Annotated in this window: 94 protein-coding genes, 2 pseudogenes and 1 riboswitch (1 of these 97 only partly in view); of the genes and pseudogenes, 68 read left to right on the top strand and 28 right to left on the bottom strand. The window is 72.1% G+C overall.

The features are described from left to right. Window positions 1–72: 72 nt before the first annotated feature. Both SNA_RS30565 and SNA_RS30560 read right to left on the bottom strand, forming a co-directional pair. Window positions 73–981, bottom strand: coding sequence for a glutamate ABC transporter substrate-binding protein (locus SNA_RS30565; RefSeq protein ID WP_044367789.1), 909 nt, complete (start codon window positions 979–981; stop codon window positions 73–75). 56 nt (window positions 982–1037) lie between these two features. After that, entirely contained in the window at window positions 1038–1823 is a 786-nt protein-coding gene (locus SNA_RS30560) for an amino acid ABC transporter ATP-binding protein (RefSeq protein WP_030070750.1), read from the bottom strand. 273 nt (window positions 1824–2096) lie between these two features. Between SNA_RS30560 and SNA_RS30555 the strand changes: the two genes are divergently transcribed. The 4 genes from SNA_RS30555 (at window position 2097) to SNA_RS30540 (ending at window position 6164) form a co-directional block, all read left to right on the top strand. Continuing rightward, window positions 2097–2795 carry a response regulator transcription factor gene (locus tag SNA_RS30555; RefSeq protein ID WP_030070752.1) on the top strand — a complete coding sequence of 233 codons (699 nt, stop codon included), beginning with the start codon at window positions 2097–2099 and terminating at the stop codon, window positions 2793–2795. 16 nt (window positions 2796–2811) lie between these two features. After that, on the top strand, window positions 2812–4227 hold the full coding sequence (locus tag SNA_RS30550) for a sensor histidine kinase (protein WP_030070754.1): 1416 nt from the start codon (window positions 2812–2814) through the stop codon (window positions 4225–4227). Window positions 4228–4478: 251 nt separating this feature from the next. After that, window positions 4479–4682 carry a cold-shock protein gene (locus SNA_RS30545; RefSeq protein ID WP_030070756.1) on the top strand — a complete coding sequence of 68 codons (204 nt, stop codon included), beginning with the start codon at window positions 4479–4481 and terminating at the stop codon, window positions 4680–4682. Window positions 4683–4685: 3 nt separating this feature from the next. Further along, on the top strand, window positions 4686–6164 hold the full coding sequence (locus SNA_RS30540; protein ID WP_420823527.1) for a DEAD/DEAH box helicase: 1479 nt from the start codon (window positions 4686–4688) through the stop codon (window positions 6162–6164). A gap of 29 nt (window positions 6165–6193) precedes the next feature. On the opposite strand, the gene SNA_RS30535 is transcribed toward SNA_RS30540, so the two are convergent. Then, on the bottom strand, window positions 6194–7192 hold the full coding sequence (locus tag SNA_RS30535; protein WP_030070760.1) for a TAXI family TRAP transporter solute-binding subunit: 999 nt from the start codon (window positions 7190–7192) through the stop codon (window positions 6194–6196). A 55-nt stretch (window positions 7193–7247) separates the two neighbouring features. After that, window positions 7248–8150: a LysR family transcriptional regulator gene (locus tag SNA_RS30530; protein ID WP_044367788.1), complete on the bottom strand. Its 903-nt coding sequence runs from the start codon at window positions 8148–8150 to the stop codon at window positions 7248–7250. 137 nt (window positions 8151–8287) lie between these two features. Here SNA_RS30530 and SNA_RS30525 point away from each other — a divergent pair, with 137 nt between their 5' ends. After that, a complete protein-coding gene (locus SNA_RS30525; RefSeq protein ID WP_044367786.1) occupies window positions 8288–8944 on the top strand; it encodes a maleylpyruvate isomerase family mycothiol-dependent enzyme in 657 nt (218 codons plus the stop codon). Window positions 8945–9069: 125 nt separating this feature from the next. Continuing rightward, a complete protein-coding gene (locus SNA_RS30520) occupies window positions 9070–10341 on the top strand; it encodes an FAD-dependent oxidoreductase (RefSeq protein ID WP_044367785.1) in 1272 nt (423 codons plus the stop codon). Between the two features lie 14 nt (window positions 10342–10355). Here SNA_RS30520 and SNA_RS30515 read toward each other — a convergent pair whose 3' ends face one another. Then, window positions 10356–11084, bottom strand: a complete 729-nt coding sequence (locus tag SNA_RS30515) for a TetR/AcrR family transcriptional regulator C-terminal domain-containing protein (protein WP_030070768.1) — start codon at window positions 11082–11084, stop codon at window positions 10356–10358. A gap of 173 nt (window positions 11085–11257) precedes the next feature. On the opposite strand from SNA_RS30515, the gene SNA_RS30510 reads away from it, so the two are divergent. Further along, entirely contained in the window at window positions 11258–12958 is a 1701-nt protein-coding gene (locus SNA_RS30510) for an FAD-dependent monooxygenase (RefSeq protein WP_044367783.1), read from the top strand. Here the strand turns inward: SNA_RS30510 and SNA_RS30505 are convergent. Then, window positions 12939–13835, bottom strand: a complete 897-nt coding sequence (locus SNA_RS30505; protein WP_044367781.1) for a 4Fe-4S domain-containing protein — start codon at window positions 13833–13835, stop codon at window positions 12939–12941. The two genes, SNA_RS30510 and SNA_RS30505, sit on opposite strands and share 20 nt — an antisense overlap. Before the next feature lie 249 nt (window positions 13836–14084). On the opposite strand from SNA_RS30505, the gene miaB reads away from it, so the two are divergent. Together miaB and SNA_RS30495 are read left to right on the top strand one after the other, a co-directional pair. Next, window positions 14085–15602 carry a tRNA (N6-isopentenyl adenosine(37)-C2)-methylthiotransferase MiaB gene (gene miaB, locus SNA_RS30500; protein ID WP_044367779.1) on the top strand — a complete coding sequence of 506 codons (1518 nt, stop codon included), beginning with the start codon at window positions 14085–14087 and terminating at the stop codon, window positions 15600–15602. Between the two features lie 124 nt (window positions 15603–15726). Continuing rightward, complete coding sequence (locus SNA_RS30495; RefSeq protein WP_044367778.1) at window positions 15727–16440, top strand: class III extradiol dioxygenase subunit B-like domain-containing protein; 714 nt, start codon at window positions 15727–15729, stop codon at window positions 16438–16440. Here the strand turns inward: SNA_RS30495 and SNA_RS42895 are convergent. After that, on the bottom strand, window positions 16437–16787 hold the full coding sequence (locus SNA_RS42895; RefSeq protein WP_044367776.1) for a hypothetical protein: 351 nt from the start codon (window positions 16785–16787) through the stop codon (window positions 16437–16439). The two genes, SNA_RS30495 and SNA_RS42895, sit on opposite strands and share 4 nt — an antisense overlap. A gap of 189 nt (window positions 16788–16976) precedes the next feature. Here SNA_RS42895 and miaA point away from each other — a divergent pair, with 189 nt between their 5' ends. The 6 genes from miaA (at window position 16977) to hflX (ending at window position 25441) form a co-directional block, all read left to right on the top strand. Further along, window positions 16977–17915: a tRNA (adenosine(37)-N6)-dimethylallyltransferase MiaA gene (gene miaA, locus SNA_RS30485; RefSeq protein WP_030070777.1), complete on the top strand. Its 939-nt coding sequence runs from the start codon at window positions 16977–16979 to the stop codon at window positions 17913–17915. Between the two features lie 108 nt (window positions 17916–18023). Further along, entirely contained in the window at window positions 18024–18698 is a 675-nt protein-coding gene (locus SNA_RS41735; RefSeq protein WP_030070779.1) for a hypothetical protein, read from the top strand. Between the two features lie 55 nt (window positions 18699–18753). Beyond that, window positions 18754–19626 (top strand): diaminopimelate epimerase, encoded by an 873-nt coding sequence (gene dapF / locus SNA_RS30475; protein ID WP_030070780.1) that lies wholly within the window; start codon window positions 18754–18756, stop codon window positions 19624–19626. Between the two features lie 171 nt (window positions 19627–19797). After that, window positions 19798–21969, top strand: a complete 2172-nt coding sequence (locus SNA_RS30470; protein ID WP_044367775.1) for a RelA/SpoT family protein — start codon at window positions 19798–19800, stop codon at window positions 21967–21969. Between the two features lie 181 nt (window positions 21970–22150). Beyond that, complete coding sequence (locus SNA_RS30465) at window positions 22151–23758, top strand: M1 family metallopeptidase (RefSeq protein ID WP_044367773.1); 1608 nt, start codon at window positions 22151–22153, stop codon at window positions 23756–23758. Window positions 23759–23953: 195 nt separating this feature from the next. Next, entirely contained in the window at window positions 23954–25441 is a 1488-nt protein-coding gene (hflX, locus tag SNA_RS30460) for a GTPase HflX (RefSeq protein ID WP_030068855.1), read from the top strand. Window positions 25442–25521: 80 nt separating this feature from the next. Here hflX and SNA_RS30455 read toward each other — a convergent pair whose 3' ends face one another. After that, entirely contained in the window at window positions 25522–26727 is a 1206-nt protein-coding gene (locus tag SNA_RS30455) for a trypsin-like serine peptidase (protein ID WP_030068857.1), read from the bottom strand. A 285-nt stretch (window positions 26728–27012) separates the two neighbouring features. On the opposite strand from SNA_RS30455, the gene SNA_RS30450 reads away from it, so the two are divergent. From SNA_RS30450 to SNA_RS30430, 5 genes are all read left to right on the top strand, one after another. Further along, window positions 27013–28407, top strand: coding sequence for a diaminobutyrate--2-oxoglutarate transaminase family protein (locus SNA_RS30450; protein WP_044367772.1), 1395 nt, complete (start codon window positions 27013–27015; stop codon window positions 28405–28407). Further along, on the top strand, window positions 28404–30398 hold the full coding sequence (locus SNA_RS30445) for an IucA/IucC family protein (protein WP_044367771.1): 1995 nt from the start codon (window positions 28404–28406) through the stop codon (window positions 30396–30398). The genes SNA_RS30450 and SNA_RS30445 overlap by 4 nt, the downstream gene beginning before the upstream one ends. Window positions 30399–30485: 87 nt before the next feature. After that, a complete protein-coding gene (locus SNA_RS30440; protein ID WP_044367770.1) occupies window positions 30486–31115 on the top strand; it encodes a GNAT family N-acetyltransferase in 630 nt (209 codons plus the stop codon). A 75-nt stretch (window positions 31116–31190) separates the two neighbouring features. Then, window positions 31191–32972: an IucA/IucC family protein gene (locus SNA_RS30435; RefSeq protein ID WP_030068869.1), complete on the top strand. Its 1782-nt coding sequence runs from the start codon at window positions 31191–31193 to the stop codon at window positions 32970–32972. A gap of 60 nt (window positions 32973–33032) precedes the next feature. Continuing rightward, window positions 33033–35003 (top strand): ATP-dependent DNA helicase, encoded by a 1971-nt coding sequence (locus tag SNA_RS30430; protein WP_044367768.1) that lies wholly within the window; start codon window positions 33033–33035, stop codon window positions 35001–35003. Between the two features lie 157 nt (window positions 35004–35160). Here the strand turns inward: SNA_RS30430 and lexA are convergent, their stop codons facing one another. Continuing rightward, a complete protein-coding gene (gene lexA, locus SNA_RS30425) occupies window positions 35161–35961 on the bottom strand; it encodes a transcriptional repressor LexA (protein ID WP_044367767.1) in 801 nt (266 codons plus the stop codon). Between the two features lie 504 nt (window positions 35962–36465). On the opposite strand from lexA, the gene nrdR reads away from it, so the two are divergent. Further along, window positions 36466–36990 (top strand): transcriptional regulator NrdR, encoded by a 525-nt coding sequence (nrdR, locus tag SNA_RS30420; RefSeq protein WP_044367765.1) that lies wholly within the window; start codon window positions 36466–36468, stop codon window positions 36988–36990. Between the two features lie 124 nt (window positions 36991–37114). Beyond that, window positions 37115–39994: a vitamin B12-dependent ribonucleotide reductase gene (locus SNA_RS30415; protein ID WP_044367764.1), complete on the top strand. Its 2880-nt coding sequence runs from the start codon at window positions 37115–37117 to the stop codon at window positions 39992–39994. A gap of 109 nt (window positions 39995–40103) precedes the next feature. Here SNA_RS30415 and SNA_RS30410 read toward each other — a convergent pair whose 3' ends face one another. Beyond that, on the bottom strand, window positions 40104–40628 hold the full coding sequence (locus tag SNA_RS30410) for a TerD family protein (RefSeq protein WP_030068878.1): 525 nt from the start codon (window positions 40626–40628) through the stop codon (window positions 40104–40106). Window positions 40629–40930: 302 nt separating this feature from the next. On the opposite strand from SNA_RS30410, the gene SNA_RS30405 reads away from it, so the two are divergent. Beyond that, window positions 40931–41536, top strand: coding sequence for a YdbC family protein (locus tag SNA_RS30405; protein ID WP_030068880.1), 606 nt, complete (start codon window positions 40931–40933; stop codon window positions 41534–41536). 6 nt (window positions 41537–41542) lie between these two features. Here the strand turns inward: SNA_RS30405 and SNA_RS30400 are convergent, their stop codons facing one another. Beyond that, the gene (locus SNA_RS30400) at window positions 41543–42355 is read right to left on the bottom strand and encodes a TetR/AcrR family transcriptional regulator (protein ID WP_078970310.1); all 813 of its coding nucleotides are present in this window, start codon (window positions 42353–42355) and stop codon (window positions 41543–41545) included. 228 nt (window positions 42356–42583) lie between these two features. Here SNA_RS30400 and SNA_RS30395 point away from each other — a divergent pair, with 228 nt between their 5' ends. The 4 genes from SNA_RS30395 to SNA_RS30380 all read left to right on the top strand — a co-directional run bounded on the left by SNA_RS30395 (window position 42584) and on the right by SNA_RS30380 (window position 45789). Further along, complete coding sequence (locus SNA_RS30395; RefSeq protein WP_030068883.1) at window positions 42584–43243, top strand: histidine phosphatase family protein; 660 nt, start codon at window positions 42584–42586, stop codon at window positions 43241–43243. Window positions 43244–43254: 11 nt separating this feature from the next. Next, the gene (locus SNA_RS30390; RefSeq protein ID WP_030068885.1) at window positions 43255–44163 is read left to right on the top strand and encodes an ADP-ribosylglycohydrolase family protein; all 909 of its coding nucleotides are present in this window, start codon (window positions 43255–43257) and stop codon (window positions 44161–44163) included. A gap of 199 nt (window positions 44164–44362) precedes the next feature. Then, the gene (locus SNA_RS30385) at window positions 44363–45064 is read left to right on the top strand and encodes a ribonuclease HII (protein WP_044367762.1); all 702 of its coding nucleotides are present in this window, start codon (window positions 44363–44365) and stop codon (window positions 45062–45064) included. Window positions 45065–45141: 77 nt separating this feature from the next. After that, a complete protein-coding gene (locus SNA_RS30380; protein ID WP_030068891.1) occupies window positions 45142–45789 on the top strand; it encodes a hypothetical protein in 648 nt (215 codons plus the stop codon). 380 nt (window positions 45790–46169) lie between these two features. On the opposite strand, the pseudogene SNA_RS30375 reads toward SNA_RS30380, so the two are convergent. Together SNA_RS30375 and SNA_RS30370 are read right to left on the bottom strand one after the other, a co-directional pair. Continuing rightward, window positions 46170–46689, bottom strand: a pseudogene (locus SNA_RS30375) (hypothetical protein); the annotation flags it as partial. 372 nt (window positions 46690–47061) lie between these two features. Continuing rightward, a complete protein-coding gene (locus SNA_RS30370; RefSeq protein ID WP_044367760.1) occupies window positions 47062–49227 on the bottom strand; it encodes a RecQ family ATP-dependent DNA helicase in 2166 nt (721 codons plus the stop codon). 132 nt (window positions 49228–49359) lie between these two features. Between SNA_RS30370 and SNA_RS30360 the strand changes: the two genes are divergently transcribed. The 7 genes from SNA_RS30360 to SNA_RS30330 all read left to right on the top strand — a co-directional run bounded on the left by SNA_RS30360 (window position 49360) and on the right by SNA_RS30330 (window position 60115). Next, complete coding sequence (locus SNA_RS30360) at window positions 49360–51003, top strand: DUF4192 domain-containing protein (RefSeq protein WP_078970309.1); 1644 nt, start codon at window positions 49360–49362, stop codon at window positions 51001–51003. 215 nt (window positions 51004–51218) lie between these two features. Next, entirely contained in the window at window positions 51219–53225 is a 2007-nt protein-coding gene (locus SNA_RS30355; protein ID WP_078970316.1) for a glycogen debranching N-terminal domain-containing protein, read from the top strand. Between the two features lie 49 nt (window positions 53226–53274). Then, window positions 53275–54039, top strand: coding sequence for an NUDIX hydrolase (locus SNA_RS30350; protein ID WP_030068905.1), 765 nt, complete (start codon window positions 53275–53277; stop codon window positions 54037–54039). Between the two features lie 139 nt (window positions 54040–54178). Continuing rightward, a complete protein-coding gene (locus SNA_RS30345; RefSeq protein ID WP_044367758.1) occupies window positions 54179–56113 on the top strand; it encodes an ABC transporter ATP-binding protein in 1935 nt (644 codons plus the stop codon). A 120-nt stretch (window positions 56114–56233) separates the two neighbouring features. Continuing rightward, window positions 56234–57226 carry a FadR/GntR family transcriptional regulator gene (locus tag SNA_RS30340; protein ID WP_078970308.1) on the top strand — a complete coding sequence of 331 codons (993 nt, stop codon included), beginning with the start codon at window positions 56234–56236 and terminating at the stop codon, window positions 57224–57226. Between the two features lie 403 nt (window positions 57227–57629). Then, entirely contained in the window at window positions 57630–59171 is a 1542-nt protein-coding gene (locus SNA_RS30335; protein ID WP_275042038.1) for an RNA polymerase sigma factor, read from the top strand. 137 nt (window positions 59172–59308) lie between these two features. Next, window positions 59309–60115, top strand: a complete 807-nt coding sequence (locus tag SNA_RS30330) for a S1 family peptidase (protein WP_030068917.1) — start codon at window positions 59309–59311, stop codon at window positions 60113–60115. Window positions 60116–60265: 150 nt separating this feature from the next. On the opposite strand, the gene SNA_RS30325 is transcribed toward SNA_RS30330, so the two are convergent. Next, window positions 60266–60496 (bottom strand): DUF7455 domain-containing protein, encoded by a 231-nt coding sequence (locus SNA_RS30325; protein WP_030068919.1) that lies wholly within the window; start codon window positions 60494–60496, stop codon window positions 60266–60268. Between the two features lie 443 nt (window positions 60497–60939). Here SNA_RS30325 and SNA_RS30320 point away from each other — a divergent pair, with 443 nt between their 5' ends. The 6 genes from SNA_RS30320 (at window position 60940) to SNA_RS30295 (ending at window position 67794) form a co-directional block, all read left to right on the top strand. Then, window positions 60940–63060, top strand: coding sequence for a DNA gyrase/topoisomerase IV subunit B (locus tag SNA_RS30320; RefSeq protein WP_030068920.1), 2121 nt, complete (start codon window positions 60940–60942; stop codon window positions 63058–63060). A gap of 156 nt (window positions 63061–63216) precedes the next feature. After that, window positions 63217–63708, top strand: a complete 492-nt coding sequence (locus SNA_RS30315) for a hypothetical protein (RefSeq protein ID WP_030068922.1) — start codon at window positions 63217–63219, stop codon at window positions 63706–63708. A 118-nt stretch (window positions 63709–63826) separates the two neighbouring features. Further along, window positions 63827–64993 carry a sensor histidine kinase gene (locus SNA_RS30310; RefSeq protein WP_030068923.1) on the top strand — a complete coding sequence of 389 codons (1167 nt, stop codon included), beginning with the start codon at window positions 63827–63829 and terminating at the stop codon, window positions 64991–64993. Beyond that, window positions 64990–65664 carry a response regulator transcription factor gene (locus SNA_RS30305; protein WP_030068925.1) on the top strand — a complete coding sequence of 225 codons (675 nt, stop codon included), beginning with the start codon at window positions 64990–64992 and terminating at the stop codon, window positions 65662–65664. Before SNA_RS30310 ends, SNA_RS30305 begins: the two co-directional genes overlap by 4 nt. Before the next feature lie 175 nt (window positions 65665–65839). Beyond that, window positions 65840–66193 carry a DUF485 domain-containing protein gene (locus SNA_RS30300; protein WP_420823526.1) on the top strand — a complete coding sequence of 118 codons (354 nt, stop codon included), beginning with the start codon at window positions 65840–65842 and terminating at the stop codon, window positions 66191–66193. Next, a complete protein-coding gene (locus tag SNA_RS30295) occupies window positions 66190–67794 on the top strand; it encodes a solute symporter family protein (RefSeq protein WP_030068929.1) in 1605 nt (534 codons plus the stop codon). The genes SNA_RS30300 and SNA_RS30295 overlap by 4 nt, the downstream gene beginning before the upstream one ends. 22 nt (window positions 67795–67816) lie before the next feature. Here the strand turns inward: SNA_RS30295 and SNA_RS30290 are convergent, their stop codons facing one another. Next, entirely contained in the window at window positions 67817–68824 is a 1008-nt protein-coding gene (locus SNA_RS30290) for a sucrase ferredoxin (protein WP_044367754.1), read from the bottom strand. A 59-nt stretch (window positions 68825–68883) separates the two neighbouring features. Continuing rightward, the gene (locus tag SNA_RS30285) at window positions 68884–70137 is read right to left on the bottom strand and encodes a citrate/2-methylcitrate synthase (RefSeq protein ID WP_044367753.1); all 1254 of its coding nucleotides are present in this window, start codon (window positions 70135–70137) and stop codon (window positions 68884–68886) included. A 121-nt stretch (window positions 70138–70258) separates the two neighbouring features. Between SNA_RS30285 and SNA_RS30280 the strand changes: the two genes are divergently transcribed. Beyond that, on the top strand, window positions 70259–71425 hold the full coding sequence (locus SNA_RS30280; RefSeq protein WP_030068941.1) for a citrate synthase/methylcitrate synthase: 1167 nt from the start codon (window positions 70259–70261) through the stop codon (window positions 71423–71425). A gap of 119 nt (window positions 71426–71544) precedes the next feature. Then, window positions 71545–72651 carry a CobW family GTP-binding protein gene (locus SNA_RS30275; protein WP_030068943.1) on the top strand — a complete coding sequence of 369 codons (1107 nt, stop codon included), beginning with the start codon at window positions 71545–71547 and terminating at the stop codon, window positions 72649–72651. Between the two features lie 112 nt (window positions 72652–72763). Here the strand turns inward: SNA_RS30275 and SNA_RS30270 are convergent, their stop codons facing one another. Further along, window positions 72764–75211 carry a DNA gyrase/topoisomerase IV subunit A gene (locus tag SNA_RS30270; protein WP_044367752.1) on the bottom strand — a complete coding sequence of 816 codons (2448 nt, stop codon included), beginning with the start codon at window positions 75209–75211 and terminating at the stop codon, window positions 72764–72766. A gap of 290 nt (window positions 75212–75501) precedes the next feature. Here SNA_RS30270 and SNA_RS30265 point away from each other — a divergent pair, with 290 nt between their 5' ends. The 4 genes from SNA_RS30265 to SNA_RS30250 all read left to right on the top strand — a co-directional run bounded on the left by SNA_RS30265 (window position 75502) and on the right by SNA_RS30250 (window position 80457). Next, window positions 75502–76854: a M16 family metallopeptidase gene (locus SNA_RS30265; RefSeq protein WP_030068949.1), complete on the top strand. Its 1353-nt coding sequence runs from the start codon at window positions 75502–75504 to the stop codon at window positions 76852–76854. A 29-nt stretch (window positions 76855–76883) separates the two neighbouring features. Further along, complete coding sequence (locus SNA_RS30260; RefSeq protein ID WP_030068952.1) at window positions 76884–78260, top strand: M16 family metallopeptidase; 1377 nt, start codon at window positions 76884–76886, stop codon at window positions 78258–78260. Between the two features lie 290 nt (window positions 78261–78550). Beyond that, a riboswitch (cyclic di-AMP (ydaO/yuaA leader) is annotated at window positions 78551–78706 on the top strand. Between the two features lie 13 nt (window positions 78707–78719). Continuing rightward, a complete protein-coding gene (locus SNA_RS30255) occupies window positions 78720–79520 on the top strand; it encodes a M23 family metallopeptidase (RefSeq protein ID WP_044367751.1) in 801 nt (266 codons plus the stop codon). A gap of 247 nt (window positions 79521–79767) precedes the next feature. Next, on the top strand, window positions 79768–80457 hold the full coding sequence (locus SNA_RS30250) for a GntR family transcriptional regulator (protein ID WP_030068957.1): 690 nt from the start codon (window positions 79768–79770) through the stop codon (window positions 80455–80457). Between the two features lie 410 nt (window positions 80458–80867). On the opposite strand, the gene SNA_RS30245 is transcribed toward SNA_RS30250, so the two are convergent. Next, complete coding sequence (locus tag SNA_RS30245; RefSeq protein WP_030068958.1) at window positions 80868–81149, bottom strand: HPr family phosphocarrier protein; 282 nt, start codon at window positions 81147–81149, stop codon at window positions 80868–80870. Between the two features lie 137 nt (window positions 81150–81286). Here SNA_RS30245 and SNA_RS30240 point away from each other — a divergent pair, with 137 nt between their 5' ends. Genes SNA_RS30240 through SNA_RS30225 form a run of 4 tightly spaced genes read left to right on the top strand, consistent with a single transcriptional unit; the run spans window position 81287 to window position 86833 of the window. After that, window positions 81287–84304, top strand: coding sequence for a bifunctional acetate--CoA ligase family protein/GNAT family N-acetyltransferase (locus SNA_RS30240; RefSeq protein ID WP_044367811.1), 3018 nt, complete (start codon window positions 81287–81289; stop codon window positions 84302–84304). 38 nt (window positions 84305–84342) lie between these two features. After that, complete coding sequence (locus SNA_RS30235; RefSeq protein ID WP_030062996.1) at window positions 84343–84936, top strand: DUF5998 family protein; 594 nt, start codon at window positions 84343–84345, stop codon at window positions 84934–84936. Continuing rightward, complete coding sequence (locus SNA_RS30230; protein ID WP_044367750.1) at window positions 84936–86126, top strand: alkaline phosphatase family protein; 1191 nt, start codon at window positions 84936–84938, stop codon at window positions 86124–86126. Before SNA_RS30235 ends, SNA_RS30230 begins: the two co-directional genes overlap by 1 nt. Window positions 86127–86182: 56 nt before the next feature. Further along, complete coding sequence (locus SNA_RS30225; RefSeq protein ID WP_030062993.1) at window positions 86183–86833, top strand: thymidine kinase; 651 nt, start codon at window positions 86183–86185, stop codon at window positions 86831–86833. Window positions 86834–87153: 320 nt separating this feature from the next. Here SNA_RS30225 and SNA_RS30220 read toward each other — a convergent pair whose 3' ends face one another. After that, complete coding sequence (locus SNA_RS30220) at window positions 87154–87759, bottom strand: BBE domain-containing protein (protein WP_030062992.1); 606 nt, start codon at window positions 87757–87759, stop codon at window positions 87154–87156. A 245-nt stretch (window positions 87760–88004) separates the two neighbouring features. Between SNA_RS30220 and SNA_RS42890 the strand changes: the two genes are divergently transcribed. Further along, the gene (locus SNA_RS42890; protein ID WP_157880150.1) at window positions 88005–88196 is read left to right on the top strand and encodes a hypothetical protein; all 192 of its coding nucleotides are present in this window, start codon (window positions 88005–88007) and stop codon (window positions 88194–88196) included. A 257-nt stretch (window positions 88197–88453) separates the two neighbouring features. Here SNA_RS42890 and SNA_RS30215 read toward each other — a convergent pair whose 3' ends face one another. Both SNA_RS30215 and SNA_RS43475 read right to left on the bottom strand, forming a co-directional pair. After that, window positions 88454–90553 (bottom strand): bifunctional polysaccharide deacetylase/glycosyltransferase family 2 protein, encoded by a 2100-nt coding sequence (locus SNA_RS30215; protein ID WP_044367748.1) that lies wholly within the window; start codon window positions 90551–90553, stop codon window positions 88454–88456. Beyond that, complete coding sequence (locus SNA_RS43475; protein ID WP_037788379.1) at window positions 90550–90768, bottom strand: hypothetical protein; 219 nt, start codon at window positions 90766–90768, stop codon at window positions 90550–90552. Before SNA_RS43475 ends, SNA_RS30215 begins: the two co-directional genes overlap by 4 nt. 377 nt (window positions 90769–91145) lie before the next feature. On the opposite strand from SNA_RS43475, the gene SNA_RS30205 reads away from it, so the two are divergent. From SNA_RS30205 to SNA_RS30190, 4 genes are all read left to right on the top strand, one after another. Further along, a complete protein-coding gene (locus SNA_RS30205) occupies window positions 91146–91865 on the top strand; it encodes a hypothetical protein (RefSeq protein ID WP_030062990.1) in 720 nt (239 codons plus the stop codon). Between the two features lie 53 nt (window positions 91866–91918). Continuing rightward, the gene (locus tag SNA_RS30200) at window positions 91919–93460 is read left to right on the top strand and encodes an acyltransferase family protein (RefSeq protein ID WP_157880149.1); all 1542 of its coding nucleotides are present in this window, start codon (window positions 91919–91921) and stop codon (window positions 93458–93460) included. Between the two features lie 531 nt (window positions 93461–93991). Further along, window positions 93992–95668 (top strand): SWIM zinc finger family protein, encoded by a 1677-nt coding sequence (locus SNA_RS30195; protein ID WP_030062988.1) that lies wholly within the window; start codon window positions 93992–93994, stop codon window positions 95666–95668. Window positions 95669–96028: 360 nt separating this feature from the next. Next, a complete protein-coding gene (locus SNA_RS30190) occupies window positions 96029–96967 on the top strand; it encodes a MerR family transcriptional regulator (RefSeq protein WP_030062987.1) in 939 nt (312 codons plus the stop codon). An 81-nt stretch (window positions 96968–97048) separates the two neighbouring features. Here SNA_RS30190 and SNA_RS40700 read toward each other — a convergent pair. Together SNA_RS40700 and SNA_RS30180 are read right to left on the bottom strand one after the other, a co-directional pair. Then, window positions 97049–97450 (bottom strand): annotated as a pseudogene (locus SNA_RS40700) (class I SAM-dependent methyltransferase); the annotation flags it as partial. 279 nt (window positions 97451–97729) lie between these two features. Next, entirely contained in the window at window positions 97730–98503 is a 774-nt protein-coding gene (locus SNA_RS30180) for a VOC family protein (protein ID WP_030062985.1), read from the bottom strand. Between the two features lie 250 nt (window positions 98504–98753). Here SNA_RS30180 and SNA_RS30175 point away from each other — a divergent pair, with 250 nt between their 5' ends. Next, window positions 98754–99593, top strand: coding sequence for a sulfurtransferase (locus SNA_RS30175; RefSeq protein ID WP_030062984.1), 840 nt, complete (start codon window positions 98754–98756; stop codon window positions 99591–99593). A gap of 86 nt (window positions 99594–99679) precedes the next feature. Here the strand turns inward: SNA_RS30175 and sepH are convergent, their stop codons facing one another. Further along, window positions 99680–100750 (bottom strand): septation protein SepH, encoded by a 1071-nt coding sequence (gene sepH / locus SNA_RS30170; RefSeq protein WP_044367747.1) that lies wholly within the window; start codon window positions 100748–100750, stop codon window positions 99680–99682. Between the two features lie 520 nt (window positions 100751–101270). On the opposite strand from sepH, the gene SNA_RS30165 reads away from it, so the two are divergent. Next, window positions 101271–102422: a hypothetical protein gene (locus tag SNA_RS30165; RefSeq protein ID WP_030062982.1), complete on the top strand. Its 1152-nt coding sequence runs from the start codon at window positions 101271–101273 to the stop codon at window positions 102420–102422. A 72-nt stretch (window positions 102423–102494) separates the two neighbouring features. On the opposite strand, the gene SNA_RS30160 is transcribed toward SNA_RS30165, so the two are convergent. Then, window positions 102495–103835 (bottom strand): D-arabinono-1,4-lactone oxidase, encoded by a 1341-nt coding sequence (locus SNA_RS30160; RefSeq protein WP_044367746.1) that lies wholly within the window; start codon window positions 103833–103835, stop codon window positions 102495–102497. Between the two features lie 227 nt (window positions 103836–104062). Then, window positions 104063–105337: an MFS transporter gene (locus SNA_RS30155; RefSeq protein WP_044367745.1), complete on the bottom strand. Its 1275-nt coding sequence runs from the start codon at window positions 105335–105337 to the stop codon at window positions 104063–104065. Between the two features lie 225 nt (window positions 105338–105562). Between SNA_RS30155 and SNA_RS30150 the strand changes: the two genes are divergently transcribed. Together SNA_RS30150 and SNA_RS30145 are read left to right on the top strand one after the other, a co-directional pair. Continuing rightward, the gene (locus SNA_RS30150; RefSeq protein WP_044367744.1) at window positions 105563–106717 is read left to right on the top strand and encodes a ferrochelatase; all 1155 of its coding nucleotides are present in this window, start codon (window positions 105563–105565) and stop codon (window positions 106715–106717) included. A gap of 53 nt (window positions 106718–106770) precedes the next feature. Continuing rightward, the gene (locus tag SNA_RS30145; RefSeq protein ID WP_044367743.1) at window positions 106771–107619 is read left to right on the top strand and encodes an inositol monophosphatase family protein; all 849 of its coding nucleotides are present in this window, start codon (window positions 106771–106773) and stop codon (window positions 107617–107619) included. A gap of 117 nt (window positions 107620–107736) precedes the next feature. Here SNA_RS30145 and SNA_RS43470 read toward each other — a convergent pair whose 3' ends face one another. After that, on the bottom strand, window positions 107737–107907 hold the full coding sequence (locus SNA_RS43470) for a hypothetical protein (RefSeq protein ID WP_198535162.1): 171 nt from the start codon (window positions 107905–107907) through the stop codon (window positions 107737–107739). A gap of 370 nt (window positions 107908–108277) precedes the next feature. Between SNA_RS43470 and SNA_RS30140 the strand changes: the two genes are divergently transcribed. The 4 genes from SNA_RS30140 (at window position 108278) to SNA_RS30125 (ending at window position 111942) form a co-directional block, all read left to right on the top strand. Further along, window positions 108278–108931, top strand: coding sequence for a response regulator transcription factor (locus tag SNA_RS30140; protein ID WP_030062975.1), 654 nt, complete (start codon window positions 108278–108280; stop codon window positions 108929–108931). A gap of 6 nt (window positions 108932–108937) precedes the next feature. Then, window positions 108938–110212: a sensor histidine kinase gene (locus tag SNA_RS30135; protein ID WP_030062974.1), complete on the top strand. Its 1275-nt coding sequence runs from the start codon at window positions 108938–108940 to the stop codon at window positions 110210–110212. A gap of 585 nt (window positions 110213–110797) precedes the next feature. Then, window positions 110798–111100, top strand: coding sequence for a DUF4193 domain-containing protein (locus tag SNA_RS30130; protein ID WP_016575747.1), 303 nt, complete (start codon window positions 110798–110800; stop codon window positions 111098–111100). A gap of 14 nt (window positions 111101–111114) precedes the next feature. Beyond that, window positions 111115–111942, top strand: a complete 828-nt coding sequence (locus tag SNA_RS30125) for a hypothetical protein (protein ID WP_420823524.1) — start codon at window positions 111115–111117, stop codon at window positions 111940–111942. A gap of 22 nt (window positions 111943–111964) precedes the next feature. On the opposite strand, the gene SNA_RS30120 is transcribed toward SNA_RS30125, so the two are convergent. After that, the gene (locus SNA_RS30120; RefSeq protein ID WP_030062972.1) at window positions 111965–112408 is read right to left on the bottom strand and encodes a DUF3093 domain-containing protein; all 444 of its coding nucleotides are present in this window, start codon (window positions 112406–112408) and stop codon (window positions 111965–111967) included. Window positions 112409–112466: 58 nt separating this feature from the next. On the opposite strand from SNA_RS30120, the gene SNA_RS30115 reads away from it, so the two are divergent. The 5 genes from SNA_RS30115 to kdpA form a co-directional block, all read left to right on the top strand. After that, window positions 112467–113060, top strand: a complete 594-nt coding sequence (locus SNA_RS30115) for a PaaI family thioesterase (RefSeq protein WP_030062971.1) — start codon at window positions 112467–112469, stop codon at window positions 113058–113060. After that, window positions 113057–113578 carry a dUTP diphosphatase gene (dut, locus tag SNA_RS30110; protein WP_037788377.1) on the top strand — a complete coding sequence of 174 codons (522 nt, stop codon included), beginning with the start codon at window positions 113057–113059 and terminating at the stop codon, window positions 113576–113578. The genes SNA_RS30115 and dut overlap by 4 nt, the downstream gene beginning before the upstream one ends. A gap of 1 nt (window position 113579) precedes the next feature. Next, complete coding sequence (locus SNA_RS30105) at window positions 113580–114359, top strand: DUF3710 domain-containing protein (RefSeq protein WP_030062969.1); 780 nt, start codon at window positions 113580–113582, stop codon at window positions 114357–114359. 323 nt (window positions 114360–114682) lie between these two features. Further along, entirely contained in the window at window positions 114683–114772 is a 90-nt protein-coding gene (gene kdpF / locus SNA_RS38935) for a K(+)-transporting ATPase subunit F (RefSeq protein WP_016575741.1), read from the top strand. A gap of 8 nt (window positions 114773–114780) precedes the next feature. Beyond that, window positions 114781–115343: the 5' end (the start) of a potassium-transporting ATPase subunit KdpA gene (gene kdpA, locus SNA_RS30095; RefSeq protein ID WP_030062968.1), read on the top strand. 1114 nt of this gene lie beyond the right edge of the window; the window shows 563 of its 1677 coding nt (coding positions 1–563); the start codon lies at window positions 114781–114783; the stop codon falls past the right edge of the window.

Genomic DNA, 115343 nt, shown 5'->3' with positions numbered 1-115343 from the left:
GAAGACGGCACGCCCCGCACACCCGCCGCGGCGGGCGTACGGGGCGCACCGTCAGCGGAGCGCGCGAGCGCCTCAGTACCGCGGCAGCGGCGTCTGCGGGGCGACGTACTTCGAGCCCGACTTGCCGAGCGTGTTGGTGTACGCGGTCTTGTAGTCGTTGTTCTCGATGTGGTGCTCCAGCGCCTTGGTGATCGCGTCACGCAGCGCCTTGTCGTTCTTGTCCATGCCGACGCCGTAGGGCTCCTTGGTGAACGGCTTGTCCACCACGCGCAGCTTGTCGGGACGCTGGGCGGCGTAGCCCTTGAGGATCGCGTCGTCGGTGGTCAGGGCGTCGGCCTGGCCGTCGAGCACCTTCTGGACGCAGTCGGAGTACTTGTCGGACTCCTGGGTGTGGGCGCCGTACTGCGGCTTCTTGATCTCCTGGAGCGGAGTCGAGCCGGTGATCGAGCAGACGTTCTTGCCCCGGAGCGAGTTCGGCCCCGTGATGCTCTTGTCGTCCTTGCGCACCAGGAGGTCCGCACCCGCGGTGTAGTACGGGCCCGCGAAGCCGACCTGCTTCTTGCGCTCGTTGTTGATCGTGTAGGTGCCGACGTAGTAGTCGACCGCGTGGCGGGAGATCGTGGTCTCACGAACGTTGGAGTTGATCGTGTGGAACTCGATCTGGTTCGTGGAGAAGCCCAGGTCCGCCGCGACCATCTTGGCGATCTCGATGTCGAAGCCGGAGTACTTCTTCGTCGAGGGGTCCTGGTAGCCCAGGAAGGGCTGGTCGGCCTTGACACCGATAATGAGCTTGCCGCGCTTCTGCGCCCGCTTGAGCGTCGCGGAATCGATCTTCACATTCTTGGCGGCCGTGTAGTCGTGGCTGTAACCGCCGCCGGCCGGCTTGTCGCCCGCCGAGCCCGACTCGCCGCCGCACGCCGTCGCCGTGAGCCCCAGCGCGAGCACCACCGCACCGGCCGCAGCCGTTCTACGCATCTTCATCGTCAACATCCTTCGGTTCTGCATGTGTTGGCAATCATGGTGGCTCACCTACGGCCTCAGTGATGGAGGATCTTCGACAGGAAGTCCTTCGCCCGGTCACTGCGCGGGTTGGTGAAGAACTGGTTCGGCTCGGCCTCTTCGACGATGCGGCCGTCCGCCATGAAGACCACACGGTTCGCCGCGGAGCGGGCGAAGCCCATCTCGTGGGTGACGACGACCATCGTCATACCGTCCCGGGCGAGCTGCTGCATGACGTCCAGCACCTCGTTGATCATCTCCGGGTCCAGCGCGGAGGTCGGCTCGTCGAACAGCATCACCTTCGGGTCCATCGCCAGCGCCCGGGCGATCGCCACCCGCTGCTGCTGGCCGCCGGACAGCTGCGCGGGGTATTTGTCCGCCTGGGTGCCGACGCCGACCCGGTCGAGCAGCTCGCGGGCCCTCTTCGCGGCGCTCGCCCGGTCCTTCCTGCGGACCTTGAGCTGACCGAGCATCACGTTCTCGAGGACCGTCTTGTGCGCGAAGAGGTTGAACGACTGGAAGACCATGCCCACGTCGGCGCGCAGCCGGGCCAGCTCCCGTCCCTCCTGCGGCAACGGCTTGCCGTCGATGGTGATGCCGCCGCTGTCGACCGTCTCCAGCCGGTTGATGGTGCGGCACAGCGTCGATTTGCCGGATCCGGACGGCCCGATCACCACGACGACCTCGCCGCGGTGAATGGTCAGGTCGATGTCCTGGAGCACGTGCAGCGCGCCGAAGTGCTTGTTGACGTTGTCCAGTACGACCAGCGGGTCACCCGTCGGCGCGGGCCCCTCGTCGTTCTTGGTCACCGATACTTCGCTCATCGGCGTACAGCTCCGTCCTCCTCGGTTGGGAGGACAGTAATGAGACCCCGTGAACAGCGTCATTACATCTGAGGGAGAATTGAGCATAACGATCCGGCCGCATCCGGACACTGCGTGTGAAGGGGGGCGGGCGGAGGACGGGCCTCCGGTCGTACCGGGTGGGTAACGGATGACGGACTCGGGGCGGCCGCCTCTTGACGGGCACGCCTCCCATCCCCGTAGATGCCCTGTGGCCTGTCCGAATCCGCCCGTACGCACCGAAGGAGGAGGCCGATGAAACTGCTGCTCGTCGAGGACGACGACCATGTCGCCGCGGCCCTGTCCGCGGTGCTGGCCAAGCACGGCCTGACGGTACGGCACGCCCGCAGCGGCGAGGAGGCGCTCCAGGCCCTGCTGCCCGACCCCGGTGAGGACGGTTTCGCCGTGGTACTCCTCGACCTCGGCCTGCCCGACCAGGACGGTTTCGAGGTCTGCGGCCGCATACGGAAGGTCAGCACCACCCCGGTGATCATGGTCACGGCCCGCTCCGACATCCGCTCGCGCATCCACGGCCTCAACCTCGGCGCCGACGACTACGTCGTCAAGCCCTACGACACCGGCGAACTGCTCGCCCGTATCCACGCCGTCAGCCGGCGCCGGACCGGCGCCGAGCAGCCGGCCGCCGAGGGCTCCCTGCGCCTGGGCGCCGTCATCCTCGAACTCCCCACCCGCCAGGTGTCGGTGGACGGTACCGCCGTGCCGCTCACCCGCAAGGAGTTCGATCTGCTGGCGCTGCTCGCCCAGCGCCCCGGGGTGGTCTTCCGCCGGGAGCAGATCATCAGCGAGGTGTGGCGCACCAGCTGGGAGGGCACCGGCCGCACCCTGGAGGTGCACATCGCCTCGCTGCGCGCCAAACTGCGGATGCCCGCACTGATCGAGACCGTACGGGGCGTGGGCTACCGCCTCGTCGTCCCCGCCTCCCCGGCTTCCTGAAAGCCGCCCCGACCCCGTGCGTACCCGACTCCTCCCGCTGCTCATCGCCCTGATGACCGCGGTTCTGCTTGCGCTCGGCTTCCCGCTCGCCATGATCACCGCGGGGGTGGAGCAGCAGAAGGTGGTCGTCGACCGGATCGACGACGCCGCGCGGTTCGCCGCCCTCGCCCAGTTCGTCACCGCCCGCCCCGACGCGGGCAACGCCACCAAGAGTTCCGACGAGGGGGAACGGCGGGCCACCCTCGGCGCCGAACTCGCCCGCTACTACGACCTCTACGGCATCCGCGCCGGCGTCTTCTACCGCGACCGCAAGCCGATGTGCGCGGCCCCCCGCGACCTGACCGTCGCCCGCGACGGCGAGGCGGCCCAGGCGTTCAGCGAGGCCCTCGCCGGACGCCGCAGCCACGACCCGCGCCAGATCTGGCCCTGGGACGACCATGGCCGGATCACGGTCGCCTCGCCCGTCATCCGCGACGGTGACGTGGTCGCGGTGGTCGTCACCGACTCGCCCACCGACCAGCTGCGCTCGCGCATCCTGCGCGGCTGGCTGGTGACCGCGGCCGGGGAGTGCGTGGCCATGCTCATCGCCCTCGCCGCGGCCTTCCGGCTGACCGGCTGGGTGCTGCGGCCCGTACGGGTGCTGGACGCCGCCAGCCACGACATCGCCACCGGCCGGATGAAGGCCCGTGTCGCCGCCACCGCCGGACCGCCCGAACTGCGGCGGCTGGCCCGCTCGTTCAACGAGATGGCCGACCACGTCGAGGACGTCCTCGAGCAGCAGCGCGCCTTTGTCGCCGACGCCTCCCACCAGCTGCGCAACCCCCTGTCCGCCCTGCTGCTGCGCATCGAGCTGTTGGCCCTCGAACTCCCCGACGGCAACGAGGAGATCGCCTCGGTCCGCACCGAGGGCAAACGCCTCGCCCGGGTCCTGGACGACCTCCTGGGCCTGGCCCTGGCCGAACACACCGCCGCCGACCTCCAGCTCACCGACATCGGCGCGCTCGCCGCCGAACGCGTCGACTCCTGGCGTCCGCTCGCCGACGACAAGGGCGTACGGCTGACGTACGAGGGCCACAGCGCGGTCACCGGCTGGGCCGACCCCGTGGCGCTCTCCAGCGCCCTGGACGCCGTCGTCGACAACGCCCTGAAGTTCACCCCGCCCACCGAGCCGGTCACGGTCGCCGTCGCACCCGACGGCGAGCGGGTCACCATCACCGTCACCGACCGCGGGCCGGGCCTGACCGACGACGAACTCGCCCGGATCGGCGACCGGTTCTGGCGCAGCAGCCGCCACCAGAACGTCTCCGGCTCGGGCCTGGGCCTGTCGATCACCCGCGCCCTGCTCGCCGCGGGCGGCGCCGACATCGGCTACGCCCCGCATCCGCCGCACGGCCTGAAGGTCACCGTCACGGTGCCGCGCACCGGCCCGTGATCCATGCCGTGATCCGGCCCTTGATCCAGTCCTTGATCCAGCCCGTGACCTGCGGCGGGGCGGCTGTGCTAGTGTGAACTGCGTTGCAGTTGTGGTACCCATGAACGTTGTGCGCGCCCGGTGGCTGGAAGCCCCGGGCGTTCCTTGTTTCCCGGACATGTTCCGGTGTGGGGCGATCATCTCGGAACGAATCTCGACCAACACGGGAGCCGCACGGTGCGGCTCCTGGTTGCCCCATGAAGGAGAAACACATGGCTACCGGCACCGTGAAGTGGTTCAACTCGGAAAAGGGCTTCGGCTTCATCGAGCAGGACGGCGGCGGCCCCGACGTCTTCGCCCACTACTCGAACATCCAGTCCCAGGGCTTCCGTGAGCTCCTCGAGGGCCAGAAGGTCAGCTTCGACGTGACCCAGGGCCCGAAGGGCCCGCAGGCGGAGAACATCATCCCCGCCTGACGCCTGCGCGTCTCGTGGACGGGGCCCGCACCGGACACCCCGGTGCGGGCCCCGTCCCGTCTCCGTACGGGAACCACCCCTCCCCCTACGCGCACCCCCAACCGCTCCCCTGAAGGGCTTTTCGTGACCCGAGCGACCGCACCGCGACCGAGCGCCGCCCCGAAGACGTCCACCCCGGCGCCTTCCGACCCGCCCGCCTGCTCTTTCGACGAGCTGCCGCTGGCACCGGCCCTCCTGACCGCGCTGCGGGCCCAGGGCCTGAGCACGCCGTTCCCCATCCAGGCCGCCACCCTGCCCGCGACCCTCGCCGGCCGTGACGTCCTCGGCCGCGGCCGCACCGGCTCGGGCAAGACCCTCGCCTTCGGGCTCGCGCTGCTCAGCCGTACCGCGGGCCGGCGCGCACAGAGCAAGCGGCCCCTCGCCCTGGTCCTCGTCCCCACCCGTGAACTCGCCGGGCAGGTCACCGACGCGCTCGCGCCGTACGCCACGGCGCTGGGACTGCGCACCGCCACCGTCGTCGGCGGCACCTCGCTCAACCGCCAGGCCGACACGCTGCGCCGCGGCGCGGAGGTCCTGGTCGCCACGCCCGGGCGGCTCGCCGATCTGCTGGACCGGGGGGCCTGCGCGCTCGACGACGTGGCGATCACCGTCCTCGACGAGGCCGACCAGATGACCGACATGGGCTTTCTGCCGCAGGTCACCCGGCTGATGCAGAAGGTCGCCCCGAACGGCCAGCGGATGCTGTTCTCCGCCACCCTCGACCGCAATGTCGACAAACTCGTTCGCCGCTTCCTGACCGACCCGGTCACCCACTCCGTGGACCCCTCGGCCGCGACCGTCACGACCATGGAGCACCACGTCCTGTACGTGGACGACGACGTCAAGCGCGCCACCGCCGCCGAGATCGCCGCCCGCGACGGCCGGGTGATCATGTTCGTGGACACCAAGCGCGGCGCCGACCGCCTCACCAAGCATCTGCTCGCCCAGGGCGTACGGGCCGCGGCGCTGCACGGCGGCAAGTCCCAGCCGCAGCGCACCCGCACCCTGGAGCAGTTCCGCACCGGCGTGGCCTCCGTGCTGATCGCCACCAACGTCGCCGCCCGCGGGATCCACATCGACGGCCTCGACCTCGTCGTCAATGTCGATCCGCCCACGGAGGCCAAGGACTATCTGCACCGCGGCGGCCGCACCGCCCGGGCCGGCGAGTCCGGCACCGTGGTCACCCTGGTCACCCCGGCCCAGCGGCGCGATATGACCCGTCTGATGCGCCAGGCGAAGATCACCCCGTCCACCGCCACGGTCCGCCCCGGCCACGCCGACCTGATACGGATCACCGGCGCCCGCACCCCTGACGGCACCCCCGTCCAGCTCACCCCGCCGGCCCCGGCCCCGTCGCCGGCCGCCCCCGGCGCCGCCCGGCGCCGCCGCCCCCGCCGCGGCCGCCCGTCCCGACGGCCCGCCCAGAGCTCCAAGGGGGCGTAGGGGCCGGGGGAGCGCCCTTCCCGGGCGCCCTACGGCTTGACCGACACGTAGTACCGCCGGGCCCCCCGGTGCAGCGGCAGCGGATCGGTGAACACCGCCGTGCGCAGGTCCACATGCTGTGCGGCATGCACCTGGCGGCCGATCCAGTCGCGGCTGTCGATGACGGTGCGGGTCATGCCGAAGGTCAGCGCGGCGTCCTCCCGGTCCGTCGTCACCAGCAGGTTCGCCACCGCGATGGTCTTCACCGCCTGCCCGTTCTGCACCTTCGGATAGGCATCGGCCGGCATCGCCGCCGCCCGGTAGTAGCGCGTGGGCTCGCCCTGCGCATGCAGGGCCGTGCTCAGATCGCCGAGCTGGACCAGCCGGACGGGGTACTGCTGCGCAAGGCGCTGGACCGCGGTGGTCGGCAGACCGCCCGACCAGAAGAACGCGTCCAGCTTGCCCTGCCGGAGCAGGGTGGGCATGCGGTCGATGCCGACCCGTACCGGCTCGATGTCCTTGTCGAAGTCCAGCCCCGCCGCCTTCAGCAGCCGCCGGGTGATCAGCTGGACGCCGGAGCCGTCCGAGCCGACCCCCACCCGCAGCCGCCGCAGCTGCTTCGCCGAGTGGACCGCCGAGCCCTTCGGCACCACCAGCTGCATGTAGTCGTCGTACAGCCGCGCACAGGCCCGCAGCCGGTCCGCGCCCGGCTCGTGCCGGGCCCGGTAGGTGGAGACCGCGTCCGCCGTCGCGATGGTGAACTCCGCGTGCCCGCTGACCAGTTGGCGCAGATTGTCGATCGAGCCCTCGCTGCGCGTCAGCCGCAGATCCACATCCGGCATATCGCGCGCCAGCTCCTGCTTCAGCAGCTCCCCGTAGCGCGCGTACACCCCCGTCGGCACCCCGGTCGCCAGCGTCACCCGCCCGCCCGGTGCGCGCTCGCCGCCCATCGAGAGCAGCCACCACGCCACCAGGGCGAGCGCGACCAGTGCCGCGCACGCCACCTGGAGCGTCCGGCGGCCGGATATTCGGGGCAATGCGGAGACCATGGGCGGGATCCTGCCATTACCCGGCCGCCAGGGGGAGGGCAGATGCCCAACCGTGCTACCGGAGGGCCGCCCGCAGCAGTTCCAGGAAGGCCCTGGCAGCGGGCCCGGACGGCCCGTCCGACCGCCAGACCAGCGCGATCCGGCCACGTGGCCGCGGCTCTCCGGCGAGCGGCAGGGTACGCAGCCCGTACGCCCGCGCCGCATCGGCCGGCAGGGCCGGTACGACGGCCACCCCCAGCCCCCGCGCGGCGAGCTGCGCCAGCAGATGCGGCGAGCCCGCCTCGAAGGCGATATGGGGCCGGAATCCCGCCGCCGCACAGAGCCGTTCGAGCACCGCGCGCAGCCCCGTACCGGGCGGCAGGCTGATCAGCGGGCGGCCGCGGAGCGCGGTGGGCGGCAGCTCCGTACGGCCCGGGGGCGCCACCAGCGGATCGTCCGGCGCGACCGCGGCGACCAGCGGCACATCCAGCACCAGCTGGGCCGAGATGCCCGGTGGCGGCTCGTCCGCCAGCCCGATCACCGCGATATCCAGCTCGCCGCCGCGCAGCGCCGCCAGCATCCGCTCGGAGGTGTCCTCGGTGAGGGCCATCTCGACCGTGGGATGGGCGTCATGGAAATCCGCCAGCAAGGACGCCACATCGAAGCGGTCGGCGGTGGCCCCGGAGACCATCCCGAGGGCGACCCGCCCCCGCAGCAGCCCGGTGAACTCCGCCACCGTCTCGCGCACCCCCTCGACCGCCGCGAGCGCCGCCCGCGCATACGGCAGGACGGCCTCGCCCACCGCCGTCGGCGTCACCCGCCCGCCGGACCGGTCCAGCAGCGGCTCCCCCAGCTCCCGCTCCAGCTGCCGGATCTGCGCGCTCACCCCGGGCTGCGCCAGATGCAGCCGGGCCGCGGCGCGGGTGAAGTTCGCCTCCTCCACCACGGCGACGAAGTACGCCAGCTGCCGAAGTTCCACGAGCGCTCCCTAGCCATAACTATTGCTTCTGACCGCAAGAAGATCAGTCTCTTGGACTTATACCGTCCGGGCCGACAGGCTGAAGGGGCGGCCCCGACCTACGTGCCTGGTCAACGGCCAGGGGGAGGAGACCATCCATGGACAGCGGCAGAGAAACCACCACCGCCGATGCGACCGCGGCCGTCAAGGCCGCCATCGCCGCCGAACGCCGGGACCTCGCGGACCTGCTGGACGCCCTGCCGCCCGCGGCCTGGGACGCGCCGAGCCTGTGCGCGGGATGGCGGGTGCGGGAGGTCGCCGCCCATATGTCGATGGGGTTCCGGTACCCCTTCGGCCGGCAGGCGCGCGCACTCCTCAAGGCCCGCGGCAACCTCCACCGCATGACCGACCGCCTCGCCCGCCACGACGCGGCCACCGCCTCGCCCCGGGAACTGGCCGCCTTCCTCCGGGACAACGCGGACCACCCCTGGAAGCCGCCGTTCGGCACCCCCGCCCTGGCCCTGGGGCACGACGTCGTCCACGGCCTGGACATCGCGCTCCCCCTGGACCTTCGCCGCCGCGTCCCCGAGGACCGGCTGCGTATCGTCCTGGACACGGTCAGCCCGCGCTCCGCGAAGTTCTTCGGCGCCGCGCTCTCGGGCGTCGCCCTGCATGCCGACGACCTCGACTGGTCCTTCGGCAGCGGTACGCCCCTGTTCGGCGCCGCGCAGGACCTGCTGCTCGTCGCCTTCGGGCGCGCGCTGCCGCCGGGCCGCCTCCGGGGCGAGGCGAGCGGACGGTTCACCGCCGCCTGACGGCTACGGCGCCCGGGCGGCGCCGCGCCGCGCGCCGTTTCTTCCGCCCGTCCGCGCGGAACGTCTCCCCCGCGGGGCGCCTCCCACCGCCGGGAGCCTCCGCCGCCGTGAAGGGAGTGGTGGCGATGGAGCGGACCACCTGCTGTGTGGTCGGCGGCGGGCCCGCCGGCATGGTCCTCGGCCTGCTGCTGGCCCGTGCCGGTGTGGACGTCACCGTCCTGGAGAAGCACGGGGACTTCCTCCGCGACTTCCGCGGCGACACCGTGCACCCCTCCACCCTGGCGCTGCTGGACGAGCTGGGACTGGGGCAGCGGTTCGCCCGGCTGCCGCAGCGCCGGGTGACGACCGTGCAGCTGCCGCTCGGCAGCGACGGCACCCTCGTCACCGTCGGGGACATCGCCGCGCTGCGCGGCAGGTTCAACTACATCGCGATGGTGCCGCAGTGGGATCTGCTCGACCTCCTGGCGGACGAGGCCCGGCGGGAGCCGACCTTCTCCGTCCGGATGAACACGGAGGCGACCGGCTTCCTGAGAGAGGGCATGGGGGTCCCCCCTGGTCGAGCGAAGCCGAGAGCTCGGGGGAGAGTGACCGGCGTGCGCTACCGCACCGCGGACGGCCGCACCGGGGAACTGCGGGCCACGCTGACCGTTGCCTGCGACGGCCGCGGATCGCTCGCCCGGTCGCTTCCCGAACTCGCCCTGCGCAGCTTCGCCTGCCCGATGGACGCGTGGTGGTTCCGGCTGCCGCGGCGCGACGGCGATCCGCGCGGGCTCGTGGGCGGCGTCGGCGAACGGCTGCTCGCCGCCATGATCGACCGCGGCGACTACTGGCAGTGCGCCGCGCTGATCCCCAAGGGAAGCGACGCCGAGCGCCGCGCCGCCGGTCTCGAACCGTTCATGCGCAGCTATGCGGCCGCCGCTCCCTGGCTCGCGGACCGGGTGCGGGCGCTGCGCTCCTGGGACGAGGTCAAGCTGCTCGACGTAAGGCTCGACCGGCTGCGGCGCTGGCACCGCCCCGGGCTGCTCTGCCTGGGCGATGCCGCACATGCCATGTCCCCGGTCTTCGGCATCGGCATCAATCTCGCCGTCGAGGATGCGGTGGCCGCCGCCCGGTATCTCGTCGGGCCGCTGCGCACGGGCACCGTCGGCCTGCGGGACGTCCGCGCCGTCCAGCGCCGCCGCTGGCCGACCGCGGCCCTGACCCAGGCGCTGCAACGCTTCGCCCATGCGCGGGTCATCGCGCCCGTACTGGCGGGTCAGGCGCCCTTCGGCAATCCCCGTCGGGCACGGCGGATCGCCGAACGGCTGACCACCTCGCGCCGGCTGAACCGGCTCCCGGCGTACTTCCTCGCCTATGGCGCCGTACGGGAGCGCCCGCCGGCGGCGTCGGTGCGCTGAGCGGCCGGCGCCCGCTACCCGACGGAGGCGCCGCGCACCCGGGCCGCGACCCCGTCGAGCACACAGGCCAGACCGAACTCGAACTGCTCCTGCGGAGCGCGGTCCTCGGCCTCGACCACCCGGCGGGCGAACTGCGGATAGGCGCCGCTCTCGACGACCTCGCGTATGTACGGCCCGACGCTCGCCCGCCACTGCTCCTCGGTCAGCCCGGACCGCCGCTGCGCCTGGAGCTCGGCCAGCTCCTGGGTGACCGCGCCGAAGACGTACGCCATGACCGTGTCGACGACGCCGGTGGCGAGGGTGATGTCCGGGGTGAGGGCGGCGGCAGCGGTGAGCGCGAGGTCGTGCCGGCGCAGGGAGTTGGCGCCGAGCGCCGGACGGCCGGTGAGCTCGGAGCCGAGCCAGGGATGACGCAGCAGGGTGGCGCGGAGGTCCCGGGCGATGCCGGTGAGGTCGGCCCGCCAGTCCCCGGTCAGCGGGGGCGGCCCCTCCTCGCCGTGGACGTCGTTGATCATCAGGTCCAGCAGCTCGTCCCGGCCGTCCACATAGCGGTAGAGCGAGGCGGTGCCGGAGTCGAGGTCGGCGGCCACCCGTCGCATCGACAGGGCGTTCACCCCTTCGGCGTCGGCGATCACGATGGCCGCCTGCACGATCCGCTCCACGCTGGGGGCCTGACGGCGCGGCGTGCGCCGGGCCTTCTGCCACACCAGGGCCGCCTCGGGCCCGTCCGTCGCCTCGGCCATCGCTTCTCCCCGTCCCGGTCGCCGTATGTCTCTGGGCGTCTACCTCTGGGCGTCTCTCGAAATCTCTTGCGAACAGCGTACCGCAATGGCTACGCTGTTTCCATAACGCGAACACCGTATCCATAACGGCGCCGCGGGCTCGGCTCGGCGGCGTCATCGCGGGGGGAGAAGTCATGCAGGAGATCCGAGTTCCCGTCCTGATCGCCGGCGGCGGCACGGTCGGTCTGTCGGCCGCGCTGTTCCTGGCGCACCACGGCATCGCGTCCCTGGTCGTGGAGAGCCAGGCCGGGCCGTCCCGCCATCCCCGGGCCACCGGACTCGGCCCGCGGACCGTGGAATTCCTGCGCGAGACCGGCGTCGAGGAGACGGTCGGCGCCGTCGCCGTCGATATGTCGACCGGCGGCCTCGGCAAGATTTCCGCCCGCACGCTGGCCGAGGCCGATCTGTCCGCCGCGGCGGCCGAGCAGACACCGGTGCTGCGGCACAGCTCCCCGGCGGGCGCGGAGGTGAGCCCGGCGGCGCTGCGCGGCACCTGCCCGCAGAACCGTCTCGACTCCGTCCTGCTGCCGGCCGCCTGCGAGCGCGGCGCGCAGGTCCTGCACGGGGCCCGTCTGGTCTCGTTCGCGCAGGACGGCGACGGCGTCACCGCGCTGCTCGACGTCCAGGAGGGCCCCGGCGGCTCCGACGGGAACACCGTCCGCCAGGCCGTCCGGGCGGACTATCTGGTGGCCGCGGACGGCGCGCGCAGCGGCGTGCGCGGCGCGCTCGGCATCGGCACCTCGGGCCCGGGCCCGCTCGGCGGTCACAACATCAGCATCCTCTTCCGCGCCGACCTCGGCCCGTACACCCAGGGGCGGTCGTTCGTCGCCTGCAACATCACCGCCCCCGAGGCGCCCGGCATGCTGGTGACCGTCGACGGCGAGAAGGAGTGGATCTTCCACACGCCGTACGACCCGGACGCCGGCCAGACGCCCGAGGACTTCACGCCCGACCGGTGCCGGGCGCTGATCCGCGCCGCGACCGGCGCCCCCGGCCTCGACGCGGACGTGCTCAGCACCCTGCCCTGGCGCCCGCGCGGCCTCCTCGCCGACCGCTTCCACGACGGGCGGGTCTTCCTGGTCGGCGACGCGGCGCACACCATTCCGCCCGTGGGCGCGTTCGGTCTGAACACGGGGATCGCCGACGCCCACAACCTGGCCTGGAAACTGGCCGCCGTCCTGCGCGGCCAGTCCGGCCCCGCCCTGCTCGACAGCTACGAGGCCGAACGCCACCCCGTAGGAGCGCTCGTCCTGGAACAGGCCCTGCTGCGGCTCGCCGACCCCCGGCTGCACTGGGACCAGGGCCCCCAGGCCCCGGCGGCCCGCGCCGCGGCCGGAGCGCTCAACGCACCGGTGGTCCACCTGGGATACCGCTACGCCTCCGGCGCGGTGATCGATCCGCAGCCGGACCTGCCCTCCCCCGAGGACGTCGCGCACAACCTCGACGGGACCCCCGGCTCCCGCCTCCCGCACCTGTGGCTCGAGCAGAACGGCCCGGAAGCTCCCGGCGGCAGCCCGGGGAGGATCTCCACGCTCGACCTGGTCCGCTCCCGATTCACCCTGCTCACCGGCTCCGGCGGCGCCCCGTGGATCCCGGCGGCACGGGAGGCGGCGGAGCGGCTCGGGGTTGATCTGCACGCGTACCGGATAGCCCCCGGGGCCGCGGTGACCGACCCGGAAGGCCGCTGGCCGGGCATCGCCGGTATCGCCGAGGACGGCGCGCTCCTGGTGCGCCCCGATCAGTTCGTCGCCTGGCGCACCGCCACCCTGCCCAGCCACCCGGCCGAGGAGCTGATATGCACCCTCGGGCGGCTGCTCACCAGCGCACCGCGGTGAAGTCCACCGGCCGCGGCTGCAACTCCCGCACGCGTGCGGTCAGTTGCCGCATCCGCTGTGCCATCTGCGGGGCGGGCAGTCGCTTGCGGTCACCGTGTCCGGCCAGTAGCCATTCGAAGCGCAGCCGCCCGGCCGTGCGGGCCAACGACGCGGCCAGCTCCGTGATCGAGTACCACGTGACGCTGTCGGCCACCTCGATGTCGTCCGTCGTGCGCGACCAGTAGAAGCTGTCCCCGCTGAAGCAGTACCGCTCATCCGCCACATAGACCACGCTTCCCCGAGTGTGGCCCGGCAGCGGATGGGCGTGTACGCCCTCGGCGATCTCCACGGTCTCCGTCCCCCGCAGCACCCGGTCCGCATCGGGAGCCGCATCCAGATCGCCCTCGTGGATCCACAGCCGGGCCCGGAACCGGTCGGCATACCGGCGGCCGTGCGCCGCATGGTCGCGGTGGGTGAGCAGCACATCGGTGATCGGCCCGAGCCGCTCGTACCGCGCGGCCAGCGCTTCGCTCCAGCGCGGCGTGTCGATCATCATCCGGGCCCCCGAGGGCCGCCGCAGCAGAAAGGAGTTGGCCCCGGCGGTGTGCGGGGAGTTGTGCCCGCACAGGTGGACGGCGTCGTCGCCCGCGTCGAGCGGCAGCGGATACGGGTCCTGTGCGGCCTCCAGCCGCCGGGACGGGTGCCGGACCGACCGCGAGGGGCAGGCGAACGCGGCCGCATACACCAGCCGCTCCTCCGCCTCCCCGCGCGGCTGCCGCACCACCACGGACCGTCCCCCGGCCTCCTCGATCAGCCCCGGTGCCAGCTGCCGCGCGACATCGCAGTTGGTGCAGCGGTCGTCGACGTACCAGCCGCCCGCGTTCCCGTCTTCTTTCATGGTCGTCTCGCTCCTTGTGGGGCGCGGACCGGTTTCGGGTCCGCGTGTCACGACCTTCCCTGGTGGCGGCCGGAAACGGGAAGGGGGGCAAGGTCTTGTGAGTTCGGGCCGGGGGGTTTCTGGCGGCGAGGCGGAATGAGTCATGATCATGTCAAAATCGGCGACGAGGCGGGCCGGTGTGCCGCGTCGCTCGGCCCGGAGCCCGGCCGCCGTGGAGGAGTGCGGCCGGCGCCCCCTTAACCTTGAAGAATGACCAGCAGCAGCGACCGGAGCCATGACGTGCGTTCTCCCAAGACCTATGCGATCCGCACCTACGGGTGCCAGATGAACGTTCATGACTCCGAGCGGTTGTCGGGTCTCCTGGAGGACGCCGGATACGTCCGGGCACCCAAGGAAGCCGACGGGGCGGACGTGGTGGTCTTCAACACCTGCGCGGTGCGGGAGAACGCCGACAACCGGCTCTACGGGAACCTGGGGCAGCTCGCGCCCAAGAAGGCCGAGCGCCCCGGTATGCAGATCGCCGTGGGCGGCTGCCTGGCGCAGAAGGACCGCGACACCATCGTCAAGAAGGCCCCGTGGGTGGATGTGGTCTTCGGTACGCACAACATCGGTCAGCTGCCCGTCCTCCTGGAGCGCGCCCGTATCCAGGAGGAGGCGCAGGTCGAGATCGTCGAGTCGCTGGAGGCGTTCCCCTCGACGCTGCCCACCCGGCGCGAGAGCGCCTACGCGGCCTGGGTGTCGATCTCGGTCGGCTGTAACAACACCTGCACCTTCTGTATCGTCCCGGCGCTGCGCGGCAAGGAGAAGGACCGCCGGCCCGGCGACATCCTCGCCGAGGTCGAGGCGCTGGTCGCCGAGGGCGTCAGCGAGATCACCCTGCTCGGCCAGAATGTCAACGCCTACGGCTCCGACATCGGCGACCGCGAGGCGTTCTCGAAGCTGCTGCGCGCCTGCGGAAAGATCGAGGGCCTGGAGCGGGTCCGCTTCACCTCCCCGCACCCGCGCGACTTCACCGACGACGTCATCGCCGCCATGGCCGAGACGCCCAACGTCATGCCGCAGCTGCACATGCCGTTGCAGTCCGGCTCCGACAGCGTCCTGAAGGCGATGCGCCGCTCGTACCGCCAGGAGCGCTTCCTCGGCATCATCGAGAAGGTGCGCGCCGCCATGCCGGACGCCGCCATCTCGACGGACATCATCGTCGGCTTCCCGGGCGAGACCGAGGAGGACTTCGAGCAGACCCTGCACACCGTCCGCGAGTCCCGCTTCGCGCAGGCCTTCACCTTCCAGTACTCCAAGCGCCCCGGGACCCCCGCCGCCGACATGGAGGGCCAGATCCCCAAGGCCGTCGTCCAGGAGCGCTACGAGCGGCTGGTCGCCCTCCAGGAGGAGATCTCCTGGGAGGAGAACAAGAAGCAGGTCGGCCGCACCCTGGAGGTCATGGTCGCCGAGGGCGAGGGCCGTAAGGACGGCGCCACGCACCGGCTGTCCGGCCGCGCGCCCGACAACCGCCTGGTGCACTTCACCCGCCCCGACGAACCGGTCCGGCCCGGCGACATGGTGACCGTCGACGTCACCTACGCCGCCCCGCACCACCTCCTGGCCGAGGGCCCGGTCCGGTCCGTACGCCGCACCCGCGCCGGCGACGCCTGGGAGAAGCGCAACGCCGCGCCGGCCGAGAAGCCCCAGGGCGTCATGCTGGGCCTGCCGACCATCGGCGCACCCGCACCGAGCCCGGCACCCACGGCGGGCTGCGGCTGCGACTGACCGCCGCCGCGCCCTGACCGCCGTCATGCTCTGACCGCCGCCGCGCCCTGACCGGGGGCGATCCGTGCCGACCCGGTGTTCCTGTGCCGAGCCGGTGTTCCTGACGCCTTGTTAGGGTGCGGCCATGCTCGTAGCCGCCGCCATCTGCCCCTGTCCGCCGCTGCTCGTCCCGGAGGTCGCCGCCGGGGCCGCACCCGAGCTGGACGGGCTGCGGGCCGCCTGTCTCGACGCGGTCGGGGTGCTGGCCGCCGCCCGGCCCGACCGGCTGATCGTCCTCGGCCCGGCCGAACAGGCGGGGCGCGGCCCGCATCCGCAGGGCGCCCTCGGCTCGTTCCGCGGCTTCGGGGTGGACCTTGAGGTGTCGCTGGGCGCCGCGGACGACGAGGCACCCGAGCGCGAACTCCCGCCCTCGCTGGCCGTCGGCGCCTGGCTGCTGACCCGCGCGGACTGGGACGACGCGCCCGTGGAAGGGCTGGGCGTGGGCGAACCGCTGACCCGCGACCGCTGCCTCCCGGTGGGCCGTGAGCTAGCCGCCTCCGCGCCCCGTATCGCCCTCCTGGTGATGGGCGACGGCAGCGCCCGGCGCTCCGTGAAGGCGCCGGGGTACTTCGACGAACGGGCCGAGGGGTTCGACGCGGCGGCGGCCCGCGCCCTGGGCTCCGCCGACACCGCCGCGCTCACCGCCCTCGACGAGGAACTCGCCGCCGACCTCCAGGCCTCCGGCCGCGCCTGCTGGCAGGTCCTGGCGGGCGCGGCCCAGGGCGCGGACCTCCGCGGCGAACTCCTCCACGAGGAGGCGCCGTACGGGGTCGGCTACTTCGTGGCGGCCTGGTCCTAGGCCCGGTCGTCGGCTTCACTGTCGGCCGCCGCCGCGGCGGACTGCTGCCGCGGGATCCCCGGGCTTCCGGCGGCGGACGCCGTTCCGTCGTGCTCGGTGGCTCTCCCGGAAGCGGAGGTCTCCGCGGCAGGCGCACCGGCCTCCTCACCGTCGCCCGGCAGGGCCTTCCCCGACTCCGGGTCGTCCCCGGACTCCGTGGCGTCCCCCGACGACTCCCCGGCCTCCGCCCGATCCACCGACTCCGACTCCGAGTCCGTCGCAGCCACCGCCGACTCCCCGGCCTCGTCCGACGGCATCCCGCTCCCGCCCGACTCCTTGCGCCACCGCAACCGCGAAAACAACCCCATAACCGCTCCTAAGCACCTATGTGCGACTCATACGGGTGAAATCCACCACATCCCGGAGCGTCCCATTGCGCCGCCCGCGGGCGCCGGTTGTGCACCGGCTCTCGGGACCTCGAACAGGCAACGAGGCCATACGTGGCCCGTCACGTCGCTCGTTCGGGACGTGGGCGTGATGTTTGCGAGACTGGCGGGGTGAACACCGCCGTCCCCGCTCCGCGGGTCATTGCCGTCGTCGGCCCCACCGCGGCCGGAAAGTCCGATCTGGGCGTCGCACTCGCCCGCCACCTGGGCGGCGAGGTCATCAACGCCGATTCCATGCAGCTCTACCGCGGCATGGACATCGGCACCGCCAAACTCACCCCCGAGGAGCAGCAGGGCATCCCGCACCGCCTCCTGGACATCTGGGACGTGACGGAGGCGGCCAGCGTCGCCGAGTACCAGCGACTGGCCCGCGCCGAGATCGACCGGCTGCTGGCCGAGGGGCGTACGCCGGTGCTCGTCGGCGGCTCCGGCCTGTACGTACGCGGCGCCATCGACGCCCTCGACTTCCCCGGCACCGACCCCGAGGTGCGCGCCCGTCTGGAGGCCGAACTGGCCGAAGCGGGCAGCGGCGCCCTGCACGCCCGGCTGGCCGCCGCCGACCCGGAGGCCGCCCGCGCCATCCTGGCCAGCAACGGCCGCCGCATCGTGCGCGCCCTGGAGGTCATCGAGATCACCGGCCGTCCCTTCACCGCCAACCTCCCCGGCCACCACGCCGTCTACGACACCCTCCAGATCGGCGTGGACGTGGAGCGTCCGGAGCTGGACGAGCGGATCGCGCGGCGGGTCGACCGGATGTGGGACGCGGGCCTGATGGACGAGGTGCGGCGCCTGGAGGGCGAGGGGCTGCGCGAGGGCCGTACGGCGTCCCGGGCGCTGGGCTATCAGCAGGTGCTCGCGCACCTGGCGGGGGAGTGCACGGAACAGGAGGCGCGCGAGGAGACGGTGCGCGCCACCAAGCGCTTCGCGCGCCGCCAGGATTCCTGGTTCCGCCGGGACCCGCGGGTCCACTGGCTCAGCGGCGCCGCGGACCGTCGGGCGGAGTTGCCGCGGCTGGCACTGGCGTTGCTCGAACGACCGGTCACAGCCTGATCACGTCATGGCATCGGGACGCTCCGGCCGTCATCCGGGCCGCTGAGGGCGTGTCATCATCGACCTTCGATCGAGGCGTGCAGTCTGGAGTGGGGAGGGCGCGTGGCAATGGAGGCCGGCCCTCGCAACGGAGCCCGCGAACGACTCGGGCAGACGGACCACCCGGACGGCGCCGCACTGCCGGCCCAGGACGGCCCGGACAGCCCTGAGGCCGTCGACGGCAGGGACCGTACGGATGCCCTGGACGACGGGGATGTCCTGGACCACCCGGCGGGCCTGAGCGATCCGACCGACCCGACCGACTCGGACGCCGCGGACGGTCTGGACGACCCGGCAGATCTGGACGGCCCGGCCGGTCTCGGCGACCCGGCCGCCGCCCTGGACGCCCCGGACCCTCTCGACGACCTGGACGTCCCCCACCCCGGCGCTCCCGCCGAAGGCGGCGAGTCCTTCCGGGAGCTGCGCCCCCCGCGCCGGCTGCGGCTGTGGCAGCTCGCGCCGGTCGTGGTGCTCGCCTCCGTCGGCTCGCTGATGTTCGGGTTCCCGCTCGCCTTCGAGTTCGGCGGCGACGGCGGCGCCGTGATAGCGATGCTCGGTCTGCTGCTGTGCTGCTGCGCCGCGGGCTGGGGCATGATGGCCGCCCGTCGCGCCGGTCACACCTGGCCGGGGATGCCCTCCCGGGGCTCCGGCCGCCGTGCCCGGTGGCACATCGTCGTCCTGTATGCCGCGGTGGTGGCCGTCCTGGCGGCCCTCGCCATCTTGCGGGTGGCCCGGCTGCGCTGACCGCGGCCGCACCCCGTACGGGCGTCCGGGCCCGTGCGCCCGTACGATTCAGCTTGTGACCACACCGCGTATCGCTTTCCTCAAGGGCCACGGCACCGAGAACGACTTCGTGATCGTTCCCGACCCCGAGGGCCGGCTCGACCTGTCCGCGGCCGCGGTCGCCCGGATCTGCGACCGGCGCGCCGGGGTCGGCGGTGACGGGCTGCTGCGCGTCGTACGGGCCGCGGCGCATCCGGAGGCGCGCGCACAGGCGGACGAGGCCGAGTGGTTCATGGACTACCGCAACGGCGACGGCTCCGTCGCCGAGATGTGCGGCAACGGCGTCCGCGTCTTCGTCCGCTATCTGCTGCACGCGGGCCTGGTGGAGGCAGGCGATGTGGCCATCGCCACCCGCGCCGGCGTGCGCCGGGTGCATCTGGCCAAGTCCGGCGATGTCACGGCCTCCATGGGGCGCGCCGAGCTCCCCGAGGAGGGTGTCACGGTCACCGTGGACGGCCGCAGCTGGCCGGCCCGTAACGTGAACATGGGCAATCCGCATGCGGTCGCCTTCGTCGAGGACCTCGCGCACGCCGGGCATCTGCGGGAGGCGCCGCCGTTCGCCCCGGCCTCGGTGTATCCGGACGGGGTGAACATCGAGTTCGTCGTCGACCGCGGTCCGCGCCATGTGGCGATGCGGGTGCACGAGCGCGGCTCGGGCGAGACCCGCTCCTGCGGCACCGGGGCCTGTGCGGTCGCGGTGGCCGCCGCCCGCCGGGACGGCGCCGACCCCGCCGTGACCGGTCTGCCCGTCACCTACACCGTCGATGTCCTCGGCGGCAGCCTGTCGATCACCGAGCTGCCCGACGGCACGGTCGAGATGACCGGCCCGGCCGTGATCGTCGCCGAGGGCACCTTCGATCCGGACTGGCTGACCACAGTCCTCGCCTGACCGGGAGGACTTCGCCCGCGAATTCGCTCGAATGGGTGATCTGTTTCACTCTGAGCGAGAGGGGGTCAGCGGTGCGTGATGGGCTCGGTAGCATCAAGCACCGGCCCGGACGTTCCCATGTGATGCCGAGGGAGGGCGTCCCGCCGCCGGTCGACGCCGCCGGAGGTGCCCATGAGCGCAGAGGCCACTGACCCCGAGAGCCCGGACGCACCGGGGCGCAGGCGTGCCCGGCCCCGGCCGGCCGTGCGGGGCCTGCGCCGTATCGGGCGTGCCGCGCTGCTCGGGACGGCCGGCCGCCACGGCCTCCCCGACGCCCTCGAACACGTCGCCAAGGTGCACCGCCGCCACCACCCCGACGCCGATCTGGACATCCTGAGCAAGGCGTATGTGCTGGCCGAGTCCTCCCACCGCGGCCAGATGCGCAAGAGCGGCGAGCCGTACATCACCCACCCGCTGGCGGTCACCCTCATCCTCGCCGAACTGGGCGCCGAGACCACCACCTTGACCGCCTCCCTGCTCCACGACACCGTCGAGGACACGGAAGTGACGCTCGATCAGGTGCGGGAGCGGTTCGGCTCCGAGGTCTGCTATCTGGTCGACGGGGTCACCAAGCTGGAGAAGGTCGACTACGGCGCCGCGGCGGAGCCCGAGACCTTCCGCAAGATGCTCGTCGCCACCGGCAACGACGTGCGGGTGATGTCCATCAAGCTCGCCGACCGGCTGCACAACATGCGCACCCTCGGCGTGATGCGCCCCGAGAAACAGGCCCGGATCGCCAAGGTCACCCGCGATGTGCTCATTCCGCTCGCCGAACGGCTGGGAGTCCAGGCGCTCAAGACCGAGCTGGAGGACCTGGTCTTCGCGATCCTGCATCCGGAGGAGTACGCCACCACCCGCCGCCTGGTCGCCGAGCACTCCGTCCGCCCCGACCCGCTCGCCGCCATCGCCGCGCGGGTCCGTACGACCCTGGACGAGGCCAGGATCCCGGCCGAAGTCCTGGTGCGGCCGCGGCATTTCGTCTCCGTGCACCGGGTGCGGCTGGCCCGCGGCGAGCTGACCGGCGCGGACCTGGGGCGGCTGCTGGTCCTGGTGACCGAGGACGCCGACTGCTATGCGGTCCTGGGTGAGCTGCACACCTGCTTCACCCCGGTGGTCTCCGAGTTCAAGGACTTCATCGCCGCCCCGAAGTTCAACCTCTACCAGTCGCTGCACACCGCCGTCTCCGGCGAGTTCGGCCAGATCGCCGAGACGCTGATCCGTACGCACCAGATGCACCGGGTCGCCGAGGCCGGGGTGATCGCGCTGGGCAATCCGTACGCCCCCACGGACGGCCCGGACGCCCCGGACGGCGAACGGGCCGACCCGACCCGCCCGGGGTGGCTCTCGCGCCTCCTGGAGTGGCAGCGCACCACCCCCGATCCGGACACCTTCTGGACCTCGCTGCGCGACGACCTGGCGCAGGAGGGGGAGATCACCGTCTTCTGCACGGGCGGCCCGCCCGGCGGCCCCGCGGACGGCGCCATCGGCCTGCCCGCCGGGGCGAGCTGCGTCGACGCCGCCTACGCCCGGCACGGCGAGGCGGCGCACTGCTGCCTCGGCGCCCGGGTCAACGGCCGCCTCGCCACCCTCGCCACCGTCCTGCACGACGGCGACCGCCTGCACCTCCTGATGGCGCCCGACTCCGCCACCGGCCCGGCCCCCGAGTGGCTCGACCACGCCCGTACGCCCGCCGCCCGGCTCGCCATCTCCCGGTGGCTGTCGCGGCCCCCGGGGCAGGAGAGCGGCGAGCGCCCCCAGGACCCGTCCCCGCCCGGTCCCGCCGCCTGCCCCGGAGCGGGTGCCCCGGCCGAGCCCACCCCCGCCGGCGTCCTGGCCGTCGCGGATCTGCCCGGTGCCTCCGTACGGCTGGCGGGCTGCTGCACACCGGTGCCGCCGGACAACGTCACCGGGTTCGCCGTACGGGGCGGCACGGTCACCGTGCACCGCGCCCTGTGCCCGGTCGTCGCGCGGATGGCGGCGACCGGCCGCCAGCCGGTCGGGGTGCGCTGGCGCTGTACGGACCGCACCGGGCACGGCTGCCGGGTGACCCTCCTGGCCGAGGCCTTCAGCCGGCCGCACCTGCTGGCCGACCTCACCGAGGCCATCGCCGCCCAGGGCGCCGCCGTGGTCTCCGCCGCCGTCGAGCCCCCGCACGAGCAGCGGGTACGCCACACCTACACGCTGCATCTGCCCAACGTCGCCGGGCTGCCCTCCCTCATGCGCGCGATGCGTGAGGTCCCGGGGGTGTTCGACGTGCTGCGCGCGGGCCGGGACCGGCCGACGGCCGCACTGCGCGCCCGGTAGACCCCGCCCCACGCCGCCCCAGACCGGCCCCACGCCGCCCCAGACCGGCCCCACGCCGCCCCAGACCGGCCCTAGCAGTCCCGCACCCGGAGATGAGCCGGACGCCCGAACCTCCGCCCTTTCGGGTGCCGTTCTGCCGTGCCGTCCGCGAGGGCCGCGGCGGCGCTGATAGCCGTAATCCATGTCGCTTCCCTCGCGTCGACCGCCGTCCGAGCCCGCCGCCGCCCCGCCCCGCCCTGCACGGCGGCGGCACCCGGCCCGGGCGGCCCGCCGGGCCGCCGTCCTCTCACTGGCCGCCCTCACCCTCCTCGGCGCCGCCCCGCCCCCGGCCGCCCCCGGCGCCCTGGGCATCGGCGACCGGCTGTTCCCCACCCTCGGCAACCCCGGCTACGACGTCACGTCCTACCACGTCGACCTGGACTACTCCGGCCACAACGACCGGCCGCTGGACGCCGTCACCGAGATCACCGCCCGCGCCACCGAGGCCCTGGACCACATCAACCTCGACTTCGCCCGCGGCACCGTCCGCTCCGTGGAGGTCGACGGCGCGCCCGCCGGCCACCAGCAGCACGGCGAGGACCTGGTGGTCACCCCGCTCGCCCCGGTCGCCGCCGGGGAGGAGCTGCACATCGTCGTACGGCACACCAGCGATCCGCGCGGCACGGGCGACGGCGGCTGGCTGCGCACCGGCGACGGCCTGGCCATGGCCAACCAGGCCGACGCCGCACACCGCGTCTTCCCCTGCAACGACCACCCCTCCGACAAGGCGTACTTCACCTTCCGCATCACCACGCCCCAGGGAGTGACGGCCGTCGCCAACGGCGAGCCCGCCGGCCAGGAGAACCGCGGCCCGCGCCGCGTCTGGACGTACCGCACCGTCCACCCGATGGCCACCGAGCTGGCACAGGTCTCCGTGGGCCGCTCCACCGTGCTGCACGCCCGGGGGCCGAACGGCCTGCCGGTGCGCAGCGTCGTACCGACCGCCCACCGCGCGGCGCTCGCCCCCTGGGTGGCCAAGACACCCGGCCAGCTCGCCTGGATGGAGCGCAAGGTCGGCCCCTACCCGTTCGAGAACTACGGCGTGCTGATCGCGGACGCGCACACCGGATTCGAACTGGAGACCCAGACCCTCTCGCTCTTCGAGAGCCAACTGTTCACCGCCGGACGGATGCCCGACTGGTACGTCGAGTCGGTCATGGTCCACGAGCTGGCCCACCAGTGGTTCGGCGACAGCGTCAGCCCCCGCCGCTGGTCCGACGTCTGGCTGAACGAGGCGCACGCCACCTGGTACGAGGCGCTCTACGCCCAGGAGAAGGGCGGCCCCCGGGCCTCCCTGGACACGCGGATGCAGCGCGCCTACAAGGAGTCCGACGCCTGGCGCTCGGCCGGCGGACCGCCCGCGCAGCCCAGGCCCGCCAGCCCCGGCGAGAAGATCAGCATCTTCCGGCCCTCCATCTACGACGGCGGCGCCCTGGTCTTCTACGCCCTGCGCCACCGCATCGGCCCCGCCGCCTTCGACCGTCTGGAGCGGACCTGGGTGCTCCGCCACCGCGACGGCGTCGCCGGCACCGCCGACTACATCCACCTGGCCTCGGAGATCTCCGGCCAGGACCTGACCGACTTCTTCCACGGCTGGCTCTACGGCGCCAAGACCCCGCCGATGCCGGGCCACCCCGAGTGGCGGGCCCAGCGCGCCGTACGGTCGCACCGACCGCCGGCCGGTGGGCCGTCCGAGGCACTGCGGGGCCCGTCGCCGGAAAACGCCGGAAACCCACGTGACGGGCGGTAACGGGCCGTGCGACCATCTTCGGGTCGACGCCCGAGGCCCGGCCGGGAATCTCCCGCACGGCTCGGACGTTGTGCTTGTCGAAGCCGCACGAGCAGCTGATGCCGCTCGGGGCACCGGCAAGCCGCAGGACCAGCGAAGGTCTCCGCGGGACCACCCGGTCTCCGACGACGACCACCCGACGACGCAAAGGATCAAATGACCTCCTCTTCTTCCCTTCCGCCAGGCCGGCAGCGCCTCCCCGAGAGCCTTCGGGCCGACGCCCTGATGGAAGAGGACGTCGCCTGGAGCCACGAGATCGACGGAGAGCGGGACGGCGATCAGTACGACCGCTCGGAGCGGGCGGCGCTGCGCCGTGTCGCGGGCCTGTCCACCGAGCTCGAGGACATCACCGAGGTCGAGTACCGCCAGCTCCGCCTGGAGCGGGTCGTGCTCGTCGGTGTGTGGACCACCGGTTCGGTCCAGGAGTCGGAGAACTCCCTGGCCGAGCTCGCCGCCCTGGCCGAGACCGCCGGCGCCATGGTGCTCGACGGCCTCATCCAGCGCCGCGACAAGCCGGACCCGGCCACCTACATCGGCTCCGGCAAGGCGCTGGAGCTGCGCGACATCGTGCTCGAATCCGGGGCCGACACCGTGGTCTGCGACGGTGAGCTCTCCCCGGGCCAGCTGATCCACCTGGAGGACGTCGTCAAGGTCAAGGTGGTCGACCGTACCGCCCTGATCCTCGACATCTTCGCCCAGCACGCCAAGTCCCGGGAGGGCAAGGCACAGGTCTCGCTGGCACAGATGCAGTACATGCTCCCCAGGCTGCGGGGCTGGGGCCAGTCGCTGTCCCGGCAGATGGGTGGCGGTGGCTCCGGTTCGACGGGCGGCGGTATGGCCACCCGTGGTCCCGGTGAGACCAAGATCGAGACCGACCGGCGGCGGATCCGCGAGCGGATGGCGAAGCTGCGCCGGGAGATCGCGGACATGAAGACCAGCCGGGACACCAAGCGCCAGGAACGCCGGCGCAACAAGGTCCCCTCGGTCGCCATCGCCGGCTACACCAACGCCGGAAAGTCCTCCCTGCTCAACCGCCTCACCGGCGCCGGTGTCCTGGTGGAGAACGCCCTGTTCGCCACCCTGGACCCCACCGTCCGCCGGGCCGAGACCCCCAGCGGGCGGCTCTACACCCTCGCCGACACCGTCGGATTCGTCCGGCATCTGCCGCACCATCTGGTCGAGGCGTTCCGTTCCACGATGGAGGAGGTCGGCGACTCCGATCTCATCCTGCATGTGGTCGACGGCTCGCATCCGGTCCCGGAGGAGCAGCTGGCCGCCGTCCGCGAGGTGATTCGCGAGGTCGGTGCGACGGACGTGCCCGAGATCGTGGTCGTCAACAAGGCGGACGCCGCCGATCCGCTCGTGCTCCAGCGTCTGCTGCGCAAGGAGAAGCACGCGCTCGCCGTGTCCGCCCGTACGGGCCAGGGCATGGAGGAGCTGCTCGCGCTCCTCGACGAGGAGCTGCCCCGCCCCCAGGTGGAGATCGTGGCGCTGGTGCCCTACACCCAGGGCGCCCTGGTGTCGCGGGCGCACGCCGAGGGCGAGGTCCTCTCCGAGGAGCACACCCCGGAGGGCACGGTCCTCAAGGCGCGCGTCCACGAGGAACTGGCCGCCGAGTTCCAGCCGTTCGTCCCGGCCGCCTAGCCGGCCGGGACCAGCGGCAGCACCGACGACGAAGGCCCGCCCCGGGAACACCCCGGGGCGGGCCTTTGCGTCTCAGCCGCTTACTGCTTGCTGGCCCACTTCTTGCTCATCGCGTCGAAGATGGCCTTGGCCTCCGGACCCAGGTGCGGGCCGGCCGCCCACTTCGCCGGGCGCGGACCCATCGACATGTTGGAGATCAGGACCGGCTTGCCGTCCTGGCCCTTGGTGAACCAGGGGCCACCGGAGGAGCCACCGGTCATGGTGCAGCCGATGCGGTACATGGTCGGCTTCTTGGCGTCCAGCGACAGGCGGGTCGGCTTGTCGGTGCACTGCTGCTGTGAGGCGCCGTCGAACGGGGCCTCGGCCGGGTAGCCCTGCGCGGTCAGGCTCGGGATCTTGCCGATCGCCGGAGCGTTGAAGCCCACCTGGTAGGCGCCGCCGGCGATCTCCTCCAGGGACTTGCCGCCGGTGCTCTCCTCCGGGTGCACATGCATCAGCGCGAAGTCGTAGGGAGCCATCGGCACGCCCGGCACGGCGCCGCCGGCCTGGATCCACTCCTTGGACGTGGCCAGGTCGTCCGCCCACCACTTGCCCTCGGGGACACGGTCCTCGTACGGCGCGGTCTTGAGCTTGGCCTCGGTGCCGCCGTTCTTGTTGAAGCTCGGCACGAACACCAGGTTGCGGTACCAGCCGCCGTTCTTGCCGGCGTGCACACAGTGCGCCGCGGTCCACACCAGGTTGGACTTGCCGGGGTGTGCCGGGTCCTTGACGACCGTCGCGGAGCAGCGGGCCTCGCTCGTACCCTTCCCGTCCTCACTGGGCATGCTGAACACCAGCAGACCCACGCCCGGCGCGGTGGAGGTGTACGGCGTCCCCACGGCCTTGGCCGGAACGGCCGCGGGCTCCGGGTCGGTCTTGCCCTGGTCCTCGGAGACGTCACCGGGCTTGGTGCCGTCCTGCGGCGGCTTGGCCTGGCCGATCTTCTCGGGGTTCCAGAAGTCCTTGATGATCGGGTTGATGAACTGGCCCGCCTCGCGGAGCCACTTCTTGCGGTCCCAGTTCTTCCACTCCCCGTTCTTCCACTTGTCCAGGTCGATGCCGTGGGCCTTGAGCTTGTCCTGGATGTCCTTGGGGATCTTGATCTCACCCCCGCCCGAGGTGTCCGCGGCCGACTGGGTCGGCTTCGCGTCCGCGTTGTCGTCCGACGGTCCGCAGCCGGTCGCGGTCAACGCCACCACGGCGGTGAGAGCGGCGGCGGCCATCACAGGCCGACGTATCGATCGCATGGGTGAGTTCCCCCTGAGTGGATCCTGAGTGAAATGGCCGGTGCGGCCGGTGGTGCCCCGCACCGCTGTCCAGTTGTCATGAACGGCAAGATCGCGGTGCGGCCCCCCACTATGCCGGTGTCGGGCAAGACGGTGGTAGTCGGGTCCCCGGTTCCGCCCCGCAAGGATCTTGACGCCGACCGTGATCCCCCGTCGGCACCGTCGTTGGTACGTACGGGGGACCGCCGGGCGGACGTACGGCCCGCGCGGCATCCAACAGCACACCAGCAGGAGGACACAACTGCCGTGGCGTTGACCGAAACCGTGCCGGCGGCAGGACCGTCGGCCCACGAAGGGATCCTGCGCCGCCAGTCCCTGCGTGAGTCCGCTGCCCGCACCTACGCGCGCTCGCTGCCCATCGTCCCGGTACGCGCACGCGGACTGACCATCGAGGGAGCCGACGGCCGCCGTTATCTCGACTGCCTCTCCGGCGCCGGCACCCTGGCCCTCGGCCACAACCACCCCGTGGTGCTCGAAGCGATCCACAAGGTTCTCGACTCCGGCGCACCGCTGCACATCCTGGACCTCGCGACCCCCGTCAAGGACGCCTTCGTCACCGAACTGTTCGCCACCCTGCCGCCGGAACTGGCCGAAACCGCACGCATCCAGTTCTGCGGACCGGCCGGTACGGACGCCGTGGAGGCCGCCTTCAAACTGGTGCGCACGGCGACCGGCCGGGACGGCCTGATGGCGTTCTCCGGTGCGTATCACGGCATGACCGCCCAGGCGCTCGCGGCCTCCGGGGGAGCGCGGCACACCGGCGTGACCCGGCTGCCCTACCCCTACGACTACCGCTGCCCCTTCGGCACCGGTGGCGAACGCGGCGCCGAACTGGCCGCCCGCTGGACCGAGAACCTCCTCGACGACGACAAGAGCGGGGTCGTGCCCCCCGCCGGGATGATCCTGGAGCCCGTCCAGGGCGAGGGCGGGGTGATCCCCGCACCGGACGGCTGGCTGCGGCGGATGCGGCAGATCACCGCCGAACGGGGCATCCCGCTGATCGTCGACGAGGTACAGACCGGCGTCGGCCGCACGGGCGCCTTCTGGGCCGTCGAACACAGCGGGATCGTGCCCGACGTCCTGGTCCTGTCGAAGGCGATCGGCGGCAGCCTGCCGCTCGCCGTGATCGTCTACCGCGGCGATCTCGACGTGTGGCAGCCCGGCGCGCATGCCGGAACGTTCCGCGGCAACCAGCTCGCGATGGCCGCCGGAGCCGCCACCCTCGCCTACGTCCGCGAGCACCAACTCGCCCGCCGCGCCCAGGAGCTGGGCGCCCGGATGCTCGCCCGGCTCGGCTCCCTCGCCGCGCACCACGACTGCATCGGCGACGTCCGCGGCCGCGGACTGATGCTCGGCGTCGAACTCGTCGACCGCGACGCCGACGCCGGCCTGGGCGGCGCCCGCCCCGCCGCCCCCCAGCTCGCCGCCGCCGTCCAGCGCGCCTGTCTGGACCGCGGCCTGATCGTCGAACTCGGCGGCCGGCACAGTGCCGTCGTCCGCCTGCTGCCGCCCCTGACCATCACCGACGAACAGGCGGACGCGATCCTCGACCGCCTCGCCGACGCCATCGCGGCGGCGGACCGCACCACCCCCGGGCCGACGGGCTCGTCCCCCACGACACTGCGAGGCACCACCCCATGAACGAACGCCCCGGCCCCGACGGGACCCCGGCCGCCGCCCACCCGCACGGCGGCGCCGCCGCCGAACCGACCGTGCCGCGTCAGCAGCGCCACACCGCCGACGACGCCTGCCACCAGCCGCTCCACGAGCGCCAGGCCCGGCCCCCCGCCGCCGCCCACGGCGCCCCGCGCCCCTGCGACCGGACGCTGCCCGTCGCCGCCGACCCCCTCGACCACCCCGACCCGGCGGCCGCCGCCGACGCCGCCGGCATCGAGAGCCTGCTGCGCTGCTGGATCCGCGAAAGCGGCGCCCGCCGCCCCGCCGGCGGCCAACTGCGCATCCCGCTGCACGCCAGCGGCACCGCCCTGCACCTCCCCGTCCGCTACTGGTCGCCCACCGGCTGGCACCGCCTGGGCGCCCCCACCCTCGAAGGCGCCCCGGCCACCGCCGCACCCCTGGACGCCGTCACCCTCGCCGCCCTGCTGCGCCGCGAGGCCGCACACGGCGGCGAACGCCGCACCCCGGACGGCACCGCGCCCGACGGCGAGCGGCCGCAGGCACCCGACGGCGACGGCACCGAACTCGTCGGCCGGGTCGCGGCCTCGGTCCGCAGCACCGCCGTCTTCCTCGCCGACCGCCGCACCCGCCCCGCCGACACCCACACCTCCCTCTTCCTCGAAGCCGAACAGTCCCTGCTCCTGGGCCATCCGCTGCACCCCACCCCCAAGAGCCGCGAGGGCCTCACCGACGCCGAGACCCGCGCCTATTCCCCCGAACTGCGCGGCGCCTTCCCGCTGCACTGGACGGCCGTCCACCGCTCCGTCCTGGCCGCCGACTCCGCCTGGACCGAACGCGGCAAGCCCGTACCGGCCGAACGCCTCGCCGCCGACCTCGCCGAGGGCACGCTCCACCTCCCCGCCGACACCGTGCCGCTGCCGCTGCACCCCTGGCAGGCCCGCGAACTGGCCGCCCGCCCCGACATCGCCGCCCTCCGCGATGCCGGACTGCTGCACGACCTGGGCCCGCACGGCCCCCTGTGGCACCCCACCTCCTCCGTCCGCACCGTCCACCGCCCCGAAGCGAACGCCATGCTCAAGCTCTCCCTGGGCCTGCGCATCACCAACTCCCGCCGGGAGAACCTCCGCAAGGAGCTGGAGCGCGGCGTGGAGGTGCACCGGCTGCTGCGCACCGGGCTGGCCGAGCAGTGGCAGGCCGTCCACCCGGGCTTCGACATCATCCGCGACCCGGCCTATCTCGCCGTCGACGGCCTCGACGGCCGTCCCGTCCAGGGCCTCGACGTCGTCATCCGCCACAACCCCTTCACCACCACCGACGACGCCGTCTGCATCGCCGGGCTCACCTCGCCCCGGCCCTGGCCCGGCCACCTGGGCGTACGCTCCCGGCTGGAGGACATCGTCACCACGCTCGCCGCCCGCACCGGCCGCCCCCAGGGCGCCGTCGCCACCGAGTGGTTCCTGCGCTACCTCGAAGCGGTCGTCCGGCCCGTGCTCTGGCTCGACGGCACCGCCGGCGTCGCCCTGGAGGCCCACCAGCAGAACACCCTGGTGCTGCTCGATCCCGACGGCTGGCCCGTCGGCGGCCGCTACCGCGACAACCAGGGCTACTACTTCCGCGAATCCCGCCGCGCCGACCTCCAGCGACGGCTGCCGGGCATCGGCGCCACCAGCGACACCTTCGTGGCCGACGACGTCACCGACGAGCGGTTCGCCTACTACCTCGGCATCAACAACGTCCTCGGCCTCATCGGAGCCTTCGGCGCGCAGCGCCTGATCCGCGAGGAGGTCCTGCTCGCCGCCTTCCGCCGCTTCCTCGCCGACGCCGCCGCGGCTCCCCGCGCACAGCGCTCCACCCTTCCCGAGCAACTGCTGACCGCCCGCTCCCTGCGCTGCAAGGCCAACCTCGCCACCCGGCTGCACGGGCTGGACGAGCTCGTCGGCCCCGTGGACACCCAGTCCGTCTACGTCACCGTGCCCAACCCCCTCGCCACCTAGCCCCGCCGTCGCCCAGCCTCCGCAGCGGGCCGCCGTCGGCGGCCCGCCACGCCCCCCGGCAGACGGCCACGAGAGGAGAGCGTCGCCGTGCCATCCACCCGCCTCGGCCCCGGCACCGGCTCCGAGGACACCCTCGACCGCCCCGAGGACCCGCTCGACGGCCTGGCCGACGGCGCCGCGGCCGACACCCCCGCCGGGCCGTTCGCGCTGGTCCCCGTCCGCCTGGACCGCGATCTGGCCCGGATCGTCCGCTGGATGAACGATCCGGCCGTCGCCGCCTTCTGGGAACTGGCCGGCGCACCGGACACCACCGAAGCCCATCTGCGCACCCAGCTGGACGGCGACGGCCGCAGCGTGCCCTTCCTCGGCGTGCTCAACGGGGCGCCGATGAGCTACTGGGAGATCTACCGCGCCGATCTGGACCCCGTCGCCCGCTGCTATCCGGCCCGGCCCCAGGACACCGGTGTGCATCTCCTCATCGGCGGCGCCCACGACCGCGGCCGCGGCCTGGGCGCCGCCCTGCTGCGCGCCACCGCCGATCTCGTACTGGACCGCCGGCCCCGCTGCACCCGCGTCATCGCCGAGCCCGATCTGCGCAACACCGCGTCCGTCGCGGCGTTCCTCAGCGCGGGCTTCCACTACAGCCAGGAGATCGAACTGCCCGGCAAACGCGCGGCGTTGATGATCCGTGACCGTCGTCATCGCGCGCTGCTGTGACACCCGTCCCCGTCCATCCCCGCCCCGGCTGTCCCCCGTACGTGCCGGGGCCGTCCCGTTTCGAGGAGTCCCGCCTTGTCTCCCGCGCACCAGCCCTCGCACAGCGTCTGGCAGCACGCCGCACGCCGACTGTTCGCCAAGATGCTGGCGGAATTCGCGTACGAGGAAATCCTCACCCCCGAGCCCGACGGCACCGCCACCGAAGGGACCTCCCCCGACGGCAGCGCGCACTACCGCCTGCCGGTCACCGACGACCTGGTCTACCGCTTCCGCGCCCGCCGCGGCGCCTACGGCCACTGGCGCATCGACCCCGCCTCGCTCACACCCGACGCCGACCCCCTGCGCTTCCTGACCCGCGCGCACGACACCCTGCTGGGCCTGTCCGGTGACACCACCGGCCATCTCATCCGCGAGCTGACCGCCACGCTCGCCGCCGATGCCCGCCTGGACGCCACCGCCCTGAGCGCCGCCGACCTCGCCGACCTGGACTACGCCGCCCTGGAGGGCCACCAGACCGGCCACCCCTGGCTCGTCGCCAACAAGGGCCGGCTCGGCTTCTCGGCCGCCGACGCCGCGCACTGGGCGCCGGAAGCCCGCAGGCCCGAGCGGCTGCCCTGGCTGGCCGCGCACCACAGCCTGGCTCACTACCGCGGTATTCCCACCCTCGCCACCCCCGACCGTCTCTACCGCGAGGAACTGTCCCCCGCCGTCCACGACGCCTTCGCCCGTACCGTCGCCGACGAGGGACGCGACCCGGCCGACTACCTCTACCTGCCCGTGCATCCCTGGCAGTGGGACGAGACCATCGCCCCGCTCTTCGCGCCGCAGCTCGCCGACGGATCCATCATCGCGCTGCCCACTGACAACGACCTCCGCCTGCCGCAGCAGTCCATCCGCACCTTCACCAACATCAGCCGCCCCCAGGGCCGGACGGTCAAGCTCCCGCTGTCCATCCTCAACACCCTGGTGTGGCGCGGACTGCCCACCGAGCGCACCCTCGCCGCGCCCGCCGTCACCCGCTGGGTGCACGGCCTGCGCGACGAGGACCCGTATCTGCGCGACGAGACCCGGGTCATCCTGCTCGGCGAGATCGCCTCCGTCACCGTCGAGCACCCCGTCTACGACCGGCTGCCCGGCGTCCCGTACCAGTTCAAGGAGCTCCTGGGCTGTATCTGGCGCGAACCGGTCGCCCCCCACCTCGACCCCGGCGAGCGCGCCCGCACCCTGGCCTCCCTGCTCCAGACCGACCCGGAAGGCCGCGCCCTGACCGCCGAACTGGTCCGCCGCTCGGGCCTGGCCCCGCGCATCTGGCTGCGCCGCCTGTTCGCCGCCCTGCTGCCGCCGCTGCTGCACTTCCTCTACCGCTACGGCACGGTCTTCTCCCCGCACGGCGAGAACGCCATCGTCGTCTTCGACGAGCACGACGTCCCCACCCGCCTCGCGGTCAAGGACTTCGTCGACGACGTCAACACCAGCGCCGAGCCGCTGCCCGAGCACGACGCCATGCCGCAGGACGTCCGGGCGGTGCTGCTGACCGAGCCACCGTCCTTCCTCATCCAGTTCATCCACTCCGGTCTCTTCGTCGGTGTCTTCCGCTATCTGGCACCGCTGTGCGAGGACCAACTCGGCGTTCCCGAGGCCGAGTTCTGGTCACTCGTACGGGCGGAGATCCTCAGTCACCACGAGCGCTTCCCCCGCCTGAAGGAGCGGCACGAGACCTTCGACCTGCTCACCCCGCGGATCGCGCGGCTGTGCCTGAACCGCAACCGGCTGCACGTCGACGGCTACCGCGACCGCCGCGACCGCCCGCACGCCGCCGTGCACGGCACCGTCCGCAATCCCCTGCACACACCATGACCGGCGGGTTTCCCGAGGCGGGCCCGGCTGTCAGTGGTCCCGCGTAGGCTTGCAGACGCTATGACGAAGCCCTCCCTCCCCGATCTGCTCCATGCCGCCGTGACCGCCGTCGGCGGCACCGAGCGCCCCGGCCAGGTGGCGATGGCCGAGGCCGTCGCCGAGGCCGTGGACGGCACCTCCCATCTGCTGGTCCAGGCCGGCACCGGCACCGGAAAGTCCCTCGGCTATCTGGTGCCGGCGCTGGCCCACGGCGAGAGAGTGGTGGTCGCCACGGCCACCCTCGCCCTCCAGCGCCAGCTGGTGGAGCGCGATCTGCCGCGGACGGTCGAGGCGCTCCATCCCCAGCTGCGCCGCCGCCCCGAGTTCGCCATGCTCAAGGGCCGCTCCAACTATCTGTGCCTGCACCGTCTGCACGAGGGCGCCCCGCAGGACGAGGAGGAGGGCCTGTTCGACGTCTTCGAGCAGGCGACGCCCACCAGCAAGCTCGGCAAGGACCTGCTGAGGCTGCGCGACTGGGCGGACGAGACCGAAACCGGCGACCGCGATGCGCTCACCCCCGGGGTCTCCGACCGCGCCTGGGGCCAGGTCTCCGTCTCCTCCCGGGAGTGCCTGGGCGCCTCCAAGTGCGCCTACGGAGCGGAGTGCTTCGCGGAGGCCGCCAGGGAGCGCGCCAAACTCGCCGATGTGGTGGTCACCAACCACGCGTTGCTGGCCATCGACGCCATCGAGGGCGCCCCGATCCTCCCGCAGCACGAGGTCCTGATCATCGACGAGGCCCATGAGCTGGTCTCCCGGGTCACCGGCGTCGCCACCGGGGAGCTCACCCCGGGCCAGGTCGGCCGCGCCGTCCGCCGGGCCGCCAAACTCGTCAACGAAAAGGCCGCCGACCAGCTCCAGACCGCCGCCGAGACCTTCGAGCGGCTGATGGAGCTGGCCCTGCCCGGCCGCCTGGAGGAGATCCCCGAGGACCTCGGCTACTGCCTGATGGCGCTGCGGGACGCCGCCCGTACGGTCATCACCGCGCTCGGCTCCACCCGGGACAAATCCGTCCAGGACGAGGACGCGGTCCGCAAACAGGCCCTCGCCGCGGTGGAGAACGTCCACGCCGTCGCCGAGCGCATCGCCAACGGCTCCGAGTACGACGTGGTCTGGTACGAACGCCACGACCGCTTCGGGGCGTCCCTGCGGGTGGCACCGCTCTCGGTCTCCGGCCTGCTGCGCGAGAAGCTCTTCGCCGACCGCTCGGTGGTCCTCACCTCCGCCACCCTCAAACTGGGCGGCGACTTCAACGGCGTCGGCGCCTCCCTGGGCCTGGCCCCCGAGGGAACCGAGGGCGAGGACCTGCCGGTCTGGAAGGGCCTGGACGTCGGCTCCCCGTTCGACTACGGGAAGCAGGGGATCCTCTACGTCGCCAAGCATCTGGCCCAGCCCGGCCGCGAGGGCAACCGCCAGGACATGCTCGACGAGCTCGCGGAGCTGGTCGAGGCCGCGGGCGGGCGCACGCTCGGGCTGTTCTCGTCGATGCGCGGCGCCCAGGCGGCCGCCGAGGCGCTGCGCGGCCGCCTCGATATGCCGATCCTCCTCCAGGGCGAGGACACCCTCGGCGAGCTGATCAAGGCGTTCGCCGAGGACGCCCGCACCTGTCTGTTCGGCACCCTGTCCCTGTGGCAGGGCGTGGACGTCCCGGGCCCGAACTGCCAGCTGGTGGTGATGGACCGGGTGCCCTTCCCGCGCCCGGACGACCCGCTGATGAGCGCCCGGCAGAAGTCTGTGGAGGAGGCGGGCGGCAACGGCTTCATGGCGGTCGCCGCGACCCATGCGGCCCTGCTGATGGCCCAGGGAGCCGGCCGCCTGGTCCGCGCCACCGGCGACCGCGGCGTGGTCGCGGTCCTGGACCCGAGGGTGGAGCGCGCCCGCTACGGCTCGTTCCTGCGCAAGTCGATGCCGGACTTCTGGTACACGACGGACCGCAACCAGGTACGACGGTCGCTGGCGGCAATCGACAGGGCGGCGCACGAGGCGGAGGGCTAGTCACGGACAGCGTCCGCTGTACCGCAACCATCAATTGAGCAGCCCCCACCGGAGATCAACCACCTCCGCGAGAGCGGCGCCGGCTTAGGCGCAAAGGGGGCGCGCACCACGCCCCGGGACCGGCGCAGTGGTCCCGGGGCTGCCTGGGGAGCGGCGGTCAGATGCGCCGCAGTACTGCCACCACCTTGCCGAGGATGGTGGCCTCATCGCCGGGAATCGGCTGGTAGGCGGCGTTGTGCGGCAGCAGCCACACATGGCCGTCCTCGCGCTTGAAGCGCTTGACGGTGGCCTCGCCGTCCAGCATCGCGGCGACGATGTCGCCGTTCTCGGCGACCGGCTGGCGGCGGACGGTGACCCAGTCGCCGTCGCAGATCGCGGCCTCGATCATGGAGTCGCCGACGACCTTCAGCACGAACAGCTCGCCGTCGCCGACCAGCTGGCGGGGGAGCGGGAAGACGTCCTCGACCGATTCCTCGGCGAGGATCGGCCCGCCGGCCGCGATCCGGCCGACCAGCGGCACATAGGACGCCGCGGGCTTGCCGGTCGTCTCCGTCGTCGCGCTCGTGGTCTGGTCGGAGCCGCGGACCTCGTACGCCCGGGGGCGGTGCGGATCGCGCCGCAGGAAGCCCTTGCGCTCCAGGGCCATCAGCTGGTGGGCGACGGAGGACGTGCTGGACAGCCCGACCGCCTGGCCGATCTCCCGCATCGACGGCGGGTAGCCGCGACGCTGTACCGAATCCCGGATCACTTCGATCACCCGGCGCTGTCGGTCGGTGAGCCCGGAGCTGTCGGCCCGGATCCCCGGCGGCCGGCCGGGTAGCGAGCGCGTGGGCTTCGGCTCTTCGGAGGCCAACGTGGCGTCGTCCATCGGCATATTGCGTGCCGACTGCGGATGATCGAACCGGCTCTGGGAGTGGCTTTGTGCGGTGATGGTCGCGCTGTCTGCGGTGGTGGTCACGTCGGCCCCTCTCGAAATGTTCTCCCTAGTTAGCCAACGGTAGTTGCTTTCGAAAGGTTGCGCCAAACACACGTTCGAGTGAAAAAGTCGCTGATTGGCTGACCCGATCAAGTAGCTGGGTGTATGGCGAAAAGCAATTCGGGCGTCCGGTACACGCATTCGCGAAAAATGCGCCGCGCCCCGGCCCCTTCGCATCGTCGCCGATTGTGTCATCCCCGCCCCTGCGGCCCGCCGACCGGGTGGCTTCCCGTACCCTCATGGGCGACCGCCCCGGCCCTTCCCCGCCGCGACACGCGGTAGGCGGCTATAAGCGCCCCGACACCACATCTAGTGCTTAGATGCGTTCCGCTGCCTACAAGTTGTGGTGCCCGGTCCTTCGGGGCCCCGGGGATCGCCTATGCTGGGGGCTGCTCCGAAGGGCCCGTGAGGACCCGGCGGGGCCATTCAGTCGTACGCCGGGTTCGATGGCGTACGCCCGTATACGAGGGTGAGGAGGGTGGAGCCATGCACTGCCCCTTCTGCAGGCACCCCGACAGCCGGGTCGTCGACAGCCGCACCACGGACGACGGCACCTCGATCCGCCGACGCCGCCAGTGCCCCGACTGCGCCCGTCGCTTCACGACCGTCGAGACCGCCTCACTGATGGTGATCAAGCGCTGCGGGGTCACCGAACCCTTCAGCCGCAACAAGGTCATCGCGGGCGTGCGCAAGGCATGCCAGGGCCGCCCGGTCACCGAGGACGCCCTCGCCAAGCTCGGCCAGCGGGTCGAGGAGGCGGTGCGCGCCACCGGCAGCGCCGAGCTGTCCACCCATGACGTCGGGCTCGCCATACTGGGCCCGCTGCGGGAGCTGGACCTCGTCGCATACCTGCGCTTCGCCTCGGTCTACCGGGCCTTCGACTCGCTCGAGGACTTCGAGGCGGCCATCACCGAGCTGCGCGAGCTGCGGGAGCAGCCGCCGCCCGCGCAGGACAGCGGGAACGGGGAGGCCGGACCGGCCCTGCCCGTTCCCGTCACCGCCGCCGACTGAGCGCGGCGCACATCCAGGACCTGGCCGGGGCCAGAGCAGGCGGCCCCGGCATCCAGAAAGACATACACCGTGCCACGGAATGCGTGCGCACATATGGGCGTTTGCCCGTATACAGGGAGGCGGAATGACAGAGACGACGAGCGGCCCGGCACGAGGCTCCCGCGCCAAGGGCAGCAAGGCGAGCAAGGGGCTGCGCATCGAGCGCATCCACACCACCCCCGGAGTGCACCCGTACGACGAGGTGGAGTGGGCGCGCCGTGACGTCGTCATGACCAACTGGCGCGACGGCTCGGTCAACTTCGAGCAGCGCGGCGTCGAGTTCCCCGACTTCTGGTCGGTGAACGCGGTCAACATCGTCACCAGCAAGTACTTCCGCGGCGCGGTGGGTTCCCCCAACCGGGAGTCGAGCCTCAAGCAGCTGATCGACCGCGTGGTCAAGACCTACCGCAAGGCCGGCGAGGACCACGCCTACTTCGCCTCCCCGGCGGACGCCGAGATCTTCGAGCACGAGCTGGCGTACGCCCTCCTCCACCAGGTCTTCAGCTTCAACTCCCCGGTCTGGTTCAACGTCGGCACCCAGCAGCCGCAGCAGGTCAGCGCCTGCTTCATCCTCTCCGTGGACGACTCCATGGAGTCGATCCTGGACTGGTACAAGGAAGAGGGGATGATCTTCAAGGGTGGCTCCGGCGCCGGCCTGAACCTCTCCCGTATCCGCTCCTCCAAGGAGCTGCTCTCCTCCGGCGGCAACGCCTCCGGCCCGGTCTCCTTCATGCGCGGCGCCGATGCGTCCGCCGGAACGATCAAGTCGGGCGGCGCCACCCGCCGCGCGGCCAAGATGGTCGTCCTGGACGTCGACCACCCGGACGTCGAGGCGTTCATCGACACCAAGGTCAAGGAGGAGGAGAAGGTCCGCGCGCTGCGCGACGCCGGCTTCGACATGGACCTGGGCGGCGACGACATCACGTCCGTCCAGTACCAGAACGCCAACAACTCCGTCCGCGTGAACGACGAGTTCATGACGGCCGTCGAGTCCGGCACGAAGTTCGGGCTGCGCGGCCGGATGACCGGCGAGGTCATCGAGGAGGTCGACGCCAAGGGTCTCTTCCGCAAGATGGCCGAGGCCGCCTGGGCCTGCGCCGACCCCGGCATCCAGTACGACGACACCATCAACCACTGGCACACCTCGCCGGAGTCGGGCCGGATCACCGCCTCCAACCCGTGCAGCGAGTACATGCACCTGGACAACTCCTCGTGCAACCTCGCCTCGCTCAACCTCCTGAAGTTCCTGCGCGACGACGACCTGGGCAACCAGTCCTTCGACGCCGCCCGCTTCGCCAAGGTCGTCGAGTTGGTCATCACCGCGATGGACATCTCCATCTGCTTCGCCGACTTCCCCACCGAGAAGATCGGCGAGACCACCCGCGCCTTCCGCCAGCTGGGCATCGGCTACGCCAACCTCGGCGCCCTGCTGATGGCCACCGGCCACGCCTACGACTCCGACGGCGGCCGCGCGCTGGCCGGTGCCATCACCTCCCTGATGACCGGCACCTCCTACAAGCGCTCCGCCGAACTGGCCGCGGTCGTCGGCCCGTACGACGGCTACGCCCGTAACGCCGACGCCCACAAGCGCGTCATGAAGCAGCACTCCGACGCCAACGGCGCCGCGGTGCGCATGGACGACCTGGACACCCCGGTCTGGGCCGCGGCCACCGAAGCCTGGCAGGACGTTCTCCGCCTCGGCGATAGGAACGGATTCCGCAACGCCCAGGCGTCCGTGCTGGCCCCCACCGGCACCATCGGCCTGATGATGGACTGCGACACCACCGGTGTGGAGCCGGACCTGGCGCTGGTCAAGTTCAAGAAGCTGGTCGGCGGCGGCTCCATGCAGATCGTGAACAACACGGTCCCCAAGGCGCTCAAGCGGCTCGGCTACCAGCCCGAGCAGGTCGAGGCGATCGTCGCCCACATCGCCGACCACGGCAATGTGATCGACGCCCCCGGTCTCAAGCCCGAGCACTACGAGGTCTTCGACTGCGCCATGGGCGCGCGTTCGATCTCCGCCATGGGCCACGTCCGGATGATGGCCGCGGCGCAGCCCTTCCTCTCCGGTGCGATCTCCAAGACGGTCAACGTCCCCGAGTCGGCCACCGTCGAGGAGATCGAGGAGGTCTACTTCCAGGGCTGGAAGCTCGGCCTGAAGGCCCTCGCGATCTACCGCGACAACTGCAAGGTCGGCCAGCCCCTCTCCGCCAAGAAGAAGGAGGAGAAGAAGGCCGAGGTCGCCGAGGCGCCCGCCGAGAAGAAGGTCGTCGAGTACCGCCCGGTCCGCAAGCGCCTCCCGAAGGGCCGTCCCGGCATCACCACCTCCTTCACCGTCGGCGGCGCCGAGGGTTACATGACCGCCAACTCCTACCCGGACGACGGTCTCGGCGAGGTCTTCCTGAAGATGTCCAAGCAGGGCTCGACCCTCGCGGGCATGATGGACGCCTTCTCCATCGCGGTCTCGGTCGGCCTCCAGTACGGCGTGCCGCTGGAGACCTACGTCTCGAAGTTCACCAACATGCGCTTCGAGCCGGCGGGCATGACCGACGACCCGGATGTCCGGATGGCGCAGTCGATCGTCGACTACATCTTCCGCCGCCTGGCGCTGGACTTCCTGCCGTTCGAGACCCGCTCGGCGCTCGGCATCCACTCCGTCGAGGAGCGCACCCGCCACCTGGAGACCGGTTCGTACGAGCCGGCCGACGACGAGGTCGACGTCGAGGGCCTGGCCCAGTCGGCACCGCGCCAGACCGAGGCGCCCCAGTCCACCCCGGCGGCCAAGGTCGTCGAGGAGGCCGCCGTCCCGGCCCCGAAGCAGGCGCACACCAACGCCGAACTGGTCGAGATGCAGCTGGGCATCAACGCCGACGCCCCCCTGTGCTTCTCCTGCGGGACGAAGATGCAGCGGGCCGGCAGCTGCTACCTGTGCGAGGGCTGCGGGTCCACCAGCGGATGCAGCTGACCGGCGCCTCCGGGCGGACCGGTAGCTGAAGACGCATGAGGCGGTGGCCGGAGAATTCTCCGGCCACCGCCTCCTTGCGTGCGGGTCCGAGGGCCCTGGGACGCAGGCGTCAGGAGCCCATCAGCCCGGTGAACGTGTTGGGGTCCGCGTCGAACCCCCGCAGGACGGGGTGGAAACGCCACTCCCCGGTCTCGTCCCGGAGGAACTCGGCGACCGTGGCGGCGGTGGACTGCGCGACCTCGGCGAAGTCGTTGGCCGTCAGCTCGGTGTGGCCCTCGTGGACCAGTACGGCGGTGTTCTCGACCTCGCCGAAGACCTTGCGGCCCTCGCCCTGCTGGATGACGACGCCCACGACGACGCGGGTGTAGGTCTCCGACAGCCGGTTCAGCTCCAGCGTCATGATCTCGTCGGGGCCGAATCCCTTACCGGTGCGGCTGTCCCGGTTGAGGTTGATGGTGCCGTCGGGCGAAAACCGGCTGTCGAAGTGCACCAGATAGGCGGGCGCGCCGTGCGGTGCGTCCCTGGTGTAGGTCGCCGCGATGAGGTCGAGGTCGTTGTCCGGAGCGCCGAGGGGGCTGGGATCCCATTTGAGCGTGACCTCGGCCTTAGCTATTCCCTTGTTGAAAGTGCTCACCGGATTCCCCTTTTCCGAATGCTCCGGGCCCGTGGCTCGCCACCCGGTCGCGCGGACAACTTCCCAGGCCCTCCCCTTGGTTGACCATCGTGCCACGCCGGTCGTCCCCGAGGCGGGGCGAAGTGCGGCCGGGGAGCCCCGGGGTGGGGCGGCCGGTGGCCTGATACCGCCGTCCGGCCGGTCAGGCGGCGGTGCGCACCCATGGGCCCGTGCCCATCGGCCCGCGCCCGTAAGGAAGTTCGTGGTGGTCGGGACGTGACGCGCCGTGATGCCGGACGGGCTCGGGGCCGTACGATGGCGCGGTGCTGGTCAAGTGGATTCGCCTCACCGTCGTGGACCGTCGAGGGTTCGAGCGGGGGCAGCGGAAATGGGCGGGGCTGCTGGGTGAGCCGGGATTCCGGGGGCAGGCCGGCGGCTGGAGCCGAAGCCGCCCCGGTGTCGCCCATCTCGTGGCCTTCTGGGAGAGCCGGGCGTTCTACGACTCCTTCATGGCCCGTTCGCACGACCGGCTGGCCGCCGCACAGGTGGGCACCTTCAAGGACGCGCACATACGGCTCTTCGCGCATGAGTTTGACGTCAAGGTCGGTTTCCGGCCGACGTTCGGCGATGCGGATGTCCTCAGGCTGGCGCACTGCCGGGTGCGCCAGGACCGGGTCGATCACTTCATGCTGATGCAGGAGAAGGTCTGGAACCCGGCGATGGCGGGGTCGCCGGGCATGCTGCGCGGGATGCTGGGGAGGGCTCCGGGGGAGGAGTTCTTGGTGGTGTCGCTGTGGCAATCGGCCGCCGAGCGCGGCAAGTACCGTCCCGAACGCGTCGAGCGGCTCGCGCTGCGTGCCCAGATAGCCGCCGATATCGAGGCGATCGCGGGCGACGTGGTGCAGCTCGAACCGTCGTGGACGGTATGAGGCCGGTCAGGAGGCGGAGCCGGCGGCGCCGACCGTGCCACCCGTGCCGCTCCTGGCGCTCGCGCCGCTCGTGGTGAAGGCGCCGGCGCGGGCGGCCGCCACCGCCGCCGCGGCCGACCGGTCGGCGAGCGCCGTATCGACCGGCTCACGGGTGATGAACAGCCGCAGGAAGACCGGTGCGCAGGCGGCCCGTACGAGCGCGCCGGCGTCGACCGTGGCCGTCGGGGCCGTCGCGTCTGCGTCCCCGGCCCCGGCCGGTGAGAGCTCCCCGCGTCCGGCGGCGCGTTCCACGATCGTCTCGCAGCGCCGGAACCGCTCGGTGTAGTAGGCGCGCAGCGCCTGGGCGGCCCGCTCCGACTGGAATCCGGCCGCGATCATCGCCGAGCCGGAAGCCGCCAGTGCCGGGTCGGTGAAGGCATCGACGACCTCCCGGGCGAGGGCGCGCAGATCGCCCTCCAGGGTGCCGGTGTCCGGCGGCAGCCAGCTGTCCTCGCCCGCCAGGTCCAGCGCGTCGGCGATCAGGCCCTCGAGGTTTTCCCAGCGGCGGTAGAGCGTGGTCTTGTGCACGCCGGAGTGCTCGGCGACGTACTCGACCGTCAGGCCGGGGTAGCCGTGTTCGCTCAGGCCCGCCAGAACGGCGTCCCGCACGGCGGCGCGCGTACGGGCCGTACGGCCGCCGGGGCGCCGGGTGCCGGGACGGCGCGCGGACTGCCGCTCGCCCTCCGTCGTCTCCTCCGCCTCCTCCGGCCTGGCGGTTTTCTCGTCCTTCTCGTCTTTCCCGTCCTTCTCGCTCTTCGCGGCGTCGCTCTCGTCGGGCATGTGCAACTCCCGTTGCGTTAGTGCGGTGGACTGTGTCATCATCGTAACGCAACTGGAGTTGCGTTACATCGCGAGCGGGTCTTGGCATGTGGTCTTGGCCTGCCTCGCACCGGCCCTACGGAGGTGCACATGCCCACTCGGATCGCGTCGCGCGAGGTCCCCAAGCAGCCACGGCCGTGCCCGTAGCGGCGTGCGGCATGTACAGAGCAGGCGTTCTACGCTGGCGGCATGGCCCGGCCACGACGCATCGTCCTCATCCGCCACGGCGAGTCGGAGGGGAATGTCGACGACACCGTCTACGAGCGGGAGCCCGACCACGCCCTTCACCTCACCAAGGCCGGGCTCCGGCAGGCCGAGGAGGCCGGTGCGGGTCTGCGCGAGATGTTCGGCGGCGAGCGGATCTCCGCGTATGTCTCGCCCTACCGCCGCACCCACCAGACCTTCCGGGAGCTACGCCTGGACCCGGCCAGGGTCCGCGTCCGCGAGGAGCCCCGGCTGCGCGAGCAGGACTGGGGCAACTGGCAGGACCGCGACGACGTGCGCCGCCAGAAGGCCTACCGCGACGCCTACGGCCACTTCTTCTACCGCTTCGCCCAGGGCGAGTCCGGCGCAGACGTCTACGACCGGGTCGGCGCCTTCCTGGAGAGCCTGTGGCGCAGTTTCGAGGACCCGCGCCACCCGCCCAACGTTCTGATCGTCACCCACGGGCTGACCATGCGGCTGTTCTGTATGCGCTGGTTCCACTGGTCGGTGGCGGAGTTCGAATCGCTGTCCAACCCGGGCAATGCGGAATGGCGCGCCCTGCTCCTCGGGCCGGACGGACGCTACTCCCTCGATCGGCCGTTTGACCGCTGGTGTGAACCCGAGCCTTATGGCGTCACCGGTTAGAGTGCACACCGATGACCGCCGACCACCGTGACGCAGACCGCTGTGAGCGGGCGCTGGCCAGCCTGCGCGGCCTGGCCGTGGGCGATGCCCTCGGATCCCAGTTCTTCGTCCCCACCCATTACCCCGCCCTCAAGCGCCGGGAACTGCCCCCGGCCCCCTGGCAGTGGACCGATGACACGGAAATGGCCTGTTCGGTCCTGTCCGTGCTGACCACCCACTTCCGCATCGACCAGGACGCGCTCGCCCGCTCCTTCGCCGATCACCACGACTTCGACCGCGGCTACGGCCCGGCCGTCAACCGCCTCCTGCGGCTGATCCGCGAGGGCGGCGACTGGCGCGAACTGTCCGCCGCCCTCTTCAACGGCCATGGCTCCTGGGGCAACGGCGCCGCCATGCGCATCGCCCCCCTCGGCGCCTGGTACGCCGACGACCCCGAGCAGGCCACCCATCAGGCGGAGATCTCCGCGTACATCACCCACCAGCACCGCGAGGCGGTGGTCGGCGCCATGGCCGTGGCCGCCGCGGCCGCCCTGGTCGCCGGCGCCCCGCACTCCCTCGCCCCCCGGGAACTGCTCGACGGCGTCCTGGCGCTGATCCCGCGCAGCGCTGTCCAGGCGGGTCTGCGCCGGGCCCGGGACATGCTCGACTACGGCGACTCCGGCACCGTCGCCGCGGTCCTGGGCTGCGGACGCCGCACCAGCGCCCATGACACCGTCCCCTTCACCCTCTGGGCCGCGGCCCGTCATCTCGGCGACTACGAGACGGCCTTCTGGTCCACCGTCCAGGCGGGCGGCGACATGGACACCACCTGCGCCATCGTCGGCGGTATCGTCGCCGCCGGTCCCGGCGGCGCCCCGCCCCGGGCCTGGCTGGACGGCACCGAGCCCCTCCCCGCCTGGGCGCCCACCGCCGTCCGCTGAACCCGCCGGACCCGCAACGGGCGGCCCCCGGCGTCCAGTTCACCTCCGCACCGAACCCCGCCGCGCGGCGCGAACCGGGCCGCGGCGACCCCGCTCCGTGCCCGCTCGCACCGGATCCGTAGCGACCGGCAGCCGATCCGTCTCCATTCCGGATCCGGTGCGGACGGAGCGGCCGAAGAGGCGTAATCTTGCTGGCGCCATGCCGTACGAGCCCCCCACCCATACCGTCGAGCGATCACTGCGCGCCACAACGGGCGCCAAGATCGTCGCAGGGGTCGACGAGGTCGGACGCGGAGCCTGGGCGGGCCCGGTCAGTGTCTGCGCAGCCGTGACCGGTCTGCGTCGGCCACCCGACGGACTCACCGATTCCAAGCTGCTGACCATCAAGCGCCGCACCGAACTGTGCGAGGTGCTCGGTGACTGGGTCACGGCCTACGCCCTGGGGCACTCCTCGCCCCAGGAGATCGACGAGCTGGGCATGACCGCGGCACTGCGGCTGGCGGCCGTGCGCGCCCTGGAGGGGCTGCCGGTCCGCCCGGACGCGGTGATCCTCGACGGCAAGCACGACTACCTGGGCGCGCCATGGCGGGTCCGCACGGTCATCAAGGGGGACCAGTCCTGTATCGCGGTCGCCGCCGCGTCCGTGATCGCCAAGGTGCGGCGCGACGCGATGATGGCCGAACTGGGCCTGGAATACACCGACTTCGACTTCGCGGCCAACGCCGGCTACCCCTCCCCGACCCATCGCATCGCCCTGGAGGAGTTCGGTCCCACGCCGCAGCACCGGGTCTCGTGGTCCTACATGGACGCCCTGCCCCGGTGGCGGCACCTGAAGAAGGTACGCATCACCCCCGAAGCAGCCGCTCTGGAGGCCGGTGGCCAACTCGGCTTCGACTTCTGAGCGGTGCGGGGCAGCAATGGGCATCAATTCGGTACCCGATGCGGCGTCCCGCACTTACGTTTGATAGACATCCCTTTATGCCTCTCATCCCCGAGGAGCCTCAGATTCACGAGAGTGTCCCGGGTCCCCGCGCAACTCCGGCCGCCGGCCGCACCGCGCCGACCCCCCGTCCCGTTCCTGGCCCCGGTCCCCGCCCCGCGCCTCCGCGCGGTGCGCCCGCGTCCAGTGCTCGTCCGGGCAAGCCCGGACCCGCAGCCCCGCCGCGTGGGCCCGTCGCCGCTCCGCCGGCGCAGCGCACCGGCCCGCCGCAGCCCGCAGCCGCCGCCCCTGCCGTCGCAGGCACGCAGCTCCAGCTGATCCCGGCACCCGCCGACGGCGCGCTCGACGCCGCCGACGAAGCCGTCGATCTGCTGCTGGACTCCGGGCGCGCGCCGTCCGAGATCCTGGTGCTGACCACGGGTGAGCCGCACCCGTGGGCCGCCCATGAGCTGTCCTTCGGCGAAGCGTCGTACTGGGCCCAACACGACGCCGCGGACGATGTGTTCTACGCGGACGCCGCCGCCGAGCGCGCCACCGGCCGCCCCGTCGTGGTCGTCGCCGTCAACGGCGGCACCGACGAGGTCACCGCCCGCGCGCTGCCCTCGGCGATGGCCCGCGCCGGAGCCCTGCTCGTCGTCTGCGGTGATCCGCAGCGGATCAACGGCCTCCTCGGCGCGAACGCCTGACCACGCGGCTCGCAGGCCGTCCTCGTCCTGCGCGCGGAGCAGCCCGTCGGCCGTCCGGCCGGTCGGGTCTGCTCGCGTTCCCGGAACCCGGCGTCCCCCGGGCCGCCCTCAGCGGGCCGCGGTGTGCCGCCGGGTCTCCCTGGCCCCGCCACCGGAGCGCCGGGGCCCCGGAGCGGCCGTCGGCGTACGCGGCGCGGACATCCGCGCCGGCGGGACGGGGGAGGCGTCCGTACGGGGTGAGGCCGCGTCGGGCGGGGCCGTAACCGGCGCCGCCGCACGGGGTGTTGCCACCCGGGTCTCCGTACGGCCTGGCTCCGCACGGTCCGGCTCCGCGGGCCGCGGCCCTTGTCCGTGCGGGACCGGCCCGGCGCTCCGGGACATCCGGGGCCGGCGCCCGCCGCGGTCCTCGCCCAGCACCTGCCAGCGGTCCCGGGTCAGCGCGATATACGCCCCGCACCGCAGCCCGTGCAGGGTGCAGGCGTCGCGCAGCCCCCACATCCATGCACCGTCCGCCTCCGTCCAACGCGGTTCGCCCTCACGGCAGTAGAGCAGCACGGCCGTCCGCACCGGGGCGCGCAGCCGCAGATCGTGCGGGACGATCCGGCGCAGATGCGCGAGCAGCACATTGCGGAACTCCCAGCCGTCGGGCAGCACAGCGGTTTCCAGGAACGAGGCGCTGGCCGCGACCCGCCCCAGCGGATCGAGCACCGCCACCACCGCCGTCGACGGACCGGGGCGATGACGGTCGTGCAGGCCGGTGACGATCTCCCGGGGATTGTGCAGAAGCGGAATGCCGGCCGAGGCCCATTCGGCGGGCTCCAGCATCCGGCTCAGCCGGGCGGGGGAATCGGGGGGCACGGAACGGGACGCATGCGGGGGCGGGGCGAAACCGAAGGTCACGGGTCCTCCCTGGGTCTGTGCGTCCACGCAAAGGGCGACGGCGGCCGGGTGCGAGGACACCACGGCACGGCCCTGCCTGACCGTGAACGGCCGGTACGGGGAAGCGACTCCAATTCTTCCTGCCGTACACGCATGCGGCAACGATCAATTCCAGGCACCATCCGGAATCGCCCGGTGCGCCATCAATATTCCTGCCCGCCGCAGCGGCCCGCGATGCCCGGACGCCCCGTTCCCCCTCTCCTCCTGCCGGAGGTCCTTCTCTGCTCCCACGCATGTCTCCCCCCCCCACTCGCGGATGTCTACGTACGGCTCTCCCGGGTGCTTGTACGGCCGTCCCCGGGTGCGTGCACGACTGACCCGGTGCTTGTCCGGCTATCCCTGGACGGCCAGGACCAGCGGAAACACCCCCGCGGCCCCCGCCCCGCGCAGCAGCCGGGCGGCCACCGCCAGCGTCCAACCGGTGTCCGCGTAGTCGTCCACCAACAACACCGGGCCGCCCGCTGACGCCAGGGCCTGCGCCAGCTCCGGCGGCACACTCAGCGCGCCGTGCAGGGCCCGCAGCCGCTGGGCGCTGTTGCTGCGCGGAATCCGGTGGTCCGCCCCGCCGTCCACCGTGGCCACTGTTCCCAGGAACGGCATCCTGCCCACCGTGGCGATTCGCTCGGCCAGCGACCGGATCAGCTGCGGGCGGGTGCCCGAGGAGAGACAGACGACGCCCACCGGGCGGGCCGGTGCGCCGTCCTCGCCCGAGGCCCAACCCCCGGACCCCTTGGCCCAGTCGGCGAGCACCGTGACCACCGCGGCCGCCACATCGTCGGGCACCGGACCGTCCGGCGCCTGCGGGGCGAGCAGGGGACGCAGCCGGTTGCCCCACCCGATGTCGGACAGTCTGCCCAGGGCCCGGCCGGTGGCGGCCAGCTCGCCCGCCGGGATACGCCCCTTGAGGTCGAGCCCGATGGCCGGCAGCCCCGTCGGCCACATCCGCCGCGGCTCCACCTCCACACCCGGGCGCCCCAGCTCGCCGCGGGCCGCATCCAGCGATGCGGCCGACACCTCGGCGGTGAACCGCGCCCCGGCGCAGTTGTCACAGCGGCCGCACGCCACCGCCGCCTCGTCGTCCAACTGCCGCCGCAGAAACTCCATCCGGCAGCCCGTCGCCCCGGCGTACTGCCGCATCGCCTGCTGCTCGGCCGCACGCTGCCGCGCCACCCACGCATAACGCTCCGCGTCATACGTCCACGGCCGGCCGGTGGCCGTCCAGCCGCCCTTGACGCGGTGCACGGCGCCGTCCACATCCAGCACCTTGAGCATGATCTCCAGCCGGGAGCGGCGCAGTTCGACCTGCGGCTCCAGCGCCGGCAGCGAGACGGGCCGGCCGGCCGCCGCCAGGACGTCCAGCGTCCGGCGCACCTGCTCCTCGGGCGGGAACGCCAGCGAGGCGAAGTACTGCCAGATCGCCTCGTCCTCGCGGCCCGGCAGCAGCAGCACCTCGGCATGCTTGACCCCACGGCCGGCCCGGCCCACCTGCTGGTAGTACGCGATCGGGGACGACGGCGACCCCAGGTGCACCACAAATCCCAGATCGGGCTTGTCGAAGCCCATCCCCAGCGCGGACGTCGCCACCAGCGCCTTGACCCGGTTGGCCAGCAGATCGTCCTCGGCCTGCTGCCGGTCGGCGTTCTCCGTCTTGCCGGTGTACGCGGCGACGGCATGGCCCCGGTGCCGCAGGAACGCGGTGACCTCCTCGGCCGCGGCGACGGTGAGGGTGTAGATGATCCCCGAGCCCGGCAGCTCGTCGAGATGGTCGGCCAGCCACGCGAGCCGGTGCGCGGCGTCCGGCAGCGACAGCACCCCCAGACTCAGGCTCTCCCGGTCCAGCGGGCCGCGCAGCACCAGCGCCTCGTCGGCGCCCTCGCCGGTCCCCAGCTGTTCGGCGACATCGGCCGTCACCCGGGCATTGGCGGTGGCGGTCGTGGCGAGCACCGGCACACCCGGCGGCAGGTCGGCGAGCATGGTGCGCAGCCTGCGGTAGTCCGGCCGGAAGTCATGGCCCCAGTCGGAGATGCAGTGCGCCTCGTCGACCACCAGCAGCCCGGTGGCCGCGGCGAGCCGGGGCAGCACCTGATCGCGGAAGTCCGGGTTGTTGAGCCGCTCCGGGCTCACCAGCAGGACATCGACCTCGCCCGCCGCCACTTCGGCCTGAATGCCGTCCCACTCCTCGACGTTGGAGGAGTTGATCGTCCGCGCACGGATCCCGGCCCGCGCGGCCGCTTCGACCTGATTGCGCATCAGAGCGAGCAGCGGCGAGACGATCACCGTCGGCCCGCTGCCGCGCGCCCGCAGCAGCGCGGTGGCGACGAAATAGACCGCGGACTTGCCCCAGCCCGTGCGCTGCACGACCAGTGCCCGGCGGCGGTCGGCGACCAGCGCCTCGATCGCCCGCCACTGATCCTCGCGCAGGCGCGCCTCACCGCCGGGATCCCCGACGAGGCGGGAGAGGACGGCATCGGCCGAGGCACGCAGGTCTTCGTTGCTCATGCCCCCATGCAACCCGATGCCACTGACAACGCGCGAACCCCCGCCCGAACCTGTGGAAAACGCGAAGACCACGTCACCGAGAGTTATCCACAGGGGTCGCGGAGCGACGGCCGACCGCGCGATCTTCGAGCCATGAATCCGCACAGCGAACCGACCGAGCCCCACACCTCCGACACTTCCGCCGCCGATCCGGCCCGCGGTTCCGGCACCCCTCGCGCGTCCGGCACCCCGCCCCGCGGTTCCGCCGACCCGTCTCGTGCCTCGGACCCCGCCCCTCGCGCGTCCGCTCCTTCCCCACGGCCCTTCGAGAACTCCGCCCACCCCTTCGACAACATCGCCCGCGAAGCAGACCCGTCCCTTCCCACCGACTCCATCGACCCCACCGACTCCAGCCACCGGACCGACCGGACCAGCCCCTCCGACTCCACCGACTCCACCGCCCCCTCCGCCTCCATCGACCCCTCGGCCGTCGCCGACGCTCCGCCCGCCGAGCCCCAGGTCACCTTGCGCGGCCCCGCCGAACTCGCCGACGCGCTCCCGTACCTGCTGGGCTTCTATCCGGACGACAGCATCGTCCTCGTCGCCCTTCACGGCGAACGCGGACGCTTCGGAGGCCGGGTCCGCCTGGGGATTCCCGCGGAGACCGCACATTGGCCGGAAGTCGCCGACCAGCTCGCCGACTGCCTGATCTCCGCGGCGGACGACCGCGGCGAACGGCCCGCCGCCGTCCTGGTCTACCTCTGCCAGGAGCCTGAACCGGGTGAGACCGGCAGGGACGTCAAGGACCGGTTGCGCCCGCTCGCCCAGCGCCTGCGGACCGCCTGCGGCGCGCTGGACGTGCCCGTGCTTGAGGCTCTGTGCCTGTCCAACGGCCGTTTCTGGTCGTATTGCTGCCCGGACTTCCGCTGCTGCCCGGCCGGTGGCACACCCCTGGCCATGCCCGGGACGTCCGTGATGGCCGCGGCTGCCGCCTACGCGGGCATGCAGGTGCGCGGTTCGCTCAAGGAGATGGAGGCCCGGCTCACGCCCCGCAGTGGGCGGCGGGGCGACGAGCAGGTGAGGGCCCTCGACGCCGCGGCCGCGGCACTTCTGCCGCGGATGCTCCGGCGGGGCGGCGCGGACGCCGTCCGCCGCGACACCCTCGGCCTGGTCGAGACGTTGCTCCGCCGCTTCCGGCTGGACCCGCCCGCGGGCAGCAACCGTTCCCGGGACGCCTGCGACGACGCCCTGCTCACCGACGAGGAGGCCGCCGCCCTGATCCTCGGGCTCCAGGACCGTCTTACCCGCGACCGCGCCGCCGAGTGGATGGAGGGCCCCGACGCGGCGCCCGCCCTCCGGCTCTGGCGCGCCCTCGCCCGCCGCTGCGCCGGAGGCTATCTCGAGCACTCCGTGGCGCCGCTGACCCTCGCTGGATGGGTCTGCTGGTCGACCGAGGACGCGCCCTCGGCACGGGTTGCCCTCGGCCGCGCCCTGTCCATCGACCCCCGGTACTCCTTCGCCGACCTGCTGCACCGTGCCGTCAACCAGGGGCTGGACGCGGAGCCGCTGCGCCGCTGTCTGCGCGAGCAGCGCAAGGAGCACGCGGCCGCCTCCCGCGCCGATACGACGGCGCCCGGTGAGCGGGCGCCGCGGCCCGGGCCACGGCCCCGGCCGCCCCGCCCCCGGACCGCCGACCGCCCCCTCGGGCCACGCGGCGGCAGTCGCCCCGGCGGCCGTCCGCCGGAGGGCCGCGGCAGGCGCCGGGCCGGCCGGGACGGTGACCGGAGCCGACGGTGAGGGTGCCGATGGGGTCCGGCCGGCGTGACCTGCGCGTCGGCCGGACCGTTCACCAATATGGCGCAGGCCGTACGAAGCCCCGAGACCACCAGGGAGCGCAGAGCGTGCCAGGCATCGTCCCCACCACCCAGCCGGCCCGCCGGCCGTCCGGCGAACGGCGTCCCGTGCCGCCCCGGGTCCCGCGGCCCCAGCCCGTCCACTCCTCGCTGGTCTGCGTGGCACTGCCGGGCCTTGCCGTCTCGTCCCTCTCGGGGCAGCTGACCGGCCAGGGCCTGGACGGCTACTACCGCGACGGCCTGCGGATCCTCTCCCGCTGCGAGGTACGGGCCGCGGGCGCCGAACCCCTCGTCGTCCAGGGGCGGCTGACCGCCGCGCACCGTGCACGGTTCGTCGGCACGATCCGCAGGGCCGGGGAGCCCGGACCGGACCCGGACGTCCGGATGGAGCGGCTGCGCTCCGCCGACGGCACCGAGCGGCTCACCTTCCACAGCAGCGCCGCCCGGCCCCTCCGGCTCCCGGTCGAGGTCCGGCTGGGCACCGACCTCGCCGAGCTCGGCGCCGTCGCCGTCGGGCTCCCCGGGCCCGAACTGCGCGCCGCCGTCCACGGTTCCGGGCTCCGCTGGTCGGCGCCCGGAGCCCACGCGGTGGTCTCCGCATCGCCCGCGCCCCAGGACGCGCTCGCCTCGGCGGGCCTGTTGTGCTGGGAACTGGACCTGCCGCCCGGGGGCCACCGCACCATCGAGCTGCACATCCGGCTCGGCCACGAGCCCGGCGCATCCCTGGGCGGTCGCCCGTCCGGCGGCCGGCGCCGCTGGCGGGTCCCGATTCCCGGCCCGCGTACCCGCACCCTCGCCCCCCGCCCGCGCGGTGACCGGCCGCCGCGCCCCTTCTCACCCGCCCGCCTGGAGTGCGACGACCACCGCGCCGACGCCCTCCTGGTCGGCAGCCTCGACGACCTGTACGGCCTGGTGATGCGCGATTCGGCCGAGCCTGCGGACGTCTACGTCGCGGGCGGCTTCCCCTGGCGCTGCGGGCTCGCCCCGGCGGAGGCGCTGTGGACCGCCCGGATACTGCTGCCGCTGGGCACCAGGCTCGCCGCGGGCACCCTGCGCACCCTCGCCCGTACGCAACAGGCCACCCCAGGGGCGGATTTCGGCCGAATCCCCGGAGCCCTGAGGGACACCGGACCGCACGCCCCGCCGAGTTGCACGGGCATCGAGGCCACACTGCTGTTCCCCGCCGTTCTGGCCGAGGCGCGCCGCTGGGGCCTGCCCGGCCAGGACACCGAGCGGCTGCTGCCCGCCGCCGAACGCTGTCTGCGATGGCTGCGTCGCGCGAGTGAGAAGACCGGCACCAGGCGCGGCGGATACGTCCCCGACCCCGCGCCCGACGGGCCGTACCGCTGCGAGACCCAGGCCCATGCACACCGCGCCGCCCTCCTCGGCGCCGACCTGCTCGACGCCACCGGCTCAACCGGTGCGGCGGAGCTGCGGGAGTGGGCCGCGGACCTGCGCGCCCGGTTCCGTACGGACTTCTGGCTGGAGGACCGGGCCGGGGGCCGCCCCGCCGGCCGGCTCACCGGCGACGGCCGCCCGCTGCCGTACCTCGGCGCCGGCGCGGCCCATCTCCTCGACACCGGACTGCTCGGCGGCGGCACCTTCGCCCCCGGTCTGCTGGACACCGCACAAACCGGCCGGCTGGCCGGACTCCTGGCCGGCCCCGCCCTGGACACCGGCTGGGGCCTGCGCAGCCTGGGCGCCAAGGAGCCGGGCCACAACCCGTTCGGTCACCGCAGCGGCGCGGTCCGCGTCCATGAGACCGCCGTCGCCGTCGCCGGACTGGCCGCCGCCGGCCACGACAAGCCGGCCGGAGCCCTGGCGCGGGGCCTCCTCGACGCCGCGGACAGCTTCGGCCACCGCCTCCCGGAGATGTACGCGGGGGAGCAGCGCACCGCCGGCGGCGTACCCGTCCCGCACCCCGCGGCCTGCCGTCCCGCGGCGGTCGCAGCGGCCGGCGCGGTCCAGATACTGCTCGCGCTCGCCGGCCTGCGCCCCGATGTGCCCGCCGGCACGGTGGCCGTCCGGCCGCTGGGCAGCGCCCCGCTGGGCGCGATGCAGTTCACCGGGCTCAGCGTCGCCGGGCAGCCGTTCGCCGTACGGGTCAGCAGGCTCGGCATGGGAATGATCGAGGCGGCGGCGGACGGTCTGCAACTGGGCTCCTGACAGTCATCAAGACCTGTTTATCGTCAGGCGGACGACTATGATCGCGGGCATGCCTCCCTACGACCCGTCGGCCTTTCCGCCCTTCGCCGTCACCGTCGACCTGGTCGTGCTCACCGTGCGCCGCCATGCGCTGTGCGCGCTGGCCGTACGCCGGGGTGAGCCGCCGTTCCAGGGACGCTGGGCCCTGCCCGGCGGATTCGTCCGGGCCGATGAGGACCTCGCGGACGCGGCCGCCCGGGAACTCGCCGAGGAGACCGGTCTGCATGCCCAGTCCCCGGAAGGCCCGCCGCCCGCGTACGGCGCACACCTCGAACAGCTCGCCACCTACGGCGACCCCCGACGCGACCCCAGGATGCGCGTCGTCAGCGTCGCCCACCTCGTCCTCGCGCCCGACCTGCCCGCCCCGCGCGCCGGCGGCGACGCCCACAGCGCGCGCTGGGCCCCGGTGGAAACCCTCCTCGAACAGGACGGCACCCACGGCCGCGACGGCGAGATGTCGGCACCGCTGGCCTTCGACCACGCACAGATTCTCGGCGACGGCGTCGAGCGGGCCCGCTCGAAGATCGAGTACTCCTCCCTCGCCACCGCCTTCTGCCCGCCGGAATTCACCGTCGGCGAGCTGCGGCGCGTCTACGAAGCGGTTTGGGGCGTCGCGCTCGATCCCCGTAACTTCCACCGCAAGGTGACCGGCACCCCGGGCTTCCTGGTGCCCACCGGAGGTACGACGACCCGTCAGGGCGGCCGCCCCGCACAGCTGTTCCGGGCCGGCGGCGCAACGCTGCTCAACCCGCCGATGCTGCGCCCGGAGGTCTGATCCGCCGCATGCGGGACACGACAGGGCACCCCAGCCCGGTAATTACGGGTAAATAGGACATATAGCGCTACCTTGGCCGGGTGAGCCCTCTCGTACCCCCTCAAGCCACCGAACGGTCTCACGCCCTGCGAGGGACGCGATGATCCAGGCCGTCGGACTGACCAGCGCCCCCCGCGGCGAACTCCCGCCCGCCGTCGACGACCTGAGCCTCGAAGCACGGCCGGGCCAGGTGACCGTCCTCCTCGGCCCGGCCGCCGCGGGCAAGACCACCGCCCTGCGCCTGATGCTGCAACTCGAACGCGGCCGCGGCGTCGCCCTCTTCCGCGGCCGCGCCCTGCACCGCATCCCCAACCCCGCCCGCGAACTCGGCGTCCTCCTGGGCGACACCCCCGCCGACCCCTCCCGCACCGCCCGCGGCCATCTGCGCATGCTCAGCGCCGCCGCCGGCGTCCCCGCCACCCGCGCCGACGACGTCCTCGACCTCGTCGGCCTCAGCGGACTGGCCGAACAGCGCGTGGGCGAGTTCTCCCGCGGGATGGACCGCCGCCTGGGCCTGGCCGCCGCCCTCATCGGCGACCCGCACACCCTGGTACTCGACGACCCCGCCGAAGGCGTCTCCCGCCGCGAGGCCGCCTGGCTGCACGGCATGCTGCGCAGCTACGCGGCACAGGGCGGCGCCGTCCTCACCACCTCACGCGACCCCAAGGAGGCCGCCCGCATCGCTGACCACGTGGTCGCCATGCAAGCAGGCCGACTTGTCGCCGATCAGGAAGCCGCCGACTTCGCCCGCACCCGGCTGCGCCCCAGGGTCGCCGTCCGTTCCCCGCAAGCCGACCGCCTCGCCACCCTCCTCGTCGACGAATCCCAGCGCGCCGACCCCGTCGCGGACCCCGCCGTCGCCCGCACCATCGAAGTCGTCCGCGAGAGCGGCACCCGCCTCGCTGTCTACGGCAGCAGCTGCGCCGCCGTGGGGGAGGCCGCCTTCCGCCACGGCATCCTGGTGCACCAGCTCGCCGACGAGGTCGCCGACACCGGACCGGTCACCCCGCTCGAACGCGCCGACGGCCGCACCTCCGCCGCGCTCCCGCCCGCCCCCGCACCCCCGGACGGCGCCGCCCCCGCACTCGCCCGAGCCCCGATGGTCCGCGTCATCCAGGCCGCCCGCGCCGCCATCGCACCCAAGGGCTCGGACACCGTGTCCGACACCCTCACCCTCCCGATCATCGGCGTCACCGTCCCCGCCGCCCGCCCGGCCCGCTCCGCGGCACCCGTCGTCGAAGAACTCGCCATCCCCCGGCTGCCCGCCCCCGGCCCCGCCTGGCCGCTGCGGTACGAACTGCGCCGCACGCTCAGCGATCGCGCGGGCCTGTTCGTCGCCGTCGCCACCGTCCTGGTCTCCCTGGGCCTGGCCCTGCTGCTGGCCGGTCTCGGCGACGCCCCGATGTCCCGCGTCCTCACCGGCTGGCCCCGCCAACTGCCCTTCCCCCCGGCCGCACTCGGCGCCGGCCTCCTCGGAGCGCTCGCCTTCGGCCAGGAGTTCCGCTACCCGGCGCTGGCTCCCGAACGCGGCACCGTACCCCGCCGCCTCGGACTGCTCGCCGCCAAACTCCTCGTCAGCGGCGGCTCCGCGCTGGCCCTCGGGATCTTCCTGCTCGCCGCCGACGAAGCCGGTGTCCGCTACCTGTTCGGTCCGCATGCGATCACCAGTGTCACCGAGTGGCCTGTTCTCGCGGTCAGTTGGCTGGGATTGCTCATCGGCTGCGCCTGGTCCGGGGTCCTGGCCGCCGGCGTATTCCGCTCCACCGCAACGGGGTTGGCCGCCGTCCTCGCCGTACCCGTCGTCGTACTGCCGCTCGTGCAGCGCATGGTGACCGAGCCCGCGGCCCGGTCACTGGTGGGACTCCCGGGGCGACTGGGGTCGTCGGCTCTCTATCGCTGGCCGTCCGGAATCGACCAGGCCGTATCGGTCGCCGTCCGACTTGCGACCCAACCCGTCGGCAGCGCAATGGCGTTGTCACTGGCCGCGCTGGTCTGCGCTTATGCCCTCACCATGCTCCGCGGCTGGGCCCGCTGACCCCCTACCGCGCCCGCTTCGCGGCCCCGTTGTTGCGCCACTGTCCGCAACTCACCGCAGGCAGCGCATTTCTTTCCGATAAAGCGTCAATTGAGAGATGACGGACGATCACCCTTTCGTGTGCTTTTCACCAAAGACCTCAAGGGTGTTCAGGGTGTCGCCGACAAAGGATGCGTGAGTACCCTTGCGCACACCATGATGACCGCGGCTCGCCCCGGCGACACCGGCCTCGCAGGTCCGGGCGAGCTTGACCGCTACCCCTACGCCAACGGCGCCAATGCCGCAAACGCGCCAGGCGTGGACCGCGCCGAGCGCGTCCCGCCGGTCTGGGACGGCTCCGAAGCAGACATGGGCCGCGTCGGCCGCCGCAACGCCGGCAGCCGCGGCCGCGGCCTGCACGGCCAACTCGTCCAGCAGCTCGGGCAGATGATCGTCTCCGGCGACCTCGGCGCCGACCGCCCGCTCGTCCCCGAGGAGATCGGCCAGCGCTTCGAGGTCTCGCGGACCGTCGTCCGCGAGTCGCTGCGCGTCCTCGAGGCCAAGGGCCTGGTCAGCGCCCGCCCCAACGTCGGCACCCGGGTCCGCCCCGTCAGCGACTGGAACCTCCTCGACCCCGACATCATCGAGTGGCGGGCCTACGGGCCGCAGCGCGACGACCAGCGCCGCGAGCTGTGCGAGCTGCGCTGGACCATCGAGCCGCTCGCCGCCCGCCTCGCCGCGGGCCACGGCCGCGAGGACATCCAGCAGCGCCTCGCCGACATGGTCGAGATCATGGGCCACTCCGCCGCCCAGGGCGACACCGTGACCTTCGGCCGCGCCGACGCCGAGTTCCACACCCTCCTGCTCTCGCTCGCCGGCAACCGCATGCTCGAGCACCTCTCCGGCATCGTCACCTCCGCACTGCATGTCTCCGGCGGCCCCTCCGGCGGCTGCGAGCGCCCCGTCGAGACCTCCGTGGGCCAGCACATGCGGATCGTCGACGCCATCGGCTCCGGCGACGCCACGGCGGCCGAGTCCGCGATGCGCCAGCTCCTCGCCGCCCACGGAGAGGCCGGCGGCCAGGGCTCCGGGACGCCCGTCGACCATGTCGTCCCCGCGCCCCGCGAGCACTGAAGCCCCGTACCCGAATGCGTACGGACCGTAGGTGCCACGCGGCCGGACGGCCCCGTGCCCCCCACGGGCGGGGTGCGCCGTACGCGATGACGGCAGTCGGGATCGTCGGATCCGGGGCGTCGCCCGGATCCGACGAGGGGGTTCCGGAGGATTGCATGTCATATGACAGGGAATGGGTGGTTATGGAGTGTGACTCGGGCCACGCAGATTGGGCGTAACGCTCTTCGGGGAAGCGCGATGACTTAAGAGGTGATAGCCGAGGAGGGAATACGAACGGCGTACATGACGCTGTTCAGCTCCCCGGTTGCCCCTGCGCCGCCGGTCCATCCCCACCGGCGGTCGTCGGCTCCGATCCACACTGGACGGGGTCGGAAGCCGTTTCCATCGTTCCGAGAGGTTGTTCGTGTCGGCCAGCACATCCCGTACGCTCCCGCCGGAGATCGCCGAGTCCGAGTCTGTGATGGCGCTCATCGAGCGGGGAAAGGCTGATGGGCAGATCGCCGGCGATGACGTGCGTCGGGCCTTCGAGGCTGACCAGATTCCGCCAACCCAGTGGAAGAACGTTCTGCGCAGCCTCAACCAGATCCTCGACGAGGAGGGTGTGACGCTGATGGTCAGTGCCGCAGAGGCGCCCAAGCGCACCCGCAAGAGCGTCGCAGCGAAGAGTCCGGCGAAGCGCACCGCCACCAAGACCGTAGCGGCCAAGACCGCCACGGTGAAGAAGGCCACCGCCGCGGCCGCCACCATGGCGGACCCGGCCGGTGAGACCGAGGCCGCCCCCGCGAAGAAGGCGGCGGCGAAGAAGACCACCGCGAAGAAGACGGCCGCCAAGAAGACGGCGGCGAAGAAGACGACCGCGAAGAAGACCGCGGCCAAGAAGGACGTCGACGAGCTGCTCGACGACGAGGCGCCCGAGGAGACCCCGGCGCCCGGCAAGACCGACGCCGAGCCCGCCGAGGGTGCGGAGAACGCCGGCTTCGTCCTGTCCGACGAGGACGAGGACGACGCCCCCGCGCAGCAGGTCGCCGCGGCCGGCGCCACCGCCGACCCGGTCAAGGACTACCTCAAGCAGATCGGCAAGGTCCCCCTCCTCAACGCCGAGCAGGAGGTCGAGCTCGCCAAGCGCATCGAGGCGGGCCTGTTCGCCGAGGACAAGCTGGCGAACTCCGACAAGCTCGCGCCGAAGCTCAAGCGCGAGCTGGAGATCATCGCCGAGGACGGCCGCCGGGCCAAGAACCACCTGCTGGAGGCCAACCTCCGTCTGGTGGTCTCGCTGGCCAAGCGCTACACCGGCCGCGGCATGCTCTTCCTGGACCTGATCCAGGAGGGCAACCTCGGTCTGATCCGCGCGGTCGAGAAGTTCGACTACACCAAGGGCTACAAGTTCTCGACCTACGCGACGTGGTGGATCCGCCAGGCCATCACCCGCGCCATGGCCGACCAGGCCCGCACCATCCGTATCCCCGTCCACATGGTCGAGGTCATCAACAAGCTGGCCCGCGTCCAGCGCCAGATGCTCCAGGACCTGGGCCGCGAGCCCACCCCGGAGGAGCTGGCCAAGGAACTCGACATGACCCCCGAGAAGGTCATCGAGGTCCAGAAGTACGGCCGCGAGCCGATCTCGCTGCACACCCCGCTGGGCGAGGACGGCGACAGCGAGTTCGGTGACCTGATCGAGGACTCCGAGGCGGTCGTCCCGGCCGATGCGGTCAGCTTCACGCTCCTCCAGGAGCAGCTGCACTCGGTGCTGGACACCCTCTCCGAGCGCGAGGCCGGCGTGGTCTCCATGCGCTTCGGCCTCACCGACGGCCAGCCCAAGACGCTGGACGAGATCGGCAAGGTCTACGGCGTCACCCGCGAGCGGATCCGCCAGATCGAGTCGAAGACGATGTCCAAGCTGCGGCACCCGTCGCGCTCCCAGGTCCTGCGCGACTACCTCGACTAGCCCAACCGGCACGGACCGCCCCGCGAGCCCGGTTCCTCCCTTGTGGAGGGGCCGGGCTCGCGGCCGTCCGGGTGCGGGGGGCATCCGTTTGGGTCACTCTGGGTGGGCGACCACTGTCCCCAGAGTCAGGAGTCCGTATGCGTCCGTCCCACGCCGTTTTCGGAGCCCTCGCACTGGCCTTCACCGTGCCGACGGCCGCGACCGCGGACGAATCCGTGGTCGGCGGCACGCCGGTACGCGTCTCCCAGAGCCCATGGGCGGTCGCTCTCGCCTCCCACGACCGGTTCGGTGCCGCGCGCTCCGGACAGTTCTGCGGCGGGGTGCTCGTCGGCAGCTCGACGGTGGTGACGGCCGCGCACTGCCTGAGCCGGGAGGTCCTGGGCGTGCCCTGGCAGCAGGTCAGTGACCTGCGGATCGTCATCGGACGCGACAACCTCTCCCGGGGCGGCGGTCAGGAGCTCAAGCCCGCGAAGGTCTGGGTGAACCCCGCATACGACAGCTGGACGAACGAGGGCGACATGGCCGTCCTCACCCTCCAGAAACCGGTCAGAAACCGGCCGATTCCCATAGCGCCGCACGAGGACGCCGCCTACCGGGCGGGCAATGCGGCCACCGTTTACGGCTGGGGGGACATGACCGGCGAGGGCAGCTACGCCTCGCGGCTGCGGTCGGCCCAGGTCAATGTGCTCGAGGACGCGGTCTGCGCACGGGCCTACCCCGGCAATGCCGACGGAACGTACAAGCCCGAGTCCATGCTGTGCGCGGGGGAGCCGGGGGGCGGGCGGGACGCCTGCCAGGGAGACAGCGGCGGGCCGCTCGTGGTGCACGGGCGGCTGGTGGGGCTGGTGTCGTGGGGGACGGGCTGCGGCAAGGCGGGCAGCCCCGGTGTCTATACGCGTGCCTCGGCGCTGCTGCCCGCGGTCACCGGGCACGGGGCCGGCTGACGGACGGAGGGAGCCGCACACGATGCCTGCGTCCGAGCGTACGGGTCCTGCGTCCGAGCGTACGAGTGCGGGCGGTCTCCCCGGTGGTGCCGGGAAGGCCGCCCGCTGCACGGCCCTAGGCCGCTGCTCGCTCGTCGTGGATGCGAAGTGTCAGCGTTCGTCTTCGGACGCGGACGCCGGAGTGGCGGTCAGCCGCTCCGTCTCGTCCTGTATTTCCGCGGCGATCTTCTTGAGTTCTGGCTCGAACTTGCGGCCGTGGTGGGCGCAGAAGAGCAGTTCGCCGCCGGACATCAGGACGACGCGCAGGTATGCCTGGGCGCCGCAGCGGTCGCAGCGGTCAGCGGCCGTCAGCGGGCTCGCGGGTGTCAGAACAGTAGTCACGTCGCCTCTTCTCTAGCTCGACGAGCTGTCGTACCAGGGTCAACATCCAACCAGGCCGAAAACGTTCCCGCTTATGCCTTTTCCTCGAAAAAAATTCTTCGAGGTGGCCGGGTGCTGCCGGGTGGCGGCGAATGAGCCGTATTGCGGTGGGTCTGATTCACGGTGTTTCTGGGTCCTGCCCTCCCGGCTGGCTTGCCGGTTGTTGATGAGGACGTGCCCGGAGCCTAAATGGTTCATGCCTGGAAGGGAACGTGATGTGCACGTCACTGGGACGTCATACTATCGAGGGATCGAACATGTGAGCGAAATTCCACTACCATGGACCTGCTCACGGGTGGCGTCACATCGGCTCTACCAGGCCTCGGTACCCTCTCACCGGCGACACCGCCACAACCGAGTCCGCGGAATGCGGACTGCCAGAAATTCAGCGAGGAGCGAACCGCGTGACCGCCGAGATGTCCGTGCCGTCCACCGCAGTGCTGACCGGGGCAGACCGGGACGGGTCCAACTACACCGCGCGGCATCTGCTCGTCCTCGAGGGGCTCGAGGCCGTCCGCAAGCGCCCCGGCATGTACATCGGCTCGACGGACAGCCGCGGCCTGATGCACTGCCTGTGGGAGATCATCGACAACTCCGTCGACGAGGCGCTGGGCGGCTACTGCGACCACATCGAGGTGATCCTCCACGACGACGGGTCGGTGGAGGTACGGGACAACGGCCGCGGTATCCCCGTGGACGTCGAGCCCAAGACCGGGCTCAGCGGCGTCGAGGTCGTGATGACCAAACTGCACGCCGGCGGAAAGTTCGGCGGCGGCTCGTACGCGGCCTCCGGCGGCCTGCACGGCGTCGGCGCCTCGGTCGTCAACGCCCTGTCCGCGCGCCTCGACGTCGAGGTGGACCGCAGCAGCAAGACCCATTCCATCAGCTTCCGCCGCGGCGTCCCCGGCGTCTTCACCGAATCGGGCCCGGACGCCCCCTTCGACCCCGGCAACGGCCTGGTCAAGGGCAAGCGCATCCCCAAGACCCGGACCGGCACCCGGGTGCGCTACTGGGCGGACCGGCAGATCTTCCTCAAGGACGCCAAGCTCTCCCTGGAGAACCTGCACGCCCGCGCCCGCCAGACCGCCTTCCTGGTGCCGGGCCTGACCATCGTCGTCCGCGACGAACGCGGCATCGACGGCGCCGGCAAGACCGAGGAGACCTTCCGCTACGACGGCGGCATCAGCGAGTTCTGCGAGTACCTCGCCCAGGACAAGGCCGTCTGCGACGTCCTGCGGCTGACCGGCCAGGGCACCTTCAAGGAGACCGTGCCCGTACTGGACGACCGCGGTCATATGACACCCACCGAGGTCACCCGGGAACTGGGCGTCGACATCGCGCTGCGCTGGGGCACCGGCTACGACGCCGCCGTCAGGTCGTTCGTCAACATCATCGCCACCCCCAAGGGCGGCACCCACGTCTCCGGCTTCGAGCGTTCGGTCACCAAGACCGTCAACGAGGTGCTGCGCGCCCAGAAGCTGCTGCGCGTCGCCGAGGACGACGTCGTCAAGGACGACGCCATGGAGGGCCTGACCGCGGTGGTGACCGTGCGGCTCGCCGAGCCGCAGTTCGAGGGCCAGACCAAGGAAGTCCTCGGCACGTCCGCGGCCTCCCGGATCGTCGCCCAGGTGGTGAGCCGGGAACTCAAGGCGTTCCTGACCTCCACCAAGCGGGACGCCAAGCAGCAGGCCCGTTCCGTGCTGGAAAAGGTCGTCGCCGCCGCCCGTACCCGCATCGCCGCCCGTCAGCACAAGGAGGCGCAGCGGCGGAAGACGGCGCTGGAGTCCTCCTCGCTGCCCGCCAAGCTGGCGGACTGCCGCAGCGACGACGTCGACCGCAGCGAACTGTTCATCGTCGAGGGGGACTCGGCGCTGGGTACCGCGAAACTGGCGCGGAGTTCGGAATTCCAGGCGCTGCTGCCGATCCGCGGAAAGATCCTGAACGTCCAGAAGGCGTCGGTCTCCGACATGCTCAAGAACGCCGAGTGCGGCGCCATCATCCAGGTCATAGGGGCCGGATCCGGCCGCACCTTCGACATCGACGCCGCCCGCTACGGCAAGGTCATCTTCCTCGCCGACGCGGACGTCGACGGCGCCCACATCCGCATCCTGCTGTTGACCCTCTTCCAGCGCTACATGCGGCCGATGGTCGAGCAGGGTCGGGTCTTCTCCGCCGTCCCGCCGCTGCACCGGATCGAATTGATCAACCCCAAAAAGGGCCAGGACAAGTACATCTACACGTACTCGGACAACGAACTGCGCCAGACGCTGCTCGAGCTCCAGCGCAAGAACGTCCGCTACAAGGACAGCATCCAGCGCTACAAGGGCCTGGGTGAAATGGACGCCGACCAGCTCGCCGAGACCACCATGGACCCGCGCCACCGCACCCTGCGCCGGATCAACATCGGCGACCTGGAAGCGGCGGAGAAGGCCTTCGACCTCCTGATGGGCAACGAAGTCGCCCCCCGCAAGGAGTTCATCACCAACTCCGCCTCCTTCCTGGACCGTTCGCGCATCGACACCTGAGCAGACCGCGGCCTCCACGGGGCGCCTGTCCACCCCCGGGTGGAGAGGCGCCCCGCGCGTTTTCCACCCGCGGCCCACCCTGGCTCCGATCCGCCCGGACGGGGCCGCGCCATAGCGTCGGGACGTTGACATTTCCGTCCCCAGGAGGCCCAGCTCATGAGCGGCGCGCTCACCATCATCGCGATCACCGCGGCAGTCGTGTTCGTCTTCATCCGGCAGTTCACGGCGCAGCGCATCACCGCAACGGACGGGAAGGCGTGGCTGATTCCCGCCGTCCTGGCGTTCGTCGCCTGCGGGCAGTCCGGCCTCCTGGACCCCGACCACCGGGCCGCCTCCGTCGTCCTGCTCGGCGCGGAACTCCTGACCGCGCTCGCCAGCGGGGCCGGCTGGGCCTGGACCACCCGTATCTGGACCGACGCGGACGGCGAGACCTGGGGCAAGGGTGGCTGGGCGACGGCCGGGGTGTGGCTGTGCGGGACGGTGATACGCATCGGCCTCATGGGCGCCGCAGCGCTCCTGGGCATCCACCAGAACAGCAGCCCGGCCATCACGCTGTTCGTGGCCGCGATGCTGCTGTCCCGCGCGGGCTTCCTCGCCTGGCGCGCCCGGACCGCCCGGCCCACGTACCGTGTTCCTGTTGCGGGCTGACGCCCCCGCGCGTCGTGGAGCGTTCCGCACCGGCGGACCGCTGCGCCCCGACGAGCGGTTCCGCCCCGACGAGCCGTTCCGCCCCGACGAGCCGTTCCGCACCGACGAAGGACCGTACGTGTCGCCGAACTCCTGGACGAGCTGGCCCCTGAGGGAGTCGCTGTCCCGTGAGGGCCTCAGCGAGGTCAGAGTGTGGATCGGCCGCGGGGTCCGGGTCCTGGTGGTGGCCGGCCTGATGTGGGCCACCGTGGCGGGGCGGGCCTTCACCGGCTGGGGCCTGGTGGCGGCCGTCGTCGGCATGGCCCTGACGGTGCTGATGTTCCGCGCCTTCTTCCGTACGACGCTGGCACGCCGACTGTGGCCGTCCCTCGGCCTGTTCGCCCTCCTGGAGGCCGCCGCCTTCGGCTACTCGCTCGCCGGCGCGACCACGGCCGCGATCGTGCTGTGGTGCGCATGTTCCCTCAACGTCATGGAACGGATGCCGCTGAGCGCCGCGCTGCCGTGCTCCGCCGCCGCCCTCGCCGCGTACGCCGTGGTGAACACCGACAACTGGCTGACGACCACCACGACCACGGCGGGCCTGGCCCTCGCGGGATACGTCGTACGGCTGGACGCGGAGGCGCGCGGCAACACCCAGCGGCTGCTGGCCCAGGAACGCGCCGCCCGCAGCGCCGAGGCCGAGACGGCCGCGCTCGCCGAACGGGGCCGGATCGCCCGCGAGATCCACGACGTCCTCGCCCACAGCCTCAGCGCCCAACTGGTCCACCTGGAGGCGGCGCGCCAGCTGATCCAGCGCAGCACCGACCTGGAGGCCGACCGCGCACGGATCCTGGAGCGGGTGGTCGCATGCCGGGGAATGGCCCGTGAAGGGCTTGACGGGACCCGTGAGGCGCTTTCGGCGCTGCGCGGGGACATGATCCCCATCGAGGAGTTCCTGCGGCGTCTGACGGACGCTGAGGGCGCGCAGCTGCATGTGAGGGGCGAGCCGCGCACCGTATCGGCGGAAGCGGGGCTCGCGGTCCGCCGGGTCGCCCAGGAGGCGCTGACGAACGTACGCAAGCATGCACCGGGCGCCCGGGTGAGCGTGCGGCTGGAGTACGCGGACGGCGACGTGGGGCTCGAAGTACGCGACACGGGCGGTGCAGGGGTGTCCGCGGAGCTCGGGCACAGCGGCTCCGGGTACGGTCTGCCCGGGATGCGGGAGCGCGCCGAACTCCTCGGCGGAACCCTGGAGTCCGGTCCCGACGAGGAGGGTTTCGTGGTGCGGTTGAGGGTGCCCGCATGACGGCGCGCACGACGGCACGCGTCGTGGTCGCCGACGACCAGACAGTGGTGCGTGAGGGAATCGTGATGCTGCTGGGACTGCTGCCGGGCATCGAGGTCGTCGGCTCCGCCGCCGACGGTGAGGAAGCCGTCCGCCTGGTCGCCGAACTCGCCCCCGACGTCGTCCTGATGGACCTGCGCATGCCACGCTGCGACGGCGTCGAGGCGACCCGCCGCATCCGCACCGCCCACCCGGGCACCCAGGTCGTGGTGCTCACCACCTACGCTGACGACGACTCGCTGTTCCCTGCCCTCCAGGCCGGCGCCCGCGGCTATCTGACCAAGGACGCCGACGGCGACGAGATCGTCCGTGCCGTCGACGACGTCCTCTCCGGTGAGGCCGGCCTGTCACCGAAGATCCAGAGCCGCCTCCTTGAGCGCCTCGCGCAGCCCGAACCGGCCAGGCCCCGGCCCCCGCAAGGGCCTCCGGACGGACTCACCGTCCGCGAGACCGAGGTGCTGCGCCTCGTCGCCGAGGGCCAGTCGAATCCCGAGATCGCCCGTACCCTCCACGTCTCCACCGCCACCGTGAAGACCCACATCAACAACCTCTTCGCCAAGGCCGGACTGCGCGACCGCGCCCAGGCGATCCACTACGCCTACCGCCACGGCCTCGCACAGCCGCCCGGATGACCCACCTGATCCGGTGAAGCATCGGGAAGGAAGAGTCCGGGATCTTCCTTTCTGTCCATCCTTGGGCCCACGGTCAACAGTTCCGTGCAACAAGGAGTCTCCGGTGGACAAGCAGGACGACCGAGCGACCGCCGAGCCCGGTGACGTACGGGCCGGGACGCACACCGCCGCACCGCTGTCGCCACCACCGCCGCGGTCCGTGACCCACGGCGAGGTCTACCTGACGGTGCAGCGCAGCGCCGCCTTCCAGGAGGTACGCCGCCGATACCGGCACTTCGTCGTCCCCGCCACGGCCGTCTTCCTGGCCTGGTACCTCGCCTATGTGCTCGGGGCCACTCTCGTACCCGGCCTGATGGCCCACCGCGTGGCCGGCGCGCTCAACGTCGCGATGCTCGCCGGACTCGGGCAGTTCGCCTCGACCTTCCTGCTCACCTGGGCCTACGCACGGCATGCGCGGCTGCGCCGGGACGCCGTGGCGCTCGACATCCGCTGGCGGACCCAGGACCTGACGGGAGGAAACATCCGGTGACCGGCGACCACCGGACCCTGGCGCTGATCCTGTTCAGCGCGTTCATCGCCGTCACCCTGGCGATCACCACCTGGGCCGGCCGCCGCCGGCACGGCTCCCCGGAGGAGTTCTACGCGGGCGGCCGGCTCTTCTCGCCCTTGGAGAATGGTTTCGCCATCGCGGGCGACTACATGTCCGCCGCCTCCTTCCTCGGCGTCTCCGGCCTGATCGCCCTCTTCGGCCACGACGGCCTGCTCTACTGCGTCGGCTTCCTCGTCGCCTGGCTGGTCGTGCTCTTCCTCGTCGCCGAACTGGTCCGCAACTGCGGCCGGTTCACCCTCGCCGACGTCGTCGCCGCCCGGATGCGCGAACGCCCCGTCCGCATCGCCTCGGGCGCGGCCTCGGTCACCGTCTCGGTGCTCTATCTGGTCGCCCAGATGGTCGGCGCGGGCAGCCTGGTGGCGCTTCTCCTGGACGGGGCGGGCACACAGGCCCGCACCGGGATGGTGGTCGCGGTCGGCGCGCTGATGGTCGTCTACGTCGCCTTCGGCGGCATGCGCGCAACGACATGGATCCAAATCGTCAAGGCCGTGCTCCTCCTGGGCGGCGCGGCGGCACTCACCGCCCTGGTGGTGCTCCGCTTTCACGGCGACCTCAACGCCCTGCTGAACACCGCCGCCGAACACAGCGGACACGGAGGCGAGTTCCTCGCCCCCGGACTCAAGTACGGCCACACCTGGACCACGCGCCTCGACTTCATCAGCCTCGGCCTCGCACTGGTCCTCGGCACCGCCGGGCTGCCGCACATCCTGGCCCGCTTCTACACCGTCCCCACGGCCCGCGCCGCCCGCCGCTCCGCCGTCTGGGCCATCGTGCTGATCGGCGGTTTCTACCTGATGACCATCCTGCTGGGCTTCGGCGCGGCCGCGGTGCTCGGCAGCGATGCCGTCCGCGCGTCCGGCAAGGCCGGAAACACCGCCGTACCGCTCCTCGCGCTGCACCTGGGCGGCGGCGCCGGTTCCACCGGAGGAACGGTTCTCTTCGCCGTCGTGGCCGCGGTGGCCTTCGCCACGATCCTGGCCGTGGTCGCCGGCATCACCCTCGCCTCGTCCGCATCCGTCGCCCACGACCTGTACGCCTCGCTGCGCCGCCCCCGGGGGACGGGACGGGGCACGCGGCACGGCGAGGTGACCGTGGCGCGCCTCGCGGCGGTGGGCGTCGGCGCCGTCTCCATCGGCCTCGCACTGCTCGCCCGCGACCTCAACGTCGCCTTCCTCGTCGGCCTGGCATTCGCCGTCGCCGCATCGGCCAACCTGCCGGCCCTGCTCTACGCCCTCTTCTGGCGCCGCTTCACCACCCGCGGCGCGGTCTGGTCCGTCTACGGCGGGCTGCTCCCGGCGATCACCCTGGTCGTCCTCTCCCCGGTGGTCTCCGGCACCCCGGAGTCCCTCTTCCCCGGACGGGACTTCGCCTGCTTCCCCCTGGACAACCCCGGCATCGTGTCGATTCCCCTGGGCTTCCTCATGGGATGGCTGGGCACCGTGCTCTCCCCGGAGGCCGCCGACCGAGCCCGTCACGCGGAGACGGAGGTCAGGTCTCTTACGGGGGCGGGCGCCGCCTAGGGGAGGCAGGAAACCGCCGGTGTCACAGGGCTGGAAGGGCGAGCGAGGAGGCACATGCCGGGGCGCGGGTGCCGGTGAGAGCCGCGATGGAGGTGACCGTCATACGCGCCGGTGGACCGAGCGGCGCACCACAGCTGGCGGGCGTCGGAGCGCCGTCGGTCCGCTGTTCCACGGCGACGCGCCAGGCACGGCCGTCGGTGTGCGTGACCGCAACGGACCAGGCGGGCGTGTCCCCCGGGGCCGGTCCGCCGACGGGCGTCCGGTCGCCGCGCCCCGGTCCGGGCCGCACCTCGTCGGTTCGTACGACGTCGAGTGCGTCCGCCCGCTCCTCCCGGATCAGCTCGCGGACCGCGAGGTCGGCAGCCTGCGCAGGCCGGTCCCACGCCGAGCGGCCACGGCAGTGGTCGAGCGTGATCCTTCCGTCGCGCGCCGCCTCCACGGCGTCCTTGACGAGAGGAGCCGACGCCCTTCCGTAGGCGTAGCCGTACGGGAGGACGAAGAGCGTGGGGGAGAAGCGGTGACCGCCGATGTGCGTCACCTCCCAGGACTCGGCTCCGCCGGCGGCGAGCTCGGCGGCCAGCGGTCGGCCGAGGAGCGCACAGCAGCGGTCCCGCTTGCCGTTGGTGCAGACGAGGACCAGGGGCTCACCGGTGTACGGGTCCCAGATGCCGCCGTGGTTCCCGGCCCCCAGCGCGGCGAAGTCCAGCCGGAGGATGTCCCGCGGGTCGGTGACGGTGGTGGTGCGGATCCAGGAGTTGCCCGGTGCGGTGTGCGCGACGAACAGCCGGCGCCGGGAGAGGTCGTGGCAGTCGGCGTGCCGTCCGGGGCGCCGGATGAGAGCGACGCGCACGCCCGTACCGTCTGCGGCGGCTTCCAGGGCGCGGCCGAGGTGCGGATCGAGGTGGCTGTGCGTCAGCGCATTGGCACCCCAGGGTCCGGGCTGCTCGATGAGCAGCCAGGTGCGGGCGGTGGCTGCGGTCCCGGCGACAGGTTCGGCCGTTTCGCGGGAGGCGGTAGCGCAAGTGCTCACGAAGGTAAGCCTAACCTGACTTGCTGCCGCGGGTCGTCCGGGACCGAGGGTGCCCTCCGTCACGGCAGCGGCAGCGGTTGTGGCGGACGCGGGCCGTTGTACTGCCCGCGGGGACGCAGCCGCAGCGGGCGTTCCGCGTATTCCTCCAGCGCGTGCGCGATCCAGCCGGCGGTCCGGGCGACGGCGAAGACGGTTTCGCCCGCCTCGGCGGGCATCCCCGCCGACACGGTCAGCACCGCCAGTGGCAGGTCGACGTTGGCGTGCAGTTCGGCATGCCGGGCGGCGGTGCCGGCCACCCCGCGCGCGGCCTGCAATGCCGGCTGCGCCTGCGGTACGTCCGCCAGCAGCGCGAAGAGCGCACGAGCCCGCGGGTCTTCGCCGGAGTAGAGGGGGTGGCCGAGGCCCGGGATGCGGCGCCCGGCCCGGAGGTGGTCGGCCACCACGGCAGCGGCGCTGCCGCGCTCCAGCACCTCCAGCAGCATGCGGTGGACGAGCCCGCTCGCTGCGCCGTGCAGCGGGCCGTCCAGCGCCCCGAAGCCGGCCGAGACGGCGGCGTACGGGTGGGCATGCGCCGAGGCGGCGATCCGTACCGCAAGCGTAGAGGCCGCGAGGTCGTGGTCGATGAGCAGCACCAGGGCGGCGTCCAGCGCGCGGAGCGAGGTCGGGGTGCCGGGCGCCGCCGTCAGCCGCGACCACAGCCGTTCGGCGAGCGACTGCGCGTCGGACGGTTCGGGGCCTTGCGGCGGCAGGGCCTCGACGAGTGTGGGGATGAGGCTGCGGGCGGTGTCGAGAACGGCGTCCTCGGACAGGTCGAAGCGGAGCGGGTCGGCGGCCGCGGCGGCGATCACGGCGACGCGTAGCCGGTCCATGGGGCCGCTGTGTTCCGGCAACGACTCGACGGCGCGGCGGGCCGCCGAGAGCGCGTCCTGCGGCGCCGCGAAGTGCGTGCCGCGACGCAGGTCGCCGGTCCACAGCCACTCGGCGACCTCCTCGTAGTGGTAGGCGGCGGCGAGTTCCGTGGCCTCGACGCCGCGGAAGTAGCAGCGGTCGCCTTCGATCAGCGTGATGCCCGTCCCCATCGCCGGTCCGCCGCCGGCGCTCGACGGCTCCCGGCGGCCGCTGCGGCGCGCGAGGGCGTCGACCTCTTCCGCGTCGAAGGTGCTGCCGCGGCCGCCCGGTATGCGGCGGCTGGTCAGCTGGCCGCGACTCACATATGCGTAGACCGTCTCGGGCTTCACGCCGAGCCGGTCGGCCGCCTCCCGGGTGCTCAGGCGCTGCTCGGACGCGCCATGAGCCCTGTCGTGATCCGCCATGAGGTCACCGTATCCGGCTCGACTGATATTGATTCAATCAATATTGACATGCATTGAGTCATGCATGGACAGTCAGATCAATATTTGGGAGGAAGAGCGAGGAAGAATGAGGGAATCTGCCATGCCGACCACCGAGATCAACGCACCCCTTGAGGTGCCCCGTGGGCTCGCCGGCGTCGTCGTCACCGAGACGGAGCTGGGGGACGTCCGTGGCCGCGAGGGCTTTTATCACTACCGCCAGTACTCCGCCGTCGAGCTGGCCACGGCCCGTACGTTCGAGGACGTCTGGTACCTGATGTTCCACGGCCGGCTGCCCGATGCCGCGCAGCTGGCGGCGTTCACGGCCGAAACCGCCGCGCTGCGCGGGCTGCCCGCCGCCGTACGGGAAGCCCTGCCCGCCCTCGCCCGGGCCGGTGCCCGCTCCGGCCCGCTCGCCGGGCTGCGTACGGCGCTGTCGCTGCTGGGCGCGACGGCGGACCTCCGGCCGCTGTACGACATCGACACCGACCGCCGCCGCGCCGACGCACTCGCCGCCTGCGCGGCCGTACCGACCCTGCTCACCGCGCTGCACCGGATCGGTCGGGGCCGGCAGCCCGTTGAGCCGCGCGAGGATCTTCCGTACGCCGCCAACTACCTGTACATGCTCACCGGCCGGGAGCCGGAGCCCGAGCAGGTCCGGGCGATCGAGTCGTATCTGATCTCCACCATCGACCACGGCTTCAACGCCTCGACGTTCGCCGCCCGTGTCATCGCATCCACCGGTGCCGACCTCGCGGCCTGTCTCGTCGGGGCGGTCGGCGCGCTGTCGGGGCCGTTGCACGGCGGTGCGCCCAGTCGTGCGCTGGACACGCTCGATGCCATCGGTACGCCGGACCGCATCGACGCCTGGGTGCGTGACCGGGTGCTGCGGGGCGAGCGGATCATGGGGTTCGGGCACGCGGTCTACCGCACCGAGGACCCGCGTTCCCGGATGCTGCGCGGCATTGCCGAGCAGTTCGGCGGACCGCGGGTGGCCTTCGCCGTCCAGGTGGAGGCCGCGGTCGAGAAGCTGCTGGCCGAGCTCAAGCCGGGGCGGGAACTGCACACCAATGTGGAGTTCTACGCCGGGGTCGTCATGGAGCTGTGCGGGCTGCCGCGTGAGATGTTCACGCCGACGTTCTGTGCCGCCCGCGTGGTCGGCTGGAGTGCCAACATCCTGGAGCAGGCCGAGGACTCGAAGATCATCCGCCCGGCGGCCCGGTACGTCGGCCCGCCCCCGCCGCAGCCGCTGCCCGACGCCGCTGCCTGACGGATGCCGTAAGCGCGCTGTAGCCCGAGCCGGGGTGCGCCCATGGAGGTCCGTTACGATCGACAGCTCGTCCGCCGCCGGCTCGTGCGGCTCGCCACCCGCTCCATGGAGGCGCCCCCTTGGCCACGCAACAGATTCCGGTCGTCGTGCTGGCGGGCTTTCTCGGGTCGGGCAAGACGACCCTCCTCAACCACCTGCTCGGTGCCGGCGCCGGTACCCGTATCGGCGCCCTCGTCAATGACTTCGGCAGCATCGAGATCGACGCGATGACGATCGCCGGGCAGGTGGACTCGATGGTCTCGCTGGGCAACGGATGCCTGTGCTGCGCGGTCGACACCAGCGAACTGGACACCTATCTGGAGCGTCTGGCCCGGCCCGCCGCCCGTATCGACGTGATCGTCATCGAGGCCAGCGGACTGGCCGAGCCCGAGGAACTCATCCGGATGATCCTCGCCAGCGAGAACGACCGGATCGTGTACGGCGGGCTGATCGAGGTGGTCGACGCGGCCGAGTTCGGCGTCACCCGCATCCGTCATCCCGAACTGGACCGGCATGTGGGCATCGCCGATCTCGTGGTGCTCAACAAGGCCGACCGGATCGCCGACGCGGCGCGCCGGCAGCTCCTGGACACGCTCGCGGATCTTGCGCCGGGCCGGCCCGTGGTCTGTACGGCCTACGGGCGGATCGACCCGGAGCTGTTCTTCGACCGTGGCGCGGGCGAGGACCTCGAAGCGGGCATCAGGCAGCTGTCGTTCGAGGACCTGCTGCGGGAGGGCGCGGCAGGGGAGCCGGACGGGGATCCGGGGCACCTGCACGACGGGCATCACGGTCATGACCACGCGCCGGGTGAGCCGTGCGCGCATCTCCATGCCGCTTACCAGAGCGTGGAGTTCACCTCGGGGGAGCCGATGAACCCGCGGCGGCTCATGGACTTCCTCGACAGCCGGCCGACCGGCCTCTACCGGATCAAGGGCTTTGTCCACTTCGATGTCCCGGGCAGCCGGCAGAAGTTCACCGTGCACGCCGTCGGGGACTTCCTGCGCTTCTACCCCTCGCCCTGGGGACGTGACGAGGAGCGCAGCACTCAGCTCGTGCTGATCGGCAGCGGGGTCGATGCGGAGGCCCTGCGAAAGGAGCTGACGGCGTGCCGCGAGGCCGCGCCGGAGGAGGCGTCCGAGCACAGCATGTGGGGTGTGCTGCGGTACGTGGCCGGCCGCGAGGAGTGACCGCGGGCGGGGACGGCGCGCGGCAGGGGACGCCCTCCCCGAGCAAAACCGGCCGGTCCCGAAGGACCGGCCGGTCACCCGGCAACGGGTGTGGCCACGACAGCGAGCGTGCCTACACCGGCCCCGCCAGCGTCGCCACCTGCTTGGCCAGGGGGATGCCCGAACCGTCGCGGCGCGGGTCCACGTCCGGCAGTGGCACCGGGGTGCCCTTGGCGTCGGCCGCGCGGACCGGAGCGGGGCCGGCCCAGGCCAGGGTCAGGCAGTCCTCGCCCTTCAGGAACCGCTGACAGCGCACACCGCCGGTCGCGCGGCCCTTGCGCGGGTACTGGTCGAACGGGGTGAGCTTGGCGGTGGCCACCGAGTCGTCCAGGGTGCCGTGCGAGCCGGCGACCGTGAACACCATGGCCTCCACGGCCGGATCGACCGCCGAGAAGGCGATCACCTTCGCGTCCGCGACCAGCTTGACGCCGGCCATACCGCCCGCCGGCCGGCCCTGCGGTCGTACCTGCGACGCCGGATAGCGCAGCAGCTGTGCCTCGCTGGTGATGAAGACCAGGTCCTCCTCACCGGTGCGCAGCTCCGCCGCGCCCACGATGCGGTCGCCGTCCTTGAGGGTGATGACCTCCAACTCCTCCTTGTTGGCCGGATAGTCGGGCACCACCCGCTTGACGACGCCCTGTTCGGTGCCGAGCGCCAGGCCCGGCGAGGACTCGTCCAGCGTGGTCAGGCAGATCAGCTCCTCGTCGTCCCCCAGGGCGAGGAACTCCGAGATCTGCGCGCCACCGGAGAGGCTGGGCGCCGCGGCCGTCTCCGGGAGCTGCGGCAGATCGATCACCGGCAGCCGCAGCAGCCGCCCGGCGGAGGTCACCGCGCCCACCTCGCCGCGGGTGGTGGCCGGCACCGCGGAGACGATCACATCGTGCTTGACCCGCTTGGCCTCCGCGTCGAACGGCACCTCCCCGGTGACCGTACGCGCCAGCAGCCCCGTCGAGGACAGCAGCACCCGGCACGGGTCGTCGGCGACCTCCAGCGGCACCGCGCCGACCGCCGTGCCGGCCGACTCCAGCAGGACCGTCCGCCGCTCCGTGCCGTACTTCTTGGCGACCGCGGCCAGCTCGCCGGACACCAGCTTGCGCAGCTCCGCGTCCGAATCCAGGATCCGCGTCAGCTGCTCGATCTCCTCCTGGAGCCGGTCGCGCTCCGACTCCAGCTCGATGCGGTCGAACTTGGTCAGCCGGCGCAGCGGGGTGTCGAGGATGTACTGCGTCTGGATGTCGCTCAGCGAGAAGCGCTCGATCAGCCGCTCCTTGGCCTGGGCGCTGTTCTCGCTGGAGCGGATCAGGCGGATGACCTCGTCGATGTCCACCAGGGCGGTCAGCAGGCCCTCGACCAGGTGGAGCCGGTCACGCCGCTTGCTGCGCCGGAACTCGCTGCGCCGGCGCACCACCTCGAAGCGGTGGTCGACATAGACCTCCAGCAGCTCCTTGAGGCCGAGGGTCAGCGGCTGGCCGTCCACCAGGGCGACGTTGTTGATGCCGAAGGACTCCTCCATCGGCGTGAGCTTGTAGAGCTGCTCCAGGACGGCCTCGGGGTTGAAGCCGTTCTTGACCTCGATGACCAGCCGCAGGCCGTGCTCGCGGTCGGTGAGGTCCTTGACGTCCGCGATGCCCTGGAGCCTCTTCGAGCCGACCAGGTCCTTGATCTTGGAGATGACCTTCTCGGGGCCGACGGTGAAGGGGAGTTCGGTGACGACCAGGCCCTTGCGGCGGGCGGTGACGTTCTCCACCGTGACCGTGGCGCGGATCTTGAAGGTGCCGCGGCCCTTCTCGTACGCGTCCCGAACGCCTCCCAGGCCCACGATCCGGCCGCCGGTCGGCAGGTCCGGGCCCGGGACGAAGCGCATCAGGGTGTCGAGATCGGCGTTCGGGTGCTTGATCAGATGGCGGGCGGCGGCGATCACCTCGCCGAGGTTGTGCGGCGGCATGTTGGTCGCCATCCCGACCGCGATCCCGGAGGCGCCGTTGACCAGGAGGTTGGGGTAGGCGGCGGGGAGGGCCACCGGCTCCCGTTCCTGGCCGTCGTAGTTCGGCGTGAAGTCGACGGTGTCCTCGTCGATGGACTCCGTCATCAGGGACGTCGCCGACGCCATCCGGCATTCGGTGTAACGCATCGCGGCGGGCGGGTCGTCGTTGCCCAGCGAGCCGAAGTTGCCGTGGCCGTCCACCAGGGGCAGCCGCATGGAGAACGGCTGCGCCATCCTTACCAGGGCGTCGTAGATGGACGCGTCGCCGTGCGGGTGGAGCTTACCCATGACCTCGCCGACGACCCGGGCGCACTTGACGTACGACCGGTCGGGCCGCAGGCCCATCTCGTTCATCTGGTAGAGGATGCGGCGGTGCACGGGCTTGAGGCCGTCGCGGGCGTCCGGCAGGGCGCGGGAGTAGATGACCGAATACGCGTACTCGAGGAAGGAACCCTGCATCTCGTCGACGACGTCGATGTCGAGGATCCTCTCCTCGAAGTCGTCCGGCGGCGGGGTCTTCGTGCTGCGGCGGGCCATCGCGGCTGCGGCTCCTTCTGCTGCGTCTACTGCCGATGTGGGAACTACACGGTCGGTCGGTCAGGACCCGTGAGTCGTCCGAGTCTGCCTGAGTCTGACGCGGACCATTGTGGACCGCCCCACTGACAACGCCGACCGCGACTCCCCTTTCCCGGTGTCAAGGCCGCTGCGCACGCCCTGCGCGCGCCCTCCGTACGGGTCCGCTCGACGGGGAACTTCGCCAGATGTCGGCGCGGTTGCATACAGTGACAGGACTTCCTCGCAAGCGGATCGAAGGGACGTACATGCCCATGGGTCACACGGCCACAGAACAAGCCGGCTCCGGCGGCCTGACAGCGACCGAGCACCGGCTGGCCAACGGCCTGCGTGTGGTGCTCTCCGAAGACCACCTGACGCCGGTCGCGGCGGTGTGCCTGTGGTACGACGTCGGCTCCCGCCACGAGGTCAAGGGCCGCACGGGCCTGGCTCACCTCTTCGAGCACCTGATGTTCCAGGGGTCCGCGCAGGTGAAGGGCAACGGCCACTTCGAGCTCGTCCAGGGCGCCGGCGGCTCGCTGAACGGCACCACGAGCTTCGAGCGCACCAACTACTTCGAGACCATGCCCGCCCATGAGCTGGAGCTCGCGCTCTGGCTGGAGGCGGACCGGATGGGCTCGCTGCTGACCGCCCTGGACGACGAGTCCCTGGAGAACCAGCGCGACGTCGTCAAGAACGAGCGCCGCCAGCGCTACGACAACGTCCCCTACGGCACGGCCTTCGAGAAGCTGACGGCCATGGCGTACCCGGAGGGCCACCCCTACCACCACACCCCCATCGGGTCGATGGCCGATCTGGACGCGGCCTCCCTGGAGGACGCGCGGGCGTTCTTCCGTACGTACTACGCGCCCAACAACGCGGTCCTGTCGGTCGTCGGGGACATCGACCCCGAGGAGACGCTGGCCTGGATCGAGAAGTACTTCGGCTCGATCCCCTCGCACAACGGCAAGCAGCCGCCGCGTGACGGCTCGCTGCCCGACGTCATCGGCGCGGAGCTGCGCGAGGTCGTCGAGGAGGAGGTGCCCTCCCGCGCCCTGATGGCGGCCTACCGGCTGCCGCACGACGGCACCCGGGAGGCGGACGCCGCCGACCTCGCGCTGACCGTCCTGGGCGGCGGCGAGTCCTCCCGGCTCTACAACCGCCTGGTGCGCCGCGACCGCACCGCCGTCGCCGCCGGTTTCGGCCTGCTGCGGCTGTCCGGGGCGCCGTCCCTGGGCTGGCTGGACGTGAAGACGTCCGGCGGCGTGGAGGTCCCCGCCATCGAGCGCGCCGTCGACGAGGAACTGGCCCGCTTCGCCGCCGAGGGGCCGACCCCGGAGGAGATGGAGCGCGCGCAGGCCCAGTTGGAGCGCGAATGGCTCGACCGCCTGGCCACGGTCAGCGGCCGCGCCGACGAACTGTGCCGCTTCGCCGTCCTGTTCGGCGATCCGCAGCTCGCGCTGACCGCCGTCCGGCGCGTCCTGGACATCACGCCCGAGGAGGTGCAGACGGTCGCCAAGGCCCGGCTGCGCCCCGACAACCGCGCGGTGCTGGTGTACGAACCCACCGAGCCGACCGCCCCGGCCGACGCGGCCGCCGACACCGAGAAGGAGGAGGCGGACCGGTGAGCGACGCCCCCACCCGCGCAGATTCCGCCATGACCGCCATGGAATTCCACCCCCAGCCCAAGGGCGGCGCGCCCCGGCCGTGGGCCTTCCCGGCCCCCGAGCGTTCGCAGCTGCCCAACGGGCTGACGCTGCTGACCAGCCACCGCCCAGGCCAGCAGGTCGTCGCCGTCGAGATCAACCTCCTCGCCCCCCTGGAGGCCGAGCCCGAGGGCCTGGACGGTATCTCCACGATCATGGCGCGCGCCCTGTCGGAGGGCACCGACAAGCACGACGCCGAGGAGTTCGCCGCCGAGCTGGAGCGCTGCGGCGCCACCCTGGACGCGCACGCCGACCACCCCGGCGTACGGGTCTCCCTGGAGGTGCCGGCCTCCCGGCTGTCCCGCGCGCTCGGCCTGCTCGCCGACGCGCTGCGCGCCCCCGCCTTCCCGGACAGCGAGATCGAGCGCCTGGTCCGCAACCGCCTGGACGAGATCCCGCACGAGCTCGCCAACCCGGCGCGCCGGGCGGCGATGGCGCTGTCCAAGGAGCTGTTTCCGGCCACCTCCAGGATGTCGCGGCCCCGCCAGGGCACCGAGGAGACCGTCGCGCGCATCGACGCCGCGGCCGTCCGCGCCTTCTACGACGCCCATGTACGGCCCGCCACGGCCACCGCCGTCATCGTGGGTGACTTCACCGGCGTCGACCTGGACGCGGCGCTCGCCGGCACCCTGGGCGCCTGGAGCGGCTCCGGTGCCGAGCCGCTCAAGCTGTCGTCGATCACCGCCGACGACAGCGGCCGCGTGGTGATCGTGGACCGCCCCGGGGCCGTCCAGACGCAGCTGCTCATCGGCCGTATCGGCGCCGACCGCCACGACCGGGTCTGGCCCGCGCAGGTCCTCGGCACGTACTGCCTGGGCGGCACCCTGACCTCCCGGCTGGACCGGGTGCTGCGCGAGGAGAAGGGCTACACCTACGGGGTGCGGGCCTTCGGCCAGGTACTGCGCTCGTCCGCCGACGGCAGCGGTGCCGCGATGCTCGCGATCAGCGGCTCGGTGGACACCGCCTCCACCGGGCCGGCGCTCCAGGACCTGTGGAAGGTGCTGCGCACCCTGGCGGCGGACGGGCTCACCGACGCCGAGCGGGATGTCGCCGTGCAGAACCTCGTCGGGGTCGCACCGCTGAAGTACGAGACCGCGGCGGCCGTCGCCGGCACCCTCGCCGACCAGGTCGAGCAGCATCTCCCGGACGACTTCCAGGCGCAGTTGTACGCCCGGCTCGCCCAGACCGGCACGGTCGAGGCGACCGCGGCCGTCGTGAGCGCCTTCCCGGTGGACCGCCTGGTGACGGTCCTGGTGGGGGACGCGGCGCAGATCGCCGAGCCCGTGAAGGAGCTCGGCATCGGCAAGGTGACGGTCGTCAGCGGCTGAGGACCGCCGGGCCTGACGGGCATTCAGCGCCGGTCGTCGGCACGGCGACCGGCCGCACACCGGCCGGCTGCCCGACGGCCGGCCGGGGCCCGTACCGGCGGCAAAGCGACAAAGCGGCTCCCGTGGTGCATGTCCACCACGGGAGCCGTCGTATGTCCGAAAGGCGCGGCCGGTTGCCCCTCGTTCTTGTGGCATGGCGCACAAAGTGTCGGTTCTGTTTGCCGATTGAAAGTTGCCCCGATTAGCGTCGGTCCGGCTGTTCGTCACAAGACCGCCACAACAGTGGCACCGGACAGTCATCGCCGAGTCCCCGTACGGCGCGAGCCAGGGGAGCCGGGGACCCACACGTCCCCTGGGGTGAATCGGGCGCCTCTTCGGAGGGGCCCGTAGGAGACCTTCCTGCTCCGAACCCGTCAGCTAACCCGGTAGGCGAGAAGGAAGGAAAGGACAAGCCAGCAGATGGCGTTCACCCGTGCCACCGGGAAACATCGTGGTGCGAGCCGCACGGCTCGCCGCACCCGCAAGATAGCCGGCACCGCCACCCTCGCGGCCACCGGCATCGTCGCCTCCATGGCCGCGCCCGCGCTGGCCGCTTCCGCCGGGACTCCCGCCGAGAACACCGGCCTCCAGCAGGCCGTCGTGATGGGCGACGAACTCGCCGGACGCGTCGCGGCGCAGGCCGATGCGCAGGAGGCCGCCGCCGAGGCCGCCGCCGCGCAGGCGAAGGCGGAGGCCGTCGCCCAGCGCGCGGCCGACGAGGCCGCACGCCGCGCCGAGGCCGCCGAGAAGAAGGCCAAGGCGGAGCACGAGGCCAAGCAGCGCGCGGCCCGCGAGGCGGAGCGCAAGCGCCTCAACGCCTTCGTCGCGCCCGTCGCCGACTCCTACGTCTCGACCGGCTACAAGGCATCCAGCAGTCTGTGGTCCTCCGGCAGCCACACCGGCATAGACTTCCACGCCGCCACCGGCACCTCCGTCCACGCCGTCGGCGCGGGCACGGTCGTCGAGGCCGGCTGGGGCGGCGCGTACGGCAACAACATCGTGATCAAGATGCACGACGGTACGTACACCCAGTACGGCCACCTGTCCTCCATCGGGGTCTCGGTCGGCCAGAGCGTCACCCCGGGGCAGCAGATAGGGCTCTCCGGCGCCACCGGCAACGCCACCGGCCCGCATCTGCACTTCGAGGCCCGCACCGGCCCGGACTACGGCTCGGACATCGACCCCATCGCCTACCTGCGCGCGCACGGCGTCGACGTCTGAGGCCGCCGCACCCCGGTGAAGCCCCGGCCGCCCGCCGGGGCTTCGCCGTACCCGGCGGGCGTCGGACGGCAGGGACCGGCGGCGGACGGCGGACAGCGGACGGAACCCACCGGCCGTTCGTGCGCCTGGCCAAAAAATATCCATGAATTCCGGGAGTCCATCGGAAAAATCGTCCCCGTCGAATAGAGTCATTCAAAACCCGCCGATCGGCGGCGTTTTCCCGGGGATTACGGCGGAGGCACGGACGATGCGAGGCCATCTTTCCGCGCATGCGGTGTGCACGGCGATTCGCGACGACATTGTCTCCGGTGCGCTCGCGCCGGGGAGCCGGCTGGTCGAGGAAATTCTCGCGGCCCGCTACGGCGTCTCCAGGGTCCCGGTCCGTGAGGCGCTGCGCACCCTCCAGTCGGAGGGCTTCGTCACCACGCGCCGGCACGCGGGCGCCTGCGTCGCCGAGCCCACCGAGCAGGAGGCGGCCGATCTCCTGGACATCCGCGCCGTGTTGGAGCCTCTGGGCGCCGCCCGCGCCGCCGTCCGCCGCAGTCCCGCGCATCTGAAGGTGCTGCGCGGTCTGGTCCGGCTCGGCCGCGAGCGGGCGCGCCACGGTCACGCCGCGGACCTGCGTCAACTGGACGGCTGGTTCCACGAGACGCTCGCCCAGGCGGCCGGCAGCCCCAGCCTGACGGCGCTGCTCACCCAGCTGCGGCGGAAGATCGAGTGGATGTACACCGTGGAAGGGGCGCCCCGGGCGGGCGAGTCCTGGGACGAACACGGCGCCGTGCTGGACGCGGTGGCCCGGGGCGATGCGGAACGCGCCCGCGCCCTGATGGCGGCTCATATCGAACGCTCCCTCCCGGTGCACCGGCTGCGACGCCCTGCCGCGCCTGCCGTGAGGGACGCGAAACGGCCCGTCAACACAGCGCGCGCCCGCAATTAACATGCGGTCTGTATACAAAGGGGCGGGGAAAGGGCGCGATACAGCGGAACGGGGAAAAGGGCGCGGTGCGCGCGGCCGTGTGCGCCGTGTGTCCGGGCCGCGTAATGGGCCGGGTAATTCCACCCGATCGATTCCCGGGTAATTCGGCCCGGAATTTCGGCTTGCCCGTACGGGAAATTCACCCGGAGTCGGCCCCGGGGCCGGAGCCCGATACGTATCCGGTACCGAATTCGGTGCCAGTGCCAGTGCCAGTGCCAGTGCCAGATCCGGTGCCGGTGCCGGCTCCGGTACCGGAGCACCGCGACGGACGATCTCCGCCCGCCACCCCACGACAACGACCCCGCCGCGGCGACCATTTCCGGTCACCGCCGCGGGGTCGCGGACAGTGCAAGCGGGAGACCCTGACGGACTCAGACCGTCTCGGGCAGCTCCTCCAGGCCCTCGGCGACGAGCTTCGCCAGGCGGTCGAGCGTGGCCTCGGCGCCCTCGGCGTCGGAGGCCAGGACGATCTCCTCGCCACCCTGGGCGCCGAGGCCCAGGACCGCGAGCATGGAGGCCGCGTTGACGGGGGTGCCATCGAGCTTGGCGATCGTCATCGGGATGCCCGCCGCGGTGGCCGCGCGGACGAAGATCGAGGCGGGGCGGGCGTGCAGGCCCTCGGCCCAGCCGACATTGACGCGGCGCTCAGCCATGGTGATGCCCTTCAAGTCGCGTGACAGTTGTCTAGACCATTCTTGCACGCTGCCGGGAGTGCTCCGGCAGCGCTCCGATGTGACCGAGCGTACGCAGGAGGGGCCGGTTGTCAGTGCTCCGCCGTACGCTTGTCCGCATGCAGACGCAGCCCGACCACGCGTACCCGGCCCACTGGGAAGCCGACGTGGTCCTGCGCGACGGCGGCACGGCGCGGATCCGCCCCATTGCCCCCGACGACGCCGAGCGGCTGGTGTCGTTCTACGAGCAGGTTTCGGACGAGTCGAAGTACTACCGGTTCTTCGCCCCCTACCCGCGGCTGTCCGACCGCGATGTCCACCGCTTCACCCACCACGACTACGTCGACCGGGTCGGCCTCGCCGCCACCGTGGGCGGTGAGTTCATCGCCACCGTCCGCTACGACCGGATCGACGACCAGGGCCTGCCCGCCAAGGACCCCGAGGACGACCAGGCCGAGGTCGCCTTTCTGGTGCAGGACGCCCACCAGGGCCGCGGGGTGGCCTCCGCCCTTCTGGAGCACATCGCCGCGGTGGCCCGCGAGCGCGGCATCCGCCGGTTCGCCGCCGAGGTGCTGCCCGCCAACTCCAAGATGATCAAGGTGTTCACGGACGCCGGCTACACCCAGAAGCGCACCTTCGAGGACGGCGTGGTCCGGCTGGAGCTGGACCTCGAGCCGACCGAGCAGTCCGTGGCCGTGATGCGCGGCCGCGAACAGCGCGCCGAGGCCCGTTCCGTCCAGCGGCTGCTCGCGCCGGGCTCGGTCGCCGTCATCGGGACGGGCCGCGCCCCCGGCGGCGTCGGCCGCTCCGCCCTGCGCAGCCTCCTCGACTCCGGCTTCACCGGCCGCGTCCATGCCGTCAACCACGCCTTCCCCGAGGGCATGGACCGCCTAGAGCCCGAGGGCGTGCCCGCGGTCCGTTCCCTGCGCCAGATCGCCGACCCGGTCGATCTGGCGGTCATCGCCGTCCCCGCGGCCCGCGTCCCCGAGGCGGTCCGCGACTGCGGCGAACACGGCGTGCAGGGCGTGCTGATCCTCTCCTCCGGATACGCCGAAGCGGGCCCCGACGGCCGCGAGCGCCAGCGCGCGCTGCTCCGCCTGGCCCGCTCCTACGGCATGCGGCTCATCGGGCCGAACGCCTTCGGCATGATCAACACCTCCCCGGCCGTGCGGCTGAACGCCTCGCTGGCGCCCCAGATGCCCGGCGCCGGGCACATCGGCCTGTTCACCCAGTCCGGTGCGATCGGTATCGCCCTGCTCAGCGGGCTGCACGCGCGCGGCCCCGGTGACGGCGGCATCGCCGGAATCTCCTCCTTCGTCTCGGCGGGCAACCGCGCCGACGTCTCCGGCAACGACCTCCTCCAGTACTGGTACGACGACCCGGACACCGATGTGGTGATCCTCTATCTGGAGTCCATCGGCAATCCCCGCAAGTTCGCCCGGCTCGCGCGCCGTACGGCGGTCGCCAAACCGGTCGTCGTCGCGAAGGGCGCGCGCCACCACGGCACCGCCCCCCTGGGCCATACGGTGCCCACGGTCCGTATCCCCGACAGCACCGTCGCCGCCCTGATGCGCCAGGCCGGGGTGATCCGCGTCGACACCGTCACCGAACTCATCGACGCCGGGCTGCTGCTGGCCTCCCAGCCGCTGCCGGCCGGCCCGCGCATCGCCATCCTGGGCAACTCCGAATCGCTCGCGCTGCTGACGTACGACGCCTGCCTGACCGAAGGGCTGCGTCCGCTGCGTCCCGATGTGCTGGCCCCCGGGGCGACGGCGGACGACTTCCGGGCCGCGCTCGCCACCGCGCTCGCGGGTGACGGCTGCGATGCCGTGGTCGTCACGGCCATCCCCTGGGTCGGCGAAGGGGAAGGCGCCGTTCCGGGCGTCAGGGAGGGCATCGCGCTCGCCGCCGCCCTGCGCTCCGCCGCCGCGGCGGATCCGGCCAAGCCGGTGGCCGTCGTGCACCTGGCCATGGACGACCTCGCGCAGACGCTTGCCGCACCGGGGGCGTCCCCCGAGCCGCCCGCGCCGCCCCGGGACGCACAGCCACCCGTCCCGCCCCCGGCCCCCGCCCGGACCGTCGACCCCGCTCCCGCCCGGCCCGCCGACCCCGGCCCCGCCTCCGTCCAGGCCCCGCCCCGGCCCCCGCTGCCCCCGTACCCGCCCCACCCGCCGCGCCCTCCGGCCCCGCCCTCGGCCGCCCCGCCGACGGCGGCGGAGGCCGCACCCCCGGCCCCGGCCCGCCGCCCCGGCCCCGTCCGGATCCCCGCCTACCCGGCCGCCGAGCGGGCCGTCCGCGCGCTCGCCGAGGCAGTCCGCTACGCCGCCTGGCGCCGGGACGCCGCCGAGCCGGGCCGCGTCCCCGAGTACGACGACATCCAGGAAGCCGCCGCCGGAGCCGATATCGAGCGGCTGCTCGACCGCCTCACCCCCGACCCCGCCGCCGGCCGCTCCGTGGCGCTGCCGCCCGCCGACGCCGAGGCCCTGCTCGCCCGCTACGGCATCCACGCCCGCCCCTCCCTGCCCGCCCCCGACGCCGACGCGGCCCTCCGCGCCGCCGCCCGCCTCGGCTATCCCGTCGCCCTCAAGACCACGGCCCCCCATCTGCGCCACCGCGCCGACCTCGGCGGCGTCCGCCTCGACATCGCCGGCGAGCGCGAACTGCGCCGCACCTACGCCGAGTTGACGGACTTCCTCGGCTCGCCCGAGGTGCTGCGGCCGGTCGTCCAGGCGATGGTGCCGCGCGGCGTGGACACGGTCGTCCGCGCCGCCATCGACCCGGCCGCCGGCGCCGTGCTCTCCTTCGGGCTGGCCGGCGCCCCCTCCCAGCTGCTCGGTGACCTCGCCCACCGTCTGATTCCGGCCACCGACCGCGATGTCGCCGACCAGATCAGGTCGATCCGCGCCGCCCCGCTCCTGTTCGGCTGGCGCGGCTCCCAGCCGGTGGACACCACCGCGCTCGCCGAGCTGCTGCTGCGGGTGTCACGACTGGTCGACGACCACCCCGAGGTGGTCGGCGTCGACCTCGAACCGGTCGTTGTCGCTCCGCACGGCCTGTCCGTCCTGGGAGCCGCCGTCCGCCTGGCCCGCCCGCCCGCCACCACTGACCTCGGCCCCCGCCGCCTGCCCGTCTACTGAGGCTCTCGCGGGCCGGTGCGCCCCGTAAGATGGACCCCATGGCTAAGACCGGTACGACGACCCAGGGGCTGCGCGCGGCGATCGAGCGCAGTGGCTATTACCCGACCCTCGTTGCCGAGGCGGTGCAGGCCGCGGTGGGCGGTGAGGCGGTCGGGTCGTACCTCGTCCACCAGGAGACGACCTTCGATGCCAACGAGGTCCGCCGCCATGTCACGGTCCTGGTCCTGACCGGCACCCGCTTCATCGTCAGCCACACCGACGAGCAGGCCGCCGACGCCACCAGCCCCTCCCCGTACGCCACCACCTCCACCGAGTCCGTCAAGCTCGGCCGGATCTCGTCCGTGGTGCTCAGCCGGGTGGTCGCCAACCCCGAGTCCTACACCCCCGGCCAGCTGCCCCGCGAGGTCGTCCTCACCATCGGCTGGGGCGCCGTCGCCCGCCTGGATCTCGAACCCGCCGCCTGCGGCGACCCCAACTGCGAGGCGGACCACGGCTACACGGGCTCCTCCACCGCCGACGACCTCTCGCTGCGGGTCAGCGAGGCGGGCGACGGACCGGACTCGGTCCGCGAGACCCTTGCGTTCGCCCAGGCACTCTCCGAGGCCACCGCCGCCACCAGCAGCACCCGCTGATGGCCCACACCGCCCCCGCGTGGCCCGAGCCGGCGCCCCTGGACCCGCTCACCGCCCCCGTGCCGCGCTACGGCACGGGTTCGCTCGCCGATCTGCTGCCCGCCATCGTCGCAGGCCAGGGGGTGCGCGAGGTCGCCACCTCGATGGAACTGGCCCCTGCCGACCGGGCCTGCGTGTTCCTCGTCGACGGACTCGGCTGGGAACTGCTGCGCGCCCACCCGGAGGAGGCGCCGTTCCTGACCTCTCTCCTGGACAGCTCCTGCAACGGCACCGGCCGCCCGCTCACCGCCGGGTTCCCCGCCACCACCGCCACCTCCCTCGCCTCGGTCGGCACCGGCCTGCCCCCGGGGGCCCACGGCCTGGCCGGATACCTCTGCGAGGACCCGGCCACCGGCGCCCTGATGAACCAGCTGCGCTGGCGCCCGTGGACCGACCCGTACGTCTGGCAGCCCTACCCGACCGTCTTCGGGCTGGCCGACGCCGCCGGCATCCACACCTGCCAGGTCTCCGCACCGGACTTCGAGCACACCCCGCTGACCAAGGTGGCGCTCAGCGGCGGCACCTTCCACGGCCGCCTCTCCGGCGAGGAGCGGATGGACCTCGCCGCCGAGCAGCTCGCCGCCGGTGACCGTTCGCTGGTCTACACGTACTACTCCGAGGTCGACGGCAAGGGCCACCGCTACGGCGTCGACTCGGACGCCTGGCGCGGACAGCTCCAGTACGTCGACCGGCTCGCCGAGCGGCTGGCCGAGCAGCTCCCGCCGCGCTCCGTCCTGTACGTCACCGCCGACCACGGCATGATCGACATTCCCTTCGGCCCCGAGTCCCGGATCGACTTCGACGAGGACTGGGAACTGCGCGCCGGCGTACGCCTGTTGGGCGGCGAGGGCCGGGCCCGGCATGTGTACGCGCATCCGGGGGCGGCCGGCGATGTGCTGGCCATCTGGCGCGAGGTGGTCGGCGAGCAGATGTGGGTGGCGAGCCGCGAAGAGGCCATCGCCGCCGGATGGTTCGGCCCGCGGGTCGATGACCGGGTACGCGGCCGGATCGGCGATGTGGTGGCCGTCGCGCACGCCGACATGGCCATCATCGCCTCCGAACGCGAACCGGGGGAGTCCTCGATGGTCGGCCTGCACGGCTCGATGACCCCGGCCGAGCAGCTGGTGCCCCTCCTGGAAGTCCGCACCTGACCCCTGCGGCCCCTGTCCGTCCCCTCCCAACGAGCCCGAAAGGCCCGCTACTTCCCATGCCCGAGCTGGTGTTCTTCTCCGGGACGATGGACTGTGGAAAGTCGACTCTGGCGCTCCAGATCGAGCACAATCGCTCGGCGCGCGGGCTGAAGGGGTTGATCTTCACGCGCGATGACCGTGCGGGTGAGGGGAAGCTGTCGTCGCGTCTGGGGCTGGTGACGGATGCGGTGGAGGCAGCCCCGGGGATGGACCTCTATGGGTACCTCGTGGAGCAGATGACGTACGGCGGCAAGGTCGATTACGTCATCGTGGATGAGGCCCAGTTCCTCGCGCCCGACCAGATCGACCAGCTGGCCCGGATCGTGGACGATCTTGCCCTGGACGTCTTTGCCTTCGGCATCACCACGGACTTCCGTACGAAGCTCTTCCCGGGGTCTCAACGGCTGATCGAGCTGGCGGACCGGGTGGAGACGTTGCAGGTCGAGGCGATGTGCTGGTGTGGCGCTCGGGCCACTCACAATGCCCGCACGGTGGGCGGCGAGATGGTGGTCGAGGGCGAGCAGGTGGTGGTCGGGGATGTGGACATGCCCGCGGAGGAGGTCGGGTACGAGGTCCTGTGCCGACGCCATCACCGTAGGCGGATGACGAGCGCTGCGGCCCGAGCGGCGGCGCTGTCGCCCGATGTGCTGCCGGTCACCTCTGACTGAGGCCGGCGCGCGCGCCTGGCCGCAGGTTCGCGTTGTGGGGCAGGCCCCGTGCGCGACCAGCCGAGGGGGTGAGGTGCGGTGCTGCATCGTGCAGCTGGTCGGCAATGGTGTCGGGGTCGGGCACGGATACCGCAAGGAGACTGAAAGCCGAGGACGGCCGTAGTCCGATGCACAACACCGGGCCGCCACCGCGCCGGACCGCCACGAAATCCCTGCCGACCGAGTGCCGCCGTACGCCGATGCAGCCGCAGCGCGGCCTGCTCACCCGGCTCGACCACACTCTCCATGCCATCAGGCAAAAGGCCCCCCGTTCCCCGGCTTCATGCACGATCGCCGCGATTTCGCTGCGGAGCCTTCGGACTCTGATCGTCGGCGGCAGGCTCAGCAACCGGCCTGCCCGGCGTGACTGCTTGGGGGAAGGTGAACAGCTGCTCGGCGTCACAGGCGGCCTTGACGCGCTGCATCCTTGGGTAGTTCTCGCCGTGGTAGGCCACCGCCCAGTCGTTGAGTTCGCGATCCACGCCGTTGGAGTAGCCGCCGATCCCCAGGCGGGGCTGCATGGTGGCATGGATGTCGCGCAGCCACTTGAGTCTGCGGTCGATGTGCGTGCGGTCGGTGAACTGGTGCCAGTAGGAGTGGTATTGCACGACGCCGACGGCAGTCCGGTGGGGGAAGGCGGTGGCACCGGGGGGCCGGTCGCTGACGGCGCCGCCGAGGGCGTCGATGAGGAGGCCGCTGGCCCCGCCCACGGCGGTGAACTTGTGCAGCTGCTCAAGAGCGGTGGCCATCTCGGCTGCTGACGCCGTGCCGATCGGTTCACGCACGAAATGGGACTTGGCCGCGAAGGCGACCCGGGGTCCCCAGGTGCCGCCGCCCCAGCGGTCCGCTTCGCAGGCGGCCCGTGTGTAGTCGCAGGGGACGATCACCCGGTCGGTCCCTGGCCGTCGGATACCTCGGACTTCTCCTCACCGGCGACCATCGGCAGGGCGTATTCACCACGCTCGGCGTGGGCCTCGGGTTTTCCTTCGTCAACCAGGTCCTCTGACCCGCGTCGTCGGCGCGAGCCTCGGCAAGCTCATCACCCGAACCCGCCTGATCCTTATAACGGTTGGTGGCCGTCCCCCGTCTGCCTCGGCTGTCCCGCCGCTGGCCGGCCGGCATGCTCTTCACGGTGTACTCGGACGCGGTCGCGCATTTCCCGAACATGAATCGCGGCGACCGGCCGGATTCCACCGGGGCGGATATGCCCAAGGATTTCTGCGGCATCCCCCATCAGACGCGCCATGCCAGGCCCCCTGCCATGGCGATGCCCGACGTGAACGCAACTTCACCCACGACCGCACAGCCGGAAGCGGGCGGGTGACCGTCACGCTCGCCTGGGCTCCCGGTGGCTCGGCGTGGCGCTCTCCGGCGTCACCGGCCCACGATGACCGAGATGACGAGGAGAGCGGCACCGACCGCACAGGCCCAGGGTGCTGACAGGGCGACCGCGATGAGGAAGAAGAGCATCGCCTTCTTTGCTCGGGTGGGCGACTACGTTGCAGCGGGCCGTCTGGGGAGCGGGAGAGCGGGAGAGCGGGAGAGCTGGAGTCGGTATCGGTGAACGCCTGGGACGGGTGGTTACGCCGTTGCTGGGTGCGCCCGTGCCTCCGCATGGGTTGTGGAGGGGTTCCGCCACCGGGGGCCGGCTCCGAGTGCTGCGGTGACCAGGGCGTGGATGGTGACCAGGCACAGGGCCAAGCGGTAGAGGATCTGCTGGGGCGGGACGAGCCACAGGTGGCGCAGGCTCTCGTTGTCCTTGCGCAGGGCGTAGGCGGCGAGGGCGAGTTGGGCGAGGGTGAAGACGGCCCAGGTGAATGCCGGGACGGGCGTGGTCCCGGAGGTGAGCCCGTACAGGGCGGCGGCGTCCATGAGGGGTGCTGCGAGCGGCAGGGCGAGTTGGAACAGCAGCAGATAGGGGAGGGTGCGGCGGCCGAGGCGGCCGGCGATGCCGGTTTCCTTGACGGCGTGCCGGTGCTTCCAGATGGACTGGAGGGTGCCGTAGGCCCATCTGTGGCGCTGGTGCCAAAGGCCGGCAAGGGTCGTGGGGACGTGAGTGCGGGCGTGTGCGTCGCTTCGGTAGACGACGCGCCAGCCGGCCCGGCACAGGGCCATGGCGATGTCGGTGTCTTCGGCGAGGGTGTCGGCGCTGATGCCGCCGCAGGAGGCCAGGGCTGATCGCCGGAAGGCCCCGATGGCTCCGGGAACGGTCGGGCTGGCGCCGGCCAGGTCGAACAGCCGGCGTTCCAGGCCGAAGCTCATGACGTATTCGAGGTGCTGCCACAGGGGCAGCAGGCCCTTGCGGTTGGCGACCTTCGTGTTGCCGGCCACCGCGCCGACCGACGGGTCGGCGAGAGAGGCGGCCAGGCGTGCCACCGCGCCCGGGGCAATCGTGGTGTCCGCGTCGACCATGAGGATCACCTCGTGCGCGGCGTGCGCGATGCCTGCGTTCAGGGCGGCGGGCTTGCCCCGGTTGGGCTGGGTCACGACGCGCACCCTGGGGTCCGTCACGGTGCGGGCTGCTGCCGCGGTGTCGTCGGTCGAGCCGTCGTCGACCACGACGACATCGATGTCGGGACAGCCGCCGTCCAGCAGAGCGCGTACGCAGGAGGCGATGGTCGCCTGCTCGTTGTGGGCGGGGATGACGGCGGAGACGCTGGGCAGGGGTTGGGGCAAAGCCCGTTTTCCGGTGCGCCTTCGGTGTGCGGCCGCCGCCGCGGCGAGCAAGAGCAGGCGGGCGGTGGTCAGCAGGGCCACCGCGTACAGCAGCCAGGCGGCAGCGGGGGGCACGGTGACGGCTGCTTGAATCAGGCCGATCAGGGCGGTGCCGTACCAGCGGTCGAGCCGCGTGGCCGAGGCTGCCTGGGGCGGCAGGCCGACTGCCTTGGTCACAGTGGTGAAGCGGTATCCGCGTGCTTTGAGGGTGTCGATGAGCCGCCCCAGGGCCGCGACGGTCCGGGACCGGTCGCCGCCGCCGTCGTGCAGGAGGACGACGGCCCCTCGGCCGTCCTGCGGCGCGGCGTCGCGCACGATGTCTTCGGCGTTGCGTGCCTCCCAGTCGAGACCGTCCTGGGTGGACAGGACGGTCAGGTAGCCCAGCGCACCCGTGCGCAAAGCGGCGTGCCAGTCACGGTTGTTGACCGCGTCGGGCATGGAGGAGAACGGCGGCCGCAGGAGCGTCGTGCTCGTCCCGGTGGCTCCGGCCAGGACGGCACGGCTGGTGGCGAGCTCCAGGCGCATCTGCCAGATCGGTGCGGTGGCCAGGTCGGCGTGGGTGAAGGTGTGCAGGCCGACTTCGTGTCCTGCGGCCGTCTCCGCGCGGACCAGCCCGGGGCGTTCGACCACGTGCCGGCCGATGACGAAGAACGTCGCCGGTACATGTTTTGCGGCCAGCAGTTGGAGGATCCGCGGGGTCCAGGTGGGGTCCGGGCCGTCGTCGAAGGTGAGCGCCACCGTGCCTGGGCGCACGTCCAGGCTGACCGGGGAGCCGCTTCGGGTGTCGACGACGGGTCCGCCGCCGGACACGGAATGCGGCACGAGGCCGTCCGGCTCCTGGTCCTGGTCGGTGCCCGGTTCACCGACGCCGCGCAGGATCGAGGTCGCCAGGAACAGGGCCGCCAGGAACACCGTGAGGACACCGGCCAGGACCCACCAGTGCCCGCGGGGCGAGACCGCCCTCATCGCACGGGGGTCGTGCCGACGGCCTCGACCGGGCTCATTGCAGGCGCCCTGGGGTCGGCGTACAGCACGCTGCCGGCCACCGCGAGGATGCACAGGCACAAGAGGCACACCACCGCTCCCACGGCGGTCACGAGCCTGCGGCGGTGGCCGTGCGGGTCGTCGAAGAGGGATGGGGTGGGCTGCGGACGCGGCGGGCTGAGAAGCTCGTTGCTCACGGCACCGGATGCTAGGAAGATCGTCTGCGAGCGGTTTCCATGGCGCGCGGGCATTCCCCCGCAGGAGCGAGCCGCAGCCACGCGACTTGACGGCGGATGCGGCGAATGGGGCGACTTCGGCGACCCGGCCCGCTTCGCTGCCCAAGGGTTCGAGGGGCTCATGCCAGAGTGTCGGCGGGCAGCCCGCGGCCTGACCGTCGAGCAAGGTGCAGGACACGACCGTCGAGCAAGGCACAGGACACGGACGACGAGAGCGTCTTCGAGGGCGGCCTGTAGTGAACCCGCCGACGGGCCGTGGCGCACGCACCGGCCCCGTCAACGCAGATGACGCCATGTCAGGGCCTGCCCCTGCAACCCGCCCGGAGTAGACCCCATCCATGGCCGCGCACTTGGACGCCCCTCCACCCACCGCGCCCGCACCACCGGAACACCGCCCGCGCACCCCGCGCGGCAGGACCCTGCTGCGCCTGGCGTGCGGCCTGCTGGTTCTCGCCGCTCTCGGCTACGCCGGCCTGCGGCTGCATCACCGGCTGAACACCATCGATCTGCCGCAGACGGACACGGTCCCCCAGGGGGGATACACCCTCACCGTCTACTTCACTCCCAGCGAGGCGTACCATCACGGCCCCCGGCGCAGCATCCGCGGCCAGGTCTGCGCCGGCCAAAGCCTGCCGTACAGCTTCCCTGCCGACTACCTGGAGCGCGTCAGACTGGAGGGCTTCGGCAAAACCGCCCGTGGGGACTATCTCGGCTGGGACTTCGACCGGCACTGCTACTTCGCGACCCGTACTCCCCCGATGGGCTCCCACGACAACGCCCTGGTGCCCTGGCAGTCCGTCGCCGCCAACCATCTTTCAACGGGCACGCAGATCCGCGTCACCGACTGCGGTCCGGGAGTGCCCGGTGAGGTCTGCACGCGCGTGAAATCCGCGCACTGGCGCGTCGATGACCTGTGCAGCATCGGCTGCGACGACGTCAAGCACCTCGATCTGTACATCGGTGAACAGAGCCGCGCCGACATCGAAGACGAAGACTTCTACTTCGTCACGAAAGGCGCCACCATCCAGACCAGCACGCCCCAAGCCCAGCGTTGGTGAAACGGTCCACACAAGGGAAGGCCTGGCATGAATCAGAGGCGCGCATGGGCTGGATGAGCGGGACCGTGGGCAGTCGCGTTGTTTCGCGGATCGATGCCTACAACGGTCGCAAAGGCGATGGTGCCGTGTCGGGTCAGGCGTCGGCGGCCATTCCCTTCGCCATTCCGACCGCTGTTGACGCCTCGACGGCGCAGCCGGTGGGACAGGGGCCGGAATCCGTACCTGCCCGCCGGCGTCTCAAGGCCTTGGACGCGTCTCGCGGGTCCGTCGTTGTCCTGCGCCTCTTCATCGGCAGCCAGGTGGCGGAGATCGCTGCCCCTGCCGTACTGCACGCGAACGGCTTTGGGCTGACGGTCGCCGACCTGGTCTTTCCTGGGTTCTTGTTCGCCATGGGTATGGCAGTGCCGGTGTCCATGTCGACTTTTCTCCGGCCGTCGGCCATGCACGAGCCGGGCGGACCGGACAGACGGCCTCATCTGCTGCGCATCGGGCGCCGCGCCACCCTTCTGTACGCGATCGGCATGTTCCTCAACGCGTTCCCGTTCCTGCCCGAGATCTTGGAGCACTTGCGGTTCGTCGGTGTGCTACAGCGACTGGCCGTCGTATACCTGGCGGTATCGCTGCTGTACCTCACGTGCGCCTGGTCCATGCTGCCCGTCAGCAGCCCGGCAGGCTCCGAGGGCAAGGCTGCGACACCCGCTGGTACGCGGTCCCGTGTTGTCCGCTCCCTGGCCCGGACGTTCCTGCTGGGTGGGTTCCCCCTCACGTGCGTCGCCGTCTGGATCGTGGCGACGTACACCTTTCACAACCCGTGGCCCGAATGCGCCGACGTCCACGTACTGGCCCCGGACTGCTCGCTCGAGGCCTACATCGACACGAACATGTGGGGTGTTGGGCACAACTTCGACGGCGGCAAGTTCGACCCAGAAGGTCTCATGTCGACGCTGGTGGCAGTGGTCAACTGCTGGGCAGGTCTTGTCGTCGGTATGGACATCGTCCGGAACAAGCGTCGCTACGGCGTGACCGCCGGCGTTCGCCGGCGTGCGTCCCTTCTGCTCGCCGTCGGCGTGATGTGCGTCGGGGCCGGCCTCGCGCTGGGCCTGGTCATCCCGATCGGCAAACAGTTGTGGACTCCGTCATACGCCCTCGTGACCATCGGGATCACGACCATTGGCTTTGGCCTGGTCCTACTGGCGCTCGACGGCGGGCTGTGGCCTTCTCCCCACAGCCCGGCCGGTGTTGCCAGGTCCGGCGCGGGGAGCCGCCTCGGACGATGGTTGCCGTCGGCCTGCACCGGTGTGACCGCCGCTGCCCGTCGGGGGCGCTTGCCCGTGGGCGACACGCTGGTGGCTCTTGGCCGCAACCCGCTGTTCTTCTATGTCCTGTCCGAACTCGTCACCGACACGCTGAACTACATTCCGGTCCGGTACCACGGCGAGGAGGGATCGGTGTGGAGCGTGTTCGCCGATGTCGGCCTTGCCTCCTGGATGCCTGCGCCGCTCGCAAGCATGGTGTGGGCATTGTTGTGGCTGTTCCTGTTCTACGTGCCGCTCGCGCGGCTGCTCAAAACCCGTGGGTGGTATATCCGCGTGTGAGGGCGGTCGTGGGCACTCCGTCCAGCACAAGGTCGAGAACCAGGAGAACTGTCGTTCCGCCAGGCTTCTCGAACCGTCGCGTCCAGTGATCTGGTGGATGACGAGGGCGGCTCGGGCGAGGCATCCGATCACGAACGGGCGCCGGGCCAGTCTTCGCACCACTCATGCACGCGGGCCTCCGGCTGCGCGCCTCGATGATCTGGGTCAAAGACCTGTGCTGTGCTGGTCGGAGCTCAGCGCCGCTGCGAGCCACCCGGGCGCGGCCCGAAGGGCCCTTGGCGTTTCCCGTCGTTTCGGGGGCCGGTTCCCTCACCGTTTCCGTGCCGGGGCAGGAACGGCCGGTTCCGGGGGCCGTCGGTGGTGGGCTGCCCCGGCTGCTGGAGGAGCGCCTGCAACCCAGTCAGTGGGCCGGCCATTATGGCCCGGCGCGCAGCGCGCGGTACGGACCTTGCTTGGCTGCCGGGTTGACTCACTATCGGACATAAGCTGGCTACCGTAATGGACAGAGCCAGGAGCACGGTGGAAGAGACCATGCGCGGCCTCACCGAGGCGAACCTCAAGTCGTTGGCCGGTGCCCGTTCCTTCGAGCGCGGGCGCGGATACCTGGATGCGGTGTCCGGCGTCGAGATCGGTGACGGATGGATCACCGCGAGCGTCCACGGCACGGAACGGTACGAGCTGGAGCTGTCCCTGGAGGGGGCCGGCGGGCTGTCCGGCGAGTGCGACTGCCCGTATGGCCTTGAGGGCAACTTCTGCAAGCACCTGGTCGCCCTCGGACTGACGCTGCTCGCCCGGCCGGAGATCCTGCCGCGGCAGCGGAGAGCGGCGCGGGACCGGGCACAGGACCTCGACGGGTGGCTGTCCGCACGGTCCAAGGACGAGTTGCTTGCTCTGGTGCAGGAACTGATCGGCGAGGACCGACAGTTGCGGCGCCGTCTGGAGCTGCGGGCCGCGAGCACCCGTGGGGACATCGCCTCGGTCCGGGCCCGCATCCGTGAACTGCTCGACATCGGCCCGTTCGCACAGTACGGGTACGTCGAGTACGCCGATGCCCGCGCCTACGCGGACCAGGCCGGGCAGGCGGTGTCGGCGATCGGCACGCTCACCGGCTCCGGACGGGCAGCCGACGCGATCCTCCTGGTGCGGGAGGCGATGAAGCTGCTGGCCCAGGCGGTGGAGAGCGTCGACGACTCCGACGGATGGCTCGGCCAGGTGGGCACTGGCCTCGCCGACGCCCATCTCGACGCGTGCCGTGCGGCGCGCCCCGACCCGGGCGAGCTCGCGCGCTGGCTGGTCGGCCATGCGCTCGGCGAGTCGGACGACGGCCTCACCGACATCGATCCGCTCGACTACGAGGACGTTCTCGGCGAAGCGGGGGTGGCCGTCCTGCGGCAGCTGGCGGTCGAGGCGTGGCAGGGCAACCGCCGCGGCTGGGCGGAGAAGTACCTGATGGAGCGTCTGGCCAAGGCGGGAGGCGACGTCGATGCGGTGATTGCGGTGCATGCGGCCGACCTCGCACCGAACGGTCACACGCACCTGGTCATCGCTCGCGAGCTGGACATCGCCCGGCGCCCCGGCGACGCCCTGCGCTGGGCGGAACGCGGCGTCCGGGAGGCCAGGGACCTCGCTGCCGTCGACACCGCCCTCGTCGACTACCTCTGCGACCGCCACGCGCACGCGGACCGGCTTACCGACGCCGTCGCCCTGCGCCGCGACCACTTCGGCGCCCGCCGCACTCTGCCCACGTACCAGCAGTTGCGCACCGCTGCCCGGGCCGCGGACTGCTGGCCGGCCGAGCGCGAGGGCGCGCTGGCCCTGCTGCGTGCCGACGCGGGACAGCGGCAACAAAGCTGGTACGGCGGCCCTGTCCTGGTCGACGCCCTGCTCGACGACAAGGACGTCGACGCCGCCTGGCAGGCCGCCACCGAGACCGGCGCCCATGACCGACAGTGGCTCACCCTCGCCGACCAGGCCCGCGCCACCCGCCCCGCCGACGCGCTCGGCGTCTACCTGCGCCTGGCCGAGCCGCTGACCAAGGAGACCGGCAACGCGGTCTACGAGCAGTTGGTCAGCCTGCTGCTGAGCATCCGGGACTGCCACCGCCGCCTGGAATCGCCTGAGCAGTTCACCGGGTACGTCACCGCCCTGCGGACCGCCCAAAAACGCAAGCGGAACCTGATGCGCCTGATGGACGAGCACCATCTGTGAGCCGGACGATGCCTCGAAGGGCCTCTGGCCCCGTACGTCTCCGCCACCGGACGGCGCTCCGTGAGCGGCGCGACCGCGGCGATCGCCGACCGCTGAATGCGCGCTGGATCGGACGCTACGGCGGGACGCTCCTGTAGGTCACTGCGGAGCCGCCTTCCTCGACAGCGCCACCGACGGTGAACCACCACCTTGCCCCCGGCCTCCGCGGATCACGGCCGCACAGCAGGAGGAGGCGATCGCCGCCATCCATCAGGAGAACACGGGAAGTCCACCGCTTCGTCAGGGCCATGAGCGCCGATGCTGTCCACAGCTCGTGCCCGGACTTGACTCTCCTCTGGAGGGAGACATCAAGGTGGGGCCATGGACGGCGACACCCTCTACTCGATCGGCGAACTGGCCCGGCGTACCGGGCTGACGGTCAAGAAAATCCGGTTCTACTCCGACCGCGGCATCGTGGCGCCGGCCCATCGCAGCCCCGTCGGATACCGGCGCTACGGTCCGGACGCCATCGCCCGCCCGGCCCTCGTCCGGACGCTGCGCGAGCTGGGCCTCGGCCTCGACGTGATCCGGCACGTCACCGATCGGAAACTGACGCTGAGTCAGGTCGCCGCGGAACATTCCGCCGCCCTGGACGTACAGATCAACACCCTGCGTCTGCGACAAGCGGTGCTGACCACTGCGGCCAGACGCGAGCCCACCTTCGAGGAGATGGGGCGCATGTACCGGCTCGCCATGCTGTCCGAAGCCGAGAGGCGCCGCTCGACCGACGCATTCCTCGACGCCGTCTTCGACGGCAGCCACAGCGAGGCAGGCCATGCCGCGATCCGCCGCTCCATGACGCCCGAACTACCCGACAACCCCACGCAGGAACAGATCGAAGCGTGGGTGGAGTTGGCGGAGCTGTCCCTGGACGCAGGCTTTCGCGCCGGTGTGCGGAGACTGGTCGAAGGCCACATGGCCGACCTGCCTGACCGCGCCGCCGCACCGCCCCGCCCGGACGTCATCGCCGTCACCCGCGATCTTGTGGCGACTGCCGTGGCATCCGGCATCGACCCCGACTCACCGCAGGCCGATCCGGTGGTCGCGACGCTCACCGCAGGGTGTGCGCTCGCCACCGGCCGTCCCGACGACGCCCCGCTGCGGGACTGGCTGCTGCAACGCCTGGAAACCGCGAACGATCCACGCAAGGACCGATACGTCGCCCTGCTCGCCGTGATCAACGGCTGGCCGGCCCCGGAACCCCTGGAGCCGGTGATCGACTGGTCCGTCGAGGCTCTGAGGAGACGAACGGCCCGGTGATGCAGAGGGAGGCCGAGGGGCGTCGGGAGCAGCCGGCGGGGAGCGTGTCCTGAGCTGGCCGTCCGAGCCCGCAGCCGACGGCGGTACCTCCCGGAACCTCATCGGGAAGGACTGCCCGTTGAACGTCCGGTCGAAGGTATAGCAGGTGGTCGCGAAACAGTCGGGCCGAGGATCCTGGAACGCGTAGGCCACGAAAGGGTGCTTCACCGACGCGATCAGCCGGCCGCCGGGCCTGAGCACGCGCCGCATCTCGGCCGGCGTCGGCCCCCAGTCCGCCAGATAGTGCAGCACCAGCGACTGGTGCAGCACCAGCGACGCGACCACGTCGTCGAACGCACCGTCGGCGAACGGCAGACGGTCGTTCAGGTCGGCCATGTGCGGGGCCGCGTCGTCACCGAGCCGCCACCTGGCCGGCGCAGGCATCCCGGCGCTGGCGTCGATGCCGGTGACGAGGGCACCGTGGTCGCGTAATGCAGCGGACACGACTCTCGGGCACGTCGGTTACGCGTTCCATCGTCGGACCCTAGTGGTCACATGATCCGCCGGACAGAAACTGGCGGAGTCTACGGCGGCGGCCTGCCCCGAAGGCGTCCTCGGCAGCGGTGAGTTCACCCTGGACGAGCGCTGGCACCGCTCCTCACCATCTGTCGGCGCCGCCCTCTCGGCACTGCTCGGCTCCCACCAGGCGTCCGTTTCGCCCGGTACGGCCCGCCCGCTACCGCCTGCTGCCGCCCGCTCATTGCGGCCCGCCGATGCGGTCCGTCAGGGCGTCTGGATGATCGTGAACGCGGCGCCCTCGCAGTCGGCGACCGCCGCCAGCCTGCCGTGCGGGCTGTCCTGCGCCGGCCGCAGCACTCGTCCGCCCAGTTCGGTGACCCGCCGCGCCGCGGCGTCGGTGTCCGGGACGGCGAAATACGTCATCCAGTACGGGCCGCGGTCGCGCAGCGCGGCGGTGCCCACGCCGTGCATGCCCGCCACCGGGTGCCCTTTGATGTGCAGCGTCAGATAGTCGAAATCGGCGGGGCCCACGGGCTCGGACTCGAACCCGAAGACCCGTTCGTAGAACGGTTCGACCACGCCGGTCTCCTGGGTGACCAGTTCGTTCCATACGGGGGTGCCCGGTTCGCCGCTGAGTGCGGTGCCCCGCATCGACCTGCCCTGCCAGATGCCGAAGATCGCGCCCTGGGGGTCGGAGCCGATCGCCATCCGTCCGGCGTCGTCGGCGTCCAGCGGTCCGACGGCCACTGTCCCGCCGCAGGAGCGGATCTGGTCGGCGGTGGCGTCGGCGTCCTCGCTCGCCAGATAGGTGGTCCAGGCGACGGGCAGATGACGGTCGGGAGCCAGTTCGCCGATCCCGGCCACCTCCTGGCCGTCCAGGTAGGCGCGGGCGTAGGGACCGAAGTGCTGTGGCCCGGGGCGGAACTCCCAGCCGAAGAGCGCGCCGTAGAACTCCTGCGTCGCGGACAGACTGTGCGCCAGAAGGCTCACCCAGCAGGGCGCGCCGGGCATCCGCCGGGTCGCTGCCTCGGTCGTCATCGTCATTTACTCCTCGGGGCATCGGGGTGCTGGCCATGGGGGGGACGGGCGCGGGGCCCGAGCAGATGCTCGCACCCGGTGACCTGCTGTGCGCCCCGGCCGCGCCGTCCTTGGCGCGTTCGCGAGGGAGAATGCCCGTTTTGCTGGTCGGCATCCGTTTCGGTGATGGCGTCACCTCACCCAACTCCGTCATACGGAGGGTGGGCCGCCGCCTTCTGTACGTAGCCATCGCTACGCAAGGATGAGTGCCATGAATGCCATCATCACCGCTACCGAACTCGCGAGCGAGTTGACGTCCTCCGCCGCCCCGCTGCTCCTCGACGTCCGCTACCAGCTCGGCGGCCCGCCCGGCCGCCCGCAGTACGAGGCCGGACACCTGCCCCAGGCGGTCTATGTCGACCTCGACGGCGAGCTGGCCTCGCCGCCCGGCCCGGCCGGCCGCCACCCGCTGCCCGATCCGGCCGTCTTCGCCGAGGCCATGCGGGCCGCCGGGGTCCGCGCGGACCGTCCGGTGGTCACCTACGACGGCGGCCAGGGCTGGGCTGCGGCGCGCGCCTGGTGGCTGTTGCGCTGGTCGGGTCATCCGGACGTCCGGGTGCTCGACGGCGGCCTGGCCGCCTGGCAGGCGTCCGGCGGATCCCTGAGTATCGACAAAGTGACTCCGCAACGCGGTGACTTCACCCCCGTACCGGGCTCGCTGCCGCTGCTGACCGCGGACGACGCGGCCTCCCTGGCGCGCCGCGGTGTCCTCCTGGATGCGCGGGCCGCCGAGCGCTACCGGGGCGAGGTCGAGCCCATCGACCGCGTCGCCGGGCACATCCCCGGTGCGGTGTCCGCGCCGACGACCGAGAACGTCGTCGACGGCGGCACCACCTTCCGCGACGCGTCCGAGCTGGCCAAGCGGTTCGCCGCACTGGGCGCCACCGAGGATGCCGAGGTCGGGGTGTATTGCGGCTCCGGTGTGTCCGCCGCCCACGAGGTGCTCGCCCTGGCGGTGGCCGGAATTCCCGCCGCGCTGTACGTCGGTTCCTGGAGTGAGTGGTCCAACGACCCGTCCCGCCCGGTGTCCACCGGCGCGCACCCGGGCTGAGCCGCCGCGCGCCGCAAGCCGGCCCGACTGCGCCGCGCCCGCCCCTGGCAGCCAGGGGCGGGCGCGGTCATCGCGGTCGCGGGGCGTTACTCCGGCTTCTTGCGCCGGGTGCCGAAGACGATCTCGTCCCAGCTCGGCACCGCTGCGCGGCGGCCCGGCCGTACGCCGTCCGCCTCCGCCTGCCGGTCCGTCGTCCCGGTCAGCCGGTCGCGATGCCCGGCCACGGCCCGCGGCATCAGCACATCGGCGTACGCGGAACCGGCACCCGCGCTCGCCGCCGGTGCGGCCGGCTCCTCCAGCTCTTCCTCGGCCGGTTCGTCCTCCTGCGGCGCCTTGGCGGTCTCCGGTACGACCATGTCGCCCCGGAAGCTCGGCACCGCCTCCAGCAGGCTGGTCAGCGAGTCCCGCTCGCGTTCGCGCTCACCTGTGGGCTCCTCGGCGACCCGCGGCCCGGAGTCCTCGCCGCCCGCCTGCGCCGCCCGCTCGCCGCGGTCGGGCATCTGACGGTCCAGGGCACGGTCCAGCGGCCGGTCGCGCGGCAGCCGTGCGATGCGCGGGACGAACGGGAAGCTCGGCTCGGGCGTGTCGTCGCTCTCGCCGATCAGCGCCCGCGCCTCGTCGTCCACGGCCTGCACCAGCCGCCGCGGCGGGTCGTACGTCCAGGTCGCCGAGCGCGGCTCGGCGGCGACGCGGTAGACCAGCAGCACCTCCCAGGTGCCGTCGTCCCGGCGCCAGGAGTCCCACTGGATGGTGTCCTTGTCGGCGCCGCGCAGCAGTAGCCGCTCCGCGACCGCCTCACCGAGCTGCGGGCCACTGTTCTCGCCGGGGCGGCGTACGGGAGTCTTCCGGGCGCGCTCGGCCATGAAGGCGCGCTCTGCCAGGACCGGCCCCTCGAAGCGGCGCACCCGGTCGACGGGAATACCGGCGAGCTGGGCGACCTCCTCGGCGGACGCTCCGGCACGTATCCGCGCCTGGATGTCCCGTGGCCGCAGGTGGCTCTCGACCTCGATCTCGATCTGGCCCAGGCGGGCGCGGTCGTTGCGGACCGCGGCGCGCAGCCGCTCGTCGATCGGAAGCGTGTACTCGGTGCTGTCCGCAGCCTTGAGCACCAGCCGTGTGCCGTCGTTGGAGACGGCCACGACACGCAGTTCGGGCATGGGGACCTCCCGGGTGGTGCCTGCCGACGTCACGTGCGTCGCTGCTTCCGCTAGTCGAGTGTGGCCTGCCCGGGTGCAGCCTGCCACAACATTGCCGAGTTGCCCGGCGTGTCGAGGCTTGGCCCAGAAACGCCGTACATGACACGGTTACCGGTTTGCCATCCGCGGTGACCATGTCACGTGCCCTGTGATCCGGTCACCCGTGCCGAGCGACGGCGCCCCGGGTCGAGTGCCGCCTTTCAGGCCCCCTCCCGCGGATCCGGGCAGCCGGACGGGATCCCGGGCCAGGGCTCGCCACAGTACTCCATTTGGGCCACTGACGTGGACCGCCGCGCCGCTGAAGTTGTGGTGCGGTACTGGAGTTGGTCGCCTTGTCGATCTCTCTACCGTCTCGCCACCCTCTCGCCGCCGCCGTGACCGGTGGCGAGATTCACATAATCTCCAGATTCGGAACTATCCCCTTCGTCAAAAGGTCCCCTCTCCGTGCAAGGTGGAAGGAAGGGGCTATCAAAGGTTGGAGATGGACGAACCAAACGAAACAGACAGGAAGAAGAAGGAGAAGCGGATAGACCTGAGCCTCGCCCAGGTCGCGGGCAGTGCGCTCGCCGCCGCGGCGGCCGCCTATCTGGCCGGTCAGCTCGGCGTCTACGGAACCATCATCGGTGCGGGGCTGATCAGTGTCGTGGCCACGACCGGCGGCTCGATATTCCAGCACCTCTTCCGGCGCACCGGCGAGCAGATCAAGGAAGCCACGGTCACCACCCGGCCGAGGCCGCGCCGCTCCGCTTCCACCGACCCCCGATCCACAACCGGCGCGGGCGCGCACGCCCCGCGCACGATGGTGCTGCCGACCTTCGACAGGCAAGGCGCGCCGGACGACGTCACCGCCGTCGCCGCCAAGAACACCGCTCCCGTCACGGACCGCACCCGGGTACTCCCGCAGGCCGCTCATGCCACGCGGCCCTACCGCCGCGGCCCGGCCGCGGACCGGAGGCAGCTGGTGCCGCGGCTGGATGCCCGGAGCATGGCGCTCGGCCAGGCGGAACCGCGTACCGACGAGGACGCCGCCGAGGCCACGGCCGTACTGCCCGGCGCCGGGCACCACACGCATGCCGGGCACGACGGGCACGACGGGAACGACGCGCACGCCGGGCGTGTCGCGCGCCCGGAGGAGATCAGCACCACGACCTACGGCACCCGACTGCGCGGCTGGAAGCGTCCGGCGCTCGGCGCGCTCGCCGTGTTCGTGCTGGCCATGGGCGGTGTGACCGCCACCGAGCTGCTCACCGGGGAGACTCCCAGCGGCCAGAAGGGCACGACGCTGAGCAACCTCACCGGCGTCGGCGGCGCCGGCCGTCATCACCCCGGCCGCCCCGCCTCGCCCGACCCGGGCCGCTCCACCGGCAACGGCACCCACGGCGGCACGGGGAAGCCGTCCCCGCAGCCCAGCGGCTCCGGCAGCGACCGGCAGTCCCCGGAGCCGACCCCGTCCGACGGCGGCGGCAGCTCGCCGGACACCGGGTCCTCCCCGTCGACCGGGCCGTCACCGGATCACTCCTCCGGCAGCGGCGGCGACACCGGCGGCGGTTCGGCCGACGACCGGGACCAGGGCGGTCAGTCGAATCCCCCGGCCGCCGAACAGCAGCAGGCGCCGCAGCCGGACCCCTCGTAGCCCGGCGCGGACCCCGCCCGTCACGGCCGCGGCCGGCACCCCCGCTCGGGGCGCCGGCCGCGGCCGACGTCGTCAGTCGCCCAGGACCCGCCGCAGATAGGCGTTGGCGAACCGGCGCTCGGAATCCAGCCGGTCGCGCAGCGCCGTGAACTCGCCGAACCGCGGATAGGCGTCGGCCAGCTGACCGGCGTCGCGGGTGTGCAGCTTCCCCCAGTGCGGGCGCCCGCCGTGCGCCGTCATGATCCGCTCGGTGGCCGCGAAGTACGCCTGATGCGGGGTGCCCCGGTACATGTGGACCGCGATGTAGACGGTGTCCCGGCCGGACGCGGTCGACAGCGGGATGTCGTCCCCAGGGGCCGTACGCACCTCCACCGGAAAGCTCACCCTGAAGTCCGAGCGGTCCACCATCGCCTTGAGCTCGCCCAGCGCGGCGACGGCGGCCTCGCGGGGGAGTGCGTACTCCATCTCCACGAACCGCACCCGGCGCGGGGAGGTGAACACCTTGTACGGGATGTCGGTGTACGTACGGGCCGACAGCGCGCGGCTGGAGAGGGTGGCGATGCCCGGTATGGCGGCCGGTATCGCCCGCCCGACGGTGCATGCGATCTGGAAGACCCCGTTGGACAGCAGCTCGTCCTCCACCCAGCCGCTGAGTCTTCCCGGCGGTGCGGCGGGGCCCTGGCTGCGGTTGTTGCGCTTGGTGTTGCAGTTGCCGGTGTGCGGGAACCAGTAGAACTCGAAGTGCTCGTTCTCGGCGACGAGTTCGTCGAAGCGGCCGGTCACCTCGTCGAAGGGCATCGGCTCCTCGCGGGCGGTCAGCAAGAACTCCGGCTCCACGGCGAAGGTGAGCTCGGTGATCACGCCCAGGGCGCCCAGGCCCAGCCGCGCGGCGTCGAGGATCTCCGGGTTCTCCGCGGTGGAGCAGGTCAGCACCGAGCCGTCGGCGGTGACCAGTTCCAAGGCCGTGATCTGGGCGGCGAGGGAGGCCGAGTCGCGGCCGGTGCCATGGGTGCCGGTGCTGGTGGCCCCGGAGACGGTCTGCTCCATGATGTCGCCCATGTTGGTCAGCGACAGTCCGTGGGCGGCCAGCGTTTCGTTCAGGTGCTTGAGGGGCGTACCGGCGGCCACCGTGACGGTGTGGGCCTCGCGGTCGACCGCGCGGACGCCGGTCAGCCGCTCGGGGCGGATCAGCAGGCCCTCGGTGGCGGCCGCCGGGGTGAAGGAGTGGCCGGTGCCGGCCGCCTTCACCGTCAGCCCGTCCTCGGCGGCGGTGCGTACGGCCGCCGCCAGCTCCTCGGTACTGGCCGGGGCCACCGTCCGGGCGGGGCGGGCGGTGACGTTGCCCGCCCAGTTGCGCCACGTCCCCCCGGGACCGCGCCTTCCCGAGCCGCCGACGGCGTCGCTGGCTGCCATGGTGACGTCCCCTCCCTCACGCGGGCAGGCCGGTTCGGCCTCCGTTGATGTCAGCGCATGATGTCAGTCACCGACACGTCATCCAGGTGGCGTGACGGGAATCACATGACCAAGGAATCGACCGGAATCGCCCGCCTCCGGGACATGTCGTACCGGCGGTAACCGAATGTGGGGTGGGGGAGACCGAAAGCAGGGCGGGGGAGGGGAAAGCCGTACATCGACGTGCGCTACCCGACCGGTTCGTCGGCCGGCCGCACCGGCTGCACCGGCGCGCCGCTCACCGGGCCGGTGGCCAGGGCGCCCGTCTGCCGGGCGCCCGCTGCCTCGGGGCGCAGTCTGCGGTAGCCCGCGAAGGCGACCAGTGCGGCGAGGACGCCCGCGGCGCCCGGGACCAGATAGGCGCGGCCGGCTCCGGCGGCGTCCACGGCCCAGCCCGCCGCCGAGGAGCCCAGCGCGACCCCCACTGCCAGACCCGTGCTCGTCCAGGTCATGCCCTCGGTCAGCTTCGCCCGCGGGACGTGTTCCTCGATCAGCGCCATGGTGGTCACCATCGTCGGCGCGACGGACAGCCCCGCGACGAACAGCGCGCCCGCCAACAGCGGCAGCGAGTCCACCAGTTGGAGCGGCACCATGCTCACCGCCATCGCGCACACCCCCACCACCCAGCGGCGCGACGGATGCCCCTTGAGGTGCAGCAGGCCGAAGACCGCGCCGGCCGCACACGAGCCGAGCGCATAGACCGCCAGCACCAGGCTGGCCGCGGACTTGTGGCCGGCCTCCTCGGCGAACGCGACGGTCACCACGTCGATCGCCCCGAAGATCGCCCCCGTCGCCACGAAGGTCACCACCAGCACCTGAAGCCCCGGCGACCGCAGCGCGGACCCCTTGGCGTGCTGCTCGCGAGGATGCGGCACCGGCTCCGTACGGCGCTGCGCGGTCAGCCAGAACACCCCGGCCGCCAGGAAGAGCGCGGCCAGCAGCGGCCCGGCCTCCGGGAACCACGCCGTGGACAGCCCGATGGACAGGATCGGGCCGACGATGAAGCAGGTTTCGTCGACGATGGACTCCCACGAGTACGCCGTGTGCAGCTCACGCGGCGAGCCCCGGTAGAGCTCCGCCCAGCGCGCCCGGACCATCGAGCCGACGCTCGGTACGCATCCCACGCAGGCCGCACAGGCGAACAGCGTCCAGTCCGCCCAGCGCTGCTGCGCACTGAGCAGCAGACCGGCGACCGCGGCCAGGGAGACCAGGGTGGCCGGGCGCAGCACCCGCCGCTGCCCGTGCCGGTCCACCAGCCGGGATATCTGCGGGCCCAGGACGGCGGCCGACAGCGCGAGCGTCGCGGACAGCGCCCCGGCCAGGCCGTAGCGGCCGGTCAGCTGGGAGACCATCGTGACGATGCCGATGCCCAGCATCGACAGCGGCATCCTGCCCAGCAGCCCGGCGGCGGAGAAGGACGTGGTGCCGGGGCGGCCGAAGATGGCGCGGTAGGGACTGGGCAACGGGGGTGCTCCGCCGGGTGAGGACCGAGAGTCGGTGAGATCGGTGAGGGGTGCAGCCGGTAAGGAATGACCGGCGGCTATACAGCTTACGGGCGGCGGTCGACGGGCCGCCTCCGAGTTTTCGCCGCCGCGCCCGCCGCGCCCGCCGCGTTTCCGGCCACCGTCCACCGGGCGGGCAGGGGGTCTGCCCGCCGCCCCCGGTGGAAGGGTGGCAGGATCGAGGCCATGCCCGAACAGTGCGATCCGAGCCCGTATGACGCCCTGCTGCTGCTGTCCTTCGGAGGGCCCGAAGGCCCCGATGACGTCGTCCCGTTCCTGGAGAACGTCACCCGCGGCCGCGGCATCCCCCGCGAGCGCCTCAAGGAGGTCGGGCAGCACTACTTCCGGTTCGGCGGCGTCAGCCCGATCAACGCCCAGAACCGCGAGCTGCTCGACGCACTGCGCAAGGACTTCGCCGACCACGGACTGGACCTGCCGGTCTACTGGGGCAACCGCAACTGGGCGCCCTATCTGACCGACACCCTGCGCACCATGGTCGGCGACGGCCGCCGCCGGATCGCCGTCCTGGCGACCAGCGCCTACGCCTCGTACTCCGGTTGCCGGCAGTACCGCGAGAACCTCGCCGATGCGCTCGCCGCCCTGAAGGCCGAGGGCCTGCCGGTGCCGCGGGTCGACAAGCTGCGGCACTACTTCAACCACCCCGGCTTCGTGCGCCCCATGATCGACGGCGTGCTGGCCTCGCTCGCCGGACTGCCGCAGGACGCCCGCGAGGGCGCGCACCTCGCTTTCACCACGCACTCCATCCCCACGGCCGCCGCCGACACCTCCGGCACGCCCGCGGACCACACCCAGGACGGCGAGGGCGGCGCCTATGTCGCCCAGCACCTGGACGTCGCCCGCGAGATCGCCGCCGCCGTGCACGCGGAGACCGGTGTACAGCACCCCTGGCGGCTCGTCTACCAGTCGCGCAGCGGCGCCCCGCACATCCCCTGGCTGGAGCCGGACATCTGCGACCACCTGGAGGCGCTGCACGCCGAGGGCGTCCCGGCCGTCGTCATGGCGCCCATCGGTTTCGTCTCAAACCACATGGAGGTCAAGTACGACCTCGACACCGAGGCCACCGCCAAGGCCGCCGAGCTGGGGCTGCCGGTCGCCCGGTCCGCCACCGTCGGCGCCGACCCGCGGTTCGCCGCGGCCGTCCGCGACCTCCTCCTGGAGCGCGCGGCCACCGAACGGGGCCGCGCCCCGGAGCGCTGCGCCCTGGGCGCCCTGGGCCCCTCCCACGACCTGTGCCCGGTCGGCTGCTGCCCGGCCCGTACGGCGCGCCCGGCCGCGGCCGGCGCCGACTGGGTGGGCCCGGTCGCCGAAGCCCCGGCGTAGAGCCGTACACCCCCGTACACCCCCGACCACCGCTCGTCCGAGCAAGGAGCACCGTGCCCGACCCGCTGCACTCCGACGCCCCGCAGGCCGCCCAGGCCGACGCGGCCGGCGCCCTCTACGACGAACTCCTGGAACTGGCCCTGGAGGCCGCCCGTCGCGCCGGGGCGCTGCTGCGCGACGGCCGGCCCGCCGATCTGGGGGTCGCCGCCACCAAGACCAGCCCCATCGACGTCGTCACCGAGATGGACCTCGCCTCCGAGAAGCTGATCACCGGATTCCTGGCCGAGCACCGCCCCGACGACGGCTTCCTGGGGGAGGAGGGCGTCAGCATCGAGGGCAGCAGCGGCGTCCGCTGGGTCATCGACCCCGTCGACGGCACCGTCAACTACCTCTACGACCTGCCGTCCTGGGCGGTGTCCATCGCGGCCGAGAAGGACGGGGAGACCGTCGTCGGCGTGGTCGCCGCCCCGATGCGCGGCGAGACCTGTCACGCCGTACGGGGCCGTGGCGCCTTCCGCAACGGCGAGCCGGTCCGGCACCGGCCCGCGCCGCCGCTCTCCCAGGCGCTGCTCGGCACCGGCTTCGGCTATCTGGCCGAGCGCCGGGCCGCCCAGGCGGAGGTGGTGCGCACCCTGCTGCCGCAGGTCCGCGACATCCGGCGCGGCGGCTCGGCCGCGATCGACCTGTGCGATGTGGCCTGCGGCCGGCTGGATGCGTACTACGAGCGCGGGCTGAACCCCTGGGACCTGGCCGCGGGCGTGCTGATCGTCCAGGAGGCCGGCGCCCGCACGGGAGGGCGCCCGGGGCGGCCCGCCTCCGGAGAGCTGACCGTGGCCGCCTCCCCGGACCTCTTCGGGCAGCTCCAGCCGCTCCTCGACGAGCTCGGCGCCTGGCACGACTGAGCGCGCCGGGAACCGGCCGAAGGGGCCTCACGGACGCACCGGCACGCACGCACAAGAGCGCCCCGGCACCAGCCCTGCGGTGCCGGGGCGCCCTGCTCGTGAGTGGCGGGGCCGGGTTCAGCCGACCGCACCGACCTCCACACCGTGCTCGGTCGCCAGCCGCTGGAGGTCCTCCAGCTCGGCCAGTTCAACCTCGGCGAGGAAGTCGTCGCCCGCGGCGCGGGCTCGGTCCAGATCGGCTTCGGTGCTCTTTATGCGCTGGCGAATGCCTGCGGTGAACGCGTCCATGGTGCGCCCCCTCGTCGTGGGTCGGTGGCACGGGGGTGTGCCGACGGGTGGGTCGATCACGGCGTGGTCCCTGCGGTGGATCACGCGTCGTAAGACGCCAACAGGGCGTGATCGCGGGTGTGCAGACGTCCTCCCCACCCCAATCCTCAGGGAAACCTCAATCTGTCCGGGAATCCGGCAATGGCGCACCAGACGCCCGCCCGCCGCCCGTGTGCCACCGGCCCGGTATCCGCTCGCCACCTGGCCGTCATCCGCCCTCCACCCCGCTGCACCCGTCTTACCGCCGGTTTATGGCTCTTCGGGGCAGGATGGAAGGGCTCCAGTGATTGTTGTGCCCTGATCGACAGGGCCCTGAGGAAGGACTAGCGACGTGCGTGTACTCGTCGTCGAGGACGAGCAGCTGCTCGCCGATGCGGTGGCCACCGGACTGCGCCGGGAGGCCATGGCGGTCGACGTGGTCTACGACGGCGCGGCCGCCCTGGAGCGGATCGCGGTCAACGACTACGACGTCGTCGTCCTCGACCGCGACCTGCCGCTGGTGCACGGCGACGATGTCTGCCGCAAGATCGTGGAACTGGGCATGCCCACCCGGGTGCTGATGCTGACCGCCTCCGGTGACGTCAGCGACCGCGTGGAGGGCCTGGAGATCGGCGCGGACGACTACCTTCCCAAGCCGTTCGCCTTCACCGAGCTGACCGCCCGGGTGCGGGCCCTGGGACGCCGTACGACCGTCGCCCTGCCGCCCGTCCTGGAGCGGGCCGGCATCAAACTCGACCCCAACCGCCGCGAGGTCTTCCGCGACGGCAAGGAGGTCCAGCTGGCGCCCAAGGAGTTCGCGGTGCTGGAGGTGCTGATGCGCAGCGAGGGCACGGTGGTCTCGGCCGAGCAGCTCCTGGAGAAGGCCTGGGACGAGAACACCGACCCGTTCACCAACGTCGTGCGGGTCACGGTCATGACGCTGCGCCGCAAGCTCGGCGAGCCCGCCGTCATCGTCACCGTCCCCGGCTCGGGATACCGGATCTGACCGGCGATGCCCTCCATTCCCTCCTTCTCCAAGGCGCACACGCCGCCTCCCGCCGCCCCGCCCAAACCGACCTGGGACCCCCGGCCGCCGGTCAACGTCCGGCCGTTCCCCTGGCTGCGGCCCACGATCCGGATACGGCTGACGCTGCTGTACGGCGGCATGTTCCTGATGGCCGGCATCGTGCTGCTGACGATCATCTACATGCTGGCGGCGAACACGCTCAGCGCGGGCAACCAGATCCCGTTCAAGATCGTGGGCGCGTCCGAGCTGCATGTGACCAGCGACACCTGCCCCGAGCTGACCCCGGCCGTACGCAACGTGGCCCAGCTCAACAGCGCGGTGGCCGAGTGCCTCCAGCACCAGCGGACCTTCGCCCTCAACACCCTCCTCAACCGCTCGCTGCTCGCCCTCCTGGGCCTGACCGTCGTCGCCTTCGCCTTCGGCTACGCCATGGCCGGGCGGGTGCTGTCCCCTCTGGGCCGCATCACGCGCACCGCCCAGCGGGTGGCCGGATCCGATCTGCACCGGCGGATCGAGCTGGGCGGCCCGGACGACGAGCTCAAGGAGCTGGCCGACACCTTCGACGAGATGCTCGACCGGCTCGACCGGGCCTTCGACGCGCAGCGCCGCTTCGTGTCCAATGCCTCGCACGAGCTGCGCACCCCTCTGGCGATCAACCGCACCCTGCTGGAGGTGCAGCTCGCCGACCCGGACGCGTCCCCCGAGCTCGCCCAGCTCGGCAAGACGCTGCTGGCGACGAACGAACGCAGCGAGCAGCTGGTGGAGGGCCTGCTGCTGCTCGCCCGCAGCGAGAACAGGGTGGTCGCCAAGAAGCCCGTCGATCTCGCCGAGGTCGCCTCGCAGGCCGTCGACCAGACCCGCGAGGAGGCGCATGCCAAGGGCGTGGAGCTGCGCGGCGTGCGCCGGCAGGTCTTCGTCCAGGGCAACGGCGTCCTGCTGGAGCGCATCGCGCTCAACCTCGTCCAGAACGCGGTGCGCTACAACGTCCCCCAGGACGGCTGGGTCGAGGTCACCACCGAGCCGCAGCCCGGCTGCGCGGTTCTGGTGGTTTCCAACACCGGCCCGGTCGTCCCCGCCTACGAGATCGAGAACCTCTTCGAGCCGTTCCGCAGGCTGCGCACCGAGCGCACCGGGAGCGACAAGGGCGTGGGGCTGGGCCTGTCCATCGTGCGCTCGGTGGTGCGCGCCCACGACGGCAGCATCACCGCCGAGCCGCGCGAGGGCGGCGGACTGGTGATGCGGGTCGTGCTGCCGCTGTGAGCTGCGTGGACGGCGGACGTACCGGGCCCGGTGGCGGGGCGGGTGCCGCGGCGCGCTCCGCGGGGCCGTACGAGGGCGTGTGCGGCCGCTGGGGGCGTTGCGCGGCCGCGTACGAGGTTTCGGACATTCGTGCGTATGATCGCCCGCCGGGCGGCCGCACACCGCCTCGCCTCCGGTTTGACGGGAGGGGCGGTCACCATGGATCCTTCGCCCGAGTTCGCTTTGCGCGGAATTCGGCCGGTCCTTCCGGCGCCCTGGGCGTGTGTGATCGCTCACAGGCGAGAATTTCCGGCCGTCTACGTTGCGTGATCAAAACGCCTGGTGGAAAGCCGGGAAAATCCGGGTTTCCGGGGGGCCTGATCACGGGAAGTACCCGTGATGGGCTGCGCGAGGTGCGACTTTCGGACCGTGTACGGTCCTGATCGCCATCCAAACCGATCACCTCTTCAGGGGTGCGGTTGGGTGTCGATTGAGTAACAGACCTTGATGTGAGGCAAAATCTCCGCCTCAGGTCGGGCACAAGTCCGGCCTCTCACGCGTTACGAGCGCTGAGACACCGCAGACACCCAGAGGGGGAGAGCGAAAATGGCTACGGATTACGACACCCCACGCAAGACCGATGACGACCTCAACGAGGACAGCATCGAGGAACTGAAATCCCGGCGGAACGACAAGTCCGCCTCTGCCGTCGACGTCGACGAGTTCGAGCAGGCCGAGGGCCTGGAGCTGCCCGGCGCCGACCTGTCCAACGAAGAGCTCGCGGTGCGCGTGCTGCCCAAGCAGCAGGACGAGTTCACGTGCATGAGCTGCTTCCTGGTGCACCACCGCAGCCAGCTGGCCGCCGAGGACAAGAACGGCAACCCGATCTGCCGCGACTGCGCGGCCTGAGAAGGGCCGACGCCGTGCCAGGCGTGAACCCGTTCCGTAAGGGCCCGAGGGGCGCGAAAGGACCGGCGGCAGGCGCACGACCACGCGAGGAATCCGCGCCCGTGCCCGCCGACCCGACCGCCCTTCCTCCGGAACGCACGACCGGCACACCGCAGGGGCGGGGCCGCACGGCCTCGCTCGCGGCCGGGGCTGACCACGGTGCCGTTCGCGGGGGCCGGCTGATCGCGGGACTCACCGCGATCGCCGACCGGATCATCGATACCGCCCCGCGCATCCCGGTCCGCGACCTGGCGACGTTGCGCGTACAGTTCCCCGGCCTGACCCCCGAGGAACTGGCCGACGAGCTGGTCGAGGGCGCGCGCAAGGCCACCGCCACCGTCGGCGCGGGCATCGGCGCGGCAGCGATGCTGCCCGTCCCGCCCGCGATGCCCTACGAACTGGCCGCCGAGATCATCGGCGTCGCGTCCGTGGAGCTCAAGCTGATCGCCGAACTGCACGAGGTCTACGGCCTGCGGCCCCCGGGCGGCCGCAGGCAGCGCGCGATGGCCACCGTGACGGCGTGGACCGAGGAGCGGGGCGTCGAGATCGCCGACCCCGCCTCGCTCAATGCCGCGCTCGGCGGGCCGATGCGCCGGGAACTGCGTCGGCAGATCATGAAGCGCACCCTGCGCAATCTTCCCAACCTCATGCCGTTCCTGGTGGGCGCCGCCGTGGGCGCGGCAGTGAACCGCCGCGACACCGGAAAGCTTGCGAAAAAGATCCGCAAGGACTTGCGGGCCCGACAGGTCCCCTGGGACGCCCTACCGGACGCCGTCCGGGCCGGGCCGCCGCCCCGCGGCTGACCCGCGCCCTCCGGCCGGGGTCTCAGGCCCGCGCCGCCGCCAGCGCCGCCACCAGCCGCTCCGGCTCCCGCGTCGAGAGATAGGCGTACGGCGTCGGATCCTCGGGATCGGTGATCTCCACCCGCACCGCGGTACGGATATAGCCGCGCAAGAGCATGAAAGCCCGTGCATCGGCCTTGTGCGTCCGCCAGGCCACCGCCTCGTCCGCGTCCAGCGCCCGAGCCTCGCCCAGCGCCGCGAGCGGGATCTTGGCGTCCCCCGCGATCAGCGCGCCGCCCACCACGCGGATCCGCGCCGAGCCGTACGAGCTGACCGCCACCGCCGCCAGCGCCGCGCCGCCGATCAGCCCGCCGAGCATCGGCAGCGTCCCCAGCGGGAAGAGGATCAGGGCACAGGAGACGCCGACCAGCACGGCGATCACCCACCAGGACCGGGGTGCGGTGAGACGTTCTTCGTACGACTGCATGGCTCCAGCTTGGCACGGCGGCGCAGGCCCCTTAGGTGCGCGGGTAGGGTCTGCACTCGTGAGTGGAACTGACGAACCCAGGGCGCGGCTGACGCCGCCGAAGGACGCCGCCGCTCCGGTGCGGCATCCCCAGGCGCCCGCACCCGGAGAACTCCTCGGCGCGCACTACGACCGGTGCTTCGGCTGCGGCACGGGCCAGAGCCACGGCCTGCACCTGGAGGCGCGGGCCGGCGAGGGCGTGAGCGTACGGGCCGAGTTCACCGTCAAGGAGGCCCACCAGGGCGCGCCGGGCCTGGCGCACGGCGGCGTACTGGCCACCGCGCTGGACGAGACGCTCGGCTCGCTGAACTGGCTGCTGCGGGTGATCGCGGTGACCGGCCGCCTGGAGACCGACTTCCTGCGTCCGGTCCCGCTGGACACCGTGCTGTACCTGGACGCGCGGGTCACCGCGGTGCACGGCCGGAAGATCTACTCCACGGCCGAGGGACGGATAGGCGGCCCGGACGGTCCGGTCGCGGTGCGCGCGGAGGCCGTCTTCATCGAGGTGAAGGTCGACCACTTCATCGACAACGGAAGGCCCGAGGAGATCCAGGCGGCGATGGCCGACCCGGACCAGGTCAAGCGAGCGCGTGCGTTTGAGGTGAACCCGTGAGCCAGGTACGGAATCCGGTGGATGTGCTGCTGCGCCGGCTGGATGCGCAGGTGCCCGTTCCGGCGTACGGGCATCCGGGTGACGCGGGCGTGGACCTGGTGACCACCGAGGCCGCCGAGCTGGCGCCGGGGGAGCGCGCGGTGCTGCCCACCGGGGTGTCGATCGCGCTGCCCGACGGGTATGCCGCGTTCGTACACCCCCGCTCCGGGCTTGCCGCCCGCTGCGGACTGGCCTTGGTCAATGCCCCCGGGACGGTCGATGCCGGGTACCGTGGGGAGATCAAGGTGATCGTGGTCAATCTGGACCCGCGCGAGACCGTGCGGTTCGAGAGGTATGACCGGATCGCCCAACTGGTCGTCCAGCAGGTCGAGAAGGTGCGCTTCCACGAGGTGGCGGAACTTCCCGGCTCGGCGCGGGCCGAGGGGGGATTCGGTTCCACCGGCGGTCATGCGGCGGTGGGTGGCTCCACGGGCGGGAATGGATACGCATCGGTCGGATCCGACCGGGAAGGACAGTGACGTGTTCGGACGTCGCAAGAAGAACGAGGCTCACCCAGAGCCGGCGCAGGACACCGCGTTCGCCGAGGAGTCGACTGTGCGCGACGGCGACGACGAGGCCGGGGAAGACGAGGCGGGCGAGCGGCGGATCGGTCTCCCGCCGGCGCCGCGCCCCGACGGTCCCTGGGACGCGTCGGAGGTCACCAGCCCCGGCGAGGGCCGGGTCGACCTCGGCGGTCTGTTCGTGCCCGGTGTCGAGGGCATGGAGCTGCGGGTGGAGGTCGCCGGTGACGCCATCGTCGCCGCGACCGTGGTGCTGCAGGACAGCGCCGTCCAGTTGCAGGCCTTCGCCGCTCCCAAGAACGAGGGCATCTGGGGCGAGGTCCGCGAGGAGATCGCGGCCGGCATCACCCAGCAGGGCGGGGTCATCGACGAGGCCGAGGGCCCGCTGGGCTGGGAGCTGCGCGCCCAGGTTCCGGTACAGCTGCCCGACGGGACGAACGGCGTGCAGGTCGTGCGCTTCATCGGCGTCGACGGTCCCCGGTGGTTCCTGCGCGGGGTGATCTCCGGCCAGGGCGCGGTACAGCCGCAGGCCGCCGGGGTGCTGGAGCACATCTTCCGGGACACCGTCGTCGTCCGCGGCGAGGGCCCGATGGCGCCGCGCGACCCGATCGTCCTCAAGCTGCCGGACGACGCCCACATGGTGCCCGACGGTGTCCAGCAGGATGCCGCCGAGCCGTCCCGCTTCGGCGGCGGCGTCGAGCGCCTGGAGCGCGGACCGGAAATCACCGAGATCCGCTAGTCCGTCCCCGGCCGGGCGCTGCAAATGCGCCACTGCAACGGCCGGGCCGTGCGCCCGCGAGGGCCCGTACCCCTGGAGAAGGGGTCCGGGCCCTCGTCGTTTGTGCAGGTCAGGCCCGCGACGCGTAGAGATTCCGTCAAGGGCGCGCTAATGGCCGTAAGGGAGGCGTCAACGGCGCTCACAACGGGCCATGGGGACGCTTTGCTGTGGGGGTCCCATTCCCCGTTCATCTAGGAGCACACGATGGCCGACGTGGCCTTCGTCGTCGTCACGCTCGCGGTCTTCGCGGTGGTGGCACTCGTCGCCAAGGGGGTGACGAAGCTGTGACCATCGAAAACATCGTCGGCCTGATCGTTGCCGTCGCCCTGCTCGGATACCTGGTCCTTGCCCTCGTTTTCCCGGAGAGGTTCTGAGCACGACCATGAGCCCCATCCTCGCAGGCGTGCTCCAGCTGATAGCGCTCATCGCGGCGCTGGCCCTGGCGTACCGCCCCCTCGGCGACTACATGGCCGCCGTCTACAGCTCCCCCAAGCACCTCCGTATCGAGAAGGTCATCTACCGCTGCATCGGCGCCAACGCCGACGCCGAGATGCGCTGGCCCGCGTACCTGCGCGGCGTCCTGGCGTTCTCCGTGGTGGGTGTGCTCTTCCTCTACCTGCTCCAGCGCCTCCAGGGCGGGATGCCGCTGTCCCTGGGCTTCGCGTCGATCAGCCCGGACCAGGCGTTCAACACCGCCGCGTCCTTCGTCTCCAACACCAACTGGCAGTCGTACAGCGGCGAGCAGGCCATGGGCCACGTCGTCCAGACCGCCGGTCTCGCGGTGCAGAACTTCGTGTCCGCCGCCACCGGCATGGCCGTCGCCATCGCCCTGGTCCGCGGCTTCGCCCGGTCGCGTACGGGCGACCTGGGCAACTTCTGGGCCGACCTGGTGCGCGGCACCGTGCGCGTGCTCATCCCGATCGCCGTCATCGGCGCCGTCGTCCT

Source organism: Streptomyces natalensis ATCC 27448 (genome assembly GCF_000935125.1).
GTDB lineage: Bacteria > Actinomycetota > Actinomycetes > Streptomycetales > Streptomycetaceae > Streptomyces > Streptomyces natalensis.
This window is presented reverse-complemented; position numbering and strand designations above follow the sequence as displayed.

Bases quoted from the DNA above. Each gene is read 5' to 3' on its own strand.
- SNA_RS30565 (WP_044367789.1), bottom strand. From the start codon at position 981: ATGAAGATGCGTAGAACGGCTGCGGCCGGTGCGGTGGTGCTCGCGCTG.
- SNA_RS30560 (WP_030070750.1), bottom strand. From the start codon at position 1,823: ATGAGCGAAGTATCGGTGACCAAGAACGACGAGGGGCCCGCGCCGACG.
- SNA_RS30555 (WP_030070752.1), top strand. From the start codon at position 2,097: ATGAAACTGCTGCTCGTCGAGGACGACGACCATGTCGCCGCGGCCCTG.
- SNA_RS30545 (WP_030070756.1), top strand. From the start codon at position 4,479: ATGGCTACCGGCACCGTGAAGTGGTTCAACTCGGAAAAGGGCTTCGGC.
- SNA_RS30535 (WP_030070760.1), bottom strand. From the start codon at position 7,192: ATGGTCTCCGCATTGCCCCGAATATCCGGCCGCCGGACGCTCCAGGTG.
- SNA_RS30525 (WP_044367786.1), top strand. From the start codon at position 8,288: ATGGACAGCGGCAGAGAAACCACCACCGCCGATGCGACCGCGGCCGTC.
- SNA_RS30520 (WP_044367785.1), top strand. From the start codon at position 9,070: ATGGAGCGGACCACCTGCTGTGTGGTCGGCGGCGGGCCCGCCGGCATG.
- SNA_RS30515 (WP_030070768.1), bottom strand. From the start codon at position 11,084: ATGGCCGAGGCGACGGACGGGCCCGAGGCGGCCCTGGTGTGGCAGAAG.
- SNA_RS30510 (WP_044367783.1), top strand. From the start codon at position 11,258: ATGCAGGAGATCCGAGTTCCCGTCCTGATCGCCGGCGGCGGCACGGTC.
- SNA_RS30505 (WP_044367781.1), bottom strand. From the start codon at position 13,835: ATGAAAGAAGACGGGAACGCGGGCGGCTGGTACGTCGACGACCGCTGC.
- miaB (WP_044367779.1), top strand. From the start codon at position 14,085: ATGACCAGCAGCAGCGACCGGAGCCATGACGTGCGTTCTCCCAAGACC.
- SNA_RS30495 (WP_044367778.1), top strand. From the start codon at position 15,727: ATGCTCGTAGCCGCCGCCATCTGCCCCTGTCCGCCGCTGCTCGTCCCG.
- SNA_RS42895 (WP_044367776.1), bottom strand. From the start codon at position 16,787: ATGGGGTTGTTTTCGCGGTTGCGGTGGCGCAAGGAGTCGGGCGGGAGC.
- SNA_RS41735 (WP_030070779.1), top strand. From the start codon at position 18,024: ATGGAGGCCGGCCCTCGCAACGGAGCCCGCGAACGACTCGGGCAGACG.
- SNA_RS30470 (WP_044367775.1), top strand. From the start codon at position 19,798: ATGAGCGCAGAGGCCACTGACCCCGAGAGCCCGGACGCACCGGGGCGC.
- SNA_RS30465 (WP_044367773.1), top strand. From the start codon at position 22,151: ATGTCGCTTCCCTCGCGTCGACCGCCGTCCGAGCCCGCCGCCGCCCCG.
- hflX (WP_030068855.1), top strand. From the start codon at position 23,954: ATGACCTCCTCTTCTTCCCTTCCGCCAGGCCGGCAGCGCCTCCCCGAG.
- SNA_RS30455 (WP_030068857.1), bottom strand. From the start codon at position 26,727: ATGCGATCGATACGTCGGCCTGTGATGGCCGCCGCCGCTCTCACCGCC.
- SNA_RS30445 (WP_044367771.1), top strand. From the start codon at position 28,404: ATGAACGAACGCCCCGGCCCCGACGGGACCCCGGCCGCCGCCCACCCG.
- SNA_RS30430 (WP_044367768.1), top strand. From the start codon at position 33,033: ATGACGAAGCCCTCCCTCCCCGATCTGCTCCATGCCGCCGTGACCGCC.
- nrdR (WP_044367765.1), top strand. From the start codon at position 36,466: ATGCACTGCCCCTTCTGCAGGCACCCCGACAGCCGGGTCGTCGACAGC.
- SNA_RS30415 (WP_044367764.1), top strand. From the start codon at position 37,115: ATGACAGAGACGACGAGCGGCCCGGCACGAGGCTCCCGCGCCAAGGGC.
- SNA_RS30400 (WP_078970310.1), bottom strand. From the start codon at position 42,355: ATGCCCGACGAGAGCGACGCCGCGAAGAGCGAGAAGGACGGGAAAGAC.
- SNA_RS30395 (WP_030068883.1), top strand. From the start codon at position 42,584: ATGGCCCGGCCACGACGCATCGTCCTCATCCGCCACGGCGAGTCGGAG.
- SNA_RS30390 (WP_030068885.1), top strand. From the start codon at position 43,255: ATGACCGCCGACCACCGTGACGCAGACCGCTGTGAGCGGGCGCTGGCC.
- SNA_RS30385 (WP_044367762.1), top strand. From the start codon at position 44,363: ATGCCGTACGAGCCCCCCACCCATACCGTCGAGCGATCACTGCGCGCC.
- SNA_RS30380 (WP_030068891.1), top strand. From the start codon at position 45,142: ATGCCTCTCATCCCCGAGGAGCCTCAGATTCACGAGAGTGTCCCGGGT.
- SNA_RS30370 (WP_044367760.1), bottom strand. From the start codon at position 49,227: ATGAGCAACGAAGACCTGCGTGCCTCGGCCGATGCCGTCCTCTCCCGC.
- SNA_RS30360 (WP_078970309.1), top strand. From the start codon at position 49,360: ATGAATCCGCACAGCGAACCGACCGAGCCCCACACCTCCGACACTTCC.
- SNA_RS30350 (WP_030068905.1), top strand. From the start codon at position 53,275: ATGCCTCCCTACGACCCGTCGGCCTTTCCGCCCTTCGCCGTCACCGTC.
- SNA_RS30345 (WP_044367758.1), top strand. From the start codon at position 54,179: ATGATCCAGGCCGTCGGACTGACCAGCGCCCCCCGCGGCGAACTCCCG.
- SNA_RS30330 (WP_030068917.1), top strand. From the start codon at position 59,309: ATGCGTCCGTCCCACGCCGTTTTCGGAGCCCTCGCACTGGCCTTCACC.
- SNA_RS30315 (WP_030068922.1), top strand. From the start codon at position 63,217: ATGAGCGGCGCGCTCACCATCATCGCGATCACCGCGGCAGTCGTGTTC.
- SNA_RS30305 (WP_030068925.1), top strand. From the start codon at position 64,990: ATGACGGCGCGCACGACGGCACGCGTCGTGGTCGCCGACGACCAGACA.
- SNA_RS30285 (WP_044367753.1), bottom strand. From the start codon at position 70,137: ATGGCGGATCACGACAGGGCTCATGGCGCGTCCGAGCAGCGCCTGAGC.
- SNA_RS30280 (WP_030068941.1), top strand. From the start codon at position 70,259: ATGCCGACCACCGAGATCAACGCACCCCTTGAGGTGCCCCGTGGGCTC.
- SNA_RS30270 (WP_044367752.1), bottom strand. From the start codon at position 75,211: ATGGCCCGCCGCAGCACGAAGACCCCGCCGCCGGACGACTTCGAGGAG.
- SNA_RS30265 (WP_030068949.1), top strand. From the start codon at position 75,502: ATGGGTCACACGGCCACAGAACAAGCCGGCTCCGGCGGCCTGACAGCG.
- SNA_RS30260 (WP_030068952.1), top strand. From the start codon at position 76,884: ATGACCGCCATGGAATTCCACCCCCAGCCCAAGGGCGGCGCGCCCCGG.
- SNA_RS30255 (WP_044367751.1), top strand. From the start codon at position 78,720: ATGGCGTTCACCCGTGCCACCGGGAAACATCGTGGTGCGAGCCGCACG.
- SNA_RS30250 (WP_030068957.1), top strand. From the start codon at position 79,768: ATGCGAGGCCATCTTTCCGCGCATGCGGTGTGCACGGCGATTCGCGAC.
- SNA_RS30245 (WP_030068958.1), bottom strand. From the start codon at position 81,149: ATGGCTGAGCGCCGCGTCAATGTCGGCTGGGCCGAGGGCCTGCACGCC.
- SNA_RS30240 (WP_044367811.1), top strand. From the start codon at position 81,287: ATGCAGACGCAGCCCGACCACGCGTACCCGGCCCACTGGGAAGCCGAC.
- SNA_RS30235 (WP_030062996.1), top strand. From the start codon at position 84,343: ATGGCTAAGACCGGTACGACGACCCAGGGGCTGCGCGCGGCGATCGAG.
- SNA_RS30230 (WP_044367750.1), top strand. From the start codon at position 84,936: ATGGCCCACACCGCCCCCGCGTGGCCCGAGCCGGCGCCCCTGGACCCG.
- SNA_RS30225 (WP_030062993.1), top strand. From the start codon at position 86,183: ATGCCCGAGCTGGTGTTCTTCTCCGGGACGATGGACTGTGGAAAGTCG.
- SNA_RS30215 (WP_044367748.1), bottom strand. From the start codon at position 90,553: ATGAGGGCGGTCTCGCCCCGCGGGCACTGGTGGGTCCTGGCCGGTGTC.
- SNA_RS30205 (WP_030062990.1), top strand. From the start codon at position 91,146: ATGGCCGCGCACTTGGACGCCCCTCCACCCACCGCGCCCGCACCACCG.
- SNA_RS30200 (WP_157880149.1), top strand. From the start codon at position 91,919: ATGAGCGGGACCGTGGGCAGTCGCGTTGTTTCGCGGATCGATGCCTAC.
- SNA_RS30195 (WP_030062988.1), top strand. From the start codon at position 93,992: ATGCGCGGCCTCACCGAGGCGAACCTCAAGTCGTTGGCCGGTGCCCGT.
- SNA_RS30190 (WP_030062987.1), top strand. From the start codon at position 96,029: ATGGACGGCGACACCCTCTACTCGATCGGCGAACTGGCCCGGCGTACC.
- SNA_RS30180 (WP_030062985.1), bottom strand. From the start codon at position 98,503: ATGACGACCGAGGCAGCGACCCGGCGGATGCCCGGCGCGCCCTGCTGG.
- SNA_RS30175 (WP_030062984.1), top strand. From the start codon at position 98,754: ATGAATGCCATCATCACCGCTACCGAACTCGCGAGCGAGTTGACGTCC.
- sepH (WP_044367747.1), bottom strand. From the start codon at position 100,750: ATGCCCGAACTGCGTGTCGTGGCCGTCTCCAACGACGGCACACGGCTG.
- SNA_RS30165 (WP_030062982.1), top strand. From the start codon at position 101,271: ATGGACGAACCAAACGAAACAGACAGGAAGAAGAAGGAGAAGCGGATA.
- SNA_RS30160 (WP_044367746.1), bottom strand. From the start codon at position 103,835: ATGGCAGCCAGCGACGCCGTCGGCGGCTCGGGAAGGCGCGGTCCCGGG.
- SNA_RS30150 (WP_044367744.1), top strand. From the start codon at position 105,563: ATGCCCGAACAGTGCGATCCGAGCCCGTATGACGCCCTGCTGCTGCTG.
- SNA_RS43470 (WP_198535162.1), bottom strand. From the start codon at position 107,907: ATGGACGCGTTCACCGCAGGCATTCGCCAGCGCATAAAGAGCACCGAA.
- SNA_RS30135 (WP_030062974.1), top strand. From the start codon at position 108,938: ATGCCCTCCATTCCCTCCTTCTCCAAGGCGCACACGCCGCCTCCCGCC.
- SNA_RS30130 (WP_016575747.1), top strand. From the start codon at position 110,798: ATGGCTACGGATTACGACACCCCACGCAAGACCGATGACGACCTCAAC.
- SNA_RS30120 (WP_030062972.1), bottom strand. From the start codon at position 112,408: ATGCAGTCGTACGAAGAACGTCTCACCGCACCCCGGTCCTGGTGGGTG.